The following is a 113,630-nucleotide window of genomic DNA, read 5'->3' as shown; positions in this document are numbered from 1 at the left end:
GGATGATCTCGACCTGGACGCCGTAGCGATCCTCGATCTCGGCGATGTCGGCGCGCTTGCGGTTGAGCACGTAGAAGGCGGCTTCCTGGCTGCACCGCAATGTCAGCAGCGAACCGCGCCCGCGCGCCGCTTCGTCCTCGATCAGGCGCAGTGCCGAGATGCCCGACGACGAGGCGGTGCGAACGAAGCCGGTGCCCTCGCAGTGCGGGCAGGGGCGGGTAGACGCCTCGAGCACGCCGGTGCGCAGCCGCTGGCGGCTCATCTCCATCAGGCCGAAGCTGGAGATGCGACCGACCTGGATGCGGGCGCGATCGTTCTTGAGCGCCTCCTTCATCGCCTTCTCGACCTTCCGGACATTGGAGCCATTGTCCATGTCGATGAAGTCGATGACGACCAGGCCCGCCATGTCACGCAGGCGCAGCTGGCGCGCGATCTCATGCGCCGCCTCAAGGTTGGTCGCGGTCGCGGTCTGCTCGATATTGTGCTCGCGCGTCGACCTTCCCGAGTTGATGTCGATCGAGACCAGCGCCTCGGTCGGGTTGATGACGAGATAGCCGCCCGACTTCAGCTGCACCACCGGGTGGTACATGGCGGCGAGCTGCTCCTCCACGCCCGCGCGCTGGAACAGCGGCACCGGGTCGCTGTAATGCTTCACTTTCTTGGCGTGGCTCGGCATCAGGAGCCGCATGAACTCCTTGGCCTGGCGATAGCCGTCACCGCCCTCGACGATGACCTCGTCGATGTCCTTGTTGTAGATGTCGCGGATCGCGCGCTTCATCAGGTCGCTGTCGCCGTAGATCAGCGCCGGCGCGCTGCTCGACAGCGTCTTCTCGCGGATCTCGTCCCACAGCCGGGCGAGATAATCGAAGTCGCGCTTGATCTCGGTCTTCGTACGCTGGAGACCCGCGGTGCGGACGATGCAGCCCATCGACGACGGCAGCGCCAGTTCGGCCATGATCGACTTGAGCCGCTTGCGATCGCCCGCGTTGGAGATCTTGCGGCTGATCCCGCCGCCGTGCGACGTGTTGGGCATCAGCACGCAATAGCGGCCGGCGAGGCTGAGATAGCTGGTCAGCGCGGCGCCCTTGTTGCCGCGCTCCTCCTTGACGACCTGCACCAGCAGCACCTGGCGGCGGCGGATCACGTCCTGGATCTTGTAGCGGCGGCGCAGCGACATGCGGCGCTGGCGCAGCGCCTCGACCTGGTCGTCGTTCGCGCCGGCGCGGCCGCGGCGGCGGCGCGGCTGGCGCGGCTCGGCGCCGTCCTCGACCTCGCCGGTCTCCTCCGCCGCCTCGTCCTCGTCCGCCTCGTCAAGGTCGTGCTCGTCGGCGTCGAGCTCGTCCTCGTCGCCGTCGAAATCGGCGTCGTCGAACGCGTCCTGCTCGGCGCGCAGCGCGGCCTCCTCGGCGGCGTGCTCGGCTTCCTCGCGCAGCAGCGCGTCGCGATCCTCCTTGGGGATCTGGTAGTAATCGGGGTGGATTTCGCTGAAGGCGAGGAAGCCGTGGCGATTGCCACCATAGTCGACGAACGCCGCCTGGAGCGACGGCTCGACGCGCGTCACCTTGGCGAGATAGATGTTACCCTTGAGCTGCTTGCGCTCTTCGCTCTCGAAATCGAACTCTTCGATCCGGTTACCCTTGACGACGGCGACCCGGGTTTCCTCCCGGTGGCGTGCGTCGATCAGCATACGCATGGTCATTGAACGGTCTCCACGCGCCGTCTCGCCCGTGCAGGGCGGCGGCGCGACGATAGGGCGCTGCCGGCCGCCCGTGAGGGCCGGCCGCGCGGATGGTGATGGGTGCTGCTGTCGCGTGCCGCGCCGCCCCGCGCGAGGTGCTGGCGGGGCGACCCGCGACCGCGCGACCGCCGGCAGAGGCCGGGCGGGGCAGCGGTCGGGCGGGGTGCGGCATTGCGAGCGTCAACCTGATGACCCGGGGCCGGCGTCGCGCCGGGCGGGCAGTGGCGCCGGAGCTGCGTCGCGCGTGGATCGCGCAACATTCCGGTCATGATCTCGGTAGCATCGCCGAACCGCCGCATCAACCGGCACAATTCACGTTGCTATTTCCTCACGCCGCCCAGTCCGTTAACCACGGAGTGAGATTCGGGGCGATAGGGAGCGGGGATGATACCGCGAACGTACCGCAGGCCCGGTCGGTGCACCGGGCGGAACGGCGCGCGCGTCGGCGCGGCGCTGGCGCTCGCCGCCGCGGTGGCGTTCGCGCCGGTCGCCGCCGCGATGCCGCGCGACGCCGACACGGATGCGCCGTCGCTCGACTTCCTGCCGTGGAAGTCGCGCGCCGAGCGCGACGCGCATGGCGACGGCTACAAGGTCACGGTGCCGGTCCCGCCGCCCGCGCGCGGCGTACGCCTGCCCAAGGTGGCGGGTGCCGAGGGCCGCCCGCTGGTGGTGATCGACGCCGGCCACGGCGGCAACGATCCGGGGGCGATCAACCCGCAGGCGGCGCTGCGCGAGAAGGACGTCACGCTCAAGATCGCCAAGGCGATCCGCGACGCGCTGGTGGAGGGCGGGCGCGCACGCGTCGCGCTGACCCGTGACGACGATCGCTACATCCCGCTGCGCGAGCGGTTCGGGATCGCCCGGCGGCTGCGCGCCGACCTGTTCATCTCCGTCCACTGCGACAGCGTCGGCGCCGGACTGCCGACCGGCGCGACCGCTTACACGCTCTCCGACGTCGCATCCGACCGGGAGGCGGCGCTGCTGGCGGCGCGCGAGAACAAGTCGGACGTGATCGCGGGCGTCCGGCTCGGGCGCGACGCCGATGTCACCTCGATCCTGATCGACCTTACCCAGCGCGAGACGATGAACGCTTCCGCGGGCTTCGCGCGGCTGCTCGGGCGCGAGGCCAAGCCGCTGATGCCGGTGAAGACCAACTTTCATCGCACCGCCTCGCTGATGGTGCTCAAGGCGCCCGACATGCCCTCGGTTCTGTTCGAGACGGGCTATATCTCGACTCCGGCCGATGCCGCCTTCCTCGACAGCAAGGCGGGGCGCGAGAAGATCGCGGAAACGGTGCGCCGCGCGGTCGAAGTGTATTTCGCGCGTCGCCTGGCAGTGCGCTGACCCCGACTGACGCGCGCGGCTTCCCCCGCGCCGGGAACCTGCTAAACGCCGTGCGCGATGGCTTCCGATCCCCTCGATGTACGCGAAGAGGCGGCCCCGCGCGGCGGCCGTTGGCGTGGGCTGTGGCAGCGCCGGCTGGTGCGCTGGGCGACGTATCTCCTCGCGCTGCTGGTCGTCGCCTTCGGCGTCTTCTGGCTGGTGTTCGCGCGCGACCTGCCCTCGGTCGAGAAGCTCAAGGCCTATGAGCCGCCGCTGCCGACCAACGTGCGCAGCGCCGACGGCGCGCCGGTCTATTCGTACGCGCGCGAGCGCCGGGTCGAGCTGGCCTACAACGAATATCCGCCGCTGCTGGTGAAGGCGTTCCTCGCCGCCGAGGACCGCACCTTCTTCGAGCATCACGGCGTCGACTTCCCGGGGCTGGCCGGCGCGGTGTTCGACTATGCGCGCAAGTTCGGCAGCGGGCAGCGCGCCAAGGGCGGCTCGACGATCACCCAGCAGGTCGCCAAGAACTTGCTGATCGGCAACGCTTACTCGCCCACGCGCAAGATCCGCGAGGCGCTGCTGGCGTATAAGATCGAGGAGACGCTGACCAAGCAGCAGATCATCGAGCTGTACCTCAACCAGATCTTCCTCGGCCGTAACGCCTACGGCGTCGAGGCCGCGGCGCACGCCTATTTCGACAAGGAGCTGAGCGAGCTGACGCTGGGGCAGATGGCGTATCTCGCGATCCTGCCGAAGGGCCCTTCCAATTACGACCCCTTCCGCGACACCGATCGCGCGATGACGCGGCGCAATTACGTACTGCGTGAGATGGTGCGCAACGGCTTCGTCACGCAGGAGCAGGCGCGGGTCGCCGCGGCCGAGCCGATCGGTGCGATCACGCGGCGCACGCCCAAGTTCGAGCGCGTCGGCGGCTATTTCGTCGAGGAGGTGCGGCGCGAGCTGATCGACAAGTTCGGCGAGACATCGCAGGACGGCCCGCACAGCGTCTACGCCGGCGGCCTGTGGGTGCGCACCTCGCTCGACAAGCGGATCCAGGGCGTCGCCGCCGAGGCGCTGCGCAACGGCCTGCTGCGCTTCGACAGCGGGCGCGGCTGGTCGGGGCCGCTGCGCCACGTCGATGTGGACGGCGACAAATGGTATGGCGCGCTGCTCAACACCAACATCTCGCTCGATTACAGCGACTGGCGCGCCGCGATCGCGATCGCGCGCGACGGTGACGCATGGCGGATCGGCTTCGCCGACGGCACCACCGGCGAGCTGCCGCGCGACGCCGCGCAGATGCCGGTGCGCAACGTCGGCGGCGCGGCGTTCACCGCGATCGAGCCGGGCGACATCATCGCGGTGGCGCCCGTGGGACGGCGCTTCGCGCTGCGCTCGGTGCCGAAGATCTCGGGCGGCTTCGTCGTGCAGGAGCCGATGACGGGGCGGATCCTGGCGATGCAGGGCGGCTTCGACTCGAGCGTCCAGTCGTTCAACCGCGCCACCCAGGCGATGCGCCAGCCGGGCTCGACGATCAAACCGATCGTCTATTCCGCCGCGCTGGAGAACGGCATGACGCCGGCCTCGATCATCGTCGACGGGCCGTTCTGCGTCTACCAGGGCGCCGCGCTGGGCAACAAATGTTTCCGCAACTTCGGCAATTCGCGCGGGGCGGGGCCGCACACGATGCGCTGGGGCATCGAGCAGTCGCGCAACCTGATGACGGTGCGCACCGCCGCGCAGACCGGCATGGGCAAGGTCGTCAAGCTGATCAAGGCGATGCAGATCGGCGACTATGCGCCTTACCTCAGCTACGCGCTGGGCGCGGGCGAGACCACGGTCGAGAAGATGGTCAACGCGTACGGCGTGCTCGCCAACTGGGGCCGCTGGCACGACCCGACGTTGATCGACTTCGTCCAGGACCGTCGCGGCCAGGTGATCTGGCCCGAGAACTGGCACGCCTGCGACGGCTGCAACATGCCCGACTGGAACGGCCGCGCCATGCCGCGCCTGCCGACCCGCGGCCATCAGGTGCTCGACGCGATGAGCGCCTACCAAATGGTGCATATCACCGAGGGGGTGATCCAGCGCGGCACCGCCACCGCGCTGCGCGATCTGGGTCGCCCGATGTTCGGCAAGACCGGCACCAACAATGGCCCCACCGATGTGTGGTTCATCGGCGGCACGCCGCAGATGATCGCCGGCCTGTACCTCGGCTTCGACACGCCGCGCAGCCTCGGCGGCTACGCGCAGGGCGGCACCGTGGCGGTGCCGGTGTTCAAGGAGTGGGCGCAGAAGGCCTATGAGGGCCTGCCCGTGCTGCCGTTCCGCGCGCCCGCCGGCGTGCGCATGGTGCGGATCGACCGTGCGTCGGGCCGGCCGGTCTACGGCACCTTCCCGACCGGCGACGATCCCAAGCCCGCGGTGATCTGGGAGGCGTTCAAGCCGCAGAGCGAGGCGCGCCGCGCCCGCCGCGCCGGCCCGACTGCCGCCCCGAGTGCGGCGCCCAGTGCCGGGACGACCGGCGCGCCGCCGAGCGACAGCGACTTCTTGCAGAGGCAGGGGGGCATCTACTAAGTCGTCGGGCTGAACATTCTTTCGTCATCCCAGCGTCGGCCGGGATCTCCGGCCACGATGCGATCCCCGTGCCGCGCGAGATTCCGGCGCCTGCTGGATGACGTGACCGCTGGAGATACCCTATGCGCGCCGAAGCGCAGGCTCATGTCGACACCATCAACGCGGCGCTGGCGCTGCTGCGCCAGTCGCTCGACTGGGATCGCGCGCTGCGCCGGCTCGACGAGCTCAACGCGCGCGTCGAGGACCAGTCGCTCTGGAACAACCCCAAGGAAGCGCAGGCGGTCATGCGCGAGCGCCGCCGCCTCGACGAGGCGATCGGCGCGACCCGCGCGATCGAGCGCGAGCTGGCGGACACGGTCGAGCTGATCGACATGGCCGAGGCGGAGGGCGACGCCGAGATGGCGGACGAGGGCACCGACGCGCTCGCGCAGCTCGCCGAGCGCGCGCAGGCCGACAAGGTGAAGGCGCTGCTCTCGGGCGAGGCCGACGCCAATGACACCTATCTTGAGATCAACGCCGGCGCTGGCGGCACCGAGAGCCAGGACTGGGCCGAGATGCTCCAGCGCATGTACACGCGCTGGGCCGAGCGCCACGGCTACAAGGTGGAGCTGGTCGACTATCACGCCGGCGAGCAGGCCGGGATCAAGTCCGCGACGCTGCTGGTGAAGGGCGAGAACGCCTATGGCTATGCCAAGGTGGAATCGGGCGTCCATCGGCTCGTACGGATCAGCCCGTACGACAGCGCGGCGCGTCGCCACACCAGCTTCTCGAGCGTGTGGGTCTATCCGGTGATCGACGACAATATCGAGGTCGAGATCAACGAGAGTGATCTGCGCATCGACACCTATCGCGCGTCCGGCGCGGGTGGACAGCACATCAACACCACCGACTCCGCGGTGCGCATCACGCACTTGCCGACGGGTATCGTGGTGCAGTGCCAGAACCAGCGCTCGCAGCACAAGAACAAGGCCGAGGCGTACAACCAGCTGCGCGCGCGTCTCTACGAGCGCGAGCTCGCCGAGCGCGAGGCGATCAGCAATGCCGAGAACGCCACCAAGACCGACATCGGCTGGGGTCACCAGATCCGCTCCTACGTGCTCCAGCCGTATCAGCTCGTGAAGGACCTGCGCACCGGCGCGACCTCGACCTCGCCGGGCGACGTGCTCGACGGCGATCTCGATACTTTCATGGCGGCGGCGCTGTCGCAGCGCGTCACCGGTGAGAAGGTCGCGGTGGAGGACGTCGACTAAGTGGCGCGCGCGCTCGCCCGCTCGGCGCTGCTCGCCGCGACGCTGCTGCTGGCGGCGTGCGACGGTACGCAGCCGCTGATCAAGCACGAGCCCAAGCAGCCGGGGCCGTTCCCCGAGGCCGACCGGCCGGTGGCGACGATCGTGTCGGCGCGCTGGTCCACCGAGGAGGCGCGCGACCGGCTCAACGAGGCCAGCCGCGTCATGGACCTCGCCGAGATCCGGAAGGGCATGTCGGTCGCCGACCTCGGCGCGGGCGAGGGTTATTATACCACCCGCCTGGCGAGCCGTGTCGGCGCCGAGGGGCGCCTGCTGGCGGAGGACATCGTGCCCGCGGTGCGCGACGCACTGGCCGAGCGAGTCACGCGCGAGCGGCTCGAGAATGTCAGCGTGCGGCTCGGCATGCCGGCCGACCCGCGGCTGCCCGAGAACAGCTTCGACCGTATCCTGATGGTGCACATGTACCACGAGATCGCGCAGCCCTACGAATTCCTGTGGCGGATGCGGTCGTCGCTGCGGCGCGGCGGGCTGGTGGTGGTGGTCGACGCCAACCGCCCGACGCGCGATCACGGCACGCCCCCGGCGCTGCTCAAGTGCGAGTTCGCCGCGGTCGGCTATGCCCAGGTCGACTTCCGCGAGATGCGCTCCGCGGGGGGCTATTTCACGACCTTCCGCGCGGCGGGGCCGCGACCCGACCCGGCCGCGATCCGCGCCTGTCGCATCAACGACGAGGCGAAGGCGGGGTAGGTGACGGTCGTCTTCTCCTTCCTGTTCCCCGGCGAAGGCCGGGGTCCGGTTGGATGACGCAGGTACATTCCACGGCGACCTCCCGATCTGGGCCCCGGCCTGCGCCGGGAAACTTCAAGCGCGAGCCGCGCGCCTCCGCCGCAGGATGACGTCCGCCCGCGCATCCGCTACCACCTCCGGCATGCCGCATCCCGAACAGCCCTATCTCGACCTGATGGCGCAGGTGCTCGAGCGCGGCGACGAGCGCCTCGACCGGACCGGAGTCGGCACGCGCTCGCTCTTCGGCGCGATGCTGCGGTTCGACCTCGCCGATGGCGCCGCACCGATCCTCACCACCAAGCGGGTCTACTGGAAGACCGCGGTGAAGGAGATGCTGTGGTTTCTCACCGGCGGCACCAACATCCAGCCGCTGCTGCGCGACAACGTCCGCATCTGGACCGACTGGCCGCTCGAGGCCTACCGCCGCGCCACCGGCGAGCCGATCGCGCAGGACGAGTTCGAGCGCCGCATCGTCGCCGACGACGATTTCGCCGCACGCTGGGGCGAGCTCGGGCCGGTCTATGGCAAGCAGTGGCGGCGCTGGCTGGGGGCCGACGGTCGCGAGTACGATCAGATCGCCGAGCTCGTCCGCACCCTGCGCGAGAACCCGACGAGCCGCCGCATGCTGTTCCACGCCTGGAACGTGCCCGAGCTGGGCGCGATGGCGCTGCCCCCCTGTCACATGGTCTACCAATATCACGTCGCCTCGGGCGGCCGGCTCAACTGCCTGCTGTATCAGCGCTCGGTCGACCTGCTGCTCGGTGCGCCGTTCAATTTCGTCGGCGCGGCCGCGCTGCAGCTGATGCTGGCGCAGCAGGCGGATCTCACGCCGGGCGAGCTGGTCTGGGTCGGCGGTGACGTGCATCTCTACCTCAACCACCTCGAGCAGGCGGAGGAACAGCTGCGTCGCGCGCCGCGCGCGGTGCCGCGGATGCGCCTCACACGACGGGCTGACACGATTGACGGCTATGCGATAGGCGACTTCGCGGTGGAGGATTATGAGCCGCACGGTGCGATCAAGGCCGACGTCGCGGTGTGATCCGAGGCATGCTCGCGGCGGATGTCCGGCGGCGGGGAGCAAGACAGCGATGATCAAAGGAGGCGAGGCGGACGCGGCGGCGGTGTCCCCCTTGCTGGCGCGCGATCGCAAAAGGCGTGGTCAAGCCGAGCGCTCGTGGCGCCGCTCAGTCGTTCACGCCGAGCAGGTCGCGCGCCGCCGCCTGGAGCAGCTCCTCGATCGCGGGATGGTACCAGGCCTGGTCGCCGAAGGTCGCCACGTCGGTACCCCGATCGATCGCCAGCGCGACGAGGTGGCCGAGATGCTCGCCGCCCGGTGCCGCGATGGTCGCCCCGATCAGTCGGCCGTGGGCGTCGCCGTAAAGCCGGACAAGCCCCTGGTCCTCGCCGTCGACGGTGGCGCGGCCGTTGTCGCTGACCTTGGCCGCGCCGATCCGTGAACCGTCGGGCAGCGAGCCGAAGTCGCATCCGACCGCCACGAGATTAGGCTCGGTGAAGGCGATCGCGAAGGCGGGCAGTTCCCGCGGTGGCTCACCGCCGGCGGCGACGTCACCGGCAATCCGGCCGCCACGCGCGGCCTCGTGAAGCACCGGGCGCCACGCCCCCGCGTCGCCGGCGACGAAGATCGCGCTCTCGCCGCAGCGACGCGAGCGCGGGTTGAACTCGGGCGTGCCGTGCTCGTCGAGCGCGAGCCCGGTGGTCTCCACCGCCAGCTCGGCGAGGCTCGGCGGACGGCCGGTCGCGGCGAGGATAAGGTCGACCGTGGTCTCGCCGCCCTCCCATGTCAGTCGCGCGCGGCCGTCGTCGGTGGCCGAGACGTCGGCCTCGACGCCGAGCGCGAGCGTCATCTCACGCCCGAGCGCGGCGACCGCGACGCGGTTGACCTCCGGATCCTTGACCCCGCCGACGCTCTCCCCGTCGTCGATCACCGTGACCGCCACGCCGAGCCGAGCGAAGGCCTGGCCGAGTTCGAGCCCAAGCGGACCGGCGCCGAGCACCGCGAGCGTGCGCGGCAGCCCGTCGAGATCGAAGATGGTCTCGTGCGTGCAGACGAGGGGGCGCACCGGGTCGAGCAGCTCAGGCACGGTCGGGTGACCGCCGGTTGCGATCACGATCCCGCTCCGCGCGGTGACGCGGGTATCGCCGACCATCACCGCGTCCGCCGCGCAGAAGCGCGCGACCCCGTGGATCACTCGGTCCGCGGGGATGGCATGATAGTCGTCGAGCACGGCCTGCACGAAACGGTCGCGCTCGGCGCGCACCCGCTGCCACACGCGCGCTGCGTCGACCGTGACCGCGCCGGTGTCGACTCCGAACGCCGCCGCACCGCGCGCCTGGTGCGCGGCCCGGCCCGCGGCGATCAACAGCTTGGACGGCATGCAGCCGACGCGCGTGCAGGTCGAGCCGCCGGGGCCGCGCTCGACAATCAGCGTGTCGGCGCCGCGCGCGGCGGCAGCCTTATAGGCCTTCAGCCCGGCGGTGCCGGCACCCAGAATCAGCACGTCGCAGTCACGCGAGCCCATCGGTCATCCTCCACCCGTCGGTTCGGCGTGGATCGAGACCCTCACGCGGCTGATCGAACGTGTCGGTGCTCGCTAACGTTGCACATAGGTTAGCATTTTCGTGCCGTCGCCGGACGCTCATGGGATCAGCCGCTCGGCGCGGAGCCGCTCGAACAGGGCGAAGAAGGCGTCGTCGGTCGGCTGATAGGCAGTGAAGCCCAGCCGGCGGCTCTTGCCCATGTCGGTCACCACCTCGATCGGGCGGCCGAGATCGGCGTCGGTGTGCCAGGGGGAGGCGAGGCGGGCGAGCTCGGGCTCGGCCAGCCCCTCGCGCAGCGCCAGCTCGCGCCACAGCGGCGCGTCCTCCGCCATCTGCTGCTCGAGCGGACGAACGGTGCCGTCGAAGGGCGCCGCCGCGACGCCGAACCAGCCCGCGATCCGCTCCCACATCCACTGCCAGCGAAAGACGTCGCCGTTGACGACGTTGAACGCCTCGTCGTGCGCCACCTCGGTCTCCGCGGCCCACAGCAGGTGCCGCGCGAGCAGGCCGGCGTCGGTCATGTCGGTCAGCCCGGACCATTGCGCCGCCGAGCCGGGGAAGGTGAAGGCGCGGCCGAGTTCGCGGCACAGGGTGGCGTAGACCGCCAGCGTGGTCCCCATGTTCATCGCATTGCCGACCGCCTTGCCGATCACGGTGTGCGGGCGGTGGACGCTCCAGCTGAAGCCGTCGCGCGCCGCCGCGGCGAACAGCTCGTCCTCCTGCGCATAGTAGAAGTTCTCGACGTCGAGCCGGCCCTGCTCCTCGCGGAACGGCGTCTGCGGCAGCGTGCCTTTGCCATAAGCCTCGAACGGCCCGAGATAATGCTTCAGCCCGGTGACCAGCGCGACGTGGCGCGGCGCGGTCGGTGCGGGAAGCGCGTCGAGCAGGTGGCGCACCATCGCCGAGTTGACTCGGATGTTCTCCGCCTCGCTGTCCTGGCGCAGCCAGGTGGTGATGAACACCGCGTCGGGCGCGAGCGCGCCGATCGCTTCGCGAGTCGCCGCCGCGTCGCGCAGGTCGGCCGCGACCGGGGTTACGCCCGGCAGCTCGACCGCGCGGCGCGCGAGCCCGTGCACCGTCCAGCCCTGCTCCACCAGCAGCGCCGCGGTCGCTCCGCCGACGATACCGCTCGCGCCCACCACCAATGCCGTCTTCGCCACGTTAGATCCTTTCGTTCGTCGAACGTTGGCAAGGAGCTAGGCAGCCGGGCCGGCAGCTTCTAGACGGCACCCGAACGTGCCCTAGGCACCAGGAGGTGACCATGGATTGCGGCAGCCCCGACGAGGAATGGCGCGAGGATTGCGCGCCGCGCCGCGTGCTCGAGCTGTTCGCGACCAAGTGGACCAGCATGGTGCTGCACACGCTGCACGCGCGCCACGGCGGCGCGGCGCGCACCGGCGTGCTCCAGCGCAGCCTGCCCGGCATCTCGAAGAAGATGCTGACCCAGACGCTGCGCGAGATGGAGGCGAGCGGGTTGATCACGCGCCACGTCGAGACAGTGGTGCCGCCCGCGGTGGAGTACCGGCTGACGCCGCTGGGCGAGCGCTTCGTCGTGCCGGTCGAGCTGCTCTACGCCTGGGGGCGCGACAACGCCGACGCGCTCGACACGTTGGTGCCGCGGCCGGGTTCGCGGCGGCGGTGAAGGGGGGCGGTAGGAGGGCGCCGTCCCTCATTCTAGCGTCATCCTGAACTCGTTTCAGGATCCACGGTGCGCCGCACTCAGGCGCCGCGGCGTCTGCGGAGCGGTGGCTCCTGAAACGAGTTCAAGGTGACGGCAGTGGAGGGTGGAATCGCGCTCTCGCTCCTCCATTATCGGTTCGGGCACTCCTACGATCCCAAGGCGTTAGGGCGCGATACCCGTCGGGAGATGCCGCATGCCCAACGTCGCCGAACTGCTCGTCGACACGCTCGCCCAGGTCGGCGTGCGCCACGTCTTCGGGATCGTCGGCGACGCGCTCAACCCCTTCACCCACGCGATCGAGCAGGACGGTCGGCTGGATTGGATCGGCGTCCGCCACGAGGAGGGCGCCGCGCTCGCGGCGGCCGGGCAGGCCAAGCTGACCGGCCAGCTCGCGGTCTGCTGCGGCACCACCGGGCCGGGCGGCAATCACCTCGTCGCCGGGCTGTACGAGGCGCGCAAGGACCATGCTCCGGTGCTCGCGATCACTGGCGGCGTACCCGGCGCGCACCGCGGCACCGACTATCTCCAGGAGGACTCGCCCGACCTGCTGTTCCGCGACGTCGCGGCCTATACCCAGACGGTCGCGGCGGCGGAGCAGGCGCCGGCGGTGTTCCACCAGGCGATCGCCGAGGCATATGGCGCGCGCGGCGTCGCGCACCTCAACATCCCGCCCGACGTGTTCGCGGCGAGCGCGCCCGGCGCGGTGCCGAGCCTCGCCACGCTGCGCCCGCTGCCTGAAGTAGCGCCCGCCGAGCCCGACATCGCTGCCGCGGCCGCGCTGATCGCGGCGGCAAAGAGCGTCGCGATCTTCTGCGGCGCTGGTTGCCGGGGCGCCGCCGAGGAGCTGCGTCAGCTCGCCCAGCGGCTGCACGCGCCGCTGCTCCACACCTACCGCGGCAAGGAGATCATGGCTTATGACGAGCCCTATTGGATCGGCGGCGTCGGGCTGATCGGCGGCACCGCGGGCACGGACGCGGTGCAGCAGGCCGATCTGCTGGTGATGCTCGGCACCGATTACCCTTATGTCGACTTCCTGCCCAAGCACGGCAACGTCATCCAGGTCGACGAGCGCGCACTCGCAATCGGGCGGCGCGCGCCGGTCAAGCTAGGCGTGGTCGGCTCGGTGCGGCCGACGATCCGCGCGCTGCTCGAGCGGCTGCCGCAGCGCACCGACACCGCCTTCCTCGACCGCGCGCAGGAGCGCCGCGCCGACTGGGACCGGATGCTCGACGAGCGCGCCGACCCCGCGCGCTCGGGCGACAAGATCCACCCGCAGGCGGTGGCGCGCGCGGTGAGCGACCGCGCCGCGACCGACGCGATCCTCGTCACCGATACCGGGGAGGTGACGCTCTGGGCGGCCAACTGGCTCCGCCAAACCGGGCGGCAGCGGATCACGGGCTCGTTCAACAATGCCGCGGTGGGCACCGGCATGGGGATCGCCAACGGCGCGCAGCTGCTCGACCGCCAGCGGCAGGTGATCCTCCACGTCGGTGACGGCGGGCTGACGATGCTGCTGGGCGAGTTCATGACCGCGGTGGAGCACGAACTGGCGGTGAAGGTGGTGGTGTACGACAACTCCGGCTGGGGGCTCGTCCACCTCGAGATGGAGGGGGCAGGGCTGCCCGCGGCCAAGGGCACCGGCTTCCCCAACCTCGACTTCGCCGCCTTCGCGCGCGCGTGCGGCGCGCAGGGCTTCACCGTGCGCGACGCCACCGCGCTGAACGCGACCGTGGCGGAGTTCCTCGCGGTGCCGGGGCCGGCGATCCTGCACGCTCTGGTCGACCCGGCCGAGGTGCCGGCGATGCCGCACGTCGACGCCAAGCAGGCGCTGCGCTTCGGCATTGCCAAGGTGCGGGAGCTGATCGGGCGGTGAGGGAGCGGCGGGGTAGGTATGCGAGGGACGAGCTCGCCTTCCCACTCACGGCCGTCATCCCGGCCTTGAGCCGGACTCCATCCGTCCATGGACGCAACGCCGGCGGCGCTCGCGGCACCGTGGATCTCTGGTCGAGCCCGGGATGACGGGCGGGGCTAGCCAGTTTCGGAACAACCAACCCTTTGAGTTCGGACCCTTGGATCCCGGCTCGGCGCCGGGCTGACGAAGGCCGCTGGCCGCGTCTGACGCCGCTCGCTATCACCCCGCGGATGATCACCTTCGTTCTCGCCCGCGCCGATAACGGCGTCATCGGTGTCGACGGGCGATTGCCGTGGCACCTGCCCGCCGATCTTAAGCGGTTTAAGGCGCTCACCATGGGGCAGGCGATGGTGATGGGGCGCAAGACCTTCGAGAGCTTCCCCGCGCCGCTGCCCGGCCGCCGCCATGTCGTGCTCACCCGCGACCCGGCGTGGCACGCCGCCGGCGCCGAGGTGGCGCACACCCCCGACGCCGCCTTCGCGCTCGCCCGCATTGGCGAGCCGGACGCGCGCGTCGCGGTGATCGGCGGCGCCGAGATTTTCGCGCTCCTGCTCGACCGCGCCGATCGGATCGAGCTCACCGAGGTCCATGTCGCCCCCGCCGGCGACGCGATCGTCCCGGCCTTCACCGGCTGGCGCGAGTTGGCGCGTGAGTCGCACCCGGCGGAGGGCGACCGTCCCGCGCATGACTTCGTCACGCTGGCACGGTGACGCTGGCACCGGGGCGGCCGAGCCGCTAAGGCGCCGCGCATGGAGCGGCTTGACGGCGGCTCGGCGGTGCCGGCCGGGCTGGCCGGCGGGATCGTCGCGCTGGGCAATTTCGACGGTTTTCACCTCGGTCACCAGGCGGTCGTCGGCCGCGCGGTCGAGCGCGCGCGCGCGGAAGGGCGCCCCGCGCTGGTCGCCACCTTCGACCCGCACCCGGTGCGCTACTTCCGCCCCGACACCCCGCCGTTCCGGCTCACCACGCTCGACCAGCGCGCGCGCCTCTTCGCCGCCGCGGGGGCCGACGCGATGGTGGTGTTCCACTTCGACGAGGCGCTCGCCGGGCTCCACGCCGACGCCTTCGTCGCCGAGCGGCTGGTCGGCGCGCTGCGCGTCGGCGGCGTCGTCACCGGCGAGGACTTCACCTTCGGCCACCGCAAGAGCGGCGACATCGCCACGCTGCGAGCCGCCGGCGCGGCGCACGGTTTCTCGGTCGACACGGTCGGCGCGGTGATGCTCGACGGCGAGCCGGTCTCGTCCACGCGCGTCCGCGCCGCGCTCGGCGCAGGCGACCCGCGCGGCGCGGCGCGGCTGCTCACCCGCCCGTTCGCGATCGAGGGGGTGGTGCAGCACGGCGACAAGCTCGGCCGCACGATCGGCTATCCCACCGCCAACCTCGACATGGGGAAGTATCTGCGCCCCGCCTACGGCATCTACGCGGTGCGCGGGCGGCTGGCAGGCGGGCGCGTGCTCGACGGTGCCGCCAATCTCGGCATCCGCCCCAGCTTCGACCCGCCCAAGGAGCTGCTCGAGCCCTTCTTCTTCGACTTCTCGGGCGATCTCTACGGCCAGCCGCTCGAGGTCGAGCTGATCGACTATATTCGCCCCGAGGCGAAATTCGACACGCTCGACGCGCTGGTGGCGCAGATGGACTCGGACTGCGCCACCGCGCGGGCGTTGCTGGCGCGCTGACGCGGCGCTAAGGCCATGCCCCACATGGCCGACGCACCCGACACGCCGCGCGACTGGCGCAACACCGTCTTCCTGCCGAAGACCGACTTTCCGATGAAGGCGGGGCTCGCGCAGAAGGAGCCCGCGATCCTCGACCGCTGGAAGCGGATCGGGCTGTACGAGCGCCTGCGCGAGCAGCGCCAGGGGCGCGAGCGCTGGATCCTCCACGACGGCCCGCCCTACGCCAACGGCGACATCCACATGGGCCACGCGATGAACAAGGTGCTGAAGGACGTGATCGTCCGCAGCCGCTCGCTGATGGGCTATGACGCGCCCTACGTGCCCGGCTGGGACTGCCACGGCCTGCCGATCGAGTGGAAGGTCGAGGAGGCGTATCGCGCCAAGAAGCTCGACAAGGACCAGGTGCCGGTCGCGCAGTTCCGCGCCGAGTGCCGCGCCTATGCCGACAATTGGGTGCAGATCCAGAAGGAGCAGTTCCAGCGGCTCGGCGTGATGGGCGACTGGGACAACCCCTATCTCACCATGCGCTACGAGGCCGAGGCGGTGATCGCGGGCGAGCTGCTCAAGTTCGCCGAGAGCGGCCAGCTGTATCGCGGCGCCAAGCCGGTGATGTGGAGCCCGGTGGAGAAGACCGCGCTGGCCGAGGCCGAGGTCGAGTATGAGGATGTGATCTCGACCCAGATCGACGTCGGCTTCGAGGTGATCGACTGCCCCGAATATCCGGGGCTGGCCGGCACGCTGGCGGTGATCTGGACGACGACGCCCTGGACGATCCCGGTGAATCAGGCGCTCGCCTACGGTTCGGCGATCGACTATCTCCAGTTCGAGCACGAGGGCCGGCGCTATCTCGTCGCCGAGCCGCTGATGCCCGCCTTCACCAAGCGCACCGGCATCCCGATGGGCACGATCGTCGCGCTGATCAAAGGCCCGGTGCTGGAGGGCGCGACCGCGCGCCACCCGATGCATCACCTCGGCGGCTTCTTCGCGACGCCGCGGCCGTTCCTCGAGGGCGACTTCGTCACCACCGACGCGGGCACCGGGCTGGTGCATATGGCGCCCGACCACGGCGAGGACGACTTCCTGTTGTGCAAGGCCAACGGCATCGAGCCGGTGTTCGCGGTCGACGCCGCCGGCTTCTACCGCGCCGACTGGGCCTGGCTCGGCGGGCAGGGCAGCGTGATCAACAAGAAGTTCGTCGCCAGCGAGGGGCCGATCTGCGCCGACCTGCGCGCGGCGGGCGCGCTGCTCGGCGCGAGCGACGACTTCCAGCACAGCTACCCGCACTCGTGGCGCTCCAAGGCAAAGGTGATCTTCCGCGCGACTCCGCAATGGTTCATCCCGATGGACGTGGCGAGCGGCGCGGCGGCGGGTGACTCTGCCACGGCCGGAGCGGGTGCGGCGGACGAGGCCGAGCGTGGCAACGCTCCCACCCTCCGCCAGCTCGCGCTCGACGCGATCGCACGGACCCAGTGGGTGCCGCCGCGCGCGGAGAATCGCATCCGCTCGATGGTGGAGGGGCGCCCCGATTGGGTGATCAGCCGCCAGCGCGCCTGGGGCGTGCCGATCGCGCTCTACGTGAACCGCGCCACCGGCCAGTATCTCAACGATCCCGCCGTCAACGCGCGGATCGTCGCAGCCTTCCGCGACGGCGGCGCCGACGCCTGGTTCACCGCCGACCACCAGAGCCTTCTCGGCAAGGCGCACGACCTCGCCGACTATGAGCCGGTCAACGACATTCTCGACGTGTGGTTCGACTCGGGCTCGACCCACGCCTTCGTCGTCGAGGCCCGCTACGGGGAAGGCACGCGCGCCAACCTGTACATCGAGGGCTCGGACCAGCATCGCGGCTGGTTCCAGTCGTCGCTGCTGGAGAGCTGCGGCACGCGCGGCCGCGCGCCCTATGACGCGGTGCTCACCCACGGCTTCGCGCTCGACGGCCAGGGCCGCAAGATGTCGAAGAGCCTCGGCAACGTCGTCGACCCGCTGAAGGTGATCGGCGAATCGGGCGCGGACATCCTGCGGCTGTGGGCGGTCTCGACCGACTATTTCGACGACATCCGCATCGGCAAGGAGGTGCTCGCCACCGCCTCGGACTCGTACCGCAAGCTCCGCAACACCTTCCGCTACCTGCTCGGCGCGCTCGACAGCTTCGCCGAGGAGGAGCGCGTGCCCGTCGCCGAGATGCCCGAGCTAGAGCGCTACGTGCTCCACCTGCTCCACGCGCTCGACATGGAGCTGAAGGAGGCGGCGCGCGGCTTCGAGTTCAACCGCTACGTCCGCCTGCTCGCCGACTTCGCCAACGAGGACCTGTCGGCCTTCTTCTTCGACGTGCGCAAGGACTCGCTCTATTGCGACGCCGCCGGCGACGTGAAGCGCCGCGCCTATCGCACCGTGCTCGACGTGCTGTTCCACGCCCTGGTGCGGTACGCCGCGCCGGTGCTGGTCTTCACCGCCGAGGAGGTGTGGCAGGCGCGCTTCCCCGACGAGGCGAGCTCTGTCCACTTCCTCGAGTGGCCGATCCTGCCCGATCCCGCCGCCGAGGACCTCTCGGCGCGCTGGCAGGCGGTGCGCGCGCTGCGTGTCCGCGTCACCGAGGCCATCGAGCCGCTGCGTCGCGAGAAGACGGTGCGCTCCAGCCTGGAGGCGGAGGTGACCGTGCCCGACCTGCCGCTCGACGCGGCGCAGCTCGCCGAGGCCTTCATCGTGGCGAAGGTGACGCCGGCGCAGAGCGTCGACGTGACCCGGACCGACTATCACAAATGCGGCCGCTGCTGGCGCCACCTCCCCGAGGTGACGGTCGACGACGCGCTGTGCGACCGCTGCGCAAGCGTGGTGGGGGAGGGCGCGTGAGCCGGTCGCTGCCGCGCCTCGGGCTCGCGATCGCGCTCGTCGTCTTCGTCGTCGACCAGCTGGTGAAATGGGTCGTCACCGGCCCGCTCGCGATCGACTTCCTCGGCGCCTATCGCGAGATCCTGCCGATCTTCGACCTGCGCTTCACCAAGAACGAGGGCGTGTCGCTCGGCATGCTGCGCGCCGAAACCGACACGATGCGCTGGCTGCTCGTCGCCTTCACCGGCGCGATCGCGGTGGCGGTGGCAGTGTGGCTGTTCCGCGAGGAGAAGACCGGCGAGCAGGCCGCGCTGGGCCTGGTGCTGGGCGGCGCGCTCGGCAACATCCTGGATCGCGTGCGGCTGGGCTATGTGGTCGACTTCGCCGACCTCCATTTCGGCGAGTGGCGGCCCTTCCTGGTCTTCAACGTCGCCGACGCCGCGATTACGATCGGCGTGCTGATTCTGCTGGTGCGCGCGCTCCTGATCCGCGAGAAGCGCCCCGATCCTTCGGAGAATGTCCATGCGTAAGTCTGTCGTCGCGGTGTCCGGTATGGCGATGCTCGCCCTGCTCGCCGGCTGCGGCAAGCGCGGCTACGACCGCGCCCGCCCCGACGAGTTCGCGGTGGCGCGCCAGGCGCCGCTGATCATCCCGCCCGATTTCGCGCTGGTCCCGCCGCAGCCGGGCGCCGCGCGCACCCAGGGCAACAACCCGCAGGCGCAGGCGCTCGACGCACTGTTCGGCGGCCCGGCGCAGCGCAGCGCGGCCGAGGCCGGCGTGGTGGATCAGGCGGGCGGCACCAGCGCGGCACCCGCGGGCATCCGCTCGGAGGCGGGCGACCCCAAGACCAACGTCGTCGACAAGGGCCAGACCACGCGCGACATCATCGCCGCGCCCCAAGGCGACGGCCAGGACGCGCGCGCGAGCGCGGGTGCTGCCACGAGCGCGCCGGCCGCCGCACCGGCGACGCCGGTGCCTGCCACGCCGACACCGCAGCAGTAAGGGAAGGGCGTCGCGCCCTGAGACACTAGGTCGTATAGGCAGAGACTGAGCCGACTAGCCGCTGCCTCACGCCGTTTCCGTCACCCCGGACTTGTTCCGGGGTCTACCCGCCCGCAAGCGCCGCGGCTGACGAACGTGCTGCACGGTGGATCGCGGACCAAGTTCGGGATGACGGCAGTGGTTGGAAGGCTCCGCTTTACCGCTTTTACGGTCTGATCCAGCCCAGCTGAACCGTGTTCCTGCGTCCGCCAGAGCACCCGCTGGTTCACGCCAGAAGGATGATGGGCTAGCCCATCACCCCGCGCCATGCCGCGAGCCCTCGCTCCAGGTCGGCGATCAGGTCGTCCGGATCCTCCAGCCCGATCTGCAGCCGCACCAGCGGCCCCTCGAACCCGCACACGGTGGCGCTACGATGCCGCTGCGGGTCGATCGGCACGGCGAGGCTCTCGAACCCGCCCCAGCTATAGCCGATGCCGAAATGCTCGAGCGAGTCGATCAGCGCCGAACGGGCTGCGTCGCTCCCGCCCGCCAGCACGAACGAGAACAGCCCCGACGCGCCCGCGAAGTCGCGCTGCCACAGCTCGTGACCGGGGCACGACGGCAACGCCGGGTGGAGCACGCGCGCCACCTCGGGCCGTGCCTCCAGCCACCGCGCCACCGTCAGCGCGCTGCGCTCGTGCTGCGCCAGCCGTACCGCCATCGTGCGCAGCCCGCGGCTGCCGAGGAAGGCATCGTCGGCGCTGATCACCTGGCCGAGCTGGAAGCTGGTGTCGCGCAGCGCCGCGAACCGTCCCGGCGCCGCGGTGACCGAGCCCATCATCACGTCGGAATGGCCGCCTATATATTTGGTGCAGGCGAGCACCGAGTAATCGACTCCCAAGCCGATCACGGGGAAGAGCAGCGGCGTCGCCCAGGTGTTGTCGATCACCGTCGCCACCCCGCGCGCCTTGGCGGCGGCGATGATCGCGGGCACGTCCTGCACCTCGAAGGTCAGGCTGCCGGGGCTCTCCATGAAGATCACGCGGGTGCGCTCACCGATCAGCCCGGCGATGCCCGCACCGATCAGCGGATCATAGTAGCGCGTGGTGATCCCCATGCGCGCGAGCAGCTTGTCGGCGAGCGAGCGGGTCGGGTCATAGGCGCTGTCGACCAGCAGCAGCTCGTCGCCGGGCGACAGCAGGGCCAGCAGGCAGGCCGCGATCGCCGCCACGCCTGAGGGGTAGAGGAAGGTCGCCTCGGCGCCGGGTTCGAGCTCGGTGAGCGCGTCGGCGAGGCTCCATTGCGTCGGCGTGCCGCGGCGGCCGTAGAAGAGGCGGTGGTGCGTGTCGCGTGCGCCGGTCGCGCGCAGGTGCGCGACGTCGTCGTAGAGGATCGTCGAGGCACGCCACACCGGCGTGTTGACGACCCCGCCTGTCCATTCGTCGCGGCGCCCGGCCTGGACGACGCGGGTGGCGGGCTTCACCGGCCGGTCGCTCATGCCGCCCCCGTTGCCTTGGGGGTGCTCGGGTCCGCGCCCCACTCGGTCCAGCTGCCGTCGTAGACCGCGGCGTCTCGCCCGAGCAGGTGCGCGCCGAAGGCGAGCACGCTCGCGGTGATGCCCGAGCCGCAGGTCATCACCATCGGCCGGTCGAGGTCGACGCCAGCGTCGCGGAAGGCGGCGGCGAGCGCCTCGCCGCGCTTCCACCGGCCGTCTTCGTCGAACAGCCGCTTGTAGGGCAGGTTGCGCGCGCCGGGGATGTGGCCGGGGGCGACGCCGGTGCGCGGGTCGGGCTCCGCGCCGGTGAAGCGCGCGGCCGAGCGCGCGTCGACGATCTGCGCGCTCGCGTCGCGCTGGATCGCGCGCATCGCTTCGAGATCGCGCAGCCGCGTCGTGCCAGCGCCGGCGTCGACCGCGCGCGGCGGCACCGCGCTTTCGCCCTGCTCCAGCGGGAGACCCGCCTGCTTCCACGCCGCCAGCCCGCCGTCGAGCAGCGCGACCCGATTGAAACCGAAGGCGCGCAGCATCACCCAGGCGCGCGCCGCGGTATGATGGGGCGCGTCGTCGTAGAGCACGATTCGGGTGGCGCGATCGATCCCGAGCCGGGCGGCGCCCCCGGCGAACTGCGCCGCGCCCGGCATGGTCGAGGGCAGGTCGCTCGCCGCGTCGGAGAAGCCGGCGAGGTCCATGTAGAGCGCGCCCGGCACATGGCCCGCGCGATACTCGGCGGCGTGGTCGCGCGGCGGCTCGCCGGGCAGCAGCGCGTCGTAGCTGGCGTCGAGCACGCGCAGGTCGGGTGCGCCGAGCTGGTCGGCGAGCCAGGTGGCGGAGACGAGTGGGTCCATACACCTCTCATAGCCGGGGCGCGCAGTGCGGCAACAGGTCGCATTCCGCGCCGCGCGCGCCTATGTGCGCGCGCATGAACCCGATGCATCTTGGCCAGAACAGCCCGCTCCCCGCTTCGCCGCAGGAAGCGGTGCTCGACTATGTCCCTAACCCGCGTCCCGGCCAGACTTATCTGGTGCGCTTCACCCAGCCCGAGTTCACCTCGCTCTGCCCGGTGACGGGACAGCCCGACTTCGCGCACCTCGTGCTCGACTATGTGCCGGGCGAGACGATCGTCGAGTCCAAGTCGCTCAAGCTGTTCCTCGGCTCGTTCCGCAACCATGCCGCCTTCCACGAAGATTGCACCGTCGGCATCGGGCAGCGGCTGTACGAGGAGATGCGCCCGCGCTGGCTGCGCATCGGCGGCTATTGGTACCCGCGCGGCGGCATGCCGATCGACGTCTTCTGGCAGTCGTCCGCGCCGCCGGCCGATCTGTGGCTGCCCGATCAGGGCGTTGCCGCCTATCGTGGGCGCGGTTGATCCTGATCAGCCGAGTCGGGTATCCCGCAGTGCAGCAAATCTGCAACCAATCGCGTCATGGCTGGTTCAGAGGAGAGGCACGGCGTCACGTGGTGTCCGTGCTGCACCAGCGAAGGTATGAGGATGAACCAGTCGGCCGTTCCGCAGGACGTCAATCACATCGCGCTGATCGGTAATTTCCTGCCGCGACAGTGCGGCATCGCGACGTTCACGACCGACACCTACCAGGCACTGCGTGCACGTTTCCCCGATACCCAGGTCGACGTCTATGCGATGGACGATCATCCGGGGCGCTACGCCTATCCCGAGGCAGTCACCGGCGCGATCCCGCAGCACGACCTCTCCGCCTACGTCGCCACCGCGCGCCGGATCGAGGAGAGCGGGGCGCAGGTGCTGTGGCTGCAGCACGAATATGGCATCTTCGGTGGCGAGGCCGGCGGCCATATCTTCGCGCTGCTCGACCGGCTGACCATCCCGCTCATCGTGACGCTCCACACCGTGCTGGAGAAGCCGAGCGCGTCCGAGCGCACGGTACTGGAGGGGTTGCTGCGGCGCGCTTCCAAGGTGATCGTGATGGCCGAACGCGGCCGCGAGATCCTCGAGCGCGTCTACGGCGCCAGCCCCAAGTCGATCGCGGTGATCCCGCACGGCGTGCCCGACCGGCCGTTCGCGGAGCCGGACGCGTTCAAGGCGCGCTTCGGCTGGGACGGCAAGCGCGTGATCCTCACCTTCGGCCTGCTCGCGCCGGGCAAGGGGATCGAGACGATCGTCGAGGCGATGCCCGCGGTGGTCGAGAAGAACCCCGACGCGATGTACATCGTGCTGGGCGCGACCCACCCCAATCTGGTCGCGCACGAGGGCGAGAAATATCGGGACTCGCTCAAGGCGCGCGCGGCCGAGCTCGGCGTAGGCGACAATGTCGCCTTCATCGACGCGTTCGTCGACCACGACGAACTGATCGACCATCTTCAGGCGGCGGACATCTATGCCACGCCGTATCTCAACCCGGCTCAGATCACGAGCGGCACGCTCAGCTACGCCGTCGGCGTCGGCAAGGCGGTGATCTCGACACCCTATGTCCACGCCACCGAGATCCTGGCGGACGGGCACGGGGTGCTGGTCGACTTCCGCGACTCCGCCGCCTTCGCGCGCGAGATCAACAATCTTCTGGGCAGCGCCCGCAACCTCGGACGTCTGTCCTCGCGTGCCTATGCGCGTGGCCGAACGATGATCTGGCCTCGTGTAGTGGAGCAAGCAATGGAAGAGATCGCGACGAGTATCGCGACCCAGCCGCGGCGCCTCCGCGGCGGCGGCGACACCGACACAAAGGTGTTGCCTCCCGAGATCGCCGCCGTCGAGCGGATGAGTGACTCGACCGGCATGTTGCAGCACTCGATCTACTCGGTGCCCGACCGCCGCCACGGCTATTGCATCGACGACAACGCGCGCGCGCTGATGCTGATGAGCGCCGTTCCCGAGCTCGACGCGGCGACGCGCGACAAGTGGATGACGATCTACGCCTCGTTCGTGCAATATGCCTGGAACCCCGAGGCTCGGCGCTTCCGCAACTTCATGAACTTCGACCGCACCTGGTGCGAGGACGTCGGTTCGGAGGATTCCAACGGCCGCACGCTGTGGGCACTGGGCGTCACCGCGCGTGACGCGCACGAGGCCAAGCACCGTGACTGGGCGCGCGCGATGTTCGACTCGACCGCGACGCTCGCGCTCGAGCTGGAGAGCCCGCGCGCGCAGGCGTTCGCGATGCTCGGCGCCGCGGCGATGCTGGAGGCCTCGCCGCGCCACGAACTGGCCACCCAGATCCTGCGTCGCTTCCCCGACGAGCATCTCAAGCTGCTCGACGCGGCGCGCCGGCCCGAATGGGGCTGGTTCGAGATCGTGCTCGCCTATGACAATGCGCGTCTGCCCGAGGCGATGCTGCGCGCCGGCATCGCGCTCCAGCGGCCCGACCTGGTCGCCTGCGGGATCGACACGCTCGAGTGGATCGTCGCCAAGCAGACCGCGCCCGAAGGGCATTTCCGCGCCGTCGGTTCGGAGAGCTTCGGCCGTGTCTATGCCGAGCCGCTGCCGTTCGACCAGCAGCCGCTCGAGGCCCAGGCGACGATCGACGCCTGCGCCGCGGCGTTCGACGCCACCGGGGACACGCGCTGGTACGATGAGGCCAAGCGCGCCTACGACTGGTATCTTGGCGTCAACGATCTCGACCTGCCGCTGGCGACCCAGCGCGACGGCGGCTGTTTCGACGGATTGATGCCGACCGGGCTCAACCGCAACCAGGGCGCCGAGTCGATCCTGGCGCTGCAATTGGCCTCGTGCGCGATTTCGGGGCTTTCAATCCGCGTCGGAAAAGTGGCAGGGACGCAGCGCGACGTCGCCTGAGCGGCGTCGCGCGCGTACCGTCGTTCACTAAGACGAGGCTGGTCCTTGGAGCTGTTCAACCACCGGCTGCGTCTGCATGCCGATCCGTCGCGCGTCGTGGTGCGGCCCTTCCACATCGGCTGGATCGCCAACGCCAATGGCGTCAGCCGATCGGAGCGGCTGATCGCCGAGGTGCTCGACATGCCACCGCAAGAGGCGCGCGATCAGCTCGACCTCGTGCTCAAGGACTTCGAGGCGCGTCACTGGCAGACCCGCCGCGTGTTCATGACCCGCTACGATGAGATCGCGGCGGCACACGGGCTCGACGGCAGCCGCATCAGCGACGAGAAGCGCCAGCTGATCGGCGCCTATTTCTGCCACGAATACAGCTATGCCGCCGCGGCGCTGATGAACCCCAGCGCGGTGCCGCATCCCGACCAGAGCGGGATGGAGGACGGTGCGCAGCGCATCCTGATGAGCCTGCGCGCGGTGGGTGAGGGGCATATCTCCTCGGTCGCCTTTCGCGAGGGCATCATCACCTCGGACAACGAGCTCAAGCTCGCCCCTGAGCCGCCCTTCGCCACCGCGACGGACGCAACCGGCACCGACGAGGAAGCGCCGCCGACGGGGCCGGTGACGGTCTATCGCCATCGCGACAGCACGCTGTCGGGCACGGTGATCTTCCCGATCACCGACGCCCAGTCCAAGGGGCTGGAGGACCTGCGCCTCGTCCATTTCGAGCACGACGACGGCAGCGTCGAGTGGCTCGGCACGTACACCGCCTACAATGGCGCGACGATCCAGTCCGAGCTGCTGCGCACGCGCGACTTCCGCGCCTTCGACCTCGTGCCGATGACGGGCAGCGCGGCGCGCAACAAGGGGATCGCGCTGTTCCCGCGCAAGGTGGGCGGACAGTATCTCTCGATCGGGCGGCAGGACGGCGAGAACCTGTACCTGCTCAAGACCGACAACCTCACCCACTGGGACGAGGGCGAGCTGATCCTCAAGCCGGTCTTCCCCTGGGAGTTCGTCCAGATCGGCAATTGCGGGCCGCCGATCGAGATCGAGGAGGGCTGGCTGCTGCTGACCCACGGCGTCGGCGCGATGCGCAAATATTCGATCGGCGCGGCCTTGCTCGACAAGGACAATCCCGCGCGCGTGATCGGCCGCACCCGCTCGCCGATCCTCGCTGCCGCGGACCAGGACCGCGAGGGCTATGTGCCCAACGTGGTCTACACCTGCGGCGCGATGAAGCACGGCGACAAATTGTTCATGCCTTATGGCATCGCCGACAGCTCGGTTGGCTTCGCCTTCGTCTCGATCAGCGAGCTGCTCGACAAGATGTGAGAACCCGGGGGCGGGGCGGCGGAGCACGCTTCCCGCTCCCTCTCCCGTCATCCCGGACTTGTTCCGGGACCCACTCCACCGCGAAAGCAACCCGCGACGGGAGAGACGCGGGATGACGAAGGGGGAAAAGCAGGTCTCGCTCAATGCCGGGATGACGGTGTGACCCTCACTCCACCGCCAACCGCCGCGTCCGCCGGTATAGCCCCCAGGTCACCGCCGCGAACAGCAGCGTCCCCGCGACCAGCGCGGCCTGCTCGTGCCCGCTTACCAGCGCGAGCGGCGCGTCGGTGCCGCTCTCGTAGACGATCCCCGCGAATACCACGTTCCACAGGCTTTCACCCACGATCATCCCGGTCGCGGTGAGTACGCCGAGTCGCTTGGACGCTTCGCCATCGCCGGTGCGCTCCGCCCATTTGTCGTAGAAGTGACCAAGCAGCGCGCCGATCACCACGGTGAGCGTCGCCGACATCGGCAGGTAGATGCCCAGCCCGACGCCGAGCGGCGGCAGCCGCAGCCGGCCCGCGCGCCCGAGCGCCTCGTCGAGCAGCACGAACACGCCGCCCGCCGCCGCGCCCCAGCCGATCATCGTCCAGTTGAGATCGCCGCCCAGCACCCCCTGCGCCAGCGCGGAGATCAGCGCCGCCTGCGGCGCCGCCAGCGCGTTCGGCCCCGCGCCCGGCATGCCCGCGAAGCCGAACGAGGTGTAGAGCAGCTGCATCACCGGTGGCACCACCAGCGAGCCGAAGCAGACACCGATCACCAGCGCCACCTGCTGCTTCCACGGCGTCGCGCCGACCAGCTGTCCGGTCTTGAGGTCCTGCAGGTTGTCGTTGGAGATGGTGGCGATGCCGAAGACGATGCCGGTGACGATCAGCGCATAGGCGACCAGCGCCGCGACCTCGTCCGGCGCGCCGCCGCGACCGAACCAGCCCGCCAGCATCGCCGCCGCGGCGAGCACCGAGAGGATGCCGATGCCGGAGACGGGCGAGTTGGACGCACCGATCAGCCCCGCCATATAGCCGCACACCGCCGCGATCACGAGCCCGACCACCAGCACGAACAGCAGGCTGCCGACGATCAGCAGCCACTCGCTGCCTGCCAGCGGTCCGCCGCCGATCACCGAGTGGAGCAGGAGCGCGATCGGCAGCAAGGTCGCCAGCGTCCCCGCCGCGACGACCCAGAAGGGCAGGTCCTGCTCCTCCACCGCCATGTCCGTGCCGCGCGCGGCACCGAGCGAGGCGCGCAGCCCCGCGGCGACGGGCGCGGCGATCCGGATCAAGGTCCAGATCGCGGCGACGCCGATCACGCCCGCGCCGAAGAAGCGCACGTCGGTGCGGAACACGCCATTGGCCCAAGCGGCGACGTCGCCCGCCTGCGGCGCCATGGCGGTGAGGATCGGCAACACCAGCCACCAGCCGACCGCGACACCGAGCAGGATGGCCATGCCGGCGGAGAGGCCGATCAGATGCCCCGCGCCGAGCAGCGCGAAGGAGAGCCCGCCGGTGACTCCGGTCGCGCCCGCGCCGACGCGGAAGAAGGTCGCCGCCTCGGCCGCGATCAGCCGCGTCTGGGTGAGGATGGCGAAGGCGGCGGAGGCGAGCGTGCTGCCGAGGATCGCGGTGAGCCCGCGCGCGCTCTCGCTGCTGCCGCTGCGGCTCTCCTCGCCGACCTTGAGCACCTCCGCGGCGGCGCGCCCCTCGGGATAGGGTAGCGGCGTGTCGACGACGAGCGCGCGGCGCAGCGGCACCGAGAACATTACGCCGAGGATGCCGCCGGTGGCGGTGATCGCTGCGGTGGTGAGGAAGGGGAAGCCCTGCCAATAGCCGATCATCACCAGCCCGGGCAGCACGAAGATGATCGCCGCGAGCGTCCCCGCGGCCGAGGCGACGGTCTGGACGATGTTGTTCTCGAGGATCGAGGCGCCGCGAAAGGCGCGCAGCACCGCCATCGAGATCACCGCGGCGGGGATCGAGGTGGCGAACGTCAGCCCGATCTTGAGCCCGAGGTACACGTTGGCGGCGGTGAACAGCAGCGTGATGACGCCGCCGAGCAGGATGCCGCGGAGGGTGAGTTCGGTGGTGGGGGCGCCGGCACGACCGAGATCAGCGGGAGATTGGTTCATCCCGCGACCGTGGCACAGCGGGGCGGGTGATGACAGAGGCCGTGCGCTCGCTCACCGACACTGCCAAGATCGGGACCATTGGCGGGCGAGGTCCCGCCCGGGAGGGAGCGACCCTGCGTCGCTCCCTCCGCTCGCATGCCGGTCCGACCGGCTGCATCCTATCCATCCTGCCCGCGCATTTTATTTTGTCGAAGAAGTGCGGCGACTCGGACCCTAGCCGTGACGCGGTCCAAAAAAAAGGCCGGGCAGAGCCCGGCCGAAAAGTTTTTAGGAGAGGATGCCTGAAAGGCACGGCTTTTGTGCATCGCACCACGCCATGACGCAAGTGCAATATTTCCAATCCGAATTGCATTAACTGCAATCGACGGTGGGAATCCACCTGTCTCGACAGCCCCGCGGTGACCGCCTAGCAGGCGGCGACAAACAGGAGGCACGACGGATGGCGCAGGCGCTTCGAGTGGCATTGGCGGGGCTCGGGACGGTCGGCGGCGGGGTGATCCGCGTGCTCGATGAGAACCGCGAGCTGATCGCGCGGCGCGCCGGCCGGCCGATCGACGTGATCGCGGTCTCCGCGCGCGACCGCAGCAAGGACCGCGGCGTCGATCTCTCGCGCTTTGCCTGGGTCGACGACACCGCCGCGCTCGCCGAGGCGGACGCCGACGTTGTCGTCGAGCTGATCGGCGGCGCCGATGGTCCGGCGCTGACGCTCGCACGCCGCGCGTTGTCGGCAGGCCGCCACGTCGTCACCGCCAACAAGGCGATGCTCGCGCATCACGGGCTCGAGCTGGCCGGGGCCGCCGAGGCGAGCGGTGCCGCGCTCAAGTTCGAGGCCGCGGTCGCCGGCGGCATCCCCGTGATCAAGGGACTGCGCGAGGGCGCCGCCGCCAATGCGATCGCGCGCGTCTATGGCATCCTCAACGGCACGTGCAATTTCATCCTCTCCAAGATGGAGGCAGAGGGCCGCGACTTCGCCGACGTCCTCGCCGAGGCGCAGGCGCTCGGCTATGCCGAGGCCGACCCGTCGTTCGACATCGACGGCGTCGACGCCGCCCACAAGCTCTCCATTCTCGCCAGCCTCGCCTTCGGCACCGCGCCCGCTTTCGCACAGGTCGCCGCGAGCGGAATCCGCCACCTGCTCGCCGCCGACATCGCCGAGGCCGCGGCGCTGGGTTATCGCGTCCGGCTCGTCGGTGTCGCCGAGGCCGATAGCGCAGGGTTGTTCCAGCGCGTCCACGCGCACCTGGTGCGCTTCGATCACCCGCTCGCGCATGTCACCGGCGCCACCAACGCGGTGGTGGCGGAGGGCAATTTCGTCGGTCGGCTGCTGTTCCAGGGCGCCGGCGCGGGCGAGGGGCCGACCGCGAGCGCGGTTGTCGCCGACCTGATCGACATCGCGCGCGGTGAGTTCGGGCCGCCGTTCGCCATGCCCGTCGCGGCGCTGACCGAGGCGGCCGCCGCGCCCAGCGGCGAGCGCCGCGGCCGCGCCTATCTCCGCTTCGCGGTGGCCGACCGCGTCGGCGTGCTCGCCGAGATCGCCGCGGCGATGCGCGACGCGGGCGTGTCGATCGAGAGCCTGATCCAGCGCGGCGCGCTCGCCGACGGCAGCGTGCTGGTCGCGATCGTCACGCACGAGGGGCCGGAGCGCTGCGTCGCCGCGGCGCTGGAGCGGTTGCGCGGCTCGCAGAGCCTGAACGGCGAGCCGATGTGGATGCACCTGCTCGACTGATCGCGGCGGGGGCAATCGACGCTACCCACCCTCGTCATCCCGGGCTTTACCCGGGATCCATGGTGCCGTGCACGCCGTAGGGGCCGGTCACCGATACGCGCGTCCATCGTCCCTCACGGCCGCACGCGACCGGTCATGACGGGTTCGTCGAGGTCGATCGCGACCGCATCGCGCTTCGGCTTCTTGGCCCGCAACGCGCCGGCGACGTCGCGCACCAGCAGGCCGGGGTTGGTCGCCTCGCCCGCTTCCTCGCAGCAGCTGCCGGGCGCGACCAGCTTCTGCACGCCGCGCACCAGCGCGGTGCCGAGCCCGAACAGGTTGACGCCGGTGGTGCAGCCCCTTTGAGTCGCGCCGCACGGCGTCGCCTCTGCCCGCAGCGCGCCGAGACCGGAGCGGTCGGGATTGACCGCGGCGGGGCCAACCGGTGCTGCCTCGGCAGGGAGCGGCAGTAATGGATCGGGCGGCGCCTCGGCGCACACCACCACCTCGCCCTCGACGCGGCCGCGCGTGCAGCGCTGATCGGCGACCGGCACCAGGATCGAGATGCGCTCCGGTGGTGCCGCGGCGGGCGTGGCGGCCTGAAGCGCGAGAAGCAGCGGTAGCATCGCCGTCCAGCCTGGGCGCGACCTCCGCCGCGGTCAATCTGCCGCGATCAGCGGTACGTCGCGCAACGACCGGTGGTAGAGGAGATGCCGGGGAGCACGCGCCCCTCGGGCATCTGACCGGCCGCGGCGACCTTGCGCAGGCCCGCGCCGCACGCCGCGCCACCAGGCACGGCATCGCGGCTCCGACTGCCGCTCCTTCCATAGGCCGACACGCTCGCCTGGGCCTGCGCCGCCGCGCGCACGATGGCGGCGTCGCTCGCGCGCTGCTGCGGCGAGCCGCAGGCGGTGCCGAGCAGCGGCGCGGCGATCAGGCTGGCGTAGCGCGCGCCGGCACGCGCGCGGCGCGACGCGATCACGGGTTCAGCGCGATGTCGTCGCGATCGTCGAGCTCGTCGTCGTCGACGCTGCCGTCGTCGAACTCGTCCTGCACCTCGTCCTCGTCGACGTCGGCCTCGTCCTGGTCGGTCTCGCCGTCCTGCTCGGCGACCTCGCCGTCGACCATCTCGAGCTCGTCCTCGTTCTCGCTCTCGTCGTCCTCGCCGGTGTCGGGGTCAAGGTCGGTGATGATTGTGCCGTCGCTCGGACCGTCGCGCGTCGCCTCGAGGATCTCGGCGCGCTGGCTTTCGTCGTAACCGTCCTCGTCATAGCCGTCGTCACCGGGGCCCTGACCGTGGATATGCTGCCCGCCCATGCCGATCTCCTCATCTACGATGCCGGGACGAACGGCAGGCGAGGGCGCGCGGTTCCGTCAGCGCGCCGCGAAGAGGCGCCCGCGCTCGGTCACCAGCACGATCGCCAGCGCCACCACGCCCGCGAACAGGAAGCCGGCGTTGAGCGGCACCGTCGTGCCGTCGAAACGCTGGCCGATCAGGGCGCCGATCGCAGCGCCCACCGTCACGCTGGTGAAGCCCTGCACGCTCGAGGCGGTGCCGGCGATATGCCCCATCTTCTCCATCGCCATCGCCGAGAAGTTCGAGCTGGAGAGGCCGAAACAGCCCATCGCAACCGCCTGCAACACCGCGAAGCCGACGAGCGTCTCGTGCCCGCTCAGCGCCAGCAGCAGGTGCAGCCCGGCGACCAGGATCAGCGTCACTACCGCGGCATGGCCGAGCCGGCGCGTGCCGACTCGCATCACCAGCCGCGCGTTGGCGAGGTTGGCCACCGCCATCGTCCCCGCGGTGGTGGCGAAGATCAGCAGCAGCAGGCGCGGCCGCCCGAACACGTCCGCCATCACCTGCTGGATCGAGTTGATATAGCCGTATAGCGCGCCCATCAGCGCGGTCGCGGCGAGCGTGTAGCCGAGCGACCAGCGGTCGCTGAGCGTCAGCTTCCACCCCGCGGTGAGCCGCGCCAGCGAGAAGGGGTGGCGGTCCTCGGCGTGGAGCGTCTCGGGCATGCGGAGCGCGAACCAGGCGAGCACCAGCAGGGTCGCGCCGCCGACCGCCCAGAAGATGTCGCGCCAGCCGCCGAACAGCAGCACGATCGTGCCGAAGCCGGGCGCGAGCACGGGGACGATCATGAAGACGATGAAGGTCATCGACATCACCCGCGCCATCGCGCGCCCCTCGAAACAGTCGCGCACGATCGCCACCGTCGTCACCCGCGCCGCCGCGATCGCCAGTCCGGCGATGATCCGCGCGGCGAGCAGCAGCGCGAAGCTGCCCGCCATCGCGCAGAGCGCGTTCGCCACGGCATAGACCGCCAGCGTGGCGAGCAGCGAGCGCCGCCGCCCGAACCGGTCCGCGAGCGGGCCGTGGAGCAGCTGCCCCGCGCCGAAGGCGATGAGGAAGGCGCCGATGACATATTGCCGCTCGTTCGCCCCCGGTGCGCCCAGCGCCGCGCCGATCGTCGGCAGCGCGGGCAGCATCGAGTCGATCCCCAATGCGGTCAGCGCCATCAGCGCCGCGATCAGCGCGACGAACTCGGGCAGCGGGATCGGCGGCGCGGCGACGGGAGCCGCGGGGGGCGGGGCGGGGGGCGTCGGCATGCCGCGCGCCTTAGGTGGCGGGTGCCGCGCTGTCACCTCGCCGCGCGCGGGTAGCAACCCGGATCGGGAAGGTTTATTGCCCGGCGATCAACCGATTGGACCGACGTCATGCTCGATACCCCCGCCGCCGCGGTGCCCACGCTTAGCCTTGCCGAACAGGACCGCGACCCCGACGGCTTCGCCGCCGCGCTGGGCGGCTCCTTCGAGCGCTTCGGCTTCGCCATCGTCGCCGATCATGGCGTGCCTCAGGATCTGATCGAGCGCGCCTGGGCCGAGACCGCGGCACTGTTCGCGCTGCCCGAAGAGGAGAAGCGCGGCTACCACGTCCCCGGCGCCGGCGGCGCGCGCGGCTACACGCCGTTCAAGACCGAGATCGCCAAGGACGCCCGCCACGTCGACCTCAAGGAATTCTGGCACGTCGGGCGCGAGCTGCCGGCGGGGCACCGTTATGCCGCGGACATGCCCGCCAACGTCTGGCCGGCGCGGCCCGAGGGGTTCAAGGACACGTTCCTCGCGCTGTTCGAGGCGTTCGACCGCGCCGGCGACCGGCTGCTGTCGGCGATCGCGCGTCACCTCGGGCTCGCGCCGGACTGGTTCGACCCGGCGGTGCGCGACGGCAACTCGGTGCTGCGCCTGCTTCATTACCCGCCGATCCCGGCCGACGCCGAGGGCGTGCGCGCGGGTGCGCACGAGGACATTAACCTGATCACCCTGCTGCTCGGCGCCGAGGAGGCGGGGCTTGAGCTGCTCGAGCGCGACAGCGGGCGCTGGCTCGCGATCAAGCCGCCGGCGGGGGCGATGGTGGTCAATGTCGGCGACATGCTGCAGCGGCTGACCAACCACGTGCTGCCCTCGACCACGCACCGCGTCGTCAACCCGCCGCCCGAGCGCCGCGGCCACTCGCGCTACTCGATGCCCTTCTTCCTGCACCCCGCGCCCGACTTCCTGATCGAGACGCTGCCGCAGACGATCAGCGCGGCGAACCCGGACCGCTACCCGACGCCGATCACCGCCAACGGCTACCTCCACGAGCGGCTGGTCGAGATCGGGCTGATCAAGAAATAGCGTGGGGCAATCCTCTCCGCCTAGTGGGGAGGATCGTCATCCCACCCTCAGGCGATTCGCTCAGGCCGCTCCGCGGCGTCGGCGGCGATCGCGCTGTCGGGCGCCATCGCCTCCCAGGGGAAGACGAACCAGTCCTTGGTCACCGCACGGTCGATCACGCGCGCGGCATAATCGACCCGCTGCGCCGAGCCGACATTGTCGATCAGCGTGGCGAAGCGGACGCTGCCCTCGGCCGCGCCGGCGCGCGCGAGCATATCGCGCAGGTGGCCGATGGTGCGGCCCGAGTCGTTGATGTCGTCGACGAACAGCAGCGGCTCGCCCGCGCGGCTGCGCGCGGCCAGCCGCTCGATCGCCTCGGCGGCGAGCGCCTCCGATTGGGAGGAGTAATCCACCGCCAGCATCGGCAGCCCGGTGGCGTGGCTGAGATAGACCGCGGGGATCAGCCCGCCGCGGCCGATGCCGATGAGATGCGCCGGCGCCCAGTCGGCGGCGGCGAGCGAGTCGGCCAGCGCGCGGACGGCGGCGACCAGGTCGGCGTGGGTGATGGCGGTGTAGATCGGCATCGCGGGCGTGTAGCGCCGATGGCGCGCGCGGGCGAGGGGGGTGGCGGGGCACGCTTAGCTCATGCACCGCTCCGGCGGACGCCGGGGCCCAGTTGGGAAGGTTCGTGTGGGAGCCACTGAGGTCGCCCACCTGGACCCCGGCGTCCGCCGGGGTGGAGCCTCTACGATGAAGCACTGGGGGCACTGGCCGAACAACCACCCCCACGGCTCACCGCCGCAGCAATCCCCCCAGCACCCCGCGCACCACCGAGCCGATCAGACCGCCCGACGCACCGCCGCCGCGTCGCCCGCCGCCGAGCACCGCCTTGGTCACCTCGTTCGCCACCGTTCGCCCCAGCGCCGAGGAGGCCGATCGCGTCGCCGAGGTCATCGCGCGGTTCCACGGGTCGTTGGCGCGCTCACGTTCCTCGGCGCGCTGCGCGCGCTCGGCCTCGCGCTGCGCCGTGATCCGCTCGCGCGCCTGCCGCGCCTCCTCCTTTGCCTGGAGCGCGGCGGCCTTGCTCGCCTCGTCCTGCGCGGTCGCGGCGGCGCGCGCGGCGGCGGCCTCCTGCGTCTTGGCGGCGAGCAGCTCCTCCGCCGACTCGCGGTTCACCAGCGTGTCGTAGCGGTCGCCCACCGCGTCGGTGGCGAGCAGCACCTTGCGCTCCTCGGGCGTCACTGGCCCGACGCGGCTCGCCGGCGGCCGTACCAGCGTGCGCTCGACCGGGCTGGGCGAGCCGTCGGCCTGGAGCAGCGACACCAGCGCCTCGCCCGTCCTGAGCTCGGTGATCGCCCCCGCGACATCGACCCCGGGATTGGCGCGGAAGGTCTGCGCCGCCGCCTGCACCGCTTTCTGGTCACGCGGGGTGAAGGCGTTGAGCTTGTGCTGCACGCGGTTGCCGAGCTGGCCCGCGACCTTGTCGGGGATGTCGATCGGGTTCTGCGTGATGAAATAGACGCCCACGCCCTTGGAGCGGATCAGCCGCACCACCTGCTCGATCTTGTCGAGCAGCGCGTCGGGCGCGTCGTCGAACAGCAGGTGCGCCTCGTCGAAGAAGAAGCACAGCTTGGGCTTGTCGAGATCACCCACCTCGGGCAGCTGCTCAAACAACTCGCTCAGCAGCCACAGCAGGAAGGTGGAGTAGAGCCGCGGCGCCGCCATCAGTTTGTCGGCGGCGAGGACGTTGACGAGGCCCTGGCCCTGGTCGTCGTGGCCGAGCAGGTCGCCCAGCTCGAGCGCGGGCTCGCCGAAGAAGTGGGTCGCGCCCTGGCTGCGCAGCTGCAGCAGCGAGCGCTGGATCGCGCCGACCGACTGTTTGGAGACGTTGCCCCACCGCGCGGTCAGCTCCTGCGCGCGCTCGGCGCAATGCGCCAGCACGGCCTGGAGGTCGTCGAGGTCGAGCAGCAGCAGATGCTCCTCGTCGGCGAGCTGGAAGGCGATCGTCAGCACGCCCTCCTGCACCTCGTTGAGCCCCATCAGCCGTGCGAGCAGCAGCGGCCCCATCTCGCTCACCGTGGTGCGTACCGGGTGGCCCTGCTCGCCGAACAGGTCCCAGAACTGCACCGGGCAGGCGGCATAGGACCAGTCGGTGAGCCCGATCTCGGTGGCGCGGGCGGCGAAGGCGGCGTGGGTCTTGGCGGTCGCCGCGCCAGGCATGGCGAGGCCGGAGAGATCGCTCTTCACGTCGGCGACGAAGCAGGCGACGCCCGCGCGCGAGAAGCCCTCGACGATGCCCTGGAGCGTGACGGTCTTGCCGGTGCCGGTCGCGCCCGCGATCAGGCCGTGGCGGTTGGCGCGCGCGAGCTGGAGCCACTGCGGCTGCGCGCCGCCCGCGTTCGCGCCGATGAAGATGCCGTCCGCCAAGGTTCTGCTCCTGCCGCTGGTCTCGCTCACCTATGTCATAGGATGCGGCGCGGGCGGCGTCACGGGGGAGCGGGCGGGCGGCAACGCGCTGCCCGGTCGGGGGCGACGATGCCGGCCTGCAGATCGTCTGATCCGCACGCCGGATGCCGTGGCCTCACCGCGTAACGGCGCTCCTCCTCGTTCGTCATCGCCGCGCGGGCGGGGATCCAGAGACGCCGACGTTCGCGAGCAAGCCGGCAGCCTGGCGCGTCTGGATTCCCGCCGCTGCGGGAATGACGGTGGGGGGACGGATCGGGTGCGACGAGGGAGGCGCAGCCATGAAGGGGCCGCGGCGAACCTCGTGTCCGCGTCGACGCGTCTCAGCCACCCACGGGTCTCGCGCCGCGCCGCCATCCTCGACCGCTCACACGAGAAGGGCCGCCGCACCCCTCGGCGCGGCGACCCTCCCGGGACCGATCAGGCGATACCGCCTTACTTGATCTTCACCGCCACGAAGCCGCCGACCTGGCGCCCGCGCGTGACGTTGAGCAGCACCTGCGGCCGGCCCGCCGCCTTCGCCGCCGCCACGACACGCGCCACGTCGGCCGCGCTGCGCACCGGCTGCGAGTTGACCGAGGAGATCACGTCGCCGCGGCGCAGCTTCTGTGCCGCGTCGCTCGACGGGTCGGTCGCCGCGACCACGACGCCCTGAACGGTCGAGTCGACCCCGATCGAGCGCGCGATCTGCGGCGTCAGCGGCTGCACCGTGATGCCGAGCGAGCTCGAAGCGGGGGCCGCCTGCTCGCTGTCGTCGCCGCCGCCGAAGCTGTCGTCGTCGTCGCCGCCGCCGCCGCCGGTGAGCGCCGCCATCTGGTCCTCCGACGGGCGCGTGCCCACCGTGGCGTTGAGCGACTGACGCTTGCCGTCACGGATCACGTCGAGCTTGATCGTCGAGCCCGGCGCGGCATTCGCGACGAGATAGGAGAGCGTCTTCTCCGGTGTCACCGCCTGGCCGTTGATCGCCGTCACCACGTCACCCGCGCGCAGACCCGCCTTGGCGCCGGGACCGGCAGGCTCGACGCGGCCGACGATCTCGCCGGAATCCTTCGGCAGGCCGAGCGCCGAGGCCATGTCGGCATTGACCGCCTGGATGCTGACGCCGAGATAGCCGCGCTTGATCGCCTGGCCCTTCACCAGCGTGTCGATGATCGGCTTGGCCTCGGTCGTCGGGATGGCGAAGCCGATGCCGATATTGCCGCCCGACTGCGAGTAGATCTGGCTGTTGATGCCGATCACCTCGCCGTTAAGGTTGAACATCGGGCCGCCCGAATTGCCCTGGTTGATCGCGGCGTCGGTCTGGATGAACGTATCGAACGGACCGCCGCCGGTGGCGCGATGCACCGCCGAGACGATGCCCGCGGTCACGGTGCCGCCGAGACCGAACGGCTGGCCGATCGCGACCACCCAGTCGCCAACGCGCGCGCGGCTCGAATCGCCAAGGCGGACGAACGGCAGCGGGGTGGGCGAGGTAATCTTGAGCACCGCGAGATCGCTGGTCGGATCACGACCGACGAGCTTGGCGGTATATTCCTTGCGGTCCTGCAAGGTGACGGTGATCGACTCGACCGTCGCGCCGCGCGAGGCCGGAGCGATCACGTGGTTGTTGGTCACGACATAGCCGTCGGCCGAGATCAGGAAGCCAGAGCCGAGCGAGGTGCCCTCGCGCGTCACCGGCGCACCGCCGCCGCCGCCACCGAACTGGCCGAACAGGTCGCCGAACGGTGTGCCCGCGAACGGGTTGGCCGACTGCTGGACGGTCACCTTCTGCGTGGTGGAGATGTTGACCACCGCAGGCTGCAACTTCGCGACGAGATCGGCGAAGCTCATCGGCGCGCCCGCGCGCGGAGCGGAGGCGCTGATCGCGCCGGGCTCGTTCTGCGCGACCTGGGCGGTGGCGGGGTTCTGCAGCGTCAGCGACGCCGCGGTGCCGCCGAGGAGAAGGGCGCCGGTGAGGGCGTAGGCGTAACGCACTTTCTTCATGTCCTCTGAATCACCCTGTCGAATAAAGCGGGAACGCTACGTCCTGTGCCGAACAAGCGATGAACGTCGATTGAATATGAACGCGCGACATCGCCGCGGGTTCTATCGCCGCCCGCCCTCGAACTCGCGCAGATAGCCGTTGTTCGGGCTCATGATGATGTTGGTGCTGCCCTCGGGCGGCTGGCCGCCGTCCGCACCGAAGGTGTGGCGGTAGCTCTGCATGGCGCGGTAGAAATCGTAAAAGTCCGCGTCCTTGCTGAAGGCGTCGGCGTAGATCCGCGCCGCCTGCGCGTCGGCCTCGGCGCGGACGATCTGCGCCTGCTTCTGCCCCTGCGCCCGGATCGTGTTGGCCTCCTGCTGGCGCGCGGTGCGCATGCGTTGCAGCGCGCTCTCCAGCGGGCTGCCGTCGGGCAGGTCGGCGTGCTTGATCCGCACGTCGACGATCTCGGCGCCATACTGCTTGGCCGAGCGGCCGAGCGATTCCTGGATCTCGTCCATGACGCGCCCGCGCTCCGGGCTGAGCAGGGTCGCGAACGGCACCTTGCCGAGTTCGTTGCGCAGCGCGGTGCCGAGCAGCGGGCGGAGCTGGTCGGCGACCCGCTCCTCGGTGTTCGAGGTGCTGCCGGTCGAGGTCACCGCGCGCAGCGGGTCGACGATGCGGAAGCGCGCGAAGGCGTCGACGTTGAGCCGGAGCTGGTCGGTCGAGAGCACCAATGTGTTGTCGAGATCGGCGTCGAGCACGCGCTTGTCGACCCAGACGATCTTGTCGACGAAGGGGATGCGCGCGATCACGCCGGCACCGGTCCGGCCGATCGACTGGCCCGGCTGCCACTGGTTGATCAGACGCACCGGATTGTTGAGGCGGAGTACCACCGCCTGCTGCGTCTCGGGGACGATCGCGAAGGTCGCCGCGGCGATGATCACCAGCGCGAGCGCGAGCAGGCCGGCGGCGACGGGATTGCGGAGCCAGACGGGCATCAGCGCGCTCCCCCGCTGGCCGGCTGCGCCGGCGCGGTGCCCGAGGCGGTCGCGTTCGGCTCCTGCAAGCGGCGGCCGCGGTCGAGCGGCAGATACGGCGTCACGCCCGGGGTCTCGACGATCGTCTTGTCGGTCTTGGCCAGCACGGCCTCCATGGTCTCGTAATACATGCGGCGGCGGGTCACCTCAGGGGCGAGGCGATATTGCGCGTACACCTGGTCGAACGCCGAGGCCTCGCCCTGCGCGCGCGCGATCACCTGCTGCGAGTAAGAGCGCGCGTTGTTGAGGTTGCCCACCGCCTCCTGCTGCGCCGCGGTCACCGCGTTGAAGTCGTCGGCGAGCTGCGACGGCGGCGCCGCCTGCTTGATCGACACGCCCTGGACCTGCACGCCTGCCTGATAGCTCGTGAGGATCTGCTGCATCGTCTCGGCGACGCGCGCCTCGATCTCGGTCCGCCCCGCGCCGATCGCCTGGTTGAGCGTGGTGGTGGCCAGCACCGAGCGCATCGCGCTCTCCGCGGTGGCGCGCACCGTCTCCTGCGGGTCCTTGATCTCGAAGACATAATTGCGCGCGTCCGAGACGCGCCAGCGCACCGTATAGGCCAGATCGATGATGTTCTGGTCGCCGGTCAGCACGGTCTCGCCGCCGTCGCGCGGGAACTCGTCGGTGCGGACTTGCTCGACGTCCACCTTGGTGACGTTGACGATCGGCGCGGGCAGGGTCACGCGGATGCCCGGCTCGAGCATCCCCGAGTAGCGCCCGAAATAGGTGACCACGCCGCGCTGCTGCGGCCCGATCTGGTGGATCGAGGTGAGTACCAGCCAGATCGCCACCAGCACGGCGACGCCGAGCAGCCACAGCATCCGCGCGTTGGCGCCGAGCGGCAGCTGCGGCCCGCCGCCGCCCTCGCCACCACCACCACCGCCGCCGCCACGGGCGCGGCGGATGAATTCGTCGAGCGCGGTCGGCTTGGCGCCGCTGCGCTTCGCGCCGGGCGGGACCGACCACGGGTTGCGCGGACCGACATTGTCGTCGTTCCCCCAGGGTCCGTTACTCTGTGCGGCGAGGGGGATGGGGCGCCGAAGCCAGCGTCGCGAGATGATCATCCCGCCTTTATAAGTGCGGATCGGCCGAAAAACAGTGGCAAGCCGCGACACGAGGCGTAACGGATCATGTCCATGGACGAGAATGACGTGAGGCAGGCGGTCCGCGCGGTCGCGGGCGAGCGCGCGACGGTGCGGATCGAAGGGCAGCGGATCGGCGTGGTAATCGACGCCAGCGGGCTCGACGCGCCCGCGCGCGACGCGCTGGAGGCGGCGGTGCGCATGGCGGCGGCGCGGCCGGGCCATGAGGTGCGCACCGTGGTCACCGCCGAGCGGGCGCAGCGCCGGCTGATCGCGGTGGCGAGCGGCAAGGGAGGCGTCGGCAAGTCGACGCTGTCGGCCAATCTCGCGATCGCGCTGGCGCGCGCCGGGCGGCGGACGGGGCTGGTCGACGCCGACATCTACGGCCCGTCGCAGCCGCGGCTGATGGCGGTTGAAGGGACGCGGCCGGAGGCGCGCGACAAGGTGCTGCTGCCCGTGGCGACGCCCTATGGCGTGCCGCTGCTGTCGATGGGGCAGCTGGTCGAGCCCGGCCGCGCGATCGCGTGGCGCGGACCGATGACCGCGGGGGCGCTCGGGCAGCTGATCGACGCCGACTGGGGGCTCACCGACACGCTCGTGGTCGACCTGCCGCCCGGGACCGGCGACGTCCAGCTCACCATGGTGCAGAAGCACCGCCCCGCCGGCGCGGTGATCGTTTCCACCCCGCAGGACCTCGCGCTGATCGACGCGCGGCGCGCGATCGACCTGTTCCAGAAGGCGGGCGTGCCGATCATCGGGCTGGTCGAGAATATGGCAGGCTATGCCTGCCCGCATTGCGGCGAGGTGTCCGACCCGTTCGGCCGCGGCGGCGCCGAGGCGGCGGCGCGGGAGGCGGGGATCGCCTTCCTCGGGCGCGTGCCGCTCGATCTCGCGATCCGGATCGCCTCCGACGCGGGGGAGCCCCCGGCAGCGCGCGACGACGACCGCGTGTTCGCACCCGTCGCGGCGCAGGTGGCGGAGTGGTTAAGGGCGAACTGAGCGGGGTGCGCCCGGTGTACGGGATCGGTCGGCCACATACGACCGGCGCGCAACCCGCACCCGAGCCGCTCGTTCGGTTACAGACGTGCGCCATGCGCGCCGCGACGAAGGAGAGCGCCGATGCCGCTGACCGCCGACGACGATATCCGTGAGCTGCTCGAGGAGACCCGCACGATCGCGCTGATCGGCGCGTCGGACCGGCCGGACCGCCCCTCCAACGGCGTCATGAAGACGCTTCAGGCGCACGGTTACCGCGTCATCCCGGTCAACCCGCAGCTCACCGGCGAGCATATCCACGGCGAGTTTGTCTTCCGCGAGCTCGCGCAGCTCGGCGACCCGATCGACATGGTCGACATCTTCCGCCGCTCATCGGCGGCAGGGGAGGTGGTCGATCAGGCAATCGCCATCGGCGCCAAGTCGGTGTGGCTCCAGCTCGGCGTGATCGACCAGGCCGCTGCGGCGCGCGCCGAGGCCGCCGGGCTCAAGGTGGTGATGGACCGCTGCCCCGCGATCGAGCTGCCGCGGCTGGGCGTGGAACGGCGGGGCGGGCGTGCCGCGGCGGATTAGGCCGATCGCGTCACCCTCCGCCTGCGTGGCTGACGTGACGGGCAGAGTGGAACGTGTATGTCCGCGACGCTCCTCCTGACCGCCGCCAGCGGCTCAGGGGATCAGGCGCTCGTGGCGGCCCGGCGATCGCGGCGGCGTAGCCGGGCGCCCACGAGCGCGAAACCGCCGATCATCATGGCCCATGTGTCAGGCTCCGGCACGGCGGGCGCGCTGACGTAATTGCCGTCTCGTGCGACGTCGACGCCGGTGATCTCGACCGCCCAATTGCCTGTTCGCTGCGCCCCGCTGATATCGCAGAACAGGCCGTCGCCGCCGGGCAGCGGATCGCGGCCCGGACAATTGACCGCGGTGAAGCCGGGCTGCCCCGTTCTGACGAAGGTGCCCAGCGAGCCGCCGCCGAAATTGTCATACTGAGTGACATAGGCGGCATAGTCGCCAGGTCCGAGCTCGCGCTCGTACCGTATGTCGAACCGGGCGCCGGTGACCGGATCGGCCGGGGCAAAGGCCGAGTCGTCCTGCTGATCGATCCCGGTGCCCGCCGTGAGGTCGTACAGCAGGAAAATTGGATCGAAGCCGCCCGCGGCGACCACATGGCCTGTGTCGGTCGTACCGCCGGCGTAGGAGTAGCTGCGAAAGGTGACAGTCGACGTTTGGGCGAGCGAGAAGAGGATGCGCTGCGCGTCATCGTCGTTGTGGAAAACTCCCTCGAAGAAGAAGTCGGCGGCCTTCGCCGTCGGCGAGCAGATCGAGGCGGCGGCGGCCAGGGCGACGGCGAACATGCGTGTCACGGTGCTCTCCCTTTATCACGGCGAAATGGCGTCGGGTGCGGGCGCCTCCGCCACCTGAGCCATGTGCTCGCATGGTCGCCGGGTAACTATCCCACTGAGGCGCTAGGCGCCGCGGCAATGATGGGAGAGGCGCTCGCCGAAAGGGCGAGATCGACCATACATTGGTATGACCTGCGCCGTGCGGGGCGAATCGGTCGTCGACGAATGGCCATTGCCGCGCACGCCGCCCCTCGCTGCGCATCAGCGCCTCTGTTACGACCCGGGGCACGAGAGGGAGGGTTCATGTCCACATTGTTCCGGCGCAAGCCGGTCGCGATCGATCACCGCGGCGGCACCGTGCTCGCGCGCACTCTGTCCTGGCCGCACCTCGTCGCGCTCGGCGTCGGCGCGATCGTCGGCACCGGCATCCTGACGCTGATCGGCGTCGGCGCCGAGCGCGCCGGGCCGGCGGTGATCCTCTCCTTCGTCATCGCCGGCGCGATCTGCGCCTGCGCCGCGCTGGCGTATGCCGAGATGGCGACGATGATTCCCGCCTCGGGCAGCGCCTATACCTACAGCTACGTCGTCTTGGGCGAGGTGATCGCCTGGGTGATCGGCTGGTCGCTGATCCTCGAGTATTCGCTGGTGGTGTCGACCGTGGCGGTGGGCTGGTCGGGCTATGCCTCGGCGCTGCTCACCCCGCTGGGCTTCCCCGTCGCGCTCACCCAGGGGCCGGAGCTCGGCGGCGTGGTCAACCTGCCCGCGGTGTTCATCATCGCGGTGGTCGCCGGGCTGCTGTCGCTCGGCACCAAGGAGAGCGCGACGCTCAACGCGGTGCTGGTCGGTATCAAGCTCGTCGCGCTCGCGGTGTTCGTCGCGGTGGCGGTGCCGCATTTCGACGCCGCCAATCTAGAGCCCTTCATGCCCTACGGCTTTGCCAAGTCGGTGAGCGCGGACGGCGGCGAGCGCGGCGTGATGGCGGCGGCGGCGATCATCTTCTTCGCCTTCTACGGCTTCGACGCGATCTCCACCGCGGCGGAGGAGACCAAGAACCCGGGGCGGGACCTGTCGATCGGGATCGTCGGCTCGATGCTGGCGTGCGTGGTGATCTACATGGGCGTCGCGGTCGCGGCGGTGGGCGCGCTCCACTTCTCCCGCTTCGCCGACTCGCCCGAGCCGCTCGCGCTGATCCTGCGCGGGATCGGCCGGCCCGGCTTCGCCACCTTCCTCGCCGCCAGCGCGGTGATCGCGCTGCCGACCGTGCTGCTCGGCTTCCTGTTCGGGCAGAGCCGCATCTTCTTCGTGATGGCGCGCGACGGGCTGTTGCCGCAGGCGCTCGCCAAGGTGTCGAAGCGCGGTACGCCGGTGCGGATCACGATGCTGACCGCCATACTGGTGGCGGTGATCGCGGGGGTGATGCCGATCGACGCCATCGCCGCACTCGCCAACGCGGGGACGCTGGCGGCGTTCGTCGCGGTGTGCGTGTGCATGCTGGTGATGCGGCGGCGCGCGCCCGACGCCGAGCGGCGCTTCCGCACGCCGGCCGCGCCGCTGGTGGGCGCGATCGGCGTGCTGGGCTGCGCCTACCTCTTCTTCAGCCTGCCGCAGCGGACACAGCTCTACTTTCTGCTGTGGAACCTGTTCGGCCTGGCGGTCTACCTGCTGTGGGGGCGCCGCCGCGCGGCGATCGCGGCGGCGGCGTAGAGCGGGCACGCGAAGACGCGACGACGCGAAGAAGGGGATAAGCGGCGGCTCCTTACCACTACTTCTCCGCGGCGACGGCCGAGGCCCAGTTGGGGAACGCTGGCGAAACACACCGCCGCTCCCCCCGACTGGGCCCCGGCCTTCGCCGGGGAACTACACGCTGGTCTCGTCGCGAGCAGCTCCCATGTCACTCAGGATACTTGGGCCTTGGCGTGAGCCGTCTCTCACATCCCGGCAGCGCTCGCGCTGCCCTGCAACTTGGTCGCCTCGGCGATGTGACGCTTGACGATCGGCACCGCCGCCTTGGCCGAGGCCTTGAGCGGCGCCTTGTCGCCACCCGACGCATAGCTCTGGTGCAGGTCGAGCGCGGCCTGGTGGGCGGGCAGCTGCTGGCCGAGGTACAGGCGGTCGATGTCGGCGGGCGAGGCGGCCTGCAGCTCGTTGATCGAGGCGGTCGCGCCCGGGTCGAGCGCGGGCGGCGGCGGGTTCAGCCCAGCCTTCTGCGCCGCCTTCACCGTCGCCGCGGTGGTCTTCTGATGATGGTCGATCATCATCTGCGCGAACTTCTTCACGCCCGCGTTCTGCGACTTCTGCAACACGACCTGGCTCGAGTTGATCTCGTACAGGTCGCTCTTGCCCGCCCCGGCGACATACGCGTCGGCTGTCGTCTTCGCCTCGGCCGGGGGCGGCGGCGGGGGCGTCTGCGCGCTGGCAATCGCCGGCGCGGCGAACAGCGCGGCGCCGAGCAGCAGGCGGGTAGTGGCCATCATCATCGTTTCTCCCACGTCGAACTCCCGCGAGAGCGGCGCGCGCGTGGCAAAGTTCCGTTGCCAACCAGTAACTTGCTCTCGATCAGCTAGATCGTTCACGAGTCTCCGGCATGGCCAGAGCGTAGAGCGTCAGGCCGCCGCCCGCGATCGCCGCGAGCGTGAGGAAGGTCGGCGCATAGCCCGCGCCGACGATGATCGTCCCCGCCAGCGTCGCGCTCAGCGCCGCGCCGAGCCCCTGCGCGGTCGCCACCGCGCCCTGCGCCACGTTGAAGCGCCCGCTCCCGCGCGTCAGGTCGGCGATCACGATCGGGAAGAGCGCGCCGAAGATCCCGGCGCCGACGCCGTCGAGCGCCTGCACCGCCACCAGCCACCATGGATCGCGCGACACGGTGTACAGCGCCCCGCGCGCGGCCAGCACCGCGAAGGCCGCGAGGAACAGCGGCTTGCGCCCCCAGGCGTCGGCCTTGCGCCCGACCAGCAGCGCCATCGGCACCATCACCAGCTGCGCCGCGACGATGCAGGCCGCGGTGAGCGAGGTCGCCTGATCCTTCCCCACGGTGCGCGCGAACAGCTGGCTCACCGAGGTCAGCATCGCCGCGTTGGCGAGGTGGAACAGGAACGCCAGCGCGGCGAACAGCAGCAGCGCCTTCTGCTCGAGCAGCACGCGCCATCCGGGTTCGGCCTCGCACGCGGCAGCGGTCTCGTCGGGTGCGCAGTCGAGCCCGCGCGCCACTTCATCGTCGATCTGGCGCGAGTCGATCCGCCGCGCGGCGAGGACGCTCGCTACCGTCAGCCCCGCCATCAGGTAGAAGACCACGACCGGGCCGAAGCGCCACGCCAGCACGCCCGCCAGCGCGGCCGAGACCGCGTTGCCGGCGTGGTTGAACGCCTCATTGCGCCCGACCCGAGCGGAGAAGGCGCGCGCGCCGAAGAGTCCCAGGGTGATCGCCGCGATCGCCGGCGCGAACAGCGCGCCCGCCGCGGCGGCGAGCGACTGCGTCACGACTACCGGGCCGAAGCCGTGGACGAAGGGGAGCGACACGCTGCCGAGCGTCACCACCAGCGCGGCGGCGATGACGATCGCGGGCTTGCGCGTCGAGCGGTCGATCAGCCAGCCCGCCGGGGTCTGCGCGAGCAGGCCGACGATGCCCGCGATGGTGAGCACCAGGCCAGCGGTGGCCTCGTTCCACCCGTGCGTCGGCCCGCGCACCGCGACGAGATAGATGGCGAGATAGGGCCCGAGCCCGTCACGCACATCGGCGAGAAAGAAGTTGAGCGCGTCGAGCGCGCGACCGGGCGGGTGCGGCGCGGCCTCCGGCGGCGCCGGACGGGTGGGGGCGAGCGTGGCCATGTGCTCCGGGCTCCGCGGGAGGGTTCGCGGGCAACGTTCCGTTACGAGGCGCGATCCGGGAGTGGCCGGGCTTGCTCTAGGTTAGGAGGGGGAAGTGGTTGAGAAGTGGGGCAAGTATTTTTCCGAACAACATCCTCCCCGCTCGCGGGGAGGGGGACCGCCGCGCGTAGCGCGGTGGTGGAGGGGGCTCTCCACGAAGCTCAGCGGCAGCGGAAAGCCCCCTCCACCAGCCTGCGGCTGGTCCCCCTCCCCGTTCCGGGGAGAATTGGCTCACGGTTCTCGTCGACCATAGAAAAAGGGAGGGCTCCTCGCGGAACCCTCCCTCTCTCATGCGCTCACGGACGCCCGCCTCAGGCGGCGAGCTTGCGCAGCACATATTGGAGAATGCCGCCGTTGAGGAAATACTCCAGTTCGTTGACCGTATCGATCCGGCAGCGCGTCTCGAACGTCTCGGTCGAGCCGTCGGCGCGCTTCAGCGTCACGGTGACGTTCTGGCGCGGGCGCAGCGCGGCGACATTCTCGATCGTGAAGGTCTCGTCGCCGGTCAGCCCGAGCGACTGGCGCGACACGCCCTCGGCGAACTGCAGCGGCAGCACGCCCATGCCGACCAGGTTCGAGCGGTGGATGCGCTCGAAGCTCTCCGCGATCACCGCGCGCACGCCGAGCAGGTTGGTGCCCTTCGCCGCCCAGTCGCGCGACGAGCCCGTGCCGTACTCCTTGCCCGCGACCACGACGAGCGGCGTGCCGTCGGCCTTGTGGCGCATCGCCGCGTCGTAGATCGGCATGACCTCCCCGTCGTAACGGCTCATCCCGCCCTCGACGCCCGGCACCATCTCGTTCTTGATGCGGATGTTGGCGAAGGTGCCGCGCATCATCACCTCGTGGTGGCCGCGGCGCGCGCCGTAGCTGTTGAAGTCCTGGCGCGAGACCTGGTGCTCCTGCAGCCACGTCCCCGCCGGGCTGTCGGCCTTGATCGAGCCGGCCGGCGAGATGTGGTCGGTGGTGATCGAGTCGCCCAGGATCGCCAGCGGCTTGGCGTCGACGATGTCGGTCGTCGGCTTGGGCGTCATCTCCATGCCGTCGAAATAGGGCGGGTTGGCGACATAGGTCGAGCCGGCGATCCAGCCGTAGGTGTCCGAGCCGGTGACGTCGATCGCCTGCCACTTGCTGTCGCCGGCGTAGACGTTGCCGTAGCGCGCGCGGAACATGCCGTCGTCGATATTGGCCGCCATCAGCGCGGCGACCTCCTGGTTGGTCGGCCAGATGTCGCGCAGGTAGACGTCGCCGCCGTCCTTGCCCTGGCCGATCGGCGTCTCGTTCATGTCGGTCGTCACCGTGCCCTTGAGCGCATAGGCGACCACCAGCGGCGGCGAGGCGAGGAAGTTGGCGCGCACGTCGGGCGACACGCGGCCCTCGAAGTTGCGGTTGCCCGACAGCACCGAGGCGGCGACCAGGTCGTTCTCGTTGATCGCCTTGCTGATCGGCGCGGCGAGCGGGCCCGAGTTGCCGATGCAGGTGGTGCAGCCATAGCCGACCAGGTTGAAGCCGATCGCGTCGAGGTCCTCGGACAACCCGGCCTTGTCGAGATAGTCGGTCACCACCTGCGAGCCCGGCGCGAGCGACGTCTTCACCCACGGCTTCGGCTTCAGCCCCAGCGCGTTCGCCTTGCGCGCGACCAGACCCGCGGCGACCAGCACCGAGGGGTTGGAGGTGTTCGTGCAGCTCGTGATCGCCGCGATCACGACGTCGCCGTCGCCGATGTCATGGCCGCGCTCGTCGACCGCGACGCGCGCCGGCTTCTCCTTGTGGTAGAGCTTGAACAGGTCACCGTTGAACACCTCGTCGACGGTGTCGAGGCTCACCTTGTCCTGCGGGCGCTTCGGCCCGGCGAGCGACGGCACCACGGTGCCCATGTCGAGCTCGAGCGTGTCGGTGAAGACGGGGTCGGGGCTGTCGGCGTAGCGCCACATGCCCTGTGCCTTGGCATAGGCCTCGGTCAGCGCGACCACCTCGTCGGGGCGGCCGGTCAGGCGCATATAGTCCATCGTCTTGTCGTCGACCGGGAAGAAGCCGCAGGTCGCGCCGTACTCGGGCGCCATGTTGGCGATCGTCGCGCGGTCGGCGAGCGTCATCTGGTCGAGCCCGGGGCCGTAGAACTCGACGAAGCGGCCGACCACGCCCTTGGCGCGCAGCATCTGCGTCACGGTCAGCACCAGGTCGGTCGCGGTGATGCCCTCGCGCAGGGAACCGGTGAGCTTGAAGCCGACCACCTCGGGGATCAGCATCGAGACGGGCTGGCCGAGCATCGCCGCCTCGGCCTCGATCCCGCCGACGCCCCAGCCGAGCACGCCCAGGCCGTTGATCATCGTGGTGTGGCTGTCGGTGCCGACGAGCGTGTCCGGGTAGGCGATCGTCGCGCCGCTCTTGGCGTGGTCACCCGTCTCCTCCGACGCCCACACGGCGTGGCCGATATATTCCAGGTTCACCTGGTGGCAGATGCCGGTGCCCGGCGGCACCACCTTGAAATTGTCGAGCGCCTTGGAGCCCCACTTGAGGAACTCGTAGCGCTCGGCGTTGCGGGCGTACTCGAGGTCGACGTTATCCTCGAACGCCTTGGGGGTGCCGAACTCGTCGACCATCACCGAGTGATCGATCACGAGGTGGACGGGCACCTGCGGGTTGATCTTGGCGGCGTCGCCGCCGAGCTTGGTGATCGCGTCGCGCATCGCGGCGAGGTCGACCACGCAGGGCACGCCGGTGAAGTCCTGCATCAGCACGCGCGCGGGGCGATACTGGATCTCGCGGTCGCTGCGGCGCTCCTGCTGCCAGTCGACGATCGCCTTCACGTCCGCCTCGGTCACGGTCACGCCGTCCTCGAAGCGCAGCATGTTCTCCAGCAGCACCTTCATCGAGAAGGGCAGGCGCGAGATGTCGCCGAACTTCGTTTCCGCCGCCTTCAGCGCGAAATAATCGTAGGTCTTGCCCCCGGCCGTCAGCGTGGTGCGGGCGTTGAGCGTGTCGTGGCCGATGGCCGTCATGGGCAGCTGTCCTTCCTCGTGGGAGCCTCGCGCCCGCGGCGATGCGGCACGGCCGCGTGCGCGCGGGTGCGGGCGAAACTCTCGATCGCCGCGGGCGATAGCAGCGGGGCGCCGGGCGGGGAAGGGTGGAACGGCGCACGCGCGTAAGCGATTGTGGCCACGGGCGCGGGGACGTCCGGAGAGGCGGAGGGATGGCGCGCAAGCTCAAGGTGTTCCGCACCCCCGCCGGGTTCCACGACGCCTATGTCGCGGCGCCGAGTCGCAAGGCCGCGCTGGCCGCCTGGGGCGCCGACGCCGACTTGTTCGCGCGCGGCGTGGCCGAGGAGGTGACCGACGCGGCGCTGATGGAGGAGCCGCTGGCGCGCCCCGGCGAGGTGGTGCGGCGCTCGCGCGGCAGCGCGGCCGAGCAGCTCGCCGCACTGCCCCCGGATCGGCCGAAGCGGGCGCGGGCGGCAGAGGAGGAGGCGCCGCGGTCGAGGACGGCGCGATCCAAGGCTGCGACGAAGCCGCCCGCCCCACGCCCGAGCCGCGCCGAGCTGGAGGCGGCCGAGGCCGCGCTCGAGCAGGAGGACGCGCGCCGCCGCGACGAGGATAAGGCGCTGGCCGAGCGCCAGGCCGCGCTCGACCGCGAGCGCCGCGAGGCGGGATGGCGGCACGAGCGCGAACGAGCGCGGCTGGAGGCGGCGCGGCAGCGGGCGGCGGACGCCTATGCGGCGGCGGTGAAGAAGTGGCGGCGGTAGATCGGCGGTCGGCTCGTCCTATCACCGTTCGCGCTGAGGAGAGGCTGAGCTTGTCGAAGCCTCGTCTCGAAGCGTGGCCACGCGGTTGCCGGCAAGTGCTTCGAGACGGCACGTCGACGAGCTCAGTGCCTCCTCAGCACGAACGGGGATGAGGGAACGAAACCTCACCTTACCTCACCTCCGTCATCCTGAGCTCGTCTCAGGATCCACCGTGCCGCATATCCGACCGCGCATGGGTGAGCGGACGGGTGGATCCTGAGACAAGCTCAGGATGACGCAGGAAGGAGAGGGACGCAGGATGGCGAGGGTGAGCCCCGCGCCCCGGCCACCCCCCATGCACCCGCCACCCCATCTTCTTGACCCGGCGCACCCCCCATCGCATAGCCGGCTGATGGAGCAGGACATCGAGACGCTGTCGTTCGAGGCCGGCCTACGCGAGCTGGAGACGATCGTCGCCAGGCTCGAGTCGGGCGATACCCCGCTGGAGGAGGCGATCCGGCTCTACGAGCGCGGCAGCGCGCTGCGGCAGCGCTGTGCCGACCGGCTCGACTCCGCGCAGGCGCGGATCGAGGCGATCCGGCTCGGCGCCGACGGCCGCCCCGCCGCCACCGAGCCCTTCGCCGCGGGATGACCATCACCGCCACCGCGTCGCCCCGGTTGCAGGCCGCGCTCAAGGAAGTCGCGGCCGAGATGGACCGTCGCTTCGACGCGCTGCTCCCGGTCCCGGACGATCCCCGCGCCGATCTCTACCGCGCGATGCGCCACGCCACGATCGGGGGCGGCAAGCGGCTGCGCCCGCTGCTGGTGTTCGCCACCGCGCGGCTGTTCGACGTGGCGCGCGACGGTGCGGCGCGCGCCGCGGTCGCGCTCGAGGCGATCCATGCCTACTCGCTGATCCACGACGATCTGCCGGCGATGGACGACGACGACCTGCGCCACGGCAAGGCCACCGTCCACAAGGCGTTCGACGAGGCCACCGCGATCCTCGCGGGCGACTGCCTCCACGCGCTCGCCTTCGAGGTGCTGGCCGATCCCGCCACCCATGCCGACCCGTTCGTCCGCGCCGAGCTGGTCGCCGATCTCGCGCGCGCCTCGGGCCCAAGCGGCATGGCGGGGGGGCAGGCGATGGACCTCAAGGCCGACGGCGCCGCCTTCGACCTCGGCACCGTCACGCGGCTCCAGCAGATGAAGACCGGCGCGCTGATCGGAGCCGCGGTGGAGGCGGGCGCGATCCTCGGCCGCGTGCCGCCCGAGGGGCGCCGCCACCTGCGTGGCTACGCGCACGACCTCGGCCTCGCCTTCCAGATCGTCGACGACCTGCTCGACGTCGAGGGCGACGAGCAGCTCGCCGGCAAGAAGCTGCGCAAGGACGGCGAGGCGGGCAAGGAGACGTTCGTCTCGCTGCTCGGCGTCGAGCGCGCCAAGCAGCAGTCGCAGATGCTCGTCGACCAGGCGATCGACCACCTGCGCAGCTACGGTGACGAGGCCGAGCTGCTGCGTGCGATCGCGCGCTTCGTCACCGAACGGCGCGGGTGAGCGGCATGGGCGCGCGCGTCGGCGTCTATCCGGGCACGTTCGACCCGATCACGCTCGGCCACATGGACATCATCCGCCGCGGCGCCAAACTGGTCGACCGGCTGGTGATCGGGGTCACCACCAATCCCAGCAAGTCGCCGATGTTCAGCGTCGCCGAGCGCATGGCGATGGTGCAGCGCGAGGTGGCCGCGATCGGCGGCGAGATCCACGTGGTGGAGTTCGACTCGCTGCTGATGGACTTCGCCGAGCGCGAGGGCGCGACGATGATCGTGCGCGGGCTGCGCGCCGTCGCCGACTTCGAGTACGAATATCAGATGGCGGGGATGAACCAGCAGCTCAACGACCGGATCGAGACCGTCTTCCTGATGGCCGACGTCGGGTTGCAGCCGATCGCCTCCAAGCTGGTCAAGGAGATCGCGCTGTTCGGCGGTGACATCCGCAAGTTCGTCACCGCCGCGGTGTGCCAGGAAGTGGTCGACCGGGTCGCGCTGGTCGGGCGACGCGGGGGGTGAGGGACGGGGCTCTCACCGCATCACGGCATCCCGTTCTGCCGTTCTGCCGTTCTGCCGTTCTCGCGACCTCTTCTCCCGTCATCCCACTCTCTTTTTCCGTCATCCCGGACTTGTTCCGGGATCCACCTCACCGCGTACCTAGCGCCCGGTGAGTGCACGGAACGGTGGATCCCGGAACAAGTCCGGGATGACCGAAGTGGACGGGATGGCGACGGTACAGCTCCGCGCCGAGCAGCCGCACCCCATTCCCCCATTCAGTTTGGCGCAAGCGTGAATCTGGTCTAGACGCCGCCGCTGACACTCTCCCGACAGACCCGAAAGCACCGATGCGCCCGTCCGCCCTCCTGTCCGCCCTCTTCGCCGCCGCCGTGCTCACCGCCGCCCCCGTCGCGGCACAGGAGCGGCTCGCGCCGCCGCCGCTGGGCGACAAGACCAACATCTGGCTGCTCGACCTCTCCACCGGCGGGCGGGTCGAGATCGCGCTGCGCCCGGACGTCGCGCCCAAGATGGTCGAGCGGATCAAGCAGCTCACCCGCCAGCATTTCTACGACGGTCTCGTGTTCCACCGCGTGATCGACGGCTTTATGGCGCAGGGCGGCGATCCCAAGGGCGACGGCACCGGCGGCAGCACGCTCCCGGACCTGCCCGCCGAGTTCAACTATCTGCCGCACGTGCGCGGCTCGGTCGCGGCCGCGCGCGCCGAGAAAGAGGATAGCGCGAACAGCCAGTTCTACATCGTCTTCCAGCCGCGCTTCTCGCTCGACAAGAAGTATACCGTGTTCGGCCGCGTGATGTCGGGAATGAATTACGTCGACGCGATCGAGCGCGGCGAACCGCCGGCGAACCCGTCGCGGATCGTCCACGCCTATATCGCTTCCGACAACCCGCCGGCCTACCAGCCGCTGCCCGCCGCCGCGCCGGCGACGCTGCCGACGCTGCCTGGCACCACGCCGACGCTGCCCGGGACGGGCGCGGGTGCGGCGACGCCGCCTGCCGCCCCCACTGCACCGGCGTCGCGCGCCAAGCCGGCGCCGCGCCGCCGCTGAGCCGGCGCGCGCGACGCCGATGAACGTCGACCTCTTCGACTTCGACCTGCCGCCCGAGCGGATCGCGCTGCGCCCGGCGAGCCCGCGCGACGCCGCGCGGCTGCTCGTGGTGCGCGGCGACGGACTCGATGACCGCATCGTCGCCGATCTGCCCGAGGTGCTGCGCGCGGGCGACCTGCTCGTGTTCAACGATACGCGCGTGATCCCCGCGCAGCTCGAGGGCACGCGCGGCGAGGCGCGGATCGGCGCCACGCTGCACAAGCGCGAGGGGCCGCGCCGCTGGCGTGCCTTCGTTCGCAACGCCAGAAGGCTGCGCGACGGCGACCCGATCGACTTCGGCGCGGGCGTGAGCGCCACCGCGTGTGACCGCGGCGAAGACGGCAGTTGGGCGCTCGACTTCGCCGGCGACGAGCCGGTCGAGCTGCTGCTCGAGCGCGCCGGGCGGATGCCGCTGCCGCCCTATATCGCGGGCAAGCGCGCCGCCGACGCGCGCGACGCCGACGATTACCAGACGATGTTCGCCGCCGAGCCGGGCGCGGTCGCGGCGCCCACCGCGGCGCTCCACTTCACGCCCGCGCTGCTCGAGCGGCTCGCCGCGGCGGGGGTGGAGCATGCCACGCTGACGCTCCACGTCGGCGCGGGCACCTTCCTGCCGGTCAAGGCGGAAGACACCGCCGACCACAAGATGCACGCCGAATGGGGCCGGATCGATCAGGCCACCGCTGACCGGCTCAACGCGGTGCGCGAGCGCGGCGGACGCGTGATCGCGATCGGCACCACCTCGCTGCGGCTGATCGAGAGCGCCGCGGGCGAGGATGGCGTCGTCCGCCCGTTCGAGGGCGACACCGCGATCTTCATCACGCCGGGCTATCGCTTCCGCGGCATCGACGGGCTGATGACCAACTTCCACCTGCCGCGCTCGACCCTGTTCATGCTGGTATCGGCGCTGATGGGGCTGGAGCGGATGCAGTCGGCCTATGCGCACGCGATCGAGCGAGGGTATCGCTTCTACAGCTACGGGGACGGGTCGCTGCTGCTGCCATAGGGGCAGGCCGTGACGGGCCGGCGTGCGCAGGGGCAGGTTCCGAGAGTAGAGGAAGAGCGGCACCTGACGCTATCGGCGGCAGCGGGCTGTCCTACGCCGGTAGCCGTGTGGCAGAAACATCGACGCTCTGTCTCATCGCCGGCGCGTGCGTCGGCGCCCGGTACCATGACAATCGCCGCGCGCGTCGCCGCAAACGCGTCAGCGACTCAACATTCGCAACATTCGCGTGCGGCCGTGACACGGGCGTCGCGGGCGAAAGACTGCGACGGCAGACCCTTAATATATGTGTTCGGTCGCAAGCGGGACCGCGCGAACGTTGAGTCACGTTGGAGCGTCGCGAGCCGACCGGGCGCGAATGTTGAGTCATGCTGGAGCCGGGCGCACCGATCCGGCGCGAACGTTGAGTCGCCTCGACGGGCCGCGGCGCCAACGACCGGCACCGCTAGCTGGATCGCGCCAGCACCGGTCTCCCGGCGCTCGAGCATGATCGACGGGCCTCGCCGCAGGCTCCACGACCGGCGCGCCCCGCGCGCCGGCGTCGCGCCTCAGCGCGCGATGCCGCCCGCGGCGAGCACCGCCAGCGTCACCAGCTCGCTCGCGGTGGAGGTCATCGGCGCGATCTGTACCGGCTTCTCCATGCCCACCAGCATCGGCCCGATCATGTCGTCGCCGCCGAGCTCGCGCAGCAGCTTGGCGGAGATGTTGGCCGATTGCAGCCCCGGCATGACGAGGATGTTGGCCGGCCCCGACAGCCGCGCGAACGGATAGTTCGCCAGCTGCTTGGGGTTGAGCGCGACGTCGGGCGCCATCTCGCCCTCATATTCGAAGCTGACCTCGCGCTGGTCGAGCACGTGGACCGCCTCGCGGATATTGTCGAGCCACTGGCCGGTCGGGTTGCCGAAGGTGGAATAGCTCAGGAAGGCGACGCGCGGCTCGTGCCCCATCTGGCGCGCCACGGTCGCGGTCTGCTCGGCGATGTCGGCCAGCTCCTCCGCGTTGGGGCGTTCGTTCACCGTCGTGTCGGCGATGAAGACGGTGTGTGACTGGCCCACCAGCACGTGGATGCCGAAGGCGGTGCGGCCCGGCGCGGGATCGATCACGCGCTTGATCTCGCGCATCGATTGCGCCCAGGGGCGGGTGACGCCGGTGATCATCGCGTCCGCCGCGCCGAGCTGGAGCAGCACCGCGCCGAAGATGTTGCGGTCCTGGTTGATCATCCGCTCGACCTCGCGGCGCAGGAAGCCGCGGCGCTGGAGGCGCTGGTAGAGGAAGTCGACCATCTTCGGGACCAAAGGCGAGACGCGGCTGTTGTGCAGCTCATACTCCTCGGGGTTGTCGATCCCAAGCGCGCGCAGATTGTCGTACACGTCCTCGCGCCCGACCAGCACGGGGATGCCGTAGCCGCCCTCCTTGAAGGCGATCGCGGCGCGCAGCACCACCTCTTCCTCGCCCTCGGCGAAGAGCACGCGCTTGGGGTTGGCCTTGGCGCCCTCATAGGCGAGGCTCAGCACCGCAGTGGTGGGGTTGAGCCGCGCGCGCAGGGTCTCGCGATAGGCGTTCATGTCGGTGATCGGCTTGGTGGCGACGCCCGAGTCTATCGCCGCCTGCGCGACCGCGACTGACACCATCTCCATCAGCCGCGGGTCGAACGGCGCGGGGATGATATAGTCCGGGCCGAAGGTGTGGCGCGTGCCATAAGCGGCGGCGACCTCCTCGGGCACGCGATCGCGTGCCAGCTCGGCGATGGCGTTGGCGGCGGCGATCTTCATCTCGTCGTTGATGCCCGTGGCGCGCACGTCGAGCGCGCCGCGAAAGATGAAGGGGAAGCCCAGCACGTTGTTGACCTGGTTCGGATAGTCCGACCGGCCGGTGGCGACGATGGCGTCGGGGCGCGCCGCCTTGGCGAGCTCGGGGCGGATCTCCGGCTCGGGGTTGGCCATGGCGAAGATGATCGGCGCGGGCGCCATGTCCTTGACCATCTCGGGCTTGAGCGCGCCCGCGGCGGAGAGGCCGAGGAACACGTCGGCGCCGTGCAGCGCCTCGGTCAGGGTGCGCCGGTCGGTGTTGGCGGCGTGTGCCGACTGCCATTGGTTGACGTCGTCGCGGCCCTGGTAGATCACGCCGGTGCGGTCGCAGATCAGCACGTTGTCGGCACGCACGCCCATCGCCTTGATCAGCTCGGTGCAGGCGATCGCGGCGGCGCCGGCGCCGTTGACGACGACCTTGACCGAGGAGAGCTGGCGCCCGGTGAGCAGGCAGGCGTTGATGAGGCCGGCGGCGCAGATGATCGCGGTGCCGTGCTGGTCGTCGTGGAAGACCGGGATGTTCATCCGCTCGCGCAGCGTCTGCTCGATGATGAAACACTCGGGCGCCTTGATGTCCTCGAGGTTGATGCCGCCGAAGCTCGGCTCCATCAGCTCGACCGCGTCGATGAAGCGATTGACGTCCTCGGTCTTCAGCTCGATGTCGATCGAATCGACGTCGGCGAAGCGCTTGAACAGCACCGCCTTGCCTTCCATCACCGGTTTGGAGGCGAGCGCGCCGAGATTGCCCATGCCGAGGATCGCGGTGCCGTTCGAGATGACGGCGACCAGATTGCCCTTGGCGGTGTAATCATAAGCGGTGGCGGGATCGTCCGCGATCGCCTGCACCGGCACGGCCACGCCGGGCGAGTAAGCGAGCGCGAGATCGCGCTGCGTTGCCATGGGTTTGGAGGCGATGATCTCGATCTTGCCGGGGCGCCCCTCCGAGTGGAACAGCAGGGCCTCGCGCTCGGAGAACTGGTCGTGGCGCGTCTCGGTGGCGGTGCGATCGTCGGTCATGGCCTTCCTCTAGGGAAGGCAGGCGCGTTTGAAAACCATCGCTAACGTCGCTCGTGCGCGAGCAGTTGTTGCTTGGCCGCCAGGCCGCCGGCGAAGCCGGTGAGCTTGCCCGAGGCGCCGATCACGCGGTGGCACGGCACCACGATGGACAGCGGGTTGCGCCCGTTGGCGGCGCCGACCGCGCGGCTGGCGGTGGGGCGGCCGATGGCGCGGGCGATGTCGCCGTAGCTGCGCGTCTCGCCGTGCGGGATGGCGGTGAGCGCGGCCCAGACGGCGCGCTGGAAGGCGCTGCCGACGGGGGCGAGCGGCAGGTCGAAGTCGCGGCGCCGGCCGGCGAAATACTCGTCGAGCTGGGCGCGGGCGGTGGCGAGCACGGGATGGTCGGCGCGCTCCTCGGCGGCGGCGAGGCGGACGCGCCCGGGCGAGTCGTCGGGCCACAGCACCGCGACGAGCCCCGCGTCGCTGGCGACCAGGGTGAGCGTGCCGACGGGCGAGTCCGTGGTGGTGCGGTAGAGCATGGCGGCAGGTCTAGCGGGCGCGGCGGTGGCGTGCATCCCGCCGATTGCGGTCAAAACCTAAGGGGATCGGATCTGATGCAGAAGATCATGTCGACGCGCTGCCAATCGAGTAGCCGACTGGCAGCGCGTGCGCCGCGCGGCTATGTTCGCTCGGATGACGAGTCCCGCCTTGACCGATCACAGCTGGATCGACGACGAGCCGCTGTCGCAGGCAATCCCGCGCGCGCGCACCAGCTATGCCGCCGGTGCGGGCGTCGAACAGCGTGTAATGCTCCTGTGGCCCGCGAGCTGGGGCACGCCGCAGCGCAAACCATGCGGAGAGTGGCTCGCCGCTTGGGATGGCTAGGGTCATCTGGTGCAATGCGGCGCTCGAAGATCTCGACCGCATCTTCCCCTTCATCGCTACCCATGGCAATCAGGCCGCCCGTCTCGTCGCGGAGCGGCTGATCGCGTTTGGTAAGAGCCTGCGCGCTTTCCCGCGCCGCGGCGGACCCACTTGCGCCGGCTGTCGCGAGATGACGACTGTGCCGCCCTACATCCTGCGCTATGAAATCGAGGAGGAGACGGTCTTCATCCGCTCGATCCGTCATGGCGCCCGCCTCCCGGACCAAACCGTATGACCGCCCCCACGCCGATGATGGCGCAATATCTCGCGCTCAAGGCGGAGGCGGCGGACTGCCTGCTGTTCTACCGCATGGGTGACTTCTTCGAACTGTTCTTCGACGACGCGCGCATCGCCGCGCAGGTGCTCGACATCGCGCTCACCTCGCGCGGCGAGCACGCGGGCGAGAAGATCCCGATGTGCGGCGTGCCGGTCCACGCCGCCACCGCCTATCTCCAGCGCCTCATCAAGGCCGGCCACCGCGTTGCCATCGCCGAGCAGACGGAGACGCCCGAGGCGGCGCGCAAGGCGCGCGGCTCCAAGGCGCTGGTCGAGCGCGCGATCGTCCGCGTCGTCACCGCCGGCACGTTGACCGAGGAGACGCTGCTCGACTCGCGCGCCGCCAATTGGTGCGTCGCGGTCGGCGAGGCCGCGGGCGAGGTCGCGCTCGCCGCCGCGGACGTCTCCACCGGCCGCTTCGAGGTGATCGCCTGTGACCGCGCCGGACTCAACGCGGAGCTCGCCCGGCTCGGCGCCGCCGAGGTGATCGCCGCGGAGGAGAGCGATGCCCCCGCCACGGTACGGCGCCCGCGCGGCGAGTTCGACAGCGGCGCGGGCGAGGCGCGGCTCAAGCGGCTGTTCGGCGTGGCGACGCTCGACGGCTTCGGCCAGTTCGGCCGCGCCGCGCTCGCCGCGGCGGGCGGGCTGGTCGCCTATCTCGACCATACCGCCAAGGGGCCGCTGCCCTTCCTTCGCCCGCCGGTGCTGTCCGCCGCGCGCGACGCAATGGCAATCGACGCCGCCACGCGCGAGAGCCTCGAGCTGACGTGCACCGCGGCCGGACAGCGCAAGGGCAGCCTGCTCGACGCGGTCGACCGAACCGTCACCGGCGCCGGCGCGCGGCTGCTCGCCGCCGACCTGGGTGCGCCGCTGATGGCGCGCGAGGCGATCGAGGCGCGGCTCGACCTCGTCCAATTGCTCCACGACGACGCCGGCTTGCGCGAGCGGGTGCGTGCCGCATTGCGCGCGCTGCCCGACATCGGGCGCGCGCTGGGGCGACTGGCGGCAGGGCGTGGGAGCCCGCGCGACCTCGGCCAGTTGCGCGACGGGCTGGACGGTGCCTGGGCCATCGGTGAGCGGCTCGGCGCGCTGGAGCCGGCGCCCGCTTTGTTGCGCGAGCTGGCGCCGCGGCTGCGCGGGCATGGCGCGCTGATCGACCTGCTCAAGCGCGCGCTCGTCCCCGCGCCGCCGATCGAGGCGAGCGACGGCGGCTTTATCGCCGCTGGCTATGACGCCGCGCTCGACGCGCTGCGCGAGACCGGGAGCGGTGGTCGCCGCGCGATCGCCGCGCTGGAGGCGAGCTTCCGCGAGCGCACCAAGATCGCCGCGCTGAAGATCCGCCACAACGGCGTGCTCGGCTACCACATCGAGGTACCTGCGCGTGTCGCCGACCCGCTGATGCGCGCGGATTCGGGCTTCACGCATCGCCAGACGCTCGCGGGGGTGGTGCGCTTCAACGCGCCCGAGCTGCACGAGGTGGCGGCGAGCGTCACCCAGGCGGGGGCGCACGCGCTCGCGGCGGAGGCGGCGCATCTGGAAGAGCTCACCGCTACCGCACTCGCCGGTCGCGAGGCGATCGCCGCGACCGCCGATGCGCTCGCCCGGCTCGACGTCGCCGCCGGCCTGGCCGAGCGCGCGGCCGAGGGCGGCTGGGCTCGACCGAGCTTCGCCGCTGAGGCATGTTTCGACGTGCGCGAGGGGCGCCACCCGGTGGTCGAGGCAGCGCTGGCGAGGAGCGGCGACCGCTTCGTCGCCAACGACTGCGCGCTCGGCGGTGCGGCGGCGCGGCTGTGGCTCGTCACCGGACCCAACATGGGCGGCAAGTCGACCTTCCTGCGCCAGAACGCGCTGATCGCGGTGCTGGCGCAGGCGGGCGCCTATGTCCCCGCCGCGGCGGCGCGGCTGGGGCTGGTCGATCGCTTGTTCAGCCGGGTGGGTGCGTCGGACAATCTCGCGCGCGGCCGCTCGACCTTCATGGTCGAGATGGTCGAGACGGCGGCGATCCTGGCGCAGGCGACGCCGGACAGTCTCGTCATCCTCGACGAGGTCGGGCGCGGGACGAGCACCTATGACGGGCTCGCGATCGCCTGGGCGGTGGTGGAGGCGATCCACGAGGACAACCGCTGCCGCTGCCTGTTCGCCACGCATTATCATGAGCTGACGCGGCTGGCGGAGCGGTGCGACTCGCTGTCGCTCCATCATGTCCGCGCGCGCGAGTGGAAGGGCGAGCTGGTGCTGCTCCACGAGGTCGCGGACGGGCCGGCGGATCGCAGCTACGGCTTGGCGGTGGCGCGGCTGGCGGGCATGCCGCCCGCGACGGTGCAGCGCGCCAAGGCGGTACTGGCGAAGCTGGAAGCGGGGCGCGCCAGGACCGGCGGGCTGGCGGCGGGGCTCGACGACCTGCCGCTGTTCGCCGCCGCGGCGCAGGCGGAAGAGGCACAGTGCGACGCCATCCGCTCCGAGGTCGAGGCGCTCGACGTCGACGCGCTGACGCCGCGCGAGGCGCTCGACACCTTGTATAGGCTGAAGGCGCTGGCGCGCGAGGGTTAGGAAAGGTGGCTCGGCGTGGTGGCGCCCGGTAAGCCGTGTCGCTGGCCGGTGAGAGCGAGCATCACGCTGCCTCGATCAGCGAGCGATGCGAGGAGGATGGGGCACCCGCTGGGAGAGCATGGCCGAGACGGCGGTCGCCCGTGGCGCTGCTTACCCGATCGCCGCATGCGCCATCTTTAGATCCTCGACGAAGCGCTCGAACTCGCTTACTCGGGCGGCCTCGTCGGGAAGCCGGAGCAGGTAGCTCGGGTGGACCGTGATCCAAGCCGCGCCGCCGTCGGGCAGGCGAAGCCCCCGGCCGCGCTCGCGCCCGATCGTCATCACCTTGCCGAACAGGCTACGCGCCGCGGTGGCGCCGAGCGCGACCGTCACTTTCGGTCGCAGCAGCATCTGCTCCTGCTCTATCCACCAGCGGCACGCCTCGATCTCGCCCGCGTCGGGCTTGGCGTGGATCCGCCGCTTGCCGCGCGGCTCGAACTTGAAGTGCTTGACCGCGTTCGTGACATAGGTCTCCGCGCGGGTGATCCCCGCGGCCGCGAGCGCACGGTCGAACACCTGCCCCGCCGGTCCCACAAAGGGGTGGCCGGCGAGATCCTCCTGGTCGCCGGGCTGCTCGCCGACGAACATCATCGTCGCGTCGACCGGCCCCTCGCCGAAGACCGTCTGCGTCGCCGGCTTGTAGAGGTGACAGCGGGTGCAGGCCGACGCCTCGTCGCGCAGCGCTTCCCACGCCGCCTGCGCATTGTCGCCGACCGCGCTTTCCCGCGCGCGCGCCTTGTCGATCATCCCGCTCTCCCGTGCCTGCGCGGTCGCGAGCAGCTGCGGCACCAGCGCCGTCTCCGGCATGTTCTTCCAGTATTTCCGCGGCATCTCGCGCAGCATCGTGCCGACCTTGACGCGCGCCGGGTTGAAGATGCTGGCGTAATAGGTCTTCCACACCTCCTCGATCGGGTCGCCCTCGGGCGCGTCACCGCTCTCCGCCGGCGGCCCCTCCTGGAGCGCGGCGCCGTCCCAGTGGAGCGACACCTCGGGGGTCAGGATCGACCAGCGCATGCTGGCGAAGCGGTTGACGAAGAACGCCGCGTTCGCGCGAACGATATGATGCTCGGGCTCGAACCACGCGACGTAGCGCTCGCCCGCGTCGTCACTGACTGAGCGGAAGCGCACGAAGGCGCGCATCTTGTGGATGTCGCGCCGTACTGACTTGGCCAGAGTCTCGATCCGACGCACGAGCGGGTCGGCATGGTCGTCGGCCAGCCGCGGCGTGTCGCGCAGCCGCCACAGCATCGCGTAGAGGAGCGCGAAACGCTCGAGGTCGCGGTGAAGTGCGGCGCTGTTGGCGAGATCGAGGAAGGCGCGCGGCACGCGCATGGCGGGCGTGTCGCCGTCGCGACGCGGGGCGGGGGGTGGCTCCGCGACTGCCGCGGCGAAGAGATCGGTCGCGGCGTCGCCAACCTGCCATACGACGGCGTCGGGCGCGACGTGGTCGGCGAGCAGCCCGCGCGCGGCGTCGCGCCAGCCATCGACGTCGTCGGGCGCCGAGAGGGTGACGACGCGCAAGGTTAGTGCACTAACAAGCCCCTCCCTTTCAGGGGAGGGGTTGGGGTGGGGGCTCTCCGCGCACGCGGCGTAGGCGGAAACGCCCCACCCCCAACCCCTCCCCTGAAGGGGAGGGAGGAAGAGCACTTTATCGCTGGGCCACGTCGGACGATCACCCCGCCACAGCGCGCCACCGCGGCGATCCGTTTCACCCGCGAGTCACTCTCACGCGGCGAACAGCTCCAGCTGTTGCGTCTTCACCTTGGGCGCGACCAGCGGCCTGAGCTCGGCGCGGTCGGCCAGCACCACCGGCCGCCAGTCCTCGCAGACGATGAACGGCCGCACCCGCGCGATCGACACCGTCAAGCGAGCCACGTCGTCCAACCGCAGCCGTCGCCAGCGCCGCGCCGCCAGGATGCTCTTCACCGCCTTGGTGCCGAGCCCCGGCACGCGCCACAGCAGCTCGCGCGGCGCTCGATTGACGTCGACCGGGAAGCGATCGCGAAACTTGAGCGCCCAGGCGAGCTTGGGATCCATGTCGAGCGGCAGCATGCCCGTCGCCTCGTCCGCGGCGGCGACAACCTCGTCGGTCGAGAAACCGTAGAAGCGCATCAGCCAGTCTGACTGGTACAAACGATGCTCGCGCATCAGCGGGGGGCGCTGCAGCGGCAGCACCGCGGAGGCGTCGGGGATCGGGCTGAACGCCGAATAATAGACCCGCCGCAGCCCGAAGCGGTCGTACAAGGTCGATGCCTTGCGGACGATGTCGCCGTCGGTCGCGGCGTCGGCGCCCACGATCATCTGGGTCGACTGCCCCGCCGGCGCGAAGCGCGGCGCGGACTTGTAGCGGGTGCGGGCGTCGGCGGTGTCGGTGATCGCCGCCTTCATCTCCCCCATCGCACCCTCGATTCGCGCGCCGTCCTTCTCGGGCGCGAGCCGGCGCAGTCCGCCGACGGTGGGCAGTTCGACGTTGATCGAGACGCGATCGGCGTAGAGCCCGGCCTGGTGAACCAGCTCGGGATCGGCATCTGGAATTGTCTTGAGGTGGATATAGCCGCGGAAATGATGGTCCTCGCGCAGCGAGCGCGCGACCTCGACCAGCTGCTCCATCGTATAATTCGACGACTTGATGATGCCGGAGGAGAGGAACAGCCCTTCGATGTAGTTGCGCCGATAGAAGGAAAGGGTGAGGTTCACCACCTCCTGCGCGCTGAAGCGCGCGCGGCGTACGTTCGAGCTCTTGCGATTGATGCAATAATGGCAATCGAACACGCAGCTGTTGGTCAGCAGGATCTTCAGCAGCGAGATGCAACGGCCATCGGGCGCATAGGCGTGGCAGATGCCCATGCCCTCGGTCGAGCCGAGCCCCTTGCCATCGGCCGAGGTGCGCTTCGAGGTACCGGACGACGCGCACGACGCGTCATACTTCGCCGCGTCGGCGAGGATTTCCAGTTTCTGGCGGACGTCGAGCTGCGCCATGTGTTCGATGTATGTTCACTTCGGCGCCTTGTCGAGGGCGAAGCGACCTGCCATGGATCAGTCCCGTGCGCAGGATCATCGATCGGCTCGGACCCAACGGTCCCTATCTCGCGCTGGCACTGACCTGCCTGCTCGGCTGGGGCTTCAAGGCGCATTGCGGCGCCGCGTGGAGCGGCAGCGAGCAATATGTCACCGGCTGCTACAGCGACGCGGTGCCCTTCTGGGGGCAGCGCGGTCTCGCCGCGGGCGAGGTGCCGTACTTCCAGGCGCGGATGGAATATCCCGTGCTCACCGGCGGGCTGATCTGGCTCGAGGCGCTCTTCGTCCATCTGGTCAAGGGCACGCGCGCTGGCGCGGCCGACTTCCTGGTGTCGGTGACGTTCGCCAACGCTCTTCTCGCCTTCGTGACCTTGGAGCTGATCCGCGGCGCCGGCGCGAGTCTGCGGCGTCAATATGCCTGGGCACTCGCGCCGCCGCTCGTGCTCTACCTGGGGCACAATTGGGACCTGCTCGCCGCCACCTTCGCGGTCGCGGCCTTGCGGGCGGCGTCGCGCGACCAGGCGCCGCGCGCGGCCGCGCTCGCGGCGCTGGGCGGCGCGGCCAAGCTGTTCCCGGTGCTGCTGCTGCCGCTTCTGGGCCTCGGCGCGTTGTCCGGGGAGGGCGACCTGCTCGCCCGCGTGCGCCGCGCGGCGCTGCTGGTCGTCGTCGCGCTGGGCTGCTGGGGCGCGGTGAACCTACCGGTGGCGTGGTTCGCCTTCGACAATTGGCGCGAGTTCTACGCTTTCTCGAGCGAGCGCGGCGGCACCGCGGCCAGCGTGTGGGAGCTGCTGGCGCAGTTCGGCTGGTGGCGAGCCGACGTGGCGGCGCGCAACCTGTGGTCGCTGCTGCTGTTCCTCGGCGGCGCGGCGACGATCGTGGCGGTCGGCTGGCGCCGCCACGGCGCGCGGCCATGGCTGCTGTTTACCCCGGTACTCGCCTGGTTCCTGCTGACCAACAAGGTCTACTCGCCGCAGTTCGACCTGTGGCTGTGGCCGCTGCTGGTGCTCACCGCGACTCGCGCGCGCCCGCTCGCCTTGTTCCTGCTCGGCGACCTCGCGGCCTATTTCGCCGAGTTCTGGCTGTTCGCGGGCTGGGAGGGGGCGGCAATGTCGGCGACGCAGGCGGACGTGCTCGTCGCCGCGAGCGTGCGCGCGGTGGCGCTGCTGTGGCTGATCCACGCCGCGGTGCGCGACTCCGCGCCGGGGTGGGTGAGTGGGCAGGGGGTGGTCGAAGCAGGAACGACGCCGAAGCAGGTCGAAGCGCGCGCTCTCCGCGGAACCGTCATCCCCGCGGAGGCGGGGATCCAGACACGCTGAGGTCGCGCCTCTCGCACGGGCCTGGGCGTGTCTGGGTTCCTGCCTGCGCAGGAATGACGGAAGAAATGCGCCGAAGTCGGGGCGTCAGCGGTGCAGGAAGGATGCGCGGGGCATTCCGACGCATCCTCCCCGCCGCGCCTCTCAGCGCGGCACGTCGCCGCGCTCGTGCCGGTCGCGGTAGAATTGCTGCACCACCGCCCAACCCTCGGCCGCGCTCTCGACATAGCGGAAGATGCCGAGGTCGCGCTCGGACACCACGCCTTCCTCCACCAGCGCCTCGAAGTTGATCACGCGCTCCCAGAACTCGCGCCCGAACAGCAGCACCGGGATCGGCTCGACCTTGCCGGTCTGGATCAGCGTCAGCAGCTCGAACAATTCGTCGAACGTGCCGAAGCCGCCCGGGAAGGCCGCCAGCGCGCGCGCGTGGAGCAGGAAGTGCATCTTGCGCAGCGCGAAATAGTGGAACTGCGTGCTCAGCGACGGGGTGACATAGGGGTTGGGCGCCTGCTCGTGCGGCAGCACGATGTTGAGCCCGATCGACTCGGCGTGGACGTCCGCCGCACCGCGGTTGGCCGCCTCCATGATCGAGGGACCGCCGCCCGAGCACACCACGAAGTGGCGCTTGCCCGCCTCGTCGCGCGGGAAGTTGGAGCAGAGCTGCGCCAGCTCGCGCGCCATGTCGTAATATTTGCTCTTGGCGACCAGCCGCTCGGCGACGCGGCGGCTCTTCTCGTCGGTGGCGAGATCGAGCAGCGCCTGCGCCTTGGCGGGCTCGGGGATGCGCGCCGAGCCGTAGAAGACGAAGGTCGAGCCGATATGCGCTTCCTCGAAGATCAGCTGGGTCTTGAGCAGCTCGAGCTGGAAGCGGACCGGGCGCAGGTCCTCGCGCAGCAGGAAGTCCATGTCCTGGAAAGCGAGCTTGTAGGCAGGGCTCTCGGTCTGCGGGGTGGAGACGTTGGTCTTGGCGACCTCGGCATCCTGTGAAGCGCGCGGGAAGACGCGGCTGGGTACGCGGGTATCTGTCATCGCGGATCGATAGGCCGGGATGATGACGGTCGCAAGAACATGGCGCGCGTCAGCGACAGAAGCGTGCGCCATCGTCCTCGAGATGCAGATGGTCGCGGTGCACCGCGTTGTAATCGGGCGACAACACCGTGCCGAAGCGGCGGCAGGCGGAGGCGTGGACGGTGCGCAGGAATTGCTGCACCGCGGGATCGGGCGAGCGCCAGTCGTTCAGGATCGAGATGCGGCGGCCGTCCTTGAGCTCGAAGGCGGCGATGTCGATCGCGTTGGCGAGCGCGTGGCCCGAGCGCCGCGCCGGTCCCTTGGTGCCGATCGTGTTGCGGCAGGCGTAGCTGCCCATGCTGACGATGCGCGACAGCTCGGAGCCGAGGATCTGATAGGCCGCGGGCGCGACGCCGTTGCGTGCCCAGGCAGCATAGGCGCGCGCCTCGCCGCAGCGCACCGCGCCGAGGTTGGCGGTGGGCACGCCGATGTCGAGCAGCTTGACCGTGCCGATCAGCGCGCAGCCGCCGCCATATTGCTTGTCGGGCAGCGGCTGGAAGTCGACCCCGAGCGCGCGCAGGTCGGCCAAACACTGGCGGGTCTCGCGCAGGCTCGGCCCCTCCACCTCGCCGCGCGTGCTCGGCGGCGCAGGGCGCTCGACCCGGCCGCAGCCGGCGAGCAGCAGCGCGACGAGGAGCGTTCGGGAACGGTGGTTACGCCACGACGTCATCGCCCCCGTGTAGCGTCGTGTGCCGGCGAGCTAAAGGCGTTGATCGCTGCTGCGCCTCATCCGCTGGCCGGATCGCGCGTTCGACGATCATCCGGCTTGCCAGCGGCTTCGAGCGTCTGTAGCGCGGTCGACGGGCCACGCGGTCCCAACGCCGCGCGTGCTCTCTGTGAGGAGAGTCAGACATGACTGATACGACCGCCGCCGACGCCACCCTCGCGCCCGCGAAGCCCGCCACCCGGCCGGCCCGCCCGCATTTCTCGTCCGGTCCCTGCGCCAAGCCGCCCGGCTACGATCCCGCCAAGCTCGCCACCGACGTCCTCGGACGCTCGCACCGCTCGAAGCTCGGCAAGCAGCGGCTGCAATATTGCATCGACCTGATGCGCGAGCTGCTCAACCTGCCCGACACGCACCGGATCGGCATCGTCCCCGGCTCCGACACCGGCGCCTTTGAAATGGCGATGTGGACGATGCTGGGCGCGCGCCCGGTCACCGCGCTCGCCTGGGAGAGCTTCGGCGAGGGCTGGGTGACCGACGCGGTCAAGCAGCTCAAGATTGATTCCAACGTGATCCGCGCCGACTACGGCCAGCTGCCCGACCTCGCGCAGGTCGATTGGTCGAACGACGTGCTGTTCACCTGGAACGGCACCACCAGCGGCGTGCGCGTGCCCAACGGCGACTGGATCCCCGCCGACCGCGAGGGGCTGAGCTTCGCCGACGCCACCAGCGGCGTGTTCGCCTACGACCTGCCGTGGGACAAGATCGACGTCGCCACCTTCTCCTGGCAGAAGGTGCTGGGCAGCGAGGGCGCCCACGGCGTGCTGATCCTCGGCCCACGCGCGGTCGAGCGGCTGGAGAGCTACACCCCGGCGTGGCCGCTGCCCAAGGTCTTTCGCCTGGTCTCCAAGGGCAAGCTGACCGATGGCGTGTTCAAGGGCGAGACGATCAACACGCCGTCGATGCTGGCGGTGGAGGACGCGATCTGGTCGCTCGAATGGGCCAAGTCGCTGGGGCAGGGCGGGCTGATCGCGCGCTCGGACGCCAACGCCGCCGCGCTCGACGCGGTCGTCGCCGAGCGCGACTGGCTCGGGCACCTCGCCGCCGATCCGGCGTCGCGGTCGAAGACCAGCGTCTGCCTCACGGTCGACGCCGACGAGGGTGTCATCAAGAAGATGGTGTCCCTGCTCGAGGCGGAGCACGCCGCCTATGACATCGGCGGCTATCGCGATGCCCCGCCGGGGCTGCGCGTCTGGTGCGGCGCCACCGTCGACACCGCCGACATCGAGGCGCTCGGCCCGTGGCTCGACTGGGCCTACGCCACCGCCAAGGCGGCGGCTTAACCGCCCCCCGATCGTCATCCCGCCTCCACGTCGTCATCCCCGCGAAGGCGGGGATCCAGACACGCAGGTCGTCGCAAGGGCCGCACCGTCAGCGGCTCTGGATCCCCGCCTCCGCGGGGATGACGGCTGGTAACGCAAGGAAATACCCATGCCCAAGGTACTCATTTCCGACAAGATGGACCCCCGCGCCGCCGAGATCTTCCGCGAGCGCGGCGTCGAGGTGGACGAGATCACCGGCAAGACCCCGGACGAGCTCAAGGCGATCATCGGCCAGTATGACGGGCTCGCCATCCGCAGCTCGACCAAAGTGACCAAGGACATCCTCGAGCACGCCACCAACCTCAAGGTGGTCGGCCGCGCCGGCATCGGCGTCGACAATGTCGACATCCCCGCCGCCTCGGCCAAGGGCGTGGTGGTGATGAACACGCCGTTCGGCAACTCGATCACCACCGCCGAGCACGCCATCGCGCTGATGTTCGCGCTCGCCCGCCAGCTGCCCGAGGCCGACGCCTCGACCCAGGCGGGCAAGTGGGAGAAGAACCGCTTCATGGGCGTCGAGGTCACCGGCAAGACGCTGGGGCTGATCGGTGCGGGCAACATCGGCTCGATCGTCGCCGACCGCGCGCTCGGGCTGAAGATGAAGGTCGTCGCCTTCGATCCGTTCCTCACCGAGGAGCGCGCGGTCGAGCTGGGTGTGACCAAGGTGACGCTCGACGAGCTGCTCGCACGCGCCGACTTCATCACGCTGCACACGCCGCTGACCGACCAGACGCGCAACATCCTGTCGGCCGAGAACCTCGCCAAGACCAAGAAGGGCGTGCGCATCGTCAATTGCGCGCGTGGCGGGCTCATCGACGAGGCGGCGCTCAAGGCCGGGCTCGACTCGGGCCATATCGCCGGCGCCGCGCTCGACGTGTTCGTGACCGAGCCCGCCAAGGACAGCCCGCTGTTCGGCACGCCCAATTTCGTCTCGACCCCGCACCTCGGCGCGTCGACGACGGAGGCGCAGGTCAACGTCGCGATCCAGGTGGCCGAGCAGATGGCGGACTATCTCGTCTCGGGCGGCGTCACCAACGCGCTCAACGTGCCAAGCCTCTCGGCCGAGGAGGCGCCCAAGCTGCGCCCGTACATGGGTCTGGCGGAGAAGCTCGGCTCGCTCGTCGGCCAGCTCGCCACCGGCGCGATCGATCGCGTGTCGATCCACCGTGAGGGAGCCGCGGCGGACCTCAACCCCAAGCCGCTGACCAGCGCGGTGCTCACCGGCTTCCTGCGCCAGCAGACCGACACGGTGAACATGGTCAACGCGCCGGTGCTGGCGCGCGACCGCGGCATGGAAGTGCGCGAGATCCGCACCGAGCGCGAGGGCGACTATCATACGCTGCTGCGCGTCGCGGTGCGCACCGCCGACGGCGAGCGCTCGGTCGCGGGTACCCTGTTCGGTGACTCGGCGCCGCGCCTCGTCGAGCTGTTCGGGATCAAGGTCGAGGCCGATCTCACCGGCGCGATGCTCTACGTCGTCAACGAGGACGCGCCGGGCTTCATCGGCCGCATTGGTACCTTGCTGGGCGAGGCGGGCGTCAACATCGGCACCTTCCACCTCGGGCGGCGCCAGGCAGGCGGCGAGGCGGTGCTGCTGCTCTCGGTCGACCAGCCGGTCGACGCCGAGCTGCTCGCGCGCGTCAAGGCGCTGCCGGGCGTCAAGACCGCGATGGGGCTGGCGTTCTGAGCGGGTGTTGAGGGGCGCGCCCGTCGAGCGTGCGTAGAACTTAGATCCTCCCCGCTTGCGGGGAGGGGACCGCCGGCCGCAGGCCGGTGGTGGAGGGGGCTCTCCTCACAGCGCAGCGCCTACAGAAGCCCCCCCTCCACCATGCTTCGCATGGTCCCCCTCCCCGCAAGCGGGGAGGATTTGTATCACTCAAGCGACTCGCGCTCTTCTGAAGCGGGCGAGTGAGAGCATCTCACCGGTTCGTCCGGATCCGCAGCGCCACCGATTGCGCGTGCGCCGGCAACCCTTCCGCGCGCGCCAGCGCGATTGTCGCCGGCCCGAGCTCGTTCAGCGCGCTCTCGTCGAGCTGGAGGAAACTGGTGCGCTTCATGAAGTCGGTCACGCCCAGCCCGCTGGCGAAGCGCGCGCGCCGCCCGGTCGGCAGCACGTGGTTCGGCCCCGCGACATAGTCGCCGATCGCCTCGGGCGTGTGCCGTCCGAGGAAGGCCGAGCCGGCGTGGCGCAGCAGGTCGAACAGGGCGCGCGGGTCGTCGCAGGCGAGCTCGACATGCTCGGGCGCGAGCCGGTCGACCAGCGGCATCGCCTCGGCCAGCGTCGGCACCACCACGATCGCGCCATTGTCCTCCCACGCGACACGCGCCACCGCCTCGGTCGGCAAAGCGGTGAGCTGGCGCTCCACGGCCTCGGCGACGCGCTCGGCGAACGCGCCGTCGTCGGTGAACAGGATCGACTGGGTGGTGGTGTCGTGCTCGGCCTGGCTGAGCAGGTCGGCGGCGATCCACTCAGGGTCGTTGGCCCCGTCGGCGACGACGACGATCTCGCTCGGCCCCGCCACCATGTCGATGCCCACGACGCCATAGACCTGGCGCTTGGCCTCGGCGACCCAGGCGTTGCCCGGCCCGGTGACGACGTCCACCCGCGCGATCCGCTCGGTGCCATAGGCGAGCGCCGCGATCGCCTGCGCCCCGCCGACGCGCCACACTTCGTCCGCGCCGGCGAGATGCGCCGCGGCGAGCACCAGCGGGTTGATCGCGCCGTCGGGCGTCGGCGTCACCACCACCAGCCGCTCGACGCCGGCGACCTTGGCGGGGATCGCGTTCATCAGCAGCGTCGAGGGGTAAGCGGCGCGGCCGCCCGGCACGTACACCCCCGCGGCGTCCACCGCGCGCCAGCGCGCGCCGAGCCGCACGCCCGCGGCGTCGGTGAAATCGGTGTCGGTCGGCCGCTGCTTCTCGTGATAGGTGCGGATACGCGCCGCGGCGAGCTCGAGCGCGACGCGCAGCTCGGGCTCGAGCGCGTCGAACGCCGCGGCGCAGGCGGCGCGGTCGACGCGCCAGCCGGTTCGGTCGAGGTCGTGGCGGTCGAGCTTCTGCGTGAAGGCGTGGAGCGCGGCGTCGCCCTCGTCGCGCACGCTGCGCACGATCGTGGCGACGTCGCGCGCCACGTCCACCGCCGTCTCGCGGCGCGAATCGACCAAGGCGTCGAAGCGCGCGGCGAAGTCGCCGTCGCTTGTGTCGAGCCGGATCATGCCGCCTTCTTCCCCACTGCGGCGCGGAACGCTTCCACCAGCGGGAAGACGTGCGCGCGCGTCTTCATCGCGGCGCGGTTGACGACCAGCCGCGCCGAGACCGCCATGATCGGCTCGACCTCGACCAGCCCGTTCTCCTGAAGCGTCCGCCCCGAGGAGACGAGGTCGACGATGCGCGCGGCGAGCCCGAGCGTGGGCGCTAGCTCCATCGCGCCGTTGAGCTTGATACACTCGGCCTGCACGCCCCGGCGGGCGAAATGCTGCGCGGTGACGTGCGGGTATTTGGTCGCGACGCGGACGTGGCTCCAGCCGCGCGGGTCGTCGCGCGCGGCCAGCTCGGCCGGCTCGGCGACCGAGAGGCGGCAATGGCCGATGTCGAGGTCGACCGGCGCGTACAGCTCGGGATAGGCGAACTCGGCGAGCACGTCCGAGCCGACGATGCCGAGCTGCGCCGCGCCGTGCGCGACGAAGGTGGCGACGTCGAAGGCGCGGACGCGGATCAGCTCTATACTGGGATCGGCGGTGCGGAAGCGCAGCGCGCGGCTGCTCTCGTCGCCGAAGGCGGCCTCGGGCACGATCCCGGCGGCGGCGAGCAGCGGCAGCGCCTCGCCCAGGATGCGGCCCTTGGGCACCGCGATGACGATCGGCTCGGAGGAGGCGGAGGGCTCGGACATGGCGGGGCTTTACGGCGGCACCCGAGTGGGAGCAACGGGCAGGCAGGAGGAAGCGGCGATGAGCGAAGCGGCGGTACGTGAGGCGTTCCGGATCCAGGCCTTCTACTGCGCGCGCATGGACGCGCCGATCTACGCGCGGCTGTGCGAGGTGATCGCCGACAGGCTCGCGCGGGACGGGGAGGTAGCGCGGCGCGTGCTCGACTGGCCCGGCGAGCCGACGCGCGACGCGCTGCCGCTGCGGCTCATCGGCGGGCTGCACGCGCTGGTGCTCGACCGTGCCGACGACGCGCTGGCGGCGGTCTTCGCGGGCGCGGTGACGGCGCCGGACGCGATCGCCGCGGTGTTCGCCGCGACGCTGGAGCGCCACGCCGCGCGGCTGCTGCCGTATCTCGACGGACCGCCGCAGACCAACGAGCCCGGGCGCGCGGCGGCGTTGATGGTCGGGCTGATCGCGGTGTCACGATGCCTCGGGCCGCGGCTCGAGACGCTGGAGATCGGCGCGAGCGCCGGCCTCAACCTGCTGATCGATCGCTATCGCTTCGATCTCGGCGGATTGGCGGTCGGCCCCGCCGACGCGGCGCTGACGCTCCGGCCCGAGTGGCGCGGCGACCCACCCGCGCCGGTCGCGCTCGACATCGTCGCGACACGTGGTTGCGACGTCGCCCCGCTCGACGCGCGCGACCCCGCACAGGCGCGCCGGCTCGAGTCCTATGTGTGGCCCGAGGCGCCCGAGCGGCTCGAGCGGCTGCGCGCGGCGGTGGCGATGGTCCGCGAGCACGGCGTCGCGCTCGACCGCGCCGATGCCGCCGACTGGCTCGAGGCGCGTCTGGCCGAGCCGCAGGCGATGGGGGTGACGCGCGTGCTGCTCCACTCGGTGGTGTGGCAGTATCTGCCCGAGGCCACCGCCGACCGGGTCCGTTCAGCGATGGCCGCGGCGGGCGCGCACGCGACCCCGGAGCGCCCGCTCGCCTGGGTGATGATGGAGCCCGACCGCGCGAGTGCGCGCCAGCTCGTGCGCGTTCGCTCGTGGCCTGACGAAAGCGGTTGGGAGACGGTGGCCAGCGCGCATGCGCACGCGGCGTGGATTGCACCGGGCGCGCCGGCCGAGGAAGGGCCGGGGATCACGCTGCCAGACGCGGCGGTGAGCGAACCGGGGTGAGCGGAGGTCCTTGCGCAGCGGGCGGGGCTTACGCCTATGGCTGACCAGCAAGCTTGGTCGGTATCGCTTCACGGTCGTCCCGGCCTTGAGCCGGGATCCATGCTTCCGCAAGATCAACCGCGTGCGGGTACGAGGCACGATGGATCCCCGGTCGAGCCCGGGATGACGGGGGTTGGTAGCGCCGCATCGATAACAAACCGATCTCGCTCGCGGGAACAACTCGTAACCATTCGAGCCCGCGACACGCGCGCTAGCGCAGCCGTCGTATGTCGATCGCGACGTGGCGGATACGCTCGCGGTTCCAGGTGTAGGTCACGTGCACCAGCCCATCGCGCGCCTGGATCACCGCCGGATAGGCATAGCCGTCGGGCCGCGGCTCACTCTCCAGCGTCAGCACCCTGCGCCAGCGCACCCCGTCGTCGGACAGCGCCACCGCGAGCGGCCAGCGCGGGCCCGTGTCGCTGCCGGGGTGGTTGGTGCTGTCGTTGTAGACCAGCAGCTGGCGTCCGTCGGCGAGCGTCACCGCGTCGGTCCCCGCATTGGGGTTGGGGAGCGCGAGCGCGGTCAGCGGCGACCAGTGCCGCCCCGCGTCGCGCGACCAGCTCTGCGCGAGCACGCCCTGCCGCGTCCGCGCCACCGCCAGCAGCCGCCCGTCGCGCAGCGTCAGCAGGCTCGGCTGGATCGCCTCTAGCCCGCGCGGCGAAGCGATCGCGCGCAGCGCGCGCCACGTCCGCCCGCGGTCGGTGGAGCGCTCGACCAACGCGTACCAGCGGTTGTGCGCGGCGCTGCCGACCTCGCGGCTCGACGGCGCCAGCCACGCGCCGTCGCGCGCCACGATCGGCTTGTTCTTGATCGGGCCGAGCACGCCGGCGGGCAGGCGTCGCGGCGCCCCCCATTGGCGACCGCCGTCGCGCGACTCGATCACCATGCCCCACCAGTCGCGCGGGTTCGGCCCGACCTTGTAGTAGAGCTGGAGCGGCGCGCCCCGCGGCTGGAACAGCACCGGGTTCCACGTCGGCTGACCGTCACCGGTAGCGACCGCGCGCGGCGTGTCCCAGCCGGCGGCGGTGCGGCGCGCGAACCAGATGCGCACGTCGCCGTGGCCCTCGCCGCTGCCGCCGAACCACGCCGCGGCGAGCGCGCCGTCGGCGAGTTGGACGATCGTCGAGGCGTGCGCCTGCGGATAGGGCGGGGCGGGGTCGACGAACTCGCTGGCGACGATCGCGGAGGGTGCGGTCGCGGCGAGCGTTGGCGGGGTGACGAGCGCGAGCGTGAGCGCGCGGAGAGAAGTCATGGCAGCGCCTCGGTGATGGAGGTGCTAGGTTTAAGCGGCAAGGAAGCGCGCGTCACTGATCCGCGGTGCCGCTCCATCGACGTCGCCCCGGCGGAGGCCGGGGCCCGGGTGGGGGACGCTGGTGGGTCTCACATCGGCCTTCCCAACTAGGACCCGGCCTCCGCCGGGCCGACGGGGATGGTTATACGTCCCTGCGAGTTGCGCTCCTCACCGCCGCCGCGGGCCCCTCGGTCCGGACGCGGCGCCACCCGGCCGCCGCTGTGGCACGCGCGCGGCGCGCGGCGGCGCGGCGCCGTCCATCGGCTCGATGCGGACGCCGTTCTCGTCCTCGCCGTCGCTGTTGGCGGAGGCGCGCACCGCCGCGGCGAAGCGCCCCGCCAGCGCGCGCGGCACCTGGAACTGGGTCTCCATTGGCCCGATCCGGATCGCGCCGATCTCGCTCTTGGTGACGTGACCGCGGCGGCACAGCAGCGGCAGCACCCAGCGCGGGTCAGCGTTCTGGCGCCGACCGATGTTCATGCGGAACCACACCACGTCGTCGAAACCGTCGCGATGCCCCTTCTGCGCGCTCTCGCTCGGCGCCTGGCCGGTGAGCTCCTCGGGCGCGGGCAAAGCGGCGCGCTGCGCCGCTACCAGCGCGGCGGCGATGTCCTCGGGCGAGCGCTGCGCCAACAGCTCGGCGGCGAGCGCGCGGTCGTCGTCGTCGACCTCGACCGGCGCGAGCAAGGTCTCGAGCAGGCGTTCGCGGTCCTTGGCGCGAATCTCCTCCGCAGTCGGCACCTCGCCCCACTCGGTCGCGATGCGCGCGCCGCGCAGCATCATCTCGACGCGGCGACGCCGCGGATAGGGCACGATCAACACCGCGGTGCCCTTCTTGCCCGCGCGGCCGGTGCGGCCCGAGCGGTGCTGAAGCACCTCGGCGTCGCGCGGCATCTCGACGTGGATGACGAGGCTGAGCGTCGGCAGGTCGATGCCGCGCGCGGCCACGTCGGTCGCCACGCAGACGCGCGCGCGGCGGTCGCGCAGCGCCTGCAGCGCCTGGTTGCGCTCGTTCTGCGAATGCTCGCCCGACAGCGCCACCGCGGCGAAGCCGCGCTCGACCAGCCCGGCGTGGAGGTGGCGGACGTTGTCGCGCGTCGCGCAGAACAGCATCGCGGTCTCCGCTTCGTAGAAGCGCAGCAGGTTGATCACCGCATGCTCGATGTCCGCCGGCGAGACCGTGACCGCGCGATAGGCGATGTCGCCGTGGCCGCGCTGCTCGCTGACGGTGGAGATGCGCAGCGCGTCGCGCTGATAGGTCTTGGCGAGCTGGACGATCGGGCGCGGCAGCGTCGCGGAGAAGAGCAGGGTGCGGCGCTCGGTCGGGGTCTGGTCGAGCAGCGCCTCGAGATCGTCGCGGAAGCCCATGTCGAGCATCTCGTCGGCCTCGTCGAGGATCGCGACGCGGAGCTGGCCGAGCTTGAGTGCGCCGCGCTCGGCATGGTCGCGCAACCGGCCCGGCGTGCCGACGACGATGTGCGCGCCGTGGTTGAGCGCGCGGCGCTCGCGGCTGGCGTCCATGCCGCCGACGCAGGTGGCGATGCGCGCGTCGGCGTAGAGCCAGGCCAGCTCCTTGGCGACCTGGAGCGCGAGCTCGCGCGTTGGTGCGATCGCCAGCGCCAGCGGCGCCGCGGCGGGCGGCAGCGCGCCGTCCTCGCCGAGCAGCTGCTCGGCCATGGCGAGCCCGAAGGCGACGGTCTTGCCCGAGCCGGTCTGCGCGGAGACGAGGAGGTCGCGGCCGTGCGCGGCCTCGGCCGTCACCTCGGACTGGACGGGAGTGAGCGCGGTATAGCCACGCGCGGCGAGCGCGCTGCCCAGCGCGGCAGGAAGATTCGGAAAGTCCATGAGGACTGCGCACATGGGCGCGATGGCGGAAAAATGCCAGTGGGAACGGCGCCGCACCCGGGACGTTCGGCGCTTTTCTCCCTATCACGGCAGGATAGACGCGACATGGCGCTCGTCAACGACCCCGTATGGTTCATCACCGGCTGCTCAACCGGGTTCGGGCGCGAGCTTGCGCGGCTGGTGCTGGAGCGGGGCTGGCGGGCCGTGGTGACCGCGCGCGACTCGGACCGTGTCGCCGATCTGGTCGAGCAGTACGGCGACCGCGCCCTCGCGCTGTCGCTCGACGTGGTGGACCCGGCGCAGATCGACGATGCGGTCCGCACCGCGACCGCGCGCTTCGGCCGGATCGACGTGCTCGTCAACAACGCGGGCTATGGCTATCAGTCGAGCATCGAGGAGGGCGAGGATCACGAGATCCGCGCGCAGTTCGACGCCAACGTCTTCGGCCTTTTCGCGCTGACCCGCGCGGTGCTGCCGGGCATGCGCGAGCGCCGCGCCGGCGCGATCGTCAACGTGACCTCGGTCGCGGGCCTCGTCGGCTTCCCGTCCTCAGGCTATTACGCCGCTTCCAAGCACGCGGTGGAGGGCTTCTCCGACTCACTCGCCGCCGAGGTGGCGCCGCTCGGCATCGCGGTCACCTGCGTCGAGCCGGGACCGTTCCGCACCGACTGGGCCGGCCGCTCGCTGCGCCAGACGCCGAGCACGATCGCCGACTATGCCGAGACTGCCAAGGCGCGGATGGCCTCTACCAAGGGTGTCTCGGGCAACCAGCCCGGCGACCCGGTCCGTGCGGCCGAGGCGATGATCGAAGCGGTCGAGCGCGACACGCCGCCGCGCCATCTGGTGCTCGGCAAGTGGGGCTATGACGCGGTGACGGAGCGGCTGCGCGCGCGTGTCGCCGAGATCGAGGCGCAGCGCGACGCCGCGCTCGGCGCCGACTACCCGGCCGACGCTACCAGCGATAGTTGAAGCTGACGGAGACGCGCTCCTCCTTGGCGGTGCTGGGCATCACCTCATGGCGCAGCCAGCTCTCCCACAGGAAGAGCGTACCCGGCGCGGGCTCGGCATAGACGAAGGTGCCGTCGCGCGGCGGCGCCGCCATCAGCATCGGCAGCCGCGGATCCTCCAGCTTGAGCGCACCTGAGCCCGGCGGCACCGCGACGTAGAAGGTGCCCGACACCGCGCTGTGCGGGTGCAGATGCCCCGAGTGGGTGCCGCCGGGCTTCATGACGTTGACCCACAGGCTGTCGAGCTTGAGCCTGCGCCCGCCGAGCTCAAGCCCCGCCTCGGTGGCGAAGGTGGCGACGTGACGGTCGAGCAGGCGCTTGAGGTCGGCGAAGGCGGGGTCGCGCTGCGGCAGGTCGTCGAGCGAGGCGTAGCTGGTGTAGCCGCGATAGCCGTGCGCCTTGGACCAGCGCTTGCCCGCGGTATCCTCCGCGGCGAGCGCGCGGCAGGAGTCGGCCAGCTCGGCGAGCAGCGCGGGCTGGTCGAGCTGCGCCTCGTAGAAGTGCGTGGGGAAGAGCTGGCGGGTCGGCATGGCGAGTCCTAGGCTGTGGGGCAGGAGTTTAGCTCGGGTCGGCGCGAAATCCTCCCCGGAACGGGGAGGGGGACCGCTCGCCGCAGGCGAGTGGTGGAGGGGGCTCGCCACGCAGCGCCGCGCTCGTGAAAGCTTATTCCACGCAGCGCCGCGGTCGCGGCCCGCCCCCTCCACCACCGCGCTGGCGCGCGGCGGTCCCCCTCCCCGCGAGCGGGGAGGACCTGCTCACCCCCCCAGCCGCAGTGCCACGTCGTTCATGAAGCGCACGTCGTCGCGCTCAGCCAGCCATCCCGCCTCGCCCGCGACCGCGCCGAGCAGGTCGCTGAGCGGGTCGATCTCGCTCTTGGCGTAGTTGCCGAGCACGTGGCCGGTAACGCGGTCCTTGTGGCCGGGGTGGCCGATGCCGATCCGCACGCGGCGGAAGTCGGGTCCGAGATGCTGGTCGATCGAGCGCAGCCCGTTGTGCCCCGCGGTGCCGCCGCCCTGTTTCACCTTCACCTTCATCGGCGCGAGGTCGAGCTCGTCGTGGAACACGGTCAGCGCCTCGACGCCGAGCTTGTAGAAGCGCAGCGCCTCGCCGATCGAGCGGCCGCTGTCGTTCATGAAGGTGGCAGGCTTGAGCAGCAGCACCTTGACGCCGTCGACGCGCCCCTCCTGGAGCCAGCCCTGGAACTTCTTGGCCGGCGCGGCGAAGCCGTGCACCTCGGCGATCGAGTCCACCGCCATGAAGCCGACATTGTGCCGGTGCATCGCATATTGCGCGCCGGGATTACCCAGGCCGACCCAGAGTTGCACGATGTTGGTCTCCTACGTGGGGCGAACGAGCGGCAAGTCCGCACTTCCGTCATCCCGGCGCTGAGCCGGGATCCATGTCGCCGCAAACGTCGCGATCGGTTCACCCGCGGCACCACGGATGCCGGGTCGAGCCCGGCATGACGGATGTGGGGATAAGCGCACTCACCCCACAGAAACGAAAGGGGCAGGGGAGCGTCGCCGCCACCCTGCCCCCGTACGGCTCACGCGGAGCGAGACGATCAGGCCTCGTCCGAGCCCTCGGTCGTCGCGGCGTCCTCGGCCTCGTCGCCGGCGCCTTCCGAGCGCAGCGCCGACGGCGCGACCAGCGTCGCCACGGTGAAGTCGCGGTCCTCGATCGCGGGGTGCGCACCGGCGGGCAGCGTCACCTCGCTGATGTGGATCGAGTCGCCGACGTCCTTGCCCGCGACCGAGACGCTGATCTCGCTCGGAATGTTGCTGGCGTCGACCACCAGCTCGAGCTCGTGCCGCACGACGTTGAGCACGCCGCCCTTCTTCAGGCCCGGCGAGCTGTCCTCGTCGGCGAACACCACCGGCACCGCGACGGTGACGGTCGCGTCGGCGGCGATGCGGAGGAAGTCGACGTGCGTCGGGCGGTCGGTCACCGGGTGGAAGGCGACGTCCTTGGCCAGCGTGCGCTGCCCGTCGACCATGATCACCGAGTTCATGAAGTGGCCGGTCATCAATGCCTTGACCAGCGCCTTCTCCTCGAGGTGGATCGCCGACGGCTCCTTGTTCTGGCCGTAGATCACGGCGGGGACGCGGCCTTCGCGACGCAGCGAGCGGGAGGCTCCCTTGCCAACCCGGTCACGCGTCTCGGCCGCGAGCGTGATGGTATCGCTCATGTTGGTGCTCCGAAACGTAAGATGACTGATATGCTCCCGCCACGCCTCCAGGGATGACCATGACGGAAGTGCGCGCGCTTAGCCGCGACGCGCCCGGAACGCAATCAGTAGTTCACCCGCACCGCCTTGAGCCGGTACGCGCCGAGCTGCGCCTGGACGCTCTGCGCGCCCGCGAGATGCCCCGCACCGACCGCGACGAAGACGGTGCCCGGCTGCTTCATCCGCTCGGCGATCCAGGCGGCCCAGCGCTTGTTGCGATCGACCAGCAGCGCCTTGGCGACTTCGGGCGAGTCCCTGAGCGAATCGTTCATCTCGCTCGCCACGCCGTCGGGATCGCCCTTCGACCAGGCGGTGACGAGCCGGTCGAACGTGCGCTCGGCGGTGGGCAGCTCGTCGAGCGTGCTCTCCAGCAGCTGGAGCTGGGCGGGCTGCGACAGCGTGTCGAAGATGCCGAGCTGGCCCTCGAACGTCTCCAGCCCGACCACCTGCTTGCCCGCGGTGCGCGCCGCCTCGGTCAGCACCTTCTCGGGGCCGTTGGCGGCCTGGTAGCCGAGTTTCTGCACCGGCAGCAGCGACAGCGTGACCGCGGCGAACCACGGCCGCATCTTGTCATAGGCCTGGGCTGTGACGCCGCCCTCGCTCATCGCCTTGGCGAAGGCGGGGCGATAATTGGGCGGCAGCTGCGTCGTCAGCGCGCTGCCCGCGGGCGCGAAGGCCTTGGCCGCGACGATCTGCTGCGCGGTCTGCGCGTCGGGCTCGACCATCTCGAGCACCAGCGTCTGCGAGCGGTCGAACGCTGTCTTCACGCCCTCGTCGAACCACGACAGGCCGGGCTTGAGCACGTGGATCGTGCCGAACAGATAGATCGTCGTGTCCTTGTCCTTCACCACCCACAAAGCGGGATCGGCGTCGGCCGGCGCGGCGGGGGCGGGGGCCTGCTGCGCGCAGGCGGGGAGCGCGAGCAGCAGCGCGAGGGCGGAAAGAGCGGTCTTCATGGCAGCGTTCATGCGGCGGCGTCCCGGCGAAGGAAAGGGTGCGCTATCGGCGCGTGCGCCGCACCGGGCAAGCGCGGCGGCGGCGCCAAGCGCGGCGTCAGCGGTGGCAGAGCTGAGCCGCAATCGACTCGAGCGAGCGGTGCGCCTCGGCGCGGGTGGCGACCGGGAGGCGCACCTTGCCCGCGACACGCTGCCGCACCTGGTCGGCCTGCTGCCACAGCGCGTCGGCCTGCGGCTGAGTCAGCGCGCGCGCCTTGCGCGCCGTGGCGATGTCCGCCTGGAGCACGTTCGCGCGCGTTGCGAGCACCGAGGTCGCCGGCACGACGCCGGAGGCGAGCCCGAGCGGGCGACATGCCGGAAGCGCGCGCGCCGCGCGCTCGGCCGCGACGGGCGAGGTGGAGGGCGACGGCACCGCCGACACGCCGAGCAGAAGCGCAGTGAGAAGAAAGGGATAGGCCAAGAGGATCACTCCTTTCGTTGATCTGGTGATAGGAGCCGTAGCAGCGGCTGGCTGAACCGCGGCCGACTGGACTTGCGCGCCGCGCGAGCCGCTCTGCTGATCCTTGACGATGAGGCGGACGTTATTGCGCTAACATCGTCAACGACTTGACCGTTCGGGACTGGATCGATCGCCATCGCCGAGCTTCGCCACTCGCTTGATTCCCCGCCGGGGTTCCGCCACAGCGCCGAGGGTGACCGACACCAGCGCCAACCGCCCGCTCAGCTTCCAGGCGATGATCCTGCGGCTCCACCAATATTGGTCGGAGCGCGGCTGCGTGATCCTCCAGCCCTATGACATGGAGATGGGCGCGGGCACGTTTCACCCCGCCACCACGCTGCGCGCGCTGGGGCCGGACACGTGGAACGCCGCCTTTGTCCAGCCGTGCCGCCGCCCCGCCGACGGCCGCTACGGCGAGAACCCCAACCGGCTCCAGCATTATTATCAATATCAGGTCATCCTGAAGCCGAGCCCGCCCGACCTGCAGGAGTTGTATCTCGGCAGCCTCGCCGCGATCGGGGTGGACATGGGCGTCCACGACATCCGCTTCGTCGAGGACGATTGGGAGAGCCCGACGCTCGGCGCCTGGGGGCTCGGCTGGGAGGTCTGGTGCGACGGGATGGAGGTGACCCAGTTCACCTATTTCCAGCAGATGGGCGGCTTCGACATGAAGCCGGTGGCGGGCGAGCTGACCTACGGGCTCGAGCGGCTGGCGATGTACATCCAGGATGTCGACAACGTCTACGACCTGCGCTTCAACGACGCGGGCGTGAGCTACGGCGACGTCTTCCTCGAGAACGAGCGGCAGATGAGTGCGTGGAACTTCGAGGTGGCGGACACCGAGGCGCTGTTCGACGCCTTCCGCAAGGCCGCGGCCGAGTGCGAGAACAGCCTCGCCGCCGGCCTGCCGATCCCGGCGTACGAGCAGGCGATCAAGGCGAGCCACACGTTCAACCTGCTCCAGGCGCGCGGCGTGATCTCGGTGGCGGAGCGCCAGGCGTATATCGGCCGCGTGCGCGACCTGGCGAAGGGCGCGTGCGGCGCGTGGATGGAGAAGAAGGGGTGGGCGGCGTGAGAGCCCGCGGCGATGGTCCGGGCGATACGGTGAGCGCGTCGCCCGCGGATACCCCCCTCCACCAGCCTGCGGCTGGTTCCCCTTCCCGCGAGCGGGGAGGATTAACTCCTCCCCGGCACGGGGAGGGGGACAGCGACGCGCAGCGTCGTGGTGGAGGGGGATCGCCGCGAGTGCTCCGCCCCGAGTCAGCGACCGCCCGCCGCCTGCGCCGCGCGATGACGCTGCCCGAGGTGCTGCTATGGCAGCGCGTCCGGAGTGCCGCGGCCGGCGTGAAGTTCCGGCGTCAGCACCCAGTCGGGCCGTACGTCGCCGACTTCTACTGCGCCGCCACGCGCACCGTCGTGGAAATCGACGGTGAGGCCCACGGGCGCGGCGAGCGGCCTGAGCGCGACCTGAGCCGCGACGCCTTCTTATACGCCAACGGCTATCGCGTTCTCCACGTCCCCGCGGCGGAGATCCACCGTGACGCTGACGCCGCGGCACAGGCGATCGCTGCGTATGCGGCCACCCCCCTCCACCACCCGGCTGTGCCGGGCGGTCCCCCTCCCCATGCTGGGGAGGATCGAGAGTAATATGACCGACTTCCTGCTCGAACTCCGCTCGGAGGAGATCCCGGCCCGCATGCAGGCCAGGGCGCGCGAGGATCTCGCTCGCCTGTTCGCCGCCGAGCTCGCGCGCGCCGGCCTCGCCGCCAGCGACACCGTCACCTATGCGACGCCGCGCCGGCTCGCGCTGATCGCGCGCGACCTGCCCGAGGCGACCGCCGCGGTCTCCGAAGAGATCAAGGGCCCGCGCGCGTCCGCCCCGCCGCAGGCGCTCGAGGGCTTCCTGCGCAAGACCGGGCTCACCCGCGAGCAGCTCAGCGAGCGCGACGGCGTGCTCTACGCGGTGAGCGAGAGGCCCGGCCGCGCCACACCCGACGTGCTCGCCGAGGCGGTCGCCGCGGTGATCCGCGCCTTCCCCTGGCCCAAGTCGATGCGCTGGGGCGCGGAGTCGCGCTCGACCGAGAGCCTGCGCTGGGTCCGCCCGCTCCACGGCATCGTCGCGCTGTTCGGCGAGCAGGTCGTGACGGTCAGCGTCGCGGGTGTTGAGAGCGGGGCGGCGACGCTCGGCCACCGCTTCCACCATCCCGGCGCGATCACGATCGGCTCGGCGTCGGACTATGTGGAGAAGCTGCGCGCCTGCCACGTCATCGTCGACCAGGACGAGCGCGCCGCGCTGATCCGCGACCGCGCCGCCGCGCTGGCGGTCGAGGCGGGGCTGGTGCTGGTCGAGGACGAGGGGCTTGTGGCGGAGAACGCCGGGCTGACCGAATGGCCGGTGCCGCTGCTCGGCCGCTTCGACCCCGCCTTCCTCGACGTGCCGCCCGAGGTGATCCAGCTCACCGCGCGCGTGAACCAGAAGTATTTCGTCTGCCGCGACCGAGACGGGCGACTCGCCGACGCGTTCGTCTGCACTGCTAACATCGCCGCGAGCGACGGCGGCGCTCGGATCGTCGACGGCAACCGCAAGGTGCTCGCGGCGCGGCTGAGCGACGCGCGCTTCTTCTACGAGACCGATCTCAAGGTGCCGCTCGCGCAGCAGGCGGAGAAGCTCGGCAAGATCGTGTTCCACGAGAAGCTGGGCACGGTGGCCGACAAGGTGGAGCGCGTGGCGAAGCTCGCGCGATGGTTGGTGGAAGAGGGAATGATCCTCCCCGCTCGCGGGGAGGGGGACCGCCGGCCGCAGGCCGGTGGTGGAGGGGGCGCGCCTCATGGCGCAGCGCCTGTGGAAGCCCCCCTCCACCACTCGCCTTCGGCGAGCGGTCCCCCTCCCCTTTCTGGGAAGGATCTGAAGACGCTTGCCGACACGGCGGAGCGCGCGGCACGGCTCGCCAAGGCCGACCTCGTCACCGGCATGGTGGGCGAGTTCCCCGAGCTCCAGGGGCTGATGGGCGGCTATTACGCCGCGGCGCAGGGCGAGCCGGCCGCGATCGCCGAGGCGGTGCGCGACCATTACAAGCCGGTCGGGCAGGGCGACGACGTGCCGACCGCGCCGGTGACGGTGGCGGTGAGCCTCGCCGACAAGCTCGACAGCATCACGCAATTCTTCGCAGCCGACCTGCGCCCGAGTGGCTCAAAGGACCCGTTCGCGCTGCGCCGTTCGGCGCTGGGCGTGATCGCGCTGATCCTCGATAACGGGTTGCGCTTGCCGCTCGGCCAGGTCGCGTCGCGCGACGTGCTCGACTTCTTCGCCGACCGCCTCAAGGTGCAGCAGCGCGAGGCGGGCGTGCGCCACGACCTCATCGACGCCGTTTTCGCGCTCGGCGGCGAGGACGATCTCGTCCGGCTGCTCGCGCGGGTGCGCGCGCTCCAGTCGTTCGTCGGCACCGAGGACGGTGCCAACCTCCTCGCCGGCTACAAGCGCGCCGCCAACATTCTCAAGAAGGAGGGCATTGCCGACGCAGGGCCGGCGAAGGCGAACGCACCCCTGTCCTACACGCCGGAAAAGGACGAAGTCGCGCTCATCGCCGCGCTCGACTCGGCCGAGCCCGCCGCCGCCGACGCGGTCGCGCGCGAGGACTTCGCGGGCGCGATGGCAGCGCTCGCGACGCTCCGCGCCCCGATCGACGCCTTCTTTGACAACGTGACCGTCAACGATCCCGATCCCGCCAAACGCGCGGCGCGGCTGACGCTGCTCGTGCGCGTCCGCGCCGCGGTCCATACGGTCGCCGAATTCGCCAAGATCGAAGGTTGAGTCACACCGCGCCAGCGACTCAACTTTCGCAACATTCGCGCGCCCGCCCTCGTCGAAACAAGGACTTGGAAGCATGACCGAGCAGTACGTCTATCGCTTCGGCGGCGGGGTATCGGAGGGCAAGGCGGGCGACCGGAACCTGCTTGGCGGCAAGGGCGCGAACCTTGCCGAGATGGCCTCGATCGGCCTGCCGGTGCCGCCGGGCTTCACCATCTCCACCGCGATGTGCGCGCGCTATTATGAGGAGGGCGAACGCTTCCCCGACTCACTGCGCGCCGAGGTCGCCGCCGGGATCGCGCATATTGAGGGCGTCACGGGCAAAATCTTCGGCGACGCGGCCGACCCGTTGCTCGTCTCGGTGCGCTCGGGCGCGCGCGTGTCGATGCCGGGGATGATGGACACCGTCCTCAACCTCGGGCTCAACGACGCGACGGTCGAGGGGCTGACGGCGGCGAGCGGCGACGCGCGCTTCGCCTGGGACAGCTACCGACGCTTCATCCAGATGTACGCCGACGTGGTGCTCGAGCTCGATCACGGCGCATTCGAGGAAGCGCTGGAGATCGCCAAGGAGGACCGCGGCTACACGCTCGACACCGAGCTGTCGGCGGACGGCCTGCGCGGGCTGGTCGCCGAGTATAAGCAGCTGGTCCAGCAGCTCTGGGGCAAGCCCTTCCCGCAGGACGTCCACGATCAATTGTGGGGCGCGATGGGCGCGGTGTTCGGCTCGTGGCAGTCGGACCGCGCCAAGGTGTACCGCCGGCTCAACCACATCCCGGGCGATTGGGGCACCGCGGTGAACGTCCAGGCGATGGTGTTCGGCAACATGGGCGACACCAGCGCCACCGGCGTCGCGTTCACGCGCGACCCCTCGACCGGCGAGCGCGCCTACTACGGCGAGTTCCTCATCAACGCGCAGGGCGAGGACGTCGTCGCGGGTATCCGCACGCCGCAATATCTCACCCGCGCGGCGCGCGAGCGGGCCGGCGCCAAGCCGCTGTCGATGGAGGAGGCGCTGCCCGCGGTCTATGCCGAGCTGGCGCGCGTGTTCGACACGCTCGAAACGCATTACCGCGACATGCAGGACATCGAGTTCACGGTGCAGCAGGGCGTGCTGTGGATGCTCCAGACGCGCTCGGGCAAGCGCACCGCCAAGGCCGCGCTCAAGATCGCGGTCGATATGGCGGAGGAGGGGCTGATCACGCGCGACGAGGCGATCGCGCGAGTCGACCCGAGCGCGCTCGACCAGTTGCTCCACCCGACGCTCGATCCCGCCGCGGTGCGCGACGTCCTGACCAAGGGACTGCCCGCCTCGCCCGGCGCCGCCTCGGGGGCGGCGGTGTTCGACGCCGACACCGCCGAGCGCTGGGCCGCCGACGGGCGCGCGGTGATCCTGCTGCGTACCGAGACCAGCCCCGAGGACATCCACGGCATGCACGCCGCCAAAGGCATCCTCACCGCGCGGGGCGGCATGACCAGCCACGCCGCGGTGGTGGCGCGCGGCATGGGGCGGCCGTGCGTCTCGGGCGCGGGCGCGCTCTCGATCGACGCCCGTGCCAAGGTGGCGCGCGTCGGCGGGCGCGAGCTGCGCGAGGGTGACGTGCTGACGATCGACGGCGCCACCGGCGAGGTGATGGCGGGCGCGGTGGCGACGATCCAGCCCGAGCTGGCGGGCGACTTCGGCACGCTGATGGAATGGGCGGACGCGGTGCGCCGCCTCAAGGTGCGCGCCAACGCCGAGACGCCGGCGGACTGCCGCACCGCGCGCGACTTCGGCGCCGAGGGCGTGGGCCTGTGCCGCACCGAGCATATGTTCTTCGAGAGCGACCGCATCACCGCGGTGCGCCAGATGATCCTGGCGAGCGACGAGCGCGGCCGCCGCGCCGCGCTGGACAAACTGCTGCCCGCGCAGCGCGCCGACTTCACCGCGATCTTTGAGGTTATGGCGGGGCTGCCGGTGACGGTGCGGTTGCTCGACCCGCCGCTCCACGAGTTCCTGCCGCATGAGGAGAAGGAGTTCGCGGAGGTCGCCGAGGCGGCCGGGGTGGCGGTGGACGTGCTCCAGCGCCGCGCCGCCGAGCTGCACGAGTTCAACCCGATGCTGGGGCATCGCGGCTGCCGGCTCGGGGTGACCTATCCCGAGATCTACGAGACCCAGGCGCGCGCGATCTTCGAGGCCGCGCTCGACGTCGCCGCTACGAGCGGGGAGGCGCCGATCCCCGAAGTGATGATCCCGCTGGTCGCGACCAAGCGCGAGCTCGACCTCATGAAGGCGGTGGTCGACCGCGCCGCCGAGGCGGTGTTCGCGGAGCGCGGGCGGCGGGTGGAGTATCTCGTCGGCACGATGATCGAGCTGCCGCGCGCCGCGCTAAAGGCCGGCGAGATTGCCGAGAGCGGCGAGTTCTTCTCGTTCGGCACCAACGACCTGACCCAGACGACGCTGGGCGTGAGCCGCGACGACGCGGCGCGCTTCCTCGGCGCGTACGTGGAGCAGGGCATCTACGCGCGCGACCCGTTCGTCAGCCTCGACGTCGAGGGCGTCGGCGAGCTGGTGGCGCTGGCGGCGGAGCGCGGGCGCGCGACGCGACCGGGGATCAAGCTCGGCATCTGCGGCGAACATGGCGGCGACCCGGCCTCGATCGCCTTCTGCGAGCAGGTCGGGTTGGATTACGTCTCGGCGTCGCCCTATCGCGTACCGATCGCGCGGTTAGCGGCCGCGCAGGCGGCGCTCGCGGCGCGGTAGCGCCCCCTGCGACCAGGCGAGAGGCTACGGCGGAGAGGAGGCCGTCCCAATGCGCCTGACAACCCCTCACGTGATCCCGGCTTAAGCCGGGATCCATCGTGCTGCATGAGCCGTACGTCGTCGCTTCCGCGGAAGCATGGATCCTGGCTCAAGGCCGGGGTGACGGTAGAGCTTCCTGTCGCTTAGATGATCCGGCGATCGGTCGGATGCGCCGGCGCCGCGGACGAGCGCGGCACCACGCCCTCGTCGCGAAAGTCGCGCTCGTCGCGCACAACGCGCTCCTCCACGACGGGCGGCGCCGCGCGCAGCCGCTCGTTCTCGCGCTCGAGTTCGGCGATGCGCGCGTTCTCCCGCTCGAGCTCGCCGATCCGCGCGTTGTCGCGCTCCAGCTCCGCGAGGCGGCCGTGATCGCGCTCCAGCTCGGCCACGCGCCTGGTGGTGGCCGCGTGCGCGTCACGCTCGGCGGTGTAGCGCGTCTTCCACTTGCGCCCGCCCGGGTGGCTCGCCAGCCCGAACAGCCAGCCCGCGATCAGTGCCACCGCGAGCGCGATATATTGCGTCGACGTCGTGAACAGCATGGCATCCTCCCTGCCGTCGGAGACACCCGCGGTGCCTCCATAACGTCATAGCAACGACCGGCGCCGACACGGTGTTCCGGCGCACTCGATGGCACCGGAACACCGCGTCTGGTCACTTGGCGTTGATGAAGGAGTCGTTGAGCGAGCAGGCCGCCGGACCGAGGATGACGACGAACAGCACCGGCAGAATGAACAGGATCAGCGGCACCGTCATGATCGCGGGCAACCGCGCGGCTTTCTCCTCGGCGCGCATCATGCGCTCGTTGCGGAACTCGGCCGACAGCACGCGCAGCGCGCTGGCCAGCGGCGTGCCGTATTTCTCGGTCTGGATCATCGTCGTGACCACGCCGCGCACCGCGTCGAGATCGACCCGCATGGCGAGGTTCTCGAAGGCGTGGCGGCGATCGGTGAGGAAGCCCAGTTCGATCGCGGTGAGCGCGAATTCCTCGCCGAGCTCGGGATAGGCCTTGCCGAGCTCGCGCGAGACGCGGTGGAAGGCGGCGTCGACCGTGAGGCCCGCCTCGGCGCAGATCACCAGCAGGTCGAGCGCGTCGGGTAGGCCCTTGCGGATCGCGTCGCTGCGCTTGTTGATCTTGTTCTTCAGGAACAGGTCTGGCGCCTTGTAGGCGAGCACCAAAGTCGAGGCGACCAGGCCGTAGCGCTTGAGCGGGCTCCAGTCGGGAAAGGCGTCGAGCAGGTAGACGTAGACGATCATCAGCCCGCCAAGGACGATCGGCAGCACCAGCCGGCCGAAGATGACCGCGACCGCCCATTCTTTCTTGCGGATGCCCGCCTGCATCAGCTTGTGCTGCGCGATCTTGAGCTGCTCGTCCTGCAACACGCGCAGCGACGACAGGAAGTTGCGCATCCGGTCGGCGGCCTCGTTCTTCTGGACGAGCTTGGCGCGGCGCTTGCTCGTCGAGGCCGTGATGCCCGCCTTGAGCTGCTCGCGCCGGTCGTTGAGCGCGCGCACGCGCTTGCTCATCGGATCGCGGACGCCGAGCGCGGCGTAGATCGCGACGAATACCGCCGCGGCGGCGATGCCGGAGAGCAAGGTCGCGGCCCAGACCACGTCGATGCCGAAGAAGGTGGGGTGCGCAGGTTCCATATCAGATCTCGAAGCTCACCATCTTGGCCATGATGAAGGCGCCGATCCCCATCCAGATCAGCCCGCCACCGCCCGCCACCATCAGCCGGGGATCGACGAAGAAGTTCAGCATGTAGGGCGCATTGATCATGTAGATCACGCCGAAGACGAGGAAGGGCAGCGAGCCAACGATATAGGCCGAGGCCTTGGACTCGGACGACATCGCCTTGATCTTCAGCTTCATCTGCCCGCGCTGGCGGAGCACCGTGGCGAGGTTCTGCAGCGTCTCGGCGAGGTTGCCGCCGGTCTCGCGCTGGATCGCGATGGTGATGACGAAGAACTGGAACTCGGGCGTCCCGAGCCTGTCCGCGGTCTCCTGCAAGGCAACGTCCATCGAGCGGCCGATCTTCATCTTGTCGGAGACCGAGCGGAATTCGTCGCCGACCGGCCCCGGTATCTCGGCGCCGACCACCTGCATCGTCTCCGAGATCGGCAGGCCTGAGCGCAGACCGCGCACCAGCAGCTCGATCGCATCGGGGAATTTGGCGGTGAAGGCGGCGATGCGGCGCTTGATCAGCATGCCGACGGCGAGATGCGGCACCAGACCGCCCAGCGCGACACCGAGGAACAATGCCAGCAGCAGCGGCATGCCCTTGAGGAGCAGCAGCAGCGCCACCACCACGGCGACGCCGACCGTGGCCCCGCCATATTGGCCGACCGTCCAGCTCTTCCCCGTCATCGACAGCCGCTTCTGCAGCTGCGCCACGTTGGGCAGCAGCCGCATCGCGGCGAGATCGGCGCGGGTCGCGCTCTTGCCGGTGATCCGGCGCATCTGCGCCTCGATGGCATTGGTCGGCGAGGCGGTGTGGCGCTCGCGCAGCGCGGCGAGCCGGCGCGTCGTCGCCTTGTTCGTCGACGGCCCGGCGAGCGCGGCGACGAGCAGCAGCAGCGTCAGCGCGGCGCCCGCGAACAGCAGGATCAGCGGCAGGATCGGCATGGCGGCTCCGGTGCGATCGGGCAGGCGGTCACTTCGCCTTCGCCGCCTTCTTGGGGATCAGCCCCTTGAGGTCGGCGAACTTGGACAGCAGCGAGCCGCCGCGCGGCGCCCCCGACGGCATCTCGCCGTCGTCGGCGCTGCGCAGCAGCTGGTCGGCCAGCTCGGCGAGCGGCGCGACCGTCTTGCTCGACTTACCCGCCTCGGCGAGCGGCTTGCCCAGCTTGGCCGCCTGCGCTGCCAGCTTCTGGTCGAAAGGAACGATGAGGTCGATCTTGCGCTCGATCGAGCCTTCGAAATCCTTGCGAGAGATCTCGGGCTGCGCGCCGGCGTGGACGCGATTGGCGAGCACCGTCACCTGCACTTGCGGCGCGTTGCTGCGCAGGTACGACAGCAGCCGGATCGAGTCGCGTGCCGAGGCGAGGGTCAGCTCGGTGACCAGCACCGCGGCGTTGACGTCGGCGAGCAGGTGCGGGTGCTGCACCAGCATCGATCGCGGCAGGTCGATCACGGTCGCCTCGAAGGCGGCGCGCATCTCCTCCTGCAGCTGGTAGAATGCGGCGCCGTCGGTGATCACCGGCGCGCTGATCGGCGCCTCGGCCGAGAGCACCGACAGCTTGTCCGACGCGCGGACCATCGCGCGCTCGATGAACAGGCCGTCGATGCGGCTGGGGTTGTCGATCGCGTCGGTGAGGCCGCGGCCGGGCTCCAGATCGAGTGCGAGCGCGCCGGTGCCGAAATGCACGTCGAGATCGAGCAGGGCGGTCGCGCGCTTGCCGCGCTCGCTCATCAGCCACGCCAGCGAGGTGGCGATGGTGGAGGCACCCGCGCCGCCGCGACTGCCGATCACCGCCACCGAGCAGTGCGGTCGATCGAGCGATACCTCGACTGGCTTGGGCGCGTTGAGCATCGCCTGCGCCTGGCCGAGCGCGTCACGCACCGCGTCGGGGTGCAGTGGCTTGAGCAGATAGTCCTGGATGCCGCTGGCGAGCAGGTCGCGGTACAGCCGGACGTCGTTGACCTGACCGGCCGCGATCACGATCGTGCCGGGCTCGCACACCTCCGCGAGACCGTTGATGTCGCCTAGCGGATCGCTCGACTCGGCGAGGTCGACGAACAGCACGTGTGGGCTCGACGTCACCGAGAGCGTCTGCACCGCATTGCGCAGCCCGCCCTTGTAGACGTTCTCGGTTGGCCAACCCAGTTCGGCCGCGATCGGGCGCAGTGCCTCGACCGAGCCGTCGTCGCAGGCGAAGGCCAGGAAGGGAGCGCGACTGCCGGCGACGCCGGGCTTCCAGGGTGCGTTCATCTCACTTGCCTCCCGTCGACTCGGATTTCACCGCGGCGCCACCGCCGCCCGTGAGCACGGCGCGGCGGCTCGCGGCGATGGCCTTGCCGCCGGTCACGTTGTCATAGCCGCTGCTGTCGGCGACGCCGCGCACCAGATCGCTCGGGTTGGCCACCATCGCGGCGAGGTTGCCGTTGACGGCGCAGCCGTAATTGCCGCTGGTATGCGAGTCGAAGTTGAGGATGCCGCGGTTGCTCTGCGGGGTGCAGCTCGTCACCGCCGCGGTGGTGCGGCTCACCGTCACCCGGGCGGTTCCCGGCGCGATCGCGGCGCCGGCGATCGGCGCCGCCTCGGCGAGGCGCAGGCCGTAGCGACCGGCGATGGCGGCGACATCGGCGCGCGCGCCGCCGTTCTCGGCGCCGTCCTGGTCGAGCGCGACGGTGTCGCCATAGCCCAAGCGCAGCGCATCGAGCCAGCCGCGCAGCCGCTCCGGCTCACCCGGGGCGAGGCCGTCGGAGGTCGTCTGCACGTCGAGCGCATAGTCGCTGCGCGACACCACCGGCTGGTGGATCGACTCGACGCCGCGATAGCTGTTGCAGCCGGCGAGCGGCACCGCGAGCGCGAGTGCGGCGAGGAGGAGCGGGCGGTGAAGCATCGTCTGGGACCTCAGTTGATCGAGAAGCCGGGCGCGGGCGTCGCGGCCTTGCGGTTCGACGGCTTGACCGCTTTGCGGTCGGCGGGGGCCTCGGTCGGCGTAGCGGGGGCGGGGGCCGGGCTCGGGAGGACCGGGGCGGGCGCCACCGCGCCGACCGTCGGCGCCGCCGCGGGGGTCGGCGCCTGCATCACCGGCTTCGGTCGATCGGCGGCGCGGTTGCCGCCCTCCAGCGAACCGACGAACACGCGCTCCAGATCGCTGGGCGCACGATAGCTGTCGGTCGGCAGCTTGATGTCGTTGCCGTTGACCGGCTTCACCAGATACGGCGTGATCACGATCACCAGCTCGGTCTCGTTGCGCTGAAAGCCGTTCGACTTGAACAGCGCGCCGATCACCGGCAGGTCGGCGATGCCCGGCGTCTTGTCGTACGTGTTGTTGTGCGTGTTCTGCATCAGGCCCGCGATCATGAAGCTCTGGCCCGAGCCGAGCTCCACCGTCGTCTCGGCGCGGCGCGTGGTGAGCGCGGGAACACGACCGCTGCCGACCGTCACGGCATTGGCATAGTCGAGCTGCGACACCTCGGGGCGGACGCGCAGCGAGATGCGCCCGTCGGACATCACCGTCGGCGTGTAGGCGAGACTGACGCCGAACTGCTTGTACTCGATCGTGGTGGTGCCGAGCGCCTGGCTCACCGGGATCGGGATCTCGCCGCCGGCCAGGAAGGTGCCGGTCTCGCCCGAGAGCGCGGTGAGGTTCGGATTGGCGAGCGTCGTCACCTGGCCCATCGTCTCGCCGAGGTCGATCGCGGACAGCACGTCCATGCCGAGCAGACGTCCGGCGAGCCCCAGGGTCGTGCGCGTGCCGCTATTGTCCTTGGTGGTGCTGAACTGCGTGCCGCCGGTGACGAACTGGCGCTTGACCGGGTCGAACGGCAGCGAGATCGAGCCCGCGGGAAGGCCGTAGAGCGACGAGGCGTCCAGGGTCGGCAGGTTGGACGTGTCCAGGTCGGAGATGCTGCCCGGGTTGCGCCCCGACTGACCGACGAAGGTGAAGCCGCCGCTCTTGTCGCGGGTGATGAAGTTGTTGCCGAAGTTCTTCAGGAACGAGCGGCTCACCTCGGCGAACTTGACCTGCAGATTGACCTGCAGCGGCGTCGCGGTACGCAGCCGGTTCACCACGCCGATCTTCAGCACCGCGTTGTCAGCGCTGGTGTCGACGCCCGGGTTGAGCAGCCCCGCGACCAACCGCTGCGCCTGCTCGGCGTCGGCGGGCGAGTCGACGGTGCCGTTGAGCACGGCGATCTGGCCGACCTGGGTGATGTGGATGTCCGCCCCCGGCATCGCCGCCTTCATCACGCGGTCGATCGAGGTTGAGTTCTGCGCGACATGGACGCTCGCCGAGAACACCACGGCGCCGCTGCGATCGGTCGCGAACACCGTCGACTCGCCGAACGCCTTGCCGAACAGGTGGATCTGTCGCGGATTGGCGACATAGACGTCGGCCGTCTCGGGGTTGGAGGTCCACACCTCGCTCACGGTCGAGGGCAGCGTGATCAACTCGCCCTCGCCGATCGAGAACCACTTCTCGACCGTCGGCTTGGTGACGCCGACGGGGGGCAGGCCGGTGCGCGCCGGCCGGCCGGTCGCTGCCGCACTCGCGGATATGGTGCGGCGGGTCGCGGGGGCGGCGCCCGCCGGGGGCAGCGCCACGCCGGCCAGCGCGGCCAGCGCGACACTGCGCGCGAGGAGGGAGTGGAGGCGCATCTCAGTTCTTCCCTGCGACGGAGACTTCGGTGACATTGTTGCCGCGCGCGATCCGCACCATCGGCGTGGCGGGCGACGGCGCGGCGCCGGCGGCGATCGGGGCGCCGGGGACGACCGGCCCAGCCGGCGCGGCCGTTTTGGCGGGCACGGTGCGGCGCTGGAAGCGCGACACGTCGGCGCCGACCGCATAGGTGCTGTCGCCCGCCTGCGGCGTGTTGGCGAGGCGGCTCAGCATTGCCTCCTCGGCCTTGGGATCCTTGGCGTCGCCGGGGCTGATCGCGCCCGAGGCGATCGCCTGGTCGAGCTCGGAGGCATTGTCCGCGATCGAGCGCAGCGACAGCGACAGGGTGCCGATCGTCTGCGCCACCGCTATCTGCTCGGCGATCTTCGGGGTCGCCTCGACGGTGACGTTCGAGAAAGTCTGCACGACCGTGTTGCCGTTCGCGTCCTTCTGGTCGCCGGTGCGCTGGTCGGTGGCGAGCACGCGCAGGTTGCGGATCACCGTCTCGCTCGCCTTCAGCGGGGGACCGTCACCGCCGCCGTCGACCGACTGGGTGAGGATCAGGTCGATATGATCGCCCGGGAAGACGAAGCCCGCAACCGAGGTCTGCGCCGACACGGGCACGGTGACCGCGCGCATGCCCGCGCCGAGTGCCGCGGCCAGGAAGCCGCGATCGCCGGGCTTGACCAGCTGGCCCTGCGTCACCGGCTGACCGGCGGTGACCGGCAGCCGCACGACGGTGCCGAGCAGCTTCGCCAGATCGGTCTGGTCCTTCTGGAAATAGGCGTTCTCGACCAGCTCCTTGGGCCAGGGCTGGAACTTCAGCGCGGTGGCATCGAGGATGGTGCCTACGGGCAGGGCGCGGGTGGCGACGAGCACCTCGGGGCCGTCGACTGCGGGCGCGGCCGGCGCGGCGACCGCGGCCGCCTCGGGCGCCGCGGCGCCGGCGATCATGGTCCGCGCGACGACCGCGGTCACCACCGCGACCACCAGCGCGCCGACCAGCATGATGAGCTTGCGACTGTCCATCGGGGAGAACATCCTCTGAGTGCGCCAGCCGGCGCCAACTTGACGTAAATTATGGGCGAAATTGGTTAAGAAGCGGTTCGGCTAAAGTGATCAGCCCGGCCACCGCGATCGCGACGCCGTACGGCACCTCGACCGCGGCCTCGCTCGGCTTCCAGCGGCGCTCGATCACGAAGACGAGCGTGAGCACGCCCCCCAGCACCGACATGGCCAGCAGCGTGTCGAGCAGCCGCATCGGTGGCAGCCACAACGCCAGCGCGCCGATCAGCTTGACGTCGCCGCCGCCCATCTGCCCGATCGCGAAGGCGCCGATGAACAGCGCGAACACCACGAGCGCGACACCGAGTTGCAGCGCCATCTCGGGCCAGGGAGAGAGTCCGATCACGCACCACCACACCGGCGCGAGCAGTGCGATCGCCAGGTTCTTCCAATTGGCGATCTCGCGCACGCGCGCGTCCTCCACGCCGGCGGAGAGCAGCAGCGCCCCCATGATCGCGGGGAGCAGCCAGGCGAGGAGAGATTGACCCATATCGGCGGTGCTAGACGACAGGGTTTGAGAAACCGTAACCATGATCGGGATGATGCTGCAGCCGATGAACCGCCGCCTGATCCCCGCCGAGGCGCGAGTCGCCATCGCGCGCGCCGCGGACGGCTGGTCGCTCCGCCGCTTCGAGTGGCCGGGGGATGGTCGGGGCACGATCCTGTTCCAGGCCGGGCGCGCCGACATGTTCGAGAAATATCTCGAGTCGTTCGCGCACTGGCACGCGCAGGGGTGGAGCGTCGCGGCGTTCGACTGGCGCGGGCAGGGCGGTTCCGGGCGGCTGTGCGCCGACGCGCAGGTCGGCCATTGCGACGATTTCGCGCCCTGGCTGACGGACCTTGCCGAACAGTGGCGCGACTGGGTCGCGGCGCTGCCCGGCCCGCGCGTGATCGTCGGCCACTCGATGGGCGGCTATCTCGCGCTGCGCGCGCTGCTCGACGGCGCGATCTGTCCGCGTGCGGCGGTGCTGGTGGCACCGATGCTCGGGCTCGCCTCGCCGGTGGGCGCCTGGCTCGGCGGGCGGGTCGCGCACCTGATGCGGCGGCACGGCGATCCCGCGCGCGCGGCGTGGAAGAGCGAGCGTCCCGGTTTTGCGCAGCGCCAGCGGCTGCTGACCGGCGACGCGGCGCGCTACGCCGACGAGGCCTGGTGGTATGAGCACGACCCGACGCTGCGGCTCGGCCCGCCGAGCTGGGCGTGGCTCGACGAGGCCTTCGCCGCGACCGCCTGCCTGCGGCGCGATCCCGCGCTGGCGAAGCTCGACGTGCCCGTGTTGCTGCTGGTGGCGGACGGCGACCGGCTGGTTGATGCACGCGCGTCGCGTCGCGTGGCGGCACGGCTGAAGCGCGCCACGCTGGTACGCTTCGGCGACGGCGCGGCACACGAGCTGCTGCGCGAGCGCGACGCCGTGCGCGACCGGGCGCTCGCCGCGATCGACTCCTTCCTCGCCGAGCATGCGGCGTGAGCGCGGACGCTCTCACCGCCGACATCGCGATCGTCGGCGCAGGCATCGCGGGCGCGAGCCTCGCCGCGGCGATCGGCGACCGGGCGCGTGTCCTGCTGCTCGAGGGCGAGGACCAGCCGGGCTATCACGCCACGGGGCGCTCCGCCGCTTTCTGGTCGGAGACCTACGGTGGCCCCGCGATCCAGCCGCTCACCACCGCGTCGGAGGAGGCGCTGCGCGCGGGCGGCTACCTCGACCCGCTCGGTGCGGTCCATGTCGGGCGTGCCGAGGATGCGGCTGCGATCGACGCGCTGCTCGCCGAGTTCGCGGGCAGCAGCGTGGAGTTGACCGCGGTCGACCCGCGCCCGCTCGTGCCGGGACTGCGCGAGGACTGGTCGCTCGGCGTGCGCGAGCCGAGCTGCGCCTATATCGACGCGGCGCGGCTTCACGGCGATTACCTCGGTGCGGCACGTCGTGCGGGGGCGAAGCTGCTGACTGCGGCGCGGCTCGCTACGGGGGAGCGGGTCGGCGCCGGCTGGCGGCTGACACTGGCCGACGGGCGCGAAATGCGGGCGGCTGTCTTGGTCAATGCTGCCGGCGCCTGGGCGGATCCGGTCGCGCGTCTCGCCGGCGCGCGCCCGCTCGACATCCGCCCGTATCGTCGCACCGTCGCGCAGCTCGCCACCGACCCGCCGGTGCCCGCGGCGACGCCGTTCGTGATCCACGCCGGCGGCGGCTTCTACTTCAAGCCGGAAGCCGGCGGGCGGCTGTGGCTTAGCCCGCACGATGAGCATCCGGTGGTGCCGCACGACGTCGCCGCGGAGGAACTCGACGTGGCGGTGGCGATCGACCGCTTCGAGGCGGCGGTCGATTGGCGCGTGCGCCGCGTCGAGCGTAGCTGGGCGGGGCTTCGCTCCTTCGCGCCGGACCGGCTGCCGGTTTATGGCTTCGCCGAGCCCGGCTTCTTCTGGTTCGCGGGGCAGGGCGGCTTCGGCATCCAGACCGCGCCCGCGGCGGCGGCGGTCGGCGCAGCGCTGCTGCTCGGTGACACGCCGCCGTCGGCGATCGACGCGGCGCGCTACGCGCCGGAGCGGTTCGCGCGATGAGCGGGGCGATCACGATCAGCTGCGCCTGCGCCGGGCGCGATCAGGCGCGGACCATCGCCAACGTGCTGGTCGACCGCCGCCTCGCCGCCTGCGTCCAGCTCTGCGGGGTGGAGAGCGTTTATCGCTGGGAGGGCGAGACCCAGCGCGACGACGAGGTGCTGCTCACCGCCAAGACGCTGTCGCGCCGCTTCGACGCGGTCGCGGCATGCATCCGCGAGCTGCACAGCTACGCCGTGCCCGAGATCCTGGCGCAGCCGATCGTCGCGGCGGGGCTGGATTACCTGGCCTGGCTGGAGGAGGAGGTGGGATAGCCTGTCCGTTTCGAAGACGCTCCTTCCCTCTATTGCTTAGCGTCATCCTGAACTCGTTTCAGGATCCACCGGGCTGCAAAGCCGAAGCGTGCAGTATTCGCGAATCCGTGGATCCTGAAACGAGTTCAGGATGACGCCGGCAGGAGGAGCAGGGCGGCCGCCGGCTCCAACCTCACCCAGCCGGGCAGGTGTCGCCCGCCCCCGCGTCGAGATCGAGGCAGCGGCCGTCGAGGCCGCTCACCTTCAGCCCGATCGTCGCCGCCAGCGTCGGCGCGATGTCGACCGTCTCCACCGACAAAGGCTGCTCGAATCCGGCCATCCCCTTGCGCCAGAACAGGATCGGCACGCGGCGGTCATAGTCCCATGGGCTGCCATGGGTCTCGACATAGCCCGGTCCCGGCGCCTTGATCGTGGTGACGCGCGGGCGCAGCAGCACGGTCAGGTCACCCGAGCGCTCCGGATCGAACGAGGCGCGCGCGCGCTCGATCAGCGTCCAGGTCTCGGGCGGGGTGGTGGTCATCCGGGTGGCGGCGAGCTCGTCGCGGGTGAAGGCGGCGGCGACCTGCGGCTGCGCGAGGAAGCGCTTCTTCGCTTCCGCCAGCACCTGGGCGCGCTTCGTCGCGGGCACCGAATCGGCGAGATAGACGTCTCCTTCCGGCCCGAGCAGCACCGGGCCGGCGATGCCGAGGTCGCGCCCGATCGCGGCGCCGATCGTTGTCGCCGAGGTGTCGGGCGCGACATGCTGCTCCATCGGCATCGCGCGCTGCTGCTGGCGCTCGGTCATGTCGTGGGCGCCGTGATCGGCGGTGAGCACCACCTCATAGTCGATGCCGGTGCGATCGAGCTCGGCGAGGAAGCCGCCGATCGATTCGTCGAGCTGCGCCATCTGGATGCACATTTCCGACCCCTGCGTACCGAGCGAGTGGCCGACATAGTCGGTCGCCGAGGCACCGACCGCGATCAGGTCGGTGGCGGGGCCGCGGCCGAGCTTCATGTCCTCGATCATCGCCGCCGCGAGCGCGAACACCGCGCCGTCGAGCGCGGGCGAGGCGCGGAACGCCTTGGCGTCGCCCGCGGCGCGCTCGAACCGCCCGGTGCCGAGCGTCTGGCCGCCGACCGCGATCGGTCGCGACAGCGTCTTGCAGTAACCGGGCAGCGGCAGCGCCTCCTGCGGCTTGGCGAGCAGCGCCACGACGGCGGCGTTGGCGCGGGCCACCACCGCTGGTTCCTGCCGACCCGCCAGGGAGATGAACTTTTGCCCGCCCCAGAACCAGATCTGGTCGGTGCTGTGGCCTCCCATCATGATCGCGGCGCGGTCCTTGCCCGCCACCGCGACGACGCGCGACTGCGGGTTGGCGCGCTTCATCATGTCGCCGAGCGTCGGCACCTTCAGGTGGAGATCGGAGGGAGTGTAATGCTCGTGGTCGCCGCCGGCGCGCTCATCCTCGGCGCAATAGACCGTCTTGTCGGCGCGGCCGACCTTCTGGTCGAGCCAGTTGTTGGCGATGATCCCGGTATGAGCGGGCCGCATGCCGGTCAGGATGGTCGAGTGACCCGGGCAGGTCTCGGTCGCGGCATGGCTCTGATAACCCGAGGGGAACACCACGCCGGTCAGCAGCCGCGCCATGCCGTCGGTGAAATGGTTGCGATATTGCGCGAACAGGTCGGCGGAGAACTGGTCGACCGAGATCGCCACGATCAGCTTGGGCGGCGTGCGCGGCGCCGCGGCAGACGCCGGCGCGGCGGGGGTGGCAGTCTGCGCGGTCGCGGGAACCGCGGTGGCGGTGGCGAGCAGGGCGAGGAGGAGCGATTTCATGGCCAACCTTGATGCATGCGGGAGCGACCGCGGCTATGGTCCGCGTCCGATGGTCAGGCAAGCTGTGCGCGTGGCGCTTTTCATCCTCGTGACACTGCTCGGCGGCAGCGGTGCGCTCGCGCAGCCCGCGCGCCATGTCACGCTGACTTTGGTGGCGGAGAGCGACCGCCCCGCCGCGGGCAGCGCGGTGGCGCTGGCGTTCCGCGCCGTACCGCAGCCGGGATGGCACGGCTATTGGCGCAACCCCGGCGACGCGGGTGTGCCGACTCGCGTGACCTGGACGCTGCCCGCCGACGCGCGCGCGGGTGAGCTCGACTATCCGGTGCCGTCGCGGCTGCTGATCGCGGGGCTGATGAACTATGTCTACGAGACGCCTTGGGCGCTGCTGACCACGCTGCGTGTCCCCGCGGGGCTGGCGCCGGGCACGCGGCTGCCGCTCGTCGCCAAGCTCGATTATCTCGTCTGCACCGCGGAGATCTGCGTTCCCGAGACGCAGACGCTCACGCTCGACCTCGCCGTGGGTGACGGCGCGATCGATCCGGCGCGTCGCGCCGCGTTCGACGGCTGGCGCCGCGCGCTGCCGCGCCCGCTCTCGACGCCGGCGACGTGGCAGCACGCCGGCGATCGCTTCCGGCTTGCCGTGCCGTTCCCGGCCGACGCTGCCGCGAGCGGCGTCTGGTTCTATCCGGCGAGCGGCGGCGCGATCGACTATGCCGCGCCGCAGGCGGTCACACGCGACGGCGACACGCTGACGCTGGAGACCAAGGCCGCGGCGCAGCCGGCGACGGGCGAGATCGCGGGCGTGCTGGCCACGGGCGAGGGCGGCGGGCTGTCGCTCGCCGCTCGGCCGGGCACGGTCGCGGCACCGCGCGGCGGCGAGGGGATGCTGGCGACCGCGCTGGTCGCCTTCGCCGGGGCGGTCCTGGGCGGGCTGCTGCTCAACGTGATGCCTTGCGTCTTCCCGATCCTCAGCCTCAAGGCGCTCGGCCTCGCCCGCTCGGGCGAGAGCGCGGCGCACGCGCGGCGCGAGGCTCTGGCCTATACCGCGGGCGTGCTGCTGGTGTGCGTCGGGCTCGGGGGCGGGCTGCTGGCCCTGCGTGCGGCCGGATCGAGCGCGGGCTGGGCGTTCCAGCTGCAGGACCCGCGCGTGATCGGCGCGCTGCTGCTGCTCGTCACCGCGATCGCGCTCAACCTCGCCGGGCTGTTCGAGCTGCCGACTCCGCAGTTCGCTGCGAAGGGCGGCGCGGCGGGGGCGTTCGCGACCGGGGCGCTGGCGGCGTTCGTCGCGACGCCGTGCACCGGGCCGTTCATGGGCGCCGCGCTCGGCGCCGCGCTGGTGCTGCCCGCCGCGGCAGCGTTGGCGGTGTTCGCCGGACTGGGGCTGGGGATTGCTCTGCCTTTCCTGCTGATCGGCTTCGTACCCGCGCTGCGCGCCCGGCTGCCGCGCCCCGGCGCGTGGATGACCCGGCTGCGGCGCATCCTTTCGCTGCCGATGTGGCTGACCGCGCTCGCGCTCGCCTGGGTGCTGGGGCGCCAGGCCGGGGTGGACGGGATGACGCTCGGCCTCGGCGCGACCCTGCTCGCCGCGGTCGGTCTGTGGTGGACCGGACTGCGCCAGCACGCCGGGCGCGGCGCGACCTGGTGGCCCGCCGGCGTCGCGCTGCTGCTCGCGCTCGGCGGCGTCGCGCTGGTGCGACCGGCGGCGAGCGGCGCCAGCGCGGTGGCGGGGCTGCCCGGCGCGGAGCCGTTCAGCGAGGCGCGACTCGCCGCGCTGCGGGCGGAGGGCAAGCCGGTCTTCGCCTATTTCACGGCCGACTGGTGCCTCACCTGCAAGGTCAACGAGAAGGCCGCGATCGAGACCGCCACCACCGCCGCCGCGTTCAAGGACGGCAAGGTGGCGGTGCTGGTCGGTGACTGGACCGACGGCGACCCGGTGCTCGGCCGCTTCATCGAGGCGCACAACCGCGCCGGCGTGCCGCTCTACCTCTGGTACAAGCCCGGCACCGTCGCGCCGCGCGTGCTGCCGCAGGTGCTCACGAGCGGGATGCTCACCGCCCTCCCGGTGGAGCGCTGAGCCGGCCGCTCCCGTGTTCCTGCGCACGCAGGAACCCAGAGCCACGCAGGGCATCGCTCACGGCCCTGGACTTCTGCATACGCAGGAGCACGGGTAGCTTCGTCTAGCAGCGGTGTTCCTGCGCACGCAGGAACTCAGAGCCGCACAGGGCATCGCTCACGGCCCTGGACTTCTGCATACGCAGGAGCACGTGGACCGAAATCCGCGTGACCCGCTTGTGCAGCGCAACCAACTTCGCCAGCATGGGTCGAAATCTCGGCTTGTGAGTTGACGGGGGTAGATGGGGACAGCGGCGTTCGACGAGATCATGGGGGCGGCCGATCGCGACGGTGCCCGCCCCGAGCTGGCGGACCTGTGTCGCTGGCTCGACGAGACGCCGTCCGACGAGCTCCGCCGGCGCCAGCGCTCCGCCGAGGTCACCTTCCGCCAGCTCGGCATCACCTTCGCGGTCTATGGTGAGAGCGAGGCAAGCGAGCGCATCATCCCCTTCGACATCGTGCCGCGCGTCTTCCTCGCTGACGAATGGGCGCGCCTGTCCGAGGGACTGGTGCAGCGGGTCGAGGCGATCAACGCCTTCCTTGTCGACATCTACGGCGAGCGCCGTATCCTCAAGGAAGGCGTGCTTCCCGCCGACCTGATCCTCGGCAACCCGCAGTTCCGCCCCGAGATCGCGGGCATCCGCCCGCCGCACGACGTCTGGGCGCATATCTGCGGCATCGACCTGGTGCGCACCGGGCCCGATCAGTTCTACGTGCTCGAGGACAACGCGCGGACGCCTTCGGGGGTGAGCTACATGCTCGAGAACCGCGAGGCGATGGTGCGGCTCTGCCCCGAGCTGTTCGCCAAGTTTCGCGTCGCCGCGGTCGACAGCTACCCCGACATGCTGCTCGAGACGATGAAGTCGGTCGCGCCGCGCGGCAGCGGGCAGCACCCCAATTGCGTGCTGCTCACGCCGGGCCACTATAATTCGGCCTATTACGAGCACAGTTTCCTCGCCGACTCGATGGGGATCGAGCTGGTCGAGGCCGCCGACCTCGTCGTCGACGATGATCTCGTCTACATGCGCACCATCGCCGGGCGCGTGAAGGTCGACGTGATCTACCGCCGCGTCGACGATGACTTCCTCGATCCTCTGGTGTTCCGCCCCGAGTCGCTGCTCGGCGTGCCCGGGCTGATCGCCGCCTATGCTGCGGGCAATGTCGCGATCATCAACGCGCCTGGAAACGGCATTGCCGACGACAAGGCGATCTACAGCTACATGCCCGAGATCGTGCGCTTCTATTCGGGCGGCGAAGCCAAGCTGCCGATCGTCGAGACGTGGCGCTGCCGCGAGCCCGACGCGCTGCGCTACGTGCTCGACCATCTCGACGAGCTGGTCGTCAAGCTGGTCGACGGCTCGGGCGGCTATGGCATGCTGGTCGGGCCGACCGCCTCCAAGGGCGAGATCGAGCGTTTCCGCGCCGCGCTGGTGGCCGAGCCGCATCGCTATATCGCACAGCCGACGCTGGCGCTCTCGACCGTGCCGACGTTGGTGGAGCAGGGCGTCGCACCGCGCCACGTCGACTTTCGCCCCTTCGTGCTGAGCGGCGCGCGCGGGGTGCAGGTGGTGCCCGGTGGACTGACCCGAGTCGCGCTGCGCGAGGGCTCGCTGGTGGTCAACTCGTCGCAGGGCGGCGGCACCAAGGACAGTTTCGTGCTGATGCCGGGCGCGCCGACGATGTTCCAGTCGGCCGGTACGCAGACGATGGGCGGCATGACCCAGACGCTCGGCGGGCAGGGCTGATGCTCAGCCGCACCGCCGCCTCGCTCTACTGGCTGGGCCGCTACGTCGAGCGCGCCGACTTCATCGCGCGGCTGGTCGAGGCGACGCTGCGGCTCGACGTGCTCTCCACCCGCCCCGCGGGCGAGGACGCGTGGCGCTCGGCGCTGGCGGTGACCGAGACCGAGCCCGCCTTCGCCGCCGTGGCGGGCGAGCTGACCCGCGAGGAGGTGGCGCGCTTCCTGCTCGCCGACCCCGGCCATCCCGGCTCGATCTTGCGCTGTGTCGGCATGGCGCGCGACAACGCGCGCGCGGTGCGCACCGCGCTCAGCCGCGAGGCGTGGCAGGCGATCAACGGCGCCTGGCTGCTGTTCGACCAGCGCGTCGCGCGGCTCGACCCCGCGACGACACTGGCGCTGGTCGATTCGGTCAAGGCGGAGACGCGCGGCTTCGAGGGCGCGGTCCACCGCATGCTGCGCAACCAGACGACCCTGTTCATCCGGCTCGGCCAGGCGGTGGAGCGCACCGACAACACCGCGCGGCTGCTCGACGTGAAGTATCATCTGCTGCTGCCCGCGGGCGAGCCGGTCGGCGGCACGGTCGACCGCGACCAATGGACCACGATTCTCCAGACCGTCTCGGCGGTGACCGCTTACCGCTGGCTCTACAGCGACGGGCTCGCCCCGGCGAACGTGATCGACCTGCTGCTCAGCCGCGGCGAGCTACCACGCAGCGTCGCCGCCGCGACCGAGGAGACCGTCACCGCGCTCACCGGCCTGGCGCGCTCGAGCGGCACCCAGGGGGAGGCGGACCGGATGGCGCGCACGCGCTCGGCGCGGATCGCCCGCACGCGCACCAGCGACGTGATCAGCGCCGGCCTGCACCAGCACCTCCAGGCCGTGATCGCCGAGAACGCGCACCTGCACGTTGCCATCGGCCGGCAGTTCAAGTTCGCCTGATGCGCCTCTCGATCGAGCATCGCACGAGCTATCGCTTCACCGCCCCGCAGGCGCGGATCGTCCAGCTGCTGCGCATGACGCCGCGCAACAGCCACGACCAGACCGTCGCCGAGTGGCATATCGCGGTCGACTGCGACGCGCGCCTCCGCGAGCACCGCGACGGTTTCGGCAATCGCACCACGATGCTCTACGCCGAGGGGCCGCTCGACGGCATCGAGATCGCGGTTGCGGGAGAGGTGGTGACGAGTACGTCGCGGGGCGTGCTGCACGGCACGTTCGAGCCGCTGCCGCCCGCGCTCTACCTGCGCGCGACCCCGACGACGGCGGCCGACGCGGCGATCGAGGACTTCGCGCGCGCGGCGGTCGGTGGCGCCGCGCCGATCCCCGCGCTGCACGCGCTCAACCGCGCGCTGCACGAGCGCTTCGCCGTCTCGTCGGAGCGCCCCGATCCGGGTCTCGCCGCGATCGACGCCTTCGCGCGCGAGAGCGCGACCCCGCGCGACCTGGCGCAGCTGTTCGTCGCCGCTGCGCGCGCGCTCGCGGTGCCGACGCGCTACGTCACCGGCTATTGCGACCTGCAGGACGGGCGCCGCGCCACGCCGCACGGCTGGGCCGAGGCCTGGGTCGACGATCTCGGCTGGGTCGGGTTCGATCCGACGCTGGGCGAGTCGCCCGAGGAGCATCACGTCCGCGTCGCGGTCGCGCTGGATGCGACCGGCTCGTCGCCGGTGGCGGGCTCGCGGCTCGGCGAGGGGCGCGAGTGCCTCGAAGTCGAGGTGCAGGTCAGCGCGCAGGAGTAGAGCGGCGGCTCACCCCAGCGCCCAGCGCGCCACCGCCTCGTAGCGCGCGCCCGCGGCGGTGAGGTGGCTCTCGTATAGCAGCAGGTGCTCGAGCCGGAAGTCGGGCGTCGTGAGCGCGGCATGCGCCTCGATCCAGCGCGCCACCGCGGCCGGGTCGGCTCCGCGGCGGGCCAGCCGCGCCAGCGTGATATGCGGCAGGTAGCGGCGATGATCGGGTACCACCGCGGCGCGGGTCAGCGCCTGGTCGACCTTGCGGTGGAGCGCGGCGAGCGGCTCAACGGGCACGACCCGCGCCCACAAGGTGTCGACCCGCCCGCGCTGGTCAAACGCGCCAACGCCCTCAACCCGCACCGTCGATACCGGTGCGGTAACGCCAGCGAGCGCGGCGGCGACGTCCTCGGCCTGGGCACGCTCGACCTCGCCGATGAAGCGCAGCGTCAGGTGTAGCTGCTCGTCGTCCTGCCAGCGCACCCCCGCGACCCCATCGCCCGTGGCGGCGAGCAGCGCGGCGCGGATCGCCGGGGGAGGGCGGAGAGCGACGAACAGGCGGTGCATGAAATCTCTGTAACGAACGGTTGCTGTCGTCGGAACGGGGAGGCCGTTCCTTGAAAAGGAAACGGCGCGCGGCGATATTCGAGCCATCCGGCATGAGTGCCGGGCGAAGGAGTTTTAAGACAATGGCCAACTGGTCCGATCCCCGGCCCTCCGCCGCCGCGTTCGGCGGAACCGCTTCGGGCACCCGCGTCGCGGCGTTCGACGCCGGGCTGCGGTCGTACATGCTGTCCGTCTATAATTACATGGCGTCGGGCGTGCTGCTCACCGGCATCGTCGCGCTGGCATTCGCGCTCTCGGGCTATGCCCAGGCCGCGTTTCAGTCACCGCTGCGTTGGGTGATCGCGCTGCTGCCGCTCGGCTTCGTCTTCGCGATGAGCTTCGGGCAGGGCAAGTTCACCACCTCGACGCTCAAGGCGATGTTCTGGGGCTTCGCGGTGGCGATGGGTCTGTCGCTGTCGTCGATCTTTTTCGTCTACTCGCCGGTCGCGATCGCGCAGGCGTTCGCGGCGACTGCGGCGGGCTTCGCCGCGCTGAGCCTCTACGGCTACACGACGAAGCGCGACCTGTCGGCGTTCGGCGCGTTTCTTATCATCGGTCTGGTCGGCCTGATCGTCGCCAGCCTGATCAACCTGTTCGTCAACTCGGGCCCGCTCGGCCTGGTGATCTCGATCGTGGGCGTGCTGCTGTTCGCCGGCCTCACCGCCTATGATACGCAGCGCACCAAGAGCCTGTACTTCCAGGTCGCGGGCTACGGCCCTGAGATGGTCGGCAAGGCGGTGGTGATGTCGGCGCTGAGCCTCTACCTCGACTTCATCAACATGTTCCTCTTCATCCTGCGGCTGTTCGGCGGTAATCGCGACTGAGCCGCGTAGCCGATCCCCGATCGGCGGCGTTACGGAGGGGCGCGGCGGGCGACCGTCGGGCCCCTTCCCTTGTGGGTTCGCGGTGGCGGGCCGGAGACCCGTCCCATGCGCCTGTCGATCCAGGTCCTTCTCGACTACGGCTTCCCGGAGCCGGCCGACGTGTTGCTCCAGATCGAGGCCGCGGCGCTGCCGGCGCAGCGGCTTGAAACGCAGGCGCTGATGATCGAGTCGGATCATCCGATCCGCGCGGTGGGGGGCGAGGAGGGGGTCGGGCAGCGCTGCTGGGCACGCGGTGAGGGTCGGCTCGTGGCACGCTACGAGGCGGTCGTGGCGATCGAGCGCGCCGTACTCGACCTTGCCGCCTTGCCGGCGACGCCGGTCACGTCGCTGCCCGCGGCGACGATCCCCTACCTTCTGCCGAGCCGCTACTGCGAGTCGAACCGCTTCGAGCATCTCGTCCGTCGCCGCTTCGCGGGACTGAGCGGCGGTGCGCTGGCATTCGCGCTCGCCGACTTCGTGCGCGGGCACCTACGTTACGACGGCAGCGATACCGACTCGCGCACCTCGGCGATGGAGACTTTCGCGTCCGGACGTGGGGTCTGCCGCGACTATGCGCACCTGCTCGTTTCATTGGCGCGCGCAGCCGAGATCCCGGCGCGCTGCGTCGCGGTGTACGCCCCCGGCGTCGACCCGCCCGACTTCCACGCGGTCGCGGAGCTGTGGCTCGATGGCTGCTGGCACCTGGTCGATGCCACCGGCATGGCGCGCGCCGACGAGATGGCGGTGGTGACCGTCGGCCGCGACGCCACCGACATCGCCTTCATGACCGTCTTCGGCACCGCCAACCTGTGGACGCAGACCGTGCGTGTCGAGCGCCTGACCGATTGATCGCGCAGGAACGCGCACCATGCGCGCCGCGTTGGGCGTGTCAGACTGTTGCCAGCATCGCAGGAGAGAGACATGACCGACCAGAGCCCGATCGATGACCGCGCGCTCGACAGCCTCTCGGTAGCGCCGGAGGCCGGCAACGCTGGCGGATCAAAGGACCCGCGGCAGGACGCCGGGCAGGATCGCTCGATCGAGAAACGGCTGCAGAAGCATCCCGACAGCGCCGACGCGAAGGTCGACCAGGGCCTGGACGAGTCGATGGACGCCTCCGACCCGGTCTCGGCGACGCAGCCCGGCCGGAACGATCCCGCGCCGTCGTCGGGCTATGACGAGGCGGAGGAAGCGGAGCGTCAGCGCGACGCGTGAGAGTAGCGGGCGGGTCGTGGGAGTCGCGGCCCGCGCGTAAAACTATCGCCATTCCGGTTTAGTTCGGGGATCGGTGGGAGGCTGGCGCGGAGCGCGCGTCCGTCTCCTACCATCGTTGCCTCTCCTGATCTGACGCCCGTATGCGCCTAACTGCGTCGGCGTTTTGATCCAACCCGCCACTTCGGGTAACCAACGCCAGCGTTCGAATGTTGCCCTAAAGTCGCGCCTCAGAGGTCTTTTCCGCCATGATACAACCGCTGGTCGCATCCATGTTGCGGTGCGGCACAGATCATGATGGATTGATGACAATCGGAAGGCACGCGCGTTAAGGGCTGCGTTAACCCTTTTCGCGCATGATCCTCCCGGTTGAAACGCTGGGGCGGGGTACGGATCATGGGTGCCAGAAGGAAGCCGGCCGAGGGCGCGATGACATTGGCCGAGATGAAGGAGTTCGCGGGCTTCGCGGCGGCGACGCAGCGGTATGTGCGCCGCAGCCTCGACGTGGGCCTCGATCGCGACGACGCCATGATTCGTTGGTCGCGCGACGTCGTTGAGGCGGCGAGCATCCGCGCGCAGGCGCATCATTATCGCCGCCTGCCCGCGATCCGCGCACTGGTTCCGGACGACAGCGGGCTCGAGGCGGCCGAGCAGCTGCTCGCGCCGCTCATCACGCTCTCCGCCTTCGACCTCGGGCAAGGGCGGATCATCACCTTCTCGGCCTATCGCTTCCTCTACGAGCGGCTGGTCGGCGCGCAGGTGCGGCCGTGGCTGCCCTCCGCCTTCTGCGCCGCGGCGGCGATGCCGCATCTCCACCCCGAGCTGCGCCGCGCGCTGCTCCAGTCGATCAGCGAGGCGGCGGCGACCGCCTCGGGCTGGTCGTCGCGGCAGCCCGCCTTCTTCCCGGCCTGGGTCGAGAAGGTCGATGTCACCGCGCTGCCCAACTGAGCGCTGCTAACGCCACGACCGCGCCCGAGGGGGGCGCGATCGCGGCGGGGCGGGCGTGAAGCGCAGCTCGGCCTTCTCGCCCAACGCAGCGCCCGCGTCGGCGAACACCTCGCGGACTCGGGTCAGATACGCCACGAGCGCCGCAGGGCATTGTGCCGCGCCGACCAGCTCCAAGAGCAGCGGCGGGCGCACGCGATTTAGCCCTGATACCAGCGAGTCGAACCGCGCGTCGAGGCTGTCACCGTGCCACGCGGGCGCGCCGAGCGCGTCGAGCAGCGCGCGCCACATCGCCTCGCGTGAGTCCCAGCCGCGTGCGTCGAGGCGAAGGGTGAGTGGAGCCCTCATCCGCACGTCATTCGGGCGCGCGGACGGGACGGTACCGACGCGTCAATGACCTTGACGCATCCCTGTTGCGAGATCCCTGACTTACCGACACGCACGCCAGCCCGTCGCGCCGCGCGTGGCCTGGTCGAGGTGGAGGTGATCACGATGAGCGGCGTTATAGTCGGGCGAGAGCACCGTGGCGAACACGCGACAGGCGCCGTCGCGCACGTCGCGCAGGAACGCCGCTTTGGCACCGCCGCTACGCCAGTCGCGCAGCACACTGACGCGCGTGCCATCGTCGAGTTTAAAAGCGGCGATATCGAGCGCGTTGGCGGTAGCGTGCTCGCTCCAGCCGCCGCTGCTGCGACCGTACATGCGACGGCAGGAGTAGCTGCCGAGATGCTCGATCCGGCTGACGCGCGTGCCGAAGTGACGCTGCGCGGCGGGCGCGACCACGTCCCATTCCCACACGGCCAGCGCCGCGGCGACGGGGCAGGCGACTGCGACGCTGGCGGGGGCGAGTGCGATCCGCCGTGCGCCACCGTTCTCGAGCCGCACCGCCGAGTCATAGCCGCACTGCGACTCCGCGGGTCGCCGTGCCGGCACGGCGGCGTACCGCACCCCCGCCTGATGGAGCAGCGCGGCGCAGCGCGCCGGCGCGCCGTCGAGCGCGGCGAGCTTGCGACCGGTGAACAGGCCGATCGGCTGGCCGAGGTCGAGCGGCGTCCAGGGCAGGTCCTGCGGCCGCCCGCGCAGGTAGCTCCACGCCATCAGCCCCGCCGCGGCGAGCAGCACCAGCACCACCACCGTCGCGAGTGCGCGGCGCGTGCCGCGCATCAGGCGCGCGCCCGCGGTCAGCCGCGTCGCGCGACGGCCACAGGCTCGGCGGTGATGGGATAGCCGAGATCGTCGGGGATGCAGAGGTAGTCGACTCCGTCGCGCGGCTCGATCCACGGCGTGATCCGCCGCACCGGCGTGGCACGCGCGTGCGCCATCGCCTCGTCGTAGCTGGCAAACTGCGCCAGCCGCTCGAGGTTGCGGCGCGTCGGGAAGATCAGGGTACGATCGCCGCGCGCGGCCGCGTCGAGCGTCTCGCGCGCGCTGGCCCAGTCGAGCCGCACGTTCTCGGTCGAGTCGACGCGGGCGGGCAGGGCGTCGGTAGGCAGGCGCGCGAGATAGAAGAGCGCATCGAACACGCGGGCGTGGTTCTCGCGCGGCCGCCAACGCGCGAACGGCACCAACTGGCCCAAGTCAAGCGCGCTGCCGTCCAGCGCCTCGCGAAGCGCCGCGCCGTCGCGGAGCGCGGCGCGGATCGAGTCGACGGCGGCTGGTTCGGCCACGCCGATCGCGACGCCGGTCTCCTCGATCGTCTCGCGGATCGCGGCAATGCGCGCGGCGGCGTCGGCCGGGGCGGTCGGCCCGAGCGCGCCGGCGAGCGCCACGTCGCCCGGGTCGACCCGCCCGCCGGGGAAAACGGTGGCGCCGGGCGCGAAGGCGAGCCGCGGCGAGCGCTCGACCAGCAGCAGCTCGGGCGGCAGACCTGCGCGGTCACGAAACACGATCAGCGTCGCGGCGGGGATCGCCGGCGGCAGCATCGCGTCATCGTTGTGATCGGTCATGCGTGTTCCCGCGAATGCGCCTCATCGGCGGGGCGGGGAGCGATCGGGCGGGTGGTGGAGCTGAGGGGAATCGAACCCCTGACCTCTGCAGTGCGATTGCAGCGCTCTCCCATCTGAGCTACAGCCCCGCCCGCTTCCCCGGTATCACCGGGGAGCGCCGCCCTTAGCCGGCGTGTCCGAGGGGCGCAACACGAAATCGTCGAAGTCTTAGAAATCCTATCGCGCGGGCGAGCTGTTGGCCGGCTGCGACGAGGAGCTGTTGCGCGCGCGCAACGGTCGGAACGATCGGCCCAGTTGATCCTTGTCAGTCTGCCCGCTCGCGACGACGCAAGGCGCCGCGCGACGTGTCACGTAGGAGAACCATCATGGGTTACGAACGCTATCCGCGCGGTACCAATCCCCAGGGCGACTATTACGGCCGCAGTGAGACTCAGGACTATGGTCGCGACTATGGGTCTGGCCGCAACCAGAGCTACTCCAGTGCGCGCGATTATCAGGCGTCCGGCGCGTTCGACCGCGACCGCGACGATGACGACCGCGGCTCCTACGGCCTCCGCGAGTACGGCAACGCCGGTTATGCGAGTGGCTACCGCGACGACAATCGCGGCGATCGCGGCTACGGCGACCGCGGCTATGGTGAGGGCGGCTTCGGCGGCGGTGACCGCGGACGCTACGGCGCGCAGCAGTACGGCCGGTCTGGTTCGGGCCAGGACCGCGACCGCTTCCAGCGCCAGGACTATGGCAATCAGAATTATGGCAACCGCGGCTACGGCCAGCAGGGCTATGGCTCGCAGGGCCGTAACTATGGCCAGCAGGGGCAAGGCTCCGAGTATCATGGCAGCTATGCCTCCGACGGGCGTCGCTTCGAGGACGTCGGCTCGCGCCGCCACGCCGACGACGACAATTATCGCGGCGGCCGTCAGCAGGGCGGACGCGACTATGGCCGCCAGCCGCAGGGCTATGATTACGACGAGCGCGGCTTCCTGGCCCGCGCCGGTGACGAGGTCCGCAGCTGGTTCGGCGACGAGGACGCCGAACGCCGCCGCGAGGCCGATAACCGCTACGACGAGCGCTATTACAACCAGCGCAACGAAGGTGATCGCGATCGCGACGGCGACTATCACAGCTGGCGTTCGAGCCAGATCGCGTCATTCGATCGCGACTATGATGAGTATCGGCAGGAGAACCGGACGAAGTTCCACAACGAGTTCGCCTCGTGGCGGACTGAGCGTCAGGGCCAGCGCGACTCGCTCGACAAGGTGCAGGAGCATGACGAGGTCGTCGGCTCGGACGGCAGCCATGTCGGGACCGTCGACAAGGTACGCGGCGACCGCATTCTGCTGACCAAGAACGACGTCGACGCGGGTGGGCAGCACCACTCGATCCCGTCGCGCTGGATCAAGTCGGTCGAGGACAAGAAGGTCACGCTGAGCAAGACCGCGGATGAGGCCAAGCAGCACTGGCGCACCGAGGAGAAGAACCAGGCGATGTTCGGCTACGGCGATCGCGGCAACGACAGCGACCGCCAGCGCGACGGTTCGCTGAGCCGCGGCGCCACGTCGGACACGAGCGCGACCTCGGGCAGCAGCATGGCGGCGTCGGGTTCGACCACCGGCTCGTCGACGTCGGGTTCGGCGACGACCGGCAATGACAGCGGCTCGACCAACCTCAACCGTAGCTTCTCGGGCACGTACTGAACCGAGTCGGCTGCGCGTGCGGGTCGTTGACCTGCGCGACACGGAAGCCCCGGGCGGTGACGCCCGGGGCTTTCTCTATGCGCTCGAGCTCGCGGATCGTGTCGGACGGTGGCTCGCTGCGCCACGCGGTTGGCGAGCTGAAGACTCGCTCTACCGGATCGCTTTCGCGTCGAGCGTCACCTGTTTCCCCAGCGCGCTGCCGAGTGGCCGCTGCTTGACCACGTCCTCGTACACCTGCTTGGGCGATGGCAGTGCGGTAAAGGACGGGAAGGTGAGCGTGCGCCCGTCGACGTCACTCAGCGTCACGGCAAAGCTGGGGGCTTTGACCAACTTCTCGCCTTTGGTCTGCTGTGCCGCGAATTGAGAGGCCACGCTCAGCCGAGTCCAGGCGATCCGCCCGGCGTCGTGGATCGCCACCGCATAGCCGTCGGTCTCGTCCTCGTGGCGATAGGCGGCATAGCCGTCGCCGGGCTCGCCCTCGCGGCACAACGGTCGATACGAAGCAGGGGCGGCCTGGTCCGTGGGCTTCTTCTCCTCTGCCGCGATCGCCCCGATGAAGGACAGCAGCAGATCGGTCGTCTCCGGCTTGACCATCTTCGCCTTGCCGTAGGCGAGCGTGCTCGGGCAGGCGGCGATCGGCGTGACAGGACGCGCCGTGGCGTCCGCGGGCAGGCGGAGCGCGGCGATGACGTCGGTGAGCTGGCGATCGAGCGCGGCGCTGTTGCCGCGGCTCGTCATACGCAGCACCACCAGCCACTCGCCGAGCGGCATGACCGCGAGCGCGGTGCTGCGGTTGGGGCCGTCGACGATCGCGTAGGTCTGGCGCAGCGCGGCGGCGACGGTGCCGCTCGCGGCGAACGCGATCGGAGCCTCACTCGCCGGTGCGGCGTGGCGGAAGAGGTCGCGTGACTCGAGCGTGGCGCGGGCGCGATCGAACCACAGCGACACATCCGGCACCGCGGAGTGGAACAGGTACAGGGTCGCGACGGTAGCACGGTCGGCGCTCTCGAACTGTGCGGTGACGTCGTGCTCGGTGGAGGTCGAGTCGGTCAGCGACAGTCGAGTCAGGTCGGCGACCTGCGGGCGCAGTACCAGGCGGGTCTGCGCGTGCATCCATCCCTTGTCCGCCGGCACGGCGAGCGTGCGCGGCGCGGCGATCGCGGGG

Annotated in this window: 98 protein-coding genes and 1 tRNA gene (2 of these 99 cut by a window edge); 50 read left to right on the top strand and 49 right to left on the bottom strand. The window is 70.7% G+C overall.

What is annotated here, in order from left to right; translation table 11 throughout:
- On the bottom strand, positions 1-1,687 hold the 5' portion of the coding sequence (locus tag FHY02_RS06810; protein ID WP_183921487.1) for a ribonuclease E/G. Its footprint begins 1,004 nt before the window's first position; the window shows 1,687 of its 2,691 coding nt (coding positions 1-1,687); its start codon is at positions 1,685-1,687; the stop codon falls past the left edge of the window.
- A gap of 435 nt (positions 1,688-2,122) precedes the next feature.
- Here FHY02_RS06810 and FHY02_RS06805 point away from each other — a divergent pair, with 435 nt between their 5' ends.
- The 5 genes from FHY02_RS06805 to FHY02_RS06785 all read left to right on the top strand — a co-directional run bounded on the left by FHY02_RS06805 (position 2,123) and on the right by FHY02_RS06785 (position 8,713).
- Positions 2,123-3,082 (top strand): N-acetylmuramoyl-L-alanine amidase, encoded by a 960-nt coding sequence (locus tag FHY02_RS06805; RefSeq protein WP_183921055.1) that lies wholly within the window; start codon positions 2,123-2,125, stop codon positions 3,080-3,082.
- A 57-nt stretch (positions 3,083-3,139) separates the two neighbouring features.
- Positions 3,140-5,641: a penicillin-binding protein 1A gene (locus tag FHY02_RS06800; protein WP_183921054.1), complete on the top strand. Its 2,502-nt coding sequence runs from the start codon at positions 3,140-3,142 to the stop codon at positions 5,639-5,641.
- Positions 5,642-5,763: 122 nt separating this feature from the next.
- Positions 5,764-6,891 carry a peptide chain release factor 2 gene (gene prfB / locus FHY02_RS06795; RefSeq protein ID WP_183921053.1) on the top strand — a complete coding sequence of 376 codons (1,128 nt, stop codon included), beginning with the start codon at positions 5,764-5,766 and terminating at the stop codon, positions 6,889-6,891.
- Positions 6,892-7,635 carry a methyltransferase domain-containing protein gene (locus FHY02_RS06790; protein WP_183921052.1) on the top strand — a complete coding sequence of 248 codons (744 nt, stop codon included), beginning with the start codon at positions 6,892-6,894 and terminating at the stop codon, positions 7,633-7,635.
- Between the two features lie 181 nt (positions 7,636-7,816).
- Positions 7,817-8,713 carry a thymidylate synthase gene (locus FHY02_RS06785; protein ID WP_183921051.1) on the top strand — a complete coding sequence of 299 codons (897 nt, stop codon included), beginning with the start codon at positions 7,817-7,819 and terminating at the stop codon, positions 8,711-8,713.
- A 145-nt stretch (positions 8,714-8,858) separates the two neighbouring features.
- Here FHY02_RS06785 and FHY02_RS06780 read toward each other — a convergent pair whose 3' ends face one another.
- A complete protein-coding gene (locus tag FHY02_RS06780) occupies positions 8,859-10,214 on the bottom strand; it encodes a dihydrolipoyl dehydrogenase (protein ID WP_183921050.1) in 1,356 nt (451 codons plus the stop codon).
- 117 nt (positions 10,215-10,331) lie between these two features.
- Positions 10,332-11,393: an SDR family oxidoreductase gene (locus FHY02_RS06775; protein ID WP_183921049.1), complete on the bottom strand. Its 1,062-nt coding sequence runs from the start codon at positions 11,391-11,393 to the stop codon at positions 10,332-10,334.
- 101 nt (positions 11,394-11,494) lie between these two features.
- Here FHY02_RS06775 and FHY02_RS06770 point away from each other — a divergent pair, with 101 nt between their 5' ends.
- The 7 genes from FHY02_RS06770 (at position 11,495) to FHY02_RS06740 (ending at position 19,333) form a co-directional block, all read left to right on the top strand.
- Positions 11,495-11,875, top strand: coding sequence for a helix-turn-helix domain-containing protein (locus FHY02_RS06770; protein ID WP_183921048.1), 381 nt, complete (start codon positions 11,495-11,497; stop codon positions 11,873-11,875).
- Between the two features lie 232 nt (positions 11,876-12,107).
- A complete protein-coding gene (locus FHY02_RS06765) occupies positions 12,108-13,787 on the top strand; it encodes a thiamine pyrophosphate-binding protein (RefSeq protein WP_183921047.1) in 1,680 nt (559 codons plus the stop codon).
- Between the two features lie 269 nt (positions 13,788-14,056).
- Positions 14,057-14,536 carry a dihydrofolate reductase gene (locus FHY02_RS06760; RefSeq protein ID WP_183921046.1) on the top strand — a complete coding sequence of 160 codons (480 nt, stop codon included), beginning with the start codon at positions 14,057-14,059 and terminating at the stop codon, positions 14,534-14,536.
- 39 nt (positions 14,537-14,575) lie between these two features.
- Entirely contained in the window at positions 14,576-15,502 is a 927-nt protein-coding gene (locus FHY02_RS06755) for a bifunctional riboflavin kinase/FAD synthetase (protein ID WP_183921045.1), read from the top strand.
- A 24-nt stretch (positions 15,503-15,526) separates the two neighbouring features.
- On the top strand, positions 15,527-18,352 hold the full coding sequence (gene ileS / locus FHY02_RS06750; RefSeq protein ID WP_183921044.1) for an isoleucine--tRNA ligase: 2,826 nt from the start codon (positions 15,527-15,529) through the stop codon (positions 18,350-18,352).
- Complete coding sequence (gene lspA / locus FHY02_RS06745) at positions 18,349-18,861, top strand: signal peptidase II (protein ID WP_311731787.1); 513 nt, start codon at positions 18,349-18,351, stop codon at positions 18,859-18,861. Before ileS ends, lspA begins: the two co-directional genes overlap by 4 nt.
- Entirely contained in the window at positions 18,854-19,333 is a 480-nt protein-coding gene (locus FHY02_RS06740; RefSeq protein WP_183921042.1) for a DUF3035 domain-containing protein, read from the top strand. Before lspA ends, FHY02_RS06740 begins: the two co-directional genes overlap by 8 nt.
- Positions 19,334-19,619: 286 nt before the next feature.
- On the opposite strand, the gene metC is transcribed toward FHY02_RS06740, so the two are convergent.
- Both metC and sseA read right to left on the bottom strand, forming a co-directional pair.
- A complete protein-coding gene (gene metC, locus FHY02_RS06735; RefSeq protein WP_183921041.1) occupies positions 19,620-20,810 on the bottom strand; it encodes a cystathionine beta-lyase in 1,191 nt (396 codons plus the stop codon).
- Positions 20,807-21,655: a 3-mercaptopyruvate sulfurtransferase gene (gene sseA / locus FHY02_RS06730; RefSeq protein ID WP_183921040.1), complete on the bottom strand. Its 849-nt coding sequence runs from the start codon at positions 21,653-21,655 to the stop codon at positions 20,807-20,809. The genes metC and sseA overlap by 4 nt, the downstream gene beginning before the upstream one ends.
- A gap of 74 nt (positions 21,656-21,729) precedes the next feature.
- Here sseA and queF point away from each other — a divergent pair, with 74 nt between their 5' ends.
- The 3 genes from queF (at position 21,730) to FHY02_RS06715 (ending at position 25,899) form a co-directional block, all read left to right on the top strand.
- The gene (queF, locus tag FHY02_RS06725; RefSeq protein ID WP_183921039.1) at positions 21,730-22,176 is read left to right on the top strand and encodes a preQ(1) synthase; all 447 of its coding nucleotides are present in this window, start codon (positions 21,730-21,732) and stop codon (positions 22,174-22,176) included.
- Positions 22,177-22,299: 123 nt separating this feature from the next.
- Complete coding sequence (locus tag FHY02_RS06720; RefSeq protein ID WP_183921038.1) at positions 22,300-24,573, top strand: glycosyltransferase family 4 protein; 2,274 nt, start codon at positions 22,300-22,302, stop codon at positions 24,571-24,573.
- A gap of 45 nt (positions 24,574-24,618) precedes the next feature.
- Positions 24,619-25,899: a glycoside hydrolase family 130 protein gene (locus tag FHY02_RS06715; protein WP_183921037.1), complete on the top strand. Its 1,281-nt coding sequence runs from the start codon at positions 24,619-24,621 to the stop codon at positions 25,897-25,899.
- Between the two features lie 166 nt (positions 25,900-26,065).
- On the opposite strand, the gene FHY02_RS06710 is transcribed toward FHY02_RS06715, so the two are convergent.
- Positions 26,066-28,021, bottom strand: coding sequence for an OPT family oligopeptide transporter (locus FHY02_RS06710; protein ID WP_183921036.1), 1,956 nt, complete (start codon positions 28,019-28,021; stop codon positions 26,066-26,068).
- A 439-nt stretch (positions 28,022-28,460) separates the two neighbouring features.
- Between FHY02_RS06710 and FHY02_RS06705 the strand changes: the two genes are divergently transcribed.
- Positions 28,461-29,747 (top strand): homoserine dehydrogenase, encoded by a 1,287-nt coding sequence (locus tag FHY02_RS06705; protein WP_183921035.1) that lies wholly within the window; start codon positions 28,461-28,463, stop codon positions 29,745-29,747.
- A 113-nt stretch (positions 29,748-29,860) separates the two neighbouring features.
- Here the strand turns inward: FHY02_RS06705 and FHY02_RS06700 are convergent, their stop codons facing one another.
- The 4 genes from FHY02_RS06700 to FHY02_RS06685 are packed head-to-tail and all read right to left on the bottom strand — an operon-like array spanning position 29,861 to position 32,339.
- Positions 29,861-30,352: a hypothetical protein gene (locus FHY02_RS06700; RefSeq protein ID WP_183921034.1), complete on the bottom strand. Its 492-nt coding sequence runs from the start codon at positions 30,350-30,352 to the stop codon at positions 29,861-29,863.
- A gap of 47 nt (positions 30,353-30,399) precedes the next feature.
- Entirely contained in the window at positions 30,400-30,708 is a 309-nt protein-coding gene (locus FHY02_RS06695; RefSeq protein WP_183921033.1) for a hypothetical protein, read from the bottom strand.
- Positions 30,705-31,043 (bottom strand): DNA primase, encoded by a 339-nt coding sequence (locus FHY02_RS06690; RefSeq protein ID WP_183921032.1) that lies wholly within the window; start codon positions 31,041-31,043, stop codon positions 30,705-30,707. The genes FHY02_RS06695 and FHY02_RS06690 overlap by 4 nt, the downstream gene beginning before the upstream one ends.
- A 57-nt stretch (positions 31,044-31,100) precedes the next feature.
- Entirely contained in the window at positions 31,101-32,339 is a 1,239-nt protein-coding gene (locus tag FHY02_RS06685) for a multidrug effflux MFS transporter (RefSeq protein WP_183921031.1), read from the bottom strand.
- A 108-nt stretch (positions 32,340-32,447) separates the two neighbouring features.
- Here FHY02_RS06685 and FHY02_RS06680 point away from each other — a divergent pair, with 108 nt between their 5' ends.
- The gene (locus tag FHY02_RS06680) at positions 32,448-33,404 is read left to right on the top strand and encodes an isopenicillin N synthase family oxygenase (RefSeq protein ID WP_183921030.1); all 957 of its coding nucleotides are present in this window, start codon (positions 32,448-32,450) and stop codon (positions 33,402-33,404) included.
- Positions 33,405-33,451: 47 nt separating this feature from the next.
- Here FHY02_RS06680 and FHY02_RS06675 read toward each other — a convergent pair whose 3' ends face one another.
- From FHY02_RS06675 to hflK, 5 genes are all read right to left on the bottom strand, one after another.
- Complete coding sequence (locus FHY02_RS06675; protein WP_183921029.1) at positions 33,452-33,967, bottom strand: phosphoribosyltransferase; 516 nt, start codon at positions 33,965-33,967, stop codon at positions 33,452-33,454.
- 208 nt (positions 33,968-34,175) lie between these two features.
- A complete protein-coding gene (locus FHY02_RS06670; RefSeq protein WP_183921028.1) occupies positions 34,176-35,810 on the bottom strand; it encodes a helicase HerA-like domain-containing protein in 1,635 nt (544 codons plus the stop codon).
- 471 nt (positions 35,811-36,281) lie between these two features.
- A complete protein-coding gene (locus tag FHY02_RS06665; protein WP_221190363.1) occupies positions 36,282-37,829 on the bottom strand; it encodes a Do family serine endopeptidase in 1,548 nt (515 codons plus the stop codon).
- Between the two features lie 102 nt (positions 37,830-37,931).
- On the bottom strand, positions 37,932-38,807 hold the full coding sequence (gene hflC / locus FHY02_RS06660; RefSeq protein WP_183921027.1) for a protease modulator HflC: 876 nt from the start codon (positions 38,805-38,807) through the stop codon (positions 37,932-37,934).
- On the bottom strand, positions 38,807-39,913 hold the full coding sequence (gene hflK / locus FHY02_RS06655; protein WP_183921026.1) for a protease modulator HflK: 1,107 nt from the start codon (positions 39,911-39,913) through the stop codon (positions 38,807-38,809). Before hflK ends, hflC begins: the two co-directional genes overlap by 1 nt.
- A 66-nt stretch (positions 39,914-39,979) precedes the next feature.
- On the opposite strand from hflK, the gene FHY02_RS06650 reads away from it, so the two are divergent.
- Both FHY02_RS06650 and FHY02_RS06645 read left to right on the top strand, forming a co-directional pair.
- Positions 39,980-40,930 carry an Mrp/NBP35 family ATP-binding protein gene (locus FHY02_RS06650; RefSeq protein ID WP_409314223.1) on the top strand — a complete coding sequence of 317 codons (951 nt, stop codon included), beginning with the start codon at positions 39,980-39,982 and terminating at the stop codon, positions 40,928-40,930.
- A gap of 120 nt (positions 40,931-41,050) precedes the next feature.
- Positions 41,051-41,497, top strand: a complete 447-nt coding sequence (locus tag FHY02_RS06645) for a CoA-binding protein (RefSeq protein WP_183921024.1) — start codon at positions 41,051-41,053, stop codon at positions 41,495-41,497.
- A gap of 101 nt (positions 41,498-41,598) precedes the next feature.
- Here FHY02_RS06645 and FHY02_RS22890 read toward each other — a convergent pair whose 3' ends face one another.
- Positions 41,599-42,276 (bottom strand): DVUA0089 family protein, encoded by a 678-nt coding sequence (locus tag FHY02_RS22890; protein WP_260172656.1) that lies wholly within the window; start codon positions 42,274-42,276, stop codon positions 41,599-41,601.
- 291 nt (positions 42,277-42,567) lie between these two features.
- Between FHY02_RS22890 and FHY02_RS06635 the strand changes: the two genes are divergently transcribed.
- The gene (locus tag FHY02_RS06635) at positions 42,568-43,968 is read left to right on the top strand and encodes an amino acid permease (RefSeq protein ID WP_183921023.1); all 1,401 of its coding nucleotides are present in this window, start codon (positions 42,568-42,570) and stop codon (positions 43,966-43,968) included.
- A 224-nt stretch (positions 43,969-44,192) separates the two neighbouring features.
- On the opposite strand, the gene FHY02_RS06630 is transcribed toward FHY02_RS06635, so the two are convergent.
- From FHY02_RS06630 to acnA, 3 genes are all read right to left on the bottom strand, one after another.
- Entirely contained in the window at positions 44,193-44,741 is a 549-nt protein-coding gene (locus FHY02_RS06630; protein ID WP_260159480.1) for a DUF4142 domain-containing protein, read from the bottom strand.
- Positions 44,742-44,820: 79 nt separating this feature from the next.
- Complete coding sequence (locus FHY02_RS06625; RefSeq protein WP_183921022.1) at positions 44,821-46,089, bottom strand: MFS transporter; 1,269 nt, start codon at positions 46,087-46,089, stop codon at positions 44,821-44,823.
- Between the two features lie 350 nt (positions 46,090-46,439).
- Positions 46,440-49,127, bottom strand: a complete 2,688-nt coding sequence (gene acnA / locus FHY02_RS06620) for an aconitate hydratase AcnA (RefSeq protein WP_183921021.1) — start codon at positions 49,125-49,127, stop codon at positions 46,440-46,442.
- A gap of 191 nt (positions 49,128-49,318) precedes the next feature.
- Between acnA and FHY02_RS06615 the strand changes: the two genes are divergently transcribed.
- The 6 genes from FHY02_RS06615 (at position 49,319) to queA (ending at position 54,006) form a co-directional block, all read left to right on the top strand.
- Entirely contained in the window at positions 49,319-49,867 is a 549-nt protein-coding gene (locus FHY02_RS06615; protein WP_183921020.1) for a hypothetical protein, read from the top strand.
- Between the two features lie 391 nt (positions 49,868-50,258).
- Positions 50,259-50,498 (top strand): exodeoxyribonuclease VII small subunit, encoded by a 240-nt coding sequence (locus FHY02_RS06610; protein WP_183921019.1) that lies wholly within the window; start codon positions 50,259-50,261, stop codon positions 50,496-50,498.
- Positions 50,495-51,403 (top strand): polyprenyl synthetase family protein, encoded by a 909-nt coding sequence (locus FHY02_RS06605; protein WP_183921018.1) that lies wholly within the window; start codon positions 50,495-50,497, stop codon positions 51,401-51,403. Before FHY02_RS06610 ends, FHY02_RS06605 begins: the two co-directional genes overlap by 4 nt.
- A gap of 5 nt (positions 51,404-51,408) precedes the next feature.
- Positions 51,409-51,915, top strand: coding sequence for a pantetheine-phosphate adenylyltransferase (coaD, locus tag FHY02_RS06600; protein WP_183921017.1), 507 nt, complete (start codon positions 51,409-51,411; stop codon positions 51,913-51,915).
- A gap of 326 nt (positions 51,916-52,241) precedes the next feature.
- Positions 52,242-52,961, top strand: a complete 720-nt coding sequence (locus tag FHY02_RS06595; RefSeq protein WP_183921016.1) for a peptidylprolyl isomerase — start codon at positions 52,242-52,244, stop codon at positions 52,959-52,961.
- A gap of 19 nt (positions 52,962-52,980) precedes the next feature.
- Positions 52,981-54,006: a tRNA preQ1(34) S-adenosylmethionine ribosyltransferase-isomerase QueA gene (gene queA, locus FHY02_RS06590; protein WP_183921015.1), complete on the top strand. Its 1,026-nt coding sequence runs from the start codon at positions 52,981-52,983 to the stop codon at positions 54,004-54,006.
- A 545-nt stretch (positions 54,007-54,551) separates the two neighbouring features.
- On the opposite strand, the gene FHY02_RS06585 is transcribed toward queA, so the two are convergent.
- Together FHY02_RS06585 and FHY02_RS06580 are read right to left on the bottom strand one after the other, a co-directional pair.
- Positions 54,552-56,828: an NADP-dependent malic enzyme gene (locus tag FHY02_RS06585; protein WP_183921014.1), complete on the bottom strand. Its 2,277-nt coding sequence runs from the start codon at positions 56,826-56,828 to the stop codon at positions 54,552-54,554.
- Between the two features lie 41 nt (positions 56,829-56,869).
- Positions 56,870-57,382, bottom strand: a complete 513-nt coding sequence (locus tag FHY02_RS06580; protein ID WP_409322273.1) for a methylated-DNA--[protein]-cysteine S-methyltransferase — start codon at positions 57,380-57,382, stop codon at positions 56,870-56,872.
- A 118-nt stretch (positions 57,383-57,500) separates the two neighbouring features.
- Here FHY02_RS06580 and FHY02_RS06575 point away from each other — a divergent pair, with 118 nt between their 5' ends.
- Genes FHY02_RS06575 through mutS form a run of 3 tightly spaced genes read left to right on the top strand, consistent with a single transcriptional unit; the run spans position 57,501 to position 60,557 of the window.
- On the top strand, positions 57,501-57,692 hold the full coding sequence (locus FHY02_RS06575; RefSeq protein WP_183921013.1) for a hypothetical protein: 192 nt from the start codon (positions 57,501-57,503) through the stop codon (positions 57,690-57,692).
- On the top strand, positions 57,685-57,966 hold the full coding sequence (locus FHY02_RS06570) for a type II toxin-antitoxin system RelE/ParE family toxin (protein ID WP_183921012.1): 282 nt from the start codon (positions 57,685-57,687) through the stop codon (positions 57,964-57,966). The genes FHY02_RS06575 and FHY02_RS06570 overlap by 8 nt, the downstream gene beginning before the upstream one ends.
- Positions 57,967-57,980: 14 nt before the next feature.
- Positions 57,981-60,557: a DNA mismatch repair protein MutS gene (mutS, locus tag FHY02_RS06565; RefSeq protein WP_183921482.1), complete on the top strand. Its 2,577-nt coding sequence runs from the start codon at positions 57,981-57,983 to the stop codon at positions 60,555-60,557.
- 150 nt (positions 60,558-60,707) lie between these two features.
- On the opposite strand, the gene FHY02_RS06560 is transcribed toward mutS, so the two are convergent.
- The gene (locus FHY02_RS06560) at positions 60,708-62,117 is read right to left on the bottom strand and encodes a UdgX family uracil-DNA binding protein (protein WP_183921011.1); all 1,410 of its coding nucleotides are present in this window, start codon (positions 62,115-62,117) and stop codon (positions 60,708-60,710) included.
- A gap of 204 nt (positions 62,118-62,321) precedes the next feature.
- Positions 62,322-63,575 (bottom strand): putative DNA modification/repair radical SAM protein, encoded by a 1,254-nt coding sequence (locus FHY02_RS06555; protein WP_183921010.1) that lies wholly within the window; start codon positions 63,573-63,575, stop codon positions 62,322-62,324.
- 65 nt (positions 63,576-63,640) lie between these two features.
- Here FHY02_RS06555 and FHY02_RS06550 point away from each other — a divergent pair, with 65 nt between their 5' ends.
- Entirely contained in the window at positions 63,641-64,930 is a 1,290-nt protein-coding gene (locus tag FHY02_RS06550) for a hypothetical protein (protein ID WP_311731786.1), read from the top strand.
- A 141-nt stretch (positions 64,931-65,071) separates the two neighbouring features.
- Here FHY02_RS06550 and FHY02_RS06545 read toward each other — a convergent pair whose 3' ends face one another.
- Both FHY02_RS06545 and FHY02_RS06540 read right to left on the bottom strand, forming a co-directional pair.
- The gene (locus tag FHY02_RS06545; protein WP_183921009.1) at positions 65,072-65,956 is read right to left on the bottom strand and encodes an LOG family protein; all 885 of its coding nucleotides are present in this window, start codon (positions 65,954-65,956) and stop codon (positions 65,072-65,074) included.
- A gap of 49 nt (positions 65,957-66,005) precedes the next feature.
- A complete protein-coding gene (locus FHY02_RS06540; RefSeq protein WP_183921008.1) occupies positions 66,006-66,665 on the bottom strand; it encodes an extensin family protein in 660 nt (219 codons plus the stop codon).
- A gap of 182 nt (positions 66,666-66,847) precedes the next feature.
- On the opposite strand from FHY02_RS06540, the gene FHY02_RS06535 reads away from it, so the two are divergent.
- On the top strand, positions 66,848-68,002 hold the full coding sequence (locus tag FHY02_RS06535; RefSeq protein ID WP_183921007.1) for a phosphoserine transaminase: 1,155 nt from the start codon (positions 66,848-66,850) through the stop codon (positions 68,000-68,002).
- 148 nt (positions 68,003-68,150) lie between these two features.
- Positions 68,151-69,728, top strand: a complete 1,578-nt coding sequence (gene serA, locus FHY02_RS06530; protein ID WP_183921006.1) for a phosphoglycerate dehydrogenase — start codon at positions 68,151-68,153, stop codon at positions 69,726-69,728.
- 232 nt (positions 69,729-69,960) lie between these two features.
- Here the strand turns inward: serA and hisD are convergent, their stop codons facing one another.
- Together hisD and hisG are read right to left on the bottom strand one after the other, a co-directional pair.
- Positions 69,961-71,256 carry a histidinol dehydrogenase gene (gene hisD, locus FHY02_RS06525; protein WP_183921005.1) on the bottom strand — a complete coding sequence of 432 codons (1,296 nt, stop codon included), beginning with the start codon at positions 71,254-71,256 and terminating at the stop codon, positions 69,961-69,963.
- A complete protein-coding gene (hisG, locus tag FHY02_RS06520; RefSeq protein WP_183921004.1) occupies positions 71,253-71,930 on the bottom strand; it encodes an ATP phosphoribosyltransferase in 678 nt (225 codons plus the stop codon). Before hisG ends, hisD begins: the two co-directional genes overlap by 4 nt.
- Here hisG and FHY02_RS06515 point away from each other — a divergent pair.
- A complete protein-coding gene (locus FHY02_RS06515; RefSeq protein WP_260159476.1) occupies positions 71,893-73,089 on the top strand; it encodes a DUF2332 domain-containing protein in 1,197 nt (398 codons plus the stop codon). The two genes, hisG and FHY02_RS06515, sit on opposite strands and share 38 nt — an antisense overlap.
- Positions 73,090-73,339: 250 nt before the next feature.
- Here the strand turns inward: FHY02_RS06515 and FHY02_RS06510 are convergent, their stop codons facing one another.
- Positions 73,340-74,383, bottom strand: coding sequence for an exo-alpha-sialidase (locus FHY02_RS06510; protein ID WP_183921003.1), 1,044 nt, complete (start codon positions 74,381-74,383; stop codon positions 73,340-73,342).
- 207 nt (positions 74,384-74,590) lie between these two features.
- A complete protein-coding gene (locus FHY02_RS06505; protein WP_183921002.1) occupies positions 74,591-76,267 on the bottom strand; it encodes a DEAD/DEAH box helicase in 1,677 nt (558 codons plus the stop codon).
- A 105-nt stretch (positions 76,268-76,372) separates the two neighbouring features.
- On the opposite strand from FHY02_RS06505, the gene FHY02_RS06500 reads away from it, so the two are divergent.
- Entirely contained in the window at positions 76,373-77,236 is an 864-nt protein-coding gene (locus tag FHY02_RS06500) for an oxidoreductase (protein WP_183921001.1), read from the top strand.
- Here FHY02_RS06500 and FHY02_RS06495 read toward each other — a convergent pair.
- The 5 genes from FHY02_RS06495 to FHY02_RS06475 form a co-directional block, all read right to left on the bottom strand.
- Positions 77,220-77,804 carry a TIGR02466 family protein gene (locus FHY02_RS06495; RefSeq protein WP_183921000.1) on the bottom strand — a complete coding sequence of 195 codons (585 nt, stop codon included), beginning with the start codon at positions 77,802-77,804 and terminating at the stop codon, positions 77,220-77,222. The two genes, FHY02_RS06500 and FHY02_RS06495, sit on opposite strands and share 17 nt — an antisense overlap.
- A gap of 225 nt (positions 77,805-78,029) precedes the next feature.
- Entirely contained in the window at positions 78,030-78,599 is a 570-nt protein-coding gene (gene pth, locus FHY02_RS06490) for an aminoacyl-tRNA hydrolase (RefSeq protein WP_183920999.1), read from the bottom strand.
- Positions 78,600-78,838: 239 nt separating this feature from the next.
- Positions 78,839-79,462 (bottom strand): 50S ribosomal protein L25/general stress protein Ctc, encoded by a 624-nt coding sequence (locus tag FHY02_RS06485; protein WP_183920998.1) that lies wholly within the window; start codon positions 79,460-79,462, stop codon positions 78,839-78,841.
- 104 nt (positions 79,463-79,566) lie between these two features.
- A complete protein-coding gene (locus FHY02_RS06480) occupies positions 79,567-80,457 on the bottom strand; it encodes a TraB/GumN family protein (protein WP_260172651.1) in 891 nt (296 codons plus the stop codon).
- A 97-nt stretch (positions 80,458-80,554) separates the two neighbouring features.
- Positions 80,555-80,917 (bottom strand): hypothetical protein, encoded by a 363-nt coding sequence (locus tag FHY02_RS06475; RefSeq protein ID WP_183920996.1) that lies wholly within the window; start codon positions 80,915-80,917, stop codon positions 80,555-80,557.
- 274 nt (positions 80,918-81,191) lie between these two features.
- Here FHY02_RS06475 and FHY02_RS06470 point away from each other — a divergent pair, with 274 nt between their 5' ends.
- The 4 genes from FHY02_RS06470 to ppdK all read left to right on the top strand — a co-directional run bounded on the left by FHY02_RS06470 (position 81,192) and on the right by ppdK (position 87,507).
- The gene (locus FHY02_RS06470) at positions 81,192-82,031 is read left to right on the top strand and encodes a glycine--tRNA ligase subunit alpha (RefSeq protein WP_183921480.1); all 840 of its coding nucleotides are present in this window, start codon (positions 81,192-81,194) and stop codon (positions 82,029-82,031) included.
- A 170-nt stretch (positions 82,032-82,201) separates the two neighbouring features.
- Complete coding sequence (locus FHY02_RS06465; protein WP_183920995.1) at positions 82,202-82,603, top strand: endonuclease domain-containing protein; 402 nt, start codon at positions 82,202-82,204, stop codon at positions 82,601-82,603.
- A 1-nt stretch (position 82,604) separates the two neighbouring features.
- Positions 82,605-84,767 carry a glycine--tRNA ligase subunit beta gene (glyS, locus tag FHY02_RS06460; RefSeq protein ID WP_183920994.1) on the top strand — a complete coding sequence of 721 codons (2,163 nt, stop codon included), beginning with the start codon at positions 82,605-82,607 and terminating at the stop codon, positions 84,765-84,767.
- A 73-nt stretch (positions 84,768-84,840) separates the two neighbouring features.
- Positions 84,841-87,507, top strand: coding sequence for a pyruvate, phosphate dikinase (gene ppdK / locus FHY02_RS06455; RefSeq protein WP_183920993.1), 2,667 nt, complete (start codon positions 84,841-84,843; stop codon positions 87,505-87,507).
- 182 nt (positions 87,508-87,689) lie between these two features.
- Here the strand turns inward: ppdK and FHY02_RS06450 are convergent, their stop codons facing one another.
- The 8 genes from FHY02_RS06450 to FHY02_RS06415 all read right to left on the bottom strand — a co-directional run bounded on the left by FHY02_RS06450 (position 87,690) and on the right by FHY02_RS06415 (position 95,428).
- On the bottom strand, positions 87,690-88,085 hold the full coding sequence (locus FHY02_RS06450) for a hypothetical protein (protein ID WP_183920992.1): 396 nt from the start codon (positions 88,083-88,085) through the stop codon (positions 87,690-87,692).
- 112 nt (positions 88,086-88,197) lie between these two features.
- Positions 88,198-89,193 carry a type II secretion system F family protein gene (locus tag FHY02_RS06445; protein WP_183920991.1) on the bottom strand — a complete coding sequence of 332 codons (996 nt, stop codon included), beginning with the start codon at positions 89,191-89,193 and terminating at the stop codon, positions 88,198-88,200.
- Between the two features lies 1 nt (position 89,194).
- Positions 89,195-90,169: a type II secretion system F family protein gene (locus FHY02_RS06440; protein WP_183920990.1), complete on the bottom strand. Its 975-nt coding sequence runs from the start codon at positions 90,167-90,169 to the stop codon at positions 89,195-89,197.
- A gap of 28 nt (positions 90,170-90,197) precedes the next feature.
- The gene (locus tag FHY02_RS06435; protein ID WP_183920989.1) at positions 90,198-91,475 is read right to left on the bottom strand and encodes a pilus assembly protein CpaE; all 1,278 of its coding nucleotides are present in this window, start codon (positions 91,473-91,475) and stop codon (positions 90,198-90,200) included.
- A 1-nt stretch (position 91,476) separates the two neighbouring features.
- Positions 91,477-92,109: a CpaD family pilus assembly lipoprotein gene (locus tag FHY02_RS06430; RefSeq protein ID WP_183920988.1), complete on the bottom strand. Its 633-nt coding sequence runs from the start codon at positions 92,107-92,109 to the stop codon at positions 91,477-91,479.
- A gap of 11 nt (positions 92,110-92,120) precedes the next feature.
- Entirely contained in the window at positions 92,121-93,872 is a 1,752-nt protein-coding gene (locus FHY02_RS06425; protein ID WP_183920987.1) for a type II and III secretion system protein family protein, read from the bottom strand.
- A gap of 1 nt (position 93,873) precedes the next feature.
- Positions 93,874-94,902: a Flp pilus assembly protein CpaB gene (gene cpaB / locus FHY02_RS06420; RefSeq protein WP_183920986.1), complete on the bottom strand. Its 1,029-nt coding sequence runs from the start codon at positions 94,900-94,902 to the stop codon at positions 93,874-93,876.
- 49 nt (positions 94,903-94,951) lie between these two features.
- The gene (locus FHY02_RS06415) at positions 94,952-95,428 is read right to left on the bottom strand and encodes a prepilin peptidase (RefSeq protein ID WP_183920985.1); all 477 of its coding nucleotides are present in this window, start codon (positions 95,426-95,428) and stop codon (positions 94,952-94,954) included.
- Positions 95,429-95,468: 40 nt separating this feature from the next.
- Between FHY02_RS06415 and FHY02_RS06410 the strand changes: the two genes are divergently transcribed.
- From FHY02_RS06410 to cutA, 3 genes are read left to right on the top strand one after another with little or no spacing between them, the layout of a single operon-like run.
- Entirely contained in the window at positions 95,469-96,404 is a 936-nt protein-coding gene (locus FHY02_RS06410; RefSeq protein ID WP_311731785.1) for an alpha/beta hydrolase, read from the top strand.
- The gene (locus FHY02_RS06405) at positions 96,401-97,489 is read left to right on the top strand and encodes an FAD-binding oxidoreductase (RefSeq protein ID WP_183920984.1); all 1,089 of its coding nucleotides are present in this window, start codon (positions 96,401-96,403) and stop codon (positions 97,487-97,489) included. Before FHY02_RS06410 ends, FHY02_RS06405 begins: the two co-directional genes overlap by 4 nt.
- The gene (gene cutA, locus FHY02_RS06400) at positions 97,486-97,800 is read left to right on the top strand and encodes a divalent-cation tolerance protein CutA (RefSeq protein WP_183920983.1); all 315 of its coding nucleotides are present in this window, start codon (positions 97,486-97,488) and stop codon (positions 97,798-97,800) included. The genes FHY02_RS06405 and cutA overlap by 4 nt, the downstream gene beginning before the upstream one ends.
- Positions 97,801-97,972: 172 nt before the next feature.
- Here the strand turns inward: cutA and FHY02_RS06395 are convergent, their stop codons facing one another.
- Entirely contained in the window at positions 97,973-99,616 is a 1,644-nt protein-coding gene (locus tag FHY02_RS06395; protein ID WP_183920982.1) for an alkaline phosphatase family protein, read from the bottom strand.
- 49 nt (positions 99,617-99,665) lie between these two features.
- Between FHY02_RS06395 and FHY02_RS06390 the strand changes: the two genes are divergently transcribed.
- The 4 genes from FHY02_RS06390 to FHY02_RS06375 all read left to right on the top strand — a co-directional run bounded on the left by FHY02_RS06390 (position 99,666) and on the right by FHY02_RS06375 (position 105,208).
- Complete coding sequence (locus FHY02_RS06390) at positions 99,666-101,690, top strand: protein-disulfide reductase DsbD (RefSeq protein ID WP_183920981.1); 2,025 nt, start codon at positions 99,666-99,668, stop codon at positions 101,688-101,690.
- A gap of 280 nt (positions 101,691-101,970) precedes the next feature.
- Positions 101,971-103,473, top strand: coding sequence for a circularly permuted type 2 ATP-grasp protein (locus tag FHY02_RS06385; protein WP_183920980.1), 1,503 nt, complete (start codon positions 101,971-101,973; stop codon positions 103,471-103,473).
- Complete coding sequence (locus FHY02_RS06380) at positions 103,473-104,408, top strand: alpha-E domain-containing protein (RefSeq protein WP_183920979.1); 936 nt, start codon at positions 103,473-103,475, stop codon at positions 104,406-104,408. The genes FHY02_RS06385 and FHY02_RS06380 overlap by 1 nt, the downstream gene beginning before the upstream one ends.
- Complete coding sequence (locus FHY02_RS06375; protein ID WP_183920978.1) at positions 104,408-105,208, top strand: transglutaminase family protein; 801 nt, start codon at positions 104,408-104,410, stop codon at positions 105,206-105,208. The genes FHY02_RS06380 and FHY02_RS06375 overlap by 1 nt, the downstream gene beginning before the upstream one ends.
- A gap of 9 nt (positions 105,209-105,217) precedes the next feature.
- Here the strand turns inward: FHY02_RS06375 and thpR are convergent, their stop codons facing one another.
- Entirely contained in the window at positions 105,218-105,763 is a 546-nt protein-coding gene (gene thpR / locus FHY02_RS06370; protein ID WP_183920977.1) for an RNA 2',3'-cyclic phosphodiesterase, read from the bottom strand.
- A 122-nt stretch (positions 105,764-105,885) separates the two neighbouring features.
- Between thpR and FHY02_RS06365 the strand changes: the two genes are divergently transcribed.
- The 4 genes from FHY02_RS06365 (at position 105,886) to FHY02_RS06350 (ending at position 108,825) form a co-directional block, all read left to right on the top strand.
- Positions 105,886-106,626 (top strand): Bax inhibitor-1/YccA family protein, encoded by a 741-nt coding sequence (locus FHY02_RS06365; protein WP_183920976.1) that lies wholly within the window; start codon positions 105,886-105,888, stop codon positions 106,624-106,626.
- A gap of 105 nt (positions 106,627-106,731) precedes the next feature.
- Positions 106,732-107,514, top strand: a complete 783-nt coding sequence (locus FHY02_RS06360; RefSeq protein WP_183920975.1) for a transglutaminase family protein — start codon at positions 106,732-106,734, stop codon at positions 107,512-107,514.
- Between the two features lie 72 nt (positions 107,515-107,586).
- The gene (locus tag FHY02_RS06355; protein ID WP_183920974.1) at positions 107,587-107,880 is read left to right on the top strand and encodes a hypothetical protein; all 294 of its coding nucleotides are present in this window, start codon (positions 107,587-107,589) and stop codon (positions 107,878-107,880) included.
- A 393-nt stretch (positions 107,881-108,273) separates the two neighbouring features.
- Entirely contained in the window at positions 108,274-108,825 is a 552-nt protein-coding gene (locus tag FHY02_RS06350; RefSeq protein WP_183920973.1) for a hypothetical protein, read from the top strand.
- A 6-nt stretch (positions 108,826-108,831) separates the two neighbouring features.
- Here the strand turns inward: FHY02_RS06350 and FHY02_RS06345 are convergent, their stop codons facing one another.
- The 4 genes from FHY02_RS06345 to FHY02_RS06330 form a co-directional block, all read right to left on the bottom strand.
- Positions 108,832-109,170, bottom strand: a complete 339-nt coding sequence (locus tag FHY02_RS06345; RefSeq protein WP_183920972.1) for a barstar family protein — start codon at positions 109,168-109,170, stop codon at positions 108,832-108,834.
- 81 nt (positions 109,171-109,251) lie between these two features.
- A complete protein-coding gene (locus FHY02_RS06340) occupies positions 109,252-109,986 on the bottom strand; it encodes an extensin family protein (protein WP_183920971.1) in 735 nt (244 codons plus the stop codon).
- A 17-nt stretch (positions 109,987-110,003) separates the two neighbouring features.
- Entirely contained in the window at positions 110,004-110,768 is a 765-nt protein-coding gene (locus FHY02_RS06335) for an NUDIX domain-containing protein (RefSeq protein ID WP_260158722.1), read from the bottom strand.
- A 52-nt stretch (positions 110,769-110,820) separates the two neighbouring features.
- Positions 110,821-110,896, bottom strand: a tRNA-Ala gene (locus FHY02_RS06330).
- A 237-nt stretch (positions 110,897-111,133) separates the two neighbouring features.
- Here FHY02_RS06330 and FHY02_RS06325 point away from each other — a divergent pair.
- The gene (locus FHY02_RS06325; protein WP_183920970.1) at positions 111,134-112,465 is read left to right on the top strand and encodes a DUF2171 domain-containing protein; all 1,332 of its coding nucleotides are present in this window, start codon (positions 111,134-111,136) and stop codon (positions 112,463-112,465) included.
- A gap of 150 nt (positions 112,466-112,615) precedes the next feature.
- Here the strand turns inward: FHY02_RS06325 and FHY02_RS06320 are convergent, their stop codons facing one another.
- Positions 112,616-113,630, bottom strand: the 3' portion of a protein-coding gene (locus FHY02_RS06320; protein ID WP_183920969.1) for a hypothetical protein. 62 nt of this gene lie beyond the right edge of the window; only the last 1,015 of its 1,077 coding nucleotides appear in the window; the start codon falls outside the window, past its right edge; it ends in the stop codon at positions 112,616-112,618.

Origin of the sequence: Sphingomonas sp. BK069 (assembly GCF_014193405.1) — a bacterium.
Lineage (GTDB): Bacteria > Pseudomonadota > Alphaproteobacteria > Sphingomonadales > Sphingomonadaceae > Sphingomonas.
This window is presented reverse-complemented; position numbering and strand designations above follow the sequence as displayed.

Excerpts from the sequence above, each read along its gene's own strand:
- FHY02_RS06805 (WP_183921055.1), top strand. The coding sequence starts at position 2,123 with ATGATACCGCGAACGTACCGCAGGCCCGGTCGGTGCACCGGGCGGAAC.
- FHY02_RS06800 (WP_183921054.1), top strand. The coding sequence starts at position 3,140 with ATGGCTTCCGATCCCCTCGATGTACGCGAAGAGGCGGCCCCGCGCGGC.
- prfB (WP_183921053.1), top strand. The coding sequence starts at position 5,764 with ATGCGCGCCGAAGCGCAGGCTCATGTCGACACCATCAACGCGGCGCTG.
- FHY02_RS06785 (WP_183921051.1), top strand. The coding sequence starts at position 7,817 with ATGCCGCATCCCGAACAGCCCTATCTCGACCTGATGGCGCAGGTGCTC.
- FHY02_RS06780 (WP_183921050.1), bottom strand. The coding sequence starts at position 10,214 with ATGGGCTCGCGTGACTGCGACGTGCTGATTCTGGGTGCCGGCACCGCC.
- FHY02_RS06770 (WP_183921048.1), top strand. The coding sequence starts at position 11,495 with ATGGATTGCGGCAGCCCCGACGAGGAATGGCGCGAGGATTGCGCGCCG.
- FHY02_RS06765 (WP_183921047.1), top strand. The coding sequence starts at position 12,108 with ATGCCCAACGTCGCCGAACTGCTCGTCGACACGCTCGCCCAGGTCGGC.
- FHY02_RS06760 (WP_183921046.1), top strand. The coding sequence starts at position 14,057 with ATGATCACCTTCGTTCTCGCCCGCGCCGATAACGGCGTCATCGGTGTC.
- FHY02_RS06755 (WP_183921045.1), top strand. The coding sequence starts at position 14,576 with ATGGAGCGGCTTGACGGCGGCTCGGCGGTGCCGGCCGGGCTGGCCGGC.
- ileS (WP_183921044.1), top strand. The coding sequence starts at position 15,527 with ATGGCCGACGCACCCGACACGCCGCGCGACTGGCGCAACACCGTCTTC.
- FHY02_RS06740 (WP_183921042.1), top strand. The coding sequence starts at position 18,854 with ATGCGTAAGTCTGTCGTCGCGGTGTCCGGTATGGCGATGCTCGCCCTG.
- metC (WP_183921041.1), bottom strand. The coding sequence starts at position 20,810 with ATGAGCGACCGGCCGGTGAAGCCCGCCACCCGCGTCGTCCAGGCCGGG.
- sseA (WP_183921040.1), bottom strand. The coding sequence starts at position 21,655 with ATGGACCCACTCGTCTCCGCCACCTGGCTCGCCGACCAGCTCGGCGCA.
- queF (WP_183921039.1), top strand. The coding sequence starts at position 21,730 with ATGAACCCGATGCATCTTGGCCAGAACAGCCCGCTCCCCGCTTCGCCG.
- FHY02_RS06720 (WP_183921038.1), top strand. The coding sequence starts at position 22,300 with ATGAACCAGTCGGCCGTTCCGCAGGACGTCAATCACATCGCGCTGATC.
- FHY02_RS06710 (WP_183921036.1), bottom strand. The coding sequence starts at position 28,021 with ATGAACCAATCTCCCGCTGATCTCGGTCGTGCCGGCGCCCCCACCACC.
- FHY02_RS06705 (WP_183921035.1), top strand. The coding sequence starts at position 28,461 with ATGGCGCAGGCGCTTCGAGTGGCATTGGCGGGGCTCGGGACGGTCGGC.
- FHY02_RS06700 (WP_183921034.1), bottom strand. The coding sequence starts at position 30,352 with ATGCTACCGCTGCTTCTCGCGCTTCAGGCCGCCACGCCCGCCGCGGCA.
- FHY02_RS06690 (WP_183921032.1), bottom strand. The coding sequence starts at position 31,043 with ATGGGCGGGCAGCATATCCACGGTCAGGGCCCCGGTGACGACGGCTAT.
- FHY02_RS06685 (WP_183921031.1), bottom strand. The coding sequence starts at position 32,339 with ATGCCGACGCCCCCCGCCCCGCCCCCCGCGGCTCCCGTCGCCGCGCCG.
- FHY02_RS06680 (WP_183921030.1), top strand. The coding sequence starts at position 32,448 with ATGCTCGATACCCCCGCCGCCGCGGTGCCCACGCTTAGCCTTGCCGAA.
- FHY02_RS06675 (WP_183921029.1), bottom strand. The coding sequence starts at position 33,967 with ATGCCGATCTACACCGCCATCACCCACGCCGACCTGGTCGCCGCCGTC.
- FHY02_RS06665 (WP_221190363.1), bottom strand. The coding sequence starts at position 37,829 with ATGAAGAAAGTGCGTTACGCCTACGCCCTCACCGGCGCCCTTCTCCTC.
- hflC (WP_183921027.1), bottom strand. The coding sequence starts at position 38,807 with ATGCCCGTCTGGCTCCGCAATCCCGTCGCCGCCGGCCTGCTCGCGCTC.
- hflK (WP_183921026.1), bottom strand. The coding sequence starts at position 39,913 with ATGATCATCTCGCGACGCTGGCTTCGGCGCCCCATCCCCCTCGCCGCA.
- FHY02_RS06650 (WP_409314223.1), top strand. The coding sequence starts at position 39,980 with ATGTCCATGGACGAGAATGACGTGAGGCAGGCGGTCCGCGCGGTCGCG.
- FHY02_RS06645 (WP_183921024.1), top strand. The coding sequence starts at position 41,051 with ATGCCGCTGACCGCCGACGACGATATCCGTGAGCTGCTCGAGGAGACC.
- FHY02_RS22890 (WP_260172656.1), bottom strand. The coding sequence starts at position 42,276 with ATGTTCGCCGTCGCCCTGGCCGCCGCCGCCTCGATCTGCTCGCCGACG.
- FHY02_RS06635 (WP_183921023.1), top strand. The coding sequence starts at position 42,568 with ATGTCCACATTGTTCCGGCGCAAGCCGGTCGCGATCGATCACCGCGGC.
- FHY02_RS06630 (WP_260159480.1), bottom strand. The coding sequence starts at position 44,741 with ATGATGATGGCCACTACCCGCCTGCTGCTCGGCGCCGCGCTGTTCGCC.
- FHY02_RS06625 (WP_183921022.1), bottom strand. The coding sequence starts at position 46,089 with ATGGCCACGCTCGCCCCCACCCGTCCGGCGCCGCCGGAGGCCGCGCCG.
- acnA (WP_183921021.1), bottom strand. The coding sequence starts at position 49,127 with ATGACGGCCATCGGCCACGACACGCTCAACGCCCGCACCACGCTGACG.
- FHY02_RS06615 (WP_183921020.1), top strand. The coding sequence starts at position 49,319 with ATGGCGCGCAAGCTCAAGGTGTTCCGCACCCCCGCCGGGTTCCACGAC.
- FHY02_RS06610 (WP_183921019.1), top strand. The coding sequence starts at position 50,259 with ATGGAGCAGGACATCGAGACGCTGTCGTTCGAGGCCGGCCTACGCGAG.
- FHY02_RS06605 (WP_183921018.1), top strand. The coding sequence starts at position 50,495 with ATGACCATCACCGCCACCGCGTCGCCCCGGTTGCAGGCCGCGCTCAAG.
- coaD (WP_183921017.1), top strand. The coding sequence starts at position 51,409 with ATGGGCGCGCGCGTCGGCGTCTATCCGGGCACGTTCGACCCGATCACG.
- FHY02_RS06595 (WP_183921016.1), top strand. The coding sequence starts at position 52,242 with ATGCGCCCGTCCGCCCTCCTGTCCGCCCTCTTCGCCGCCGCCGTGCTC.
- queA (WP_183921015.1), top strand. The coding sequence starts at position 52,981 with ATGAACGTCGACCTCTTCGACTTCGACCTGCCGCCCGAGCGGATCGCG.
- FHY02_RS06585 (WP_183921014.1), bottom strand. The coding sequence starts at position 56,828 with ATGACCGACGATCGCACCGCCACCGAGACGCGCCACGACCAGTTCTCC.
- FHY02_RS06580 (WP_409322273.1), bottom strand. The coding sequence starts at position 57,382 with ATGCACGCCACCGCCGCGCCCGCTAGACCTGCCGCCATGCTCTACCGC.
- FHY02_RS06575 (WP_183921013.1), top strand. The coding sequence starts at position 57,501 with ATGACGAGTCCCGCCTTGACCGATCACAGCTGGATCGACGACGAGCCG.
- FHY02_RS06570 (WP_183921012.1), top strand. The coding sequence starts at position 57,685 with ATGGCTAGGGTCATCTGGTGCAATGCGGCGCTCGAAGATCTCGACCGC.
- mutS (WP_183921482.1), top strand. The coding sequence starts at position 57,981 with ATGATGGCGCAATATCTCGCGCTCAAGGCGGAGGCGGCGGACTGCCTG.
- FHY02_RS06555 (WP_183921010.1), bottom strand. The coding sequence starts at position 63,575 with ATGGCGCAGCTCGACGTCCGCCAGAAACTGGAAATCCTCGCCGACGCG.
- FHY02_RS06545 (WP_183921009.1), bottom strand. The coding sequence starts at position 65,956 with ATGACAGATACCCGCGTACCCAGCCGCGTCTTCCCGCGCGCTTCACAG.
- FHY02_RS06540 (WP_183921008.1), bottom strand. The coding sequence starts at position 66,665 with ATGACGTCGTGGCGTAACCACCGTTCCCGAACGCTCCTCGTCGCGCTG.
- FHY02_RS06535 (WP_183921007.1), top strand. The coding sequence starts at position 66,848 with ATGACTGATACGACCGCCGCCGACGCCACCCTCGCGCCCGCGAAGCCC.
- serA (WP_183921006.1), top strand. The coding sequence starts at position 68,151 with ATGCCCAAGGTACTCATTTCCGACAAGATGGACCCCCGCGCCGCCGAG.
- hisD (WP_183921005.1), bottom strand. The coding sequence starts at position 71,256 with ATGATCCGGCTCGACACAAGCGACGGCGACTTCGCCGCGCGCTTCGAC.
- FHY02_RS06515 (WP_260159476.1), top strand. The coding sequence starts at position 71,893 with ATGACGATCGGCTCGGAGGAGGCGGAGGGCTCGGACATGGCGGGGCTT.
- hisG (WP_183921004.1), bottom strand. The coding sequence starts at position 71,930 with ATGTCCGAGCCCTCCGCCTCCTCCGAGCCGATCGTCATCGCGGTGCCC.
- FHY02_RS06510 (WP_183921003.1), bottom strand. The coding sequence starts at position 74,383 with ATGACTTCTCTCCGCGCGCTCACGCTCGCGCTCGTCACCCCGCCAACG.
- FHY02_RS06505 (WP_183921002.1), bottom strand. The coding sequence starts at position 76,267 with ATGGACTTTCCGAATCTTCCTGCCGCGCTGGGCAGCGCGCTCGCCGCG.
- FHY02_RS06500 (WP_183921001.1), top strand. The coding sequence starts at position 76,373 with ATGGCGCTCGTCAACGACCCCGTATGGTTCATCACCGGCTGCTCAACC.
- FHY02_RS06495 (WP_183921000.1), bottom strand. The coding sequence starts at position 77,804 with ATGCCGACCCGCCAGCTCTTCCCCACGCACTTCTACGAGGCGCAGCTC.
- FHY02_RS06485 (WP_183920998.1), bottom strand. The coding sequence starts at position 79,462 with ATGAGCGATACCATCACGCTCGCGGCCGAGACGCGTGACCGGGTTGGC.
- FHY02_RS06480 (WP_260172651.1), bottom strand. The coding sequence starts at position 80,457 with ATGAAGACCGCTCTTTCCGCCCTCGCGCTGCTGCTCGCGCTCCCCGCC.
- FHY02_RS06470 (WP_183921480.1), top strand. The coding sequence starts at position 81,192 with ATGATCCTGCGGCTCCACCAATATTGGTCGGAGCGCGGCTGCGTGATC.
- glyS (WP_183920994.1), top strand. The coding sequence starts at position 82,605 with ATGACCGACTTCCTGCTCGAACTCCGCTCGGAGGAGATCCCGGCCCGC.
- ppdK (WP_183920993.1), top strand. The coding sequence starts at position 84,841 with ATGACCGAGCAGTACGTCTATCGCTTCGGCGGCGGGGTATCGGAGGGC.
- FHY02_RS06450 (WP_183920992.1), bottom strand. The coding sequence starts at position 88,085 with ATGCTGTTCACGACGTCGACGCAATATATCGCGCTCGCGGTGGCACTG.
- FHY02_RS06445 (WP_183920991.1), bottom strand. The coding sequence starts at position 89,193 with ATGGAACCTGCGCACCCCACCTTCTTCGGCATCGACGTGGTCTGGGCC.
- FHY02_RS06440 (WP_183920990.1), bottom strand. The coding sequence starts at position 90,169 with ATGCCGATCCTGCCGCTGATCCTGCTGTTCGCGGGCGCCGCGCTGACG.
- FHY02_RS06435 (WP_183920989.1), bottom strand. The coding sequence starts at position 91,475 with ATGAACGCACCCTGGAAGCCCGGCGTCGCCGGCAGTCGCGCTCCCTTC.
- FHY02_RS06430 (WP_183920988.1), bottom strand. The coding sequence starts at position 92,109 with ATGCTTCACCGCCCGCTCCTCCTCGCCGCACTCGCGCTCGCGGTGCCG.
- FHY02_RS06425 (WP_183920987.1), bottom strand. The coding sequence starts at position 93,872 with ATGCGCCTCCACTCCCTCCTCGCGCGCAGTGTCGCGCTGGCCGCGCTG.
- cpaB (WP_183920986.1), bottom strand. The coding sequence starts at position 94,902 with ATGGACAGTCGCAAGCTCATCATGCTGGTCGGCGCGCTGGTGGTCGCG.
- FHY02_RS06415 (WP_183920985.1), bottom strand. The coding sequence starts at position 95,428 with ATGGGTCAATCTCTCCTCGCCTGGCTGCTCCCCGCGATCATGGGGGCG.
- FHY02_RS06410 (WP_311731785.1), top strand. The coding sequence starts at position 95,469 with ATGATCGGGATGATGCTGCAGCCGATGAACCGCCGCCTGATCCCCGCC.
- cutA (WP_183920983.1), top strand. The coding sequence starts at position 97,486 with ATGAGCGGGGCGATCACGATCAGCTGCGCCTGCGCCGGGCGCGATCAG.
- FHY02_RS06395 (WP_183920982.1), bottom strand. The coding sequence starts at position 99,616 with ATGAAATCGCTCCTCCTCGCCCTGCTCGCCACCGCCACCGCGGTTCCC.
- FHY02_RS06390 (WP_183920981.1), top strand. The coding sequence starts at position 99,666 with ATGGTCAGGCAAGCTGTGCGCGTGGCGCTTTTCATCCTCGTGACACTG.
- FHY02_RS06385 (WP_183920980.1), top strand. The coding sequence starts at position 101,971 with ATGGGGACAGCGGCGTTCGACGAGATCATGGGGGCGGCCGATCGCGAC.
- FHY02_RS06380 (WP_183920979.1), top strand. The coding sequence starts at position 103,473 with ATGCTCAGCCGCACCGCCGCCTCGCTCTACTGGCTGGGCCGCTACGTC.
- FHY02_RS06375 (WP_183920978.1), top strand. The coding sequence starts at position 104,408 with ATGCGCCTCTCGATCGAGCATCGCACGAGCTATCGCTTCACCGCCCCG.
- thpR (WP_183920977.1), bottom strand. The coding sequence starts at position 105,763 with ATGCACCGCCTGTTCGTCGCTCTCCGCCCTCCCCCGGCGATCCGCGCC.
- FHY02_RS06365 (WP_183920976.1), top strand. The coding sequence starts at position 105,886 with ATGGCCAACTGGTCCGATCCCCGGCCCTCCGCCGCCGCGTTCGGCGGA.
- FHY02_RS06360 (WP_183920975.1), top strand. The coding sequence starts at position 106,732 with ATGCGCCTGTCGATCCAGGTCCTTCTCGACTACGGCTTCCCGGAGCCG.
- FHY02_RS06355 (WP_183920974.1), top strand. The coding sequence starts at position 107,587 with ATGACCGACCAGAGCCCGATCGATGACCGCGCGCTCGACAGCCTCTCG.
- FHY02_RS06350 (WP_183920973.1), top strand. The coding sequence starts at position 108,274 with ATGGGTGCCAGAAGGAAGCCGGCCGAGGGCGCGATGACATTGGCCGAG.
- FHY02_RS06345 (WP_183920972.1), bottom strand. The coding sequence starts at position 109,170 with ATGAGGGCTCCACTCACCCTTCGCCTCGACGCACGCGGCTGGGACTCA.
- FHY02_RS06340 (WP_183920971.1), bottom strand. The coding sequence starts at position 109,986 with ATGCGCGGCACGCGCCGCGCACTCGCGACGGTGGTGGTGCTGGTGCTG.
- FHY02_RS06335 (WP_260158722.1), bottom strand. The coding sequence starts at position 110,768 with ATGACCGATCACAACGATGACGCGATGCTGCCGCCGGCGATCCCCGCC.
- FHY02_RS06325 (WP_183920970.1), top strand. The coding sequence starts at position 111,134 with ATGGGTTACGAACGCTATCCGCGCGGTACCAATCCCCAGGGCGACTAT.